Source organism: Arthrobacter alkaliphilus (genome assembly GCF_021483235.1).
In the GTDB taxonomy this organism is placed as follows: Bacteria; Actinomycetota; Actinomycetes; order Actinomycetales; family Micrococcaceae; genus Arthrobacter; species Arthrobacter alkaliphilus.
On record NZ_JAKEEC010000011.1, the window covers coordinates 1 to 113,307 of the forward strand.

Consider the following 113,307-nt stretch of genomic DNA (forward strand, 5'->3'; position numbering starts at 1 on the left):
TCCCGCCGCGCCAAAGCAACCTGCGCCGCCACCCCGCGGCCCCGCTCCTCCGCCGGAACACCGAGATCGGCGTCGGCCCTGCGCTGGACAGTGTCGAAAGCCACCGCGATCCGCGCTTGCGCGGCCGCGGCCGCGGACTTCAAATCCTCCAAAGCACGCAACTGGTCAATCAACTCGGCACCCGATTCCGCACCGCCGAGCGGATCCGCGCTGCCGGCTTCACCGCCGTTAGGTGCCGTGCATAGCGGCCGGATCGCTTTCAGGGCGTCGACGAGCTCCTGCACGCGGACAGTCCGGCCACCCGGCCTCCAGCTGTCTGGCTTCCGGCCACCCGCGACAGCAGCATCCAGGCCAGCGCCGGCCGAAGGCGCGCCCGTCCCGATCCGCTCGGTTCCCTGAATGCCGTCCATAAGGAAACTCTTCCAGGGACCCCCGACAAAATAAGCCCGAAGAACCCCACTCATGAAACAAACCGCAGGACTTTTCTGCAAACCCAAGGCTCGCCCTCCAGCCGGACGGCGACGTCAGGCACGGCAGCCTCAGGCACGGCACCGTTCCAGCCGGACGGCAGCGTCAGGCACGGCAGCCTCAGGCACGGCACCGTCCCAGCCGAGCGGCAGCATCAGCCCCGGCAGCATCCAACGACACTCACCGGCCCGCCGGCCCGCCGTGGAGCCCGCCCACCCGCCCACCGAGGAGCCCGACCTCAAACAGGCGGCCCGGCGTTCGATTTCAGGTTCTTCATCACCAAGGTCGAGTTAAGGCGCTCGACGGCAGGCAGCGCCGAGAGTTGGTCGTCATAGAAGCGCTGGTAGGCCGTGAGATCAGCGGCGATCACGCGCAGGAGGTAGTCCGGGGAGCCGAAGAGTCGCTGAGCCTCGACGATGTTGGGGATCGCGGCTACCCGATCCTCGAACTCCGACATGGTGACCCGGTCGGCCTGGCGCAGGGTCACAAACACGATCGCCTCGAACCCCAGCCCGATCGCGCCCGGATCGATGTCTGCCCTGTACCCCCGAATGACGCCGGAGGCCTCGAGATCCCGCAACCTCCGATGGCACGGAGCCACGGTCAAACCCACCTTGGCCGCGAGCGCCGTTGCGGTCATTCGGCCATCCTCTTTGAGATAGCGCAAAATAGTTCTGTCGATTCCGTCAATCACGCAAATATCTTACCGAGACGACGGCAAGCCGAGCTAAAGATGGGAACACTTATGGGGCCATTTTCCATAAAGTTCAAGGTGTAACCGCCAGCCAGGAGACACCAATGAATCCCCAGCTTTTCCTCGCCTTCGCGATAGTCGCCGTCACTTTGGCGTGCACCCCGGGCGTCGATTGGGCATATTCGATTGCCGCAGGCCTGCGGCAGCGCAGTTTCCTCCCCGCCGTGGCCGGCCTATGCAGCGGCTACGTGGTGCATACGGTCCTCCTGGTGGCCGGACTCGCGGCCCTTTTGACGGGGGTTCCGGGACTTCTTGGCTGGCTGACCATCGCGGGTGCAGCCTACTTGCTGTGGCTAGGCGTGAGCACCACGCGCTCGTGGCGCGGCGCAAGCTTCAGTGCGGATGACGCCGTCGGGCAGTCCCGAAACCAGTTGCGCACCTTCCTGCAGGGCATGGGCACGAGCGGCATCAACCCCAAGGGGTTGCTGTTCTTCCTGGCGCTGGTGCCGCAGTTCGTGAGTCCGGAGGCGTCGCTTCCCGTGCCGGTCCAATCCGGAGTACTCGGCCTGACGTTCGTGCTGTTCGCCGGCATCATTTACACGGCGGTAGCCCTGACCTCGCGAAAGCTCCTGCAGTCCCGGCCGTCCGCCGCACGCGTGGTGACCCTTGCGAGCGGCATCATCATGATGGGCCTCGGAACCGTCCTGCTTGGCGAACAGCTGCTCCCGATGCTCCAGTAACGCCGCGGCCAGGGGCTCAGTAAGATGCCTCTGGTGTTCCTTGGCGAGGCGACCTATCGTCGGCTTCATGTCCACTGACTTTTCCAACCTTATAGAGTCCTTCAAACAACTAGGCGTCTCGAGGGCCTACGGTCCGCCCGTGCAGATCGGCGGGGAGGAAGTGATCCCGGTGGCCCTAGTGTCCTTTGGGTTCGGAGGCGGCGGCGACGGAACCAATGCGGCAGGCGGCGGAGGAGGCGGTTTGGTGCTTCCGTTCGGGGTCTACTCCCGTCGTGCCAATGGACGAGTGGCTTTCCGGCCAAATACCATAGTTGTTTTGGCCATGCTGCTCCCGCTTGTCGGCGCCGTCGGGGTTTCTATTCGCGGAGTTTTACGCGCGCTTCGGGACTAGCCGCGCTGAAGCCGGCTAGCCGCCGGGTTCGCCGAAGTCCTTGTTCCACAGCCGGCGCACTTCGACGTCCTTGCGGATCCCGTCGACGGCGTCCAGATCGTCAGCCCCTTCCGGCTTGCGTTGCTTCCGGCGCAAAACCACTTGGGGAATGGGAGGACGTAGCTTGGGCACCCGCCGCGTGGCCTCAAGCTTCGACAAAGCCAAGTCCGTGAGGGCGTCGTTGCGCAACGCGAGGCTGGTCTTCTTCCTGCGAAGGACCTCCGCGAGAGCGGCCTGCGCTGCTTCCCTCTCCCCCAACATCCTGAGCGACTGCGCCCGAATCAGCAGGAGCGCCGCCGAGAGGTCGTCCGTATTGCGCAGCCCCTCCGTCCAAGCAACGACGTCGGCGTGCCGGTCGAGCGCTGCGGCTGCGGTGCAGCGGGCCAAGGCGGAGGGCAACGACGGCGGCAAACTGGCCAGGGCTTCCATGGCTTCGGCAGTCTGGCCCGTCTCCCGGAAGCAGTGCGAGAGGGCAAGGAAAACGGATTCCTCGCTGAACAGGACCGGAACGTCGATCCGCTCCGCCACCTCGACCCGCGTAACCACCCTGCGAAGGTAGCTTGCGGAGAACTGGCTGGCCGCGTCGTCGATCCGAACCGCCAGGCCCCGCTGTAGAAGTTCCGACGCCCGGAGGTATCCTCCGTGTTTGTACACAAGCAGCCCGGCAATCACGTAACAGAGGCCCGCCCAGCCAGGGTAGGCGCGCGCCAAGGTGATGAGCCGGTCCGGCTCAGTGCTAGTGAAGACCGCGTCGTACACCGATCTGGCGGTCTTGCCGGCCAGCCGTTTGAGCCTGGGAACATCCCCCGCGACGTCGATCCGGCCAGCGGCCTTTCCCTTGAGAACGCCCCGAATCGCACCGCCCAAGCCCTCGGCCATTCCACCCACAGATGTGCGGACATGTCCGTTCCGGAATGGCGTGATGTCCCTGGTATCCACGAAAATCGCGCCGCGAATTCCGGGAGCCGATGGCTCACTCACGGTTGCCCTGCCATCGCAGGATGAAGCGTCGCAGAATTGGGCATCACAGAACCATGCTAGCGGTGCTCGTCCCGGCCCTTCCCCTCTATTTCCCGGGTTTTCGGGAGTATGATATCTCCGTCGGCAGGGTTCCGACTCCCTTGCCGCGATACGGCCCTCCATTTGAAGGGCCGATGGAAATCGTGATCGGGAGGAGCTATGACTACTGCTTCACACCCCGCGCAGCACCACGCAATGGGGCCGACGCTTCACAACACAGCACTTGGTTTGGGCTGGGTTTTCCTGGCTGTTGGCGTCTTGGGATTTATCCCCGGCATCACCAGCAATTACGGCGCAATGACCTTCGCGGGACATGACTCGGGCGCCATGCTTCTTGGAATCTTCCAAGTTTCCATCTTGCACAATATTGTCCATTTGCTGTTCGGCGTAGCAGGCTTGTACTTCGCGAGGTCTGCAAGGATGGCGCGCGGCTACCTGATCGGTGGCGGTGCGATCTACCTCGTCCTGTGGATCTACGGCCTCATCACCATGTCGAACATGAGCGCTGACTTCGTACCCATGAATGCCGCGGACGACTGGCTGCACCTGGTTCTCGGTGTTGTCATGGTTGGCCTTGGCATTTGGCTTGGACGCGACGTAAGGGAGGAGTCGAAGGGCCGCGCCATGTAGCGCCCTGACTCTGCAGCATCCTGCAGTTGAACGACGGCGGCCGTCCCGAACGGGAACGGCCGCCGCCTTTGCGCCGGGGTGCGGCGGGTGTCCAACCCCCGGTCACCTATAACGCCCAAACCCCCAACGCCCGGTCACCTACGACACCCAAACCCCCAACGCCCGGTCACCTATGGCCTCTATTCAGCCGAGAAGCCTTCGTTCATAAGCGAAGGCGACGAGTTGAAGCCTCGTGCGCAGCCCAAGCTTGGTGAGGACATTGCGAAGATGGGATTTCACTTTGGCTTCGGATACAAACAGGCTCTGCGCCATATCGGCGTTGCCCAAGCCTTTGGCGGCTAACAGGAACACATCACGCTCGCGTGGCGACAGCTCGTCCAGCACTGCGAGGTCCGGTCCTGTGACCGGCACCGTCCGCGCTGCGTGCTGGAAGAGTTCATGAACCGAACCAGGCGCGATCACTGAGTATCCCGAATATACGGTCCGGATGGCGGCCAGCAGGAATTCCGGTTCCGCACTCTTGAGCAAATACCCGCTCGCGCCTGCCTGAACGGCATCAACTATGGCTTGGTCTCTGTTGAAAGTGGTCAGGGCGATGATCTTTGGCTTGTCCACCCCGGCCGCGCCGGCCTCCTCCGTGATGCGGCGCGTGGCCTCGACTCCATCCAGCACCGGCATCCGAAGGTCCATCAGCATGACGTCCGGCCGCTGGTTGGCCGCGAGCTCCACGGCCTGCTCCCCGTCGGCTGCCTCCCACGCCATATACATGTCTGCTTGGCTCTGGACCAGCATGCGGATGCCGGAGCGAAAAAGTGGTTGGTCGTCCACTAAAGCAACCATGATGGGTGTGTCAGCCACGTCCAGCACTTTCCTGCGCAATGCTCGACGACGGCGACGCACCCTCAAGAGCCAAGGCCGGCTCATGCTCCGGCGCCTTGGCAGACGGAACGGGTTCCTCGTCCATCCCATCTTCCGGAAGGGGCGCAGCCGGGCGCGAGCCATAGGGGATGAAGACCGTCACACGGAACTGCTCGCCGTCGGGCCCGGAACTGAGCCAGCCGCCGGCCAGGTGGGCACGCTCGCGCATTCCGGGGATGCCGCGTCCCAGGCGCTCGGTGGCATCGCCGTCGTCCGTCCCCCCAATCGAAACGGACGCCGGCAAGTCAGAGGCGACGTGCATGGTCAACCCCGGGCCGCTCCAGTCGAAGTGAATCCGCACGGCCGTGCCGCGTCCGCCGTGCTTGAGGGCATTCGTGAGGCATTCCTGCACAATCCGGAAAACTGCGAGTTGCTGTCCCGCGCCAAGCTCCACCGGGGTGCCGGTTTCACTCTGCTGGACCTTGAGGCTCCCCTGACGCATCCGCTCGACAAGGGGGCCGACGTCGGTGAGCCTGGGCTGCGGTGCCACCAGACCGTCGTCGCGCACTCCCTCAATAACACGCTGGGCGTCCACTAGGGCGTGGCGGGCGGATACGGCGATGTTCTCCAAGGCGTCGAGAACCGCCTTAGGTTGGTCCTGGCTCAGATAGCGCGTGCCGTCCGCCTGTGCGGCGATCACTGCGAGCGAGTGTGCCAGAACGTCGTGGAGGTCCCGGGCGATCCGCGTGCGCTCCTGCTCCACGACGAGTTCCACCTCGGCCTCCTTGAGGTTCGCCTGCGCGAGGACCTTTGACTGGAATAGCTTGCCCCGATCCTCATAAAGAGCCAAGGCAATACCGACGGCCGCGCAGCCTGTGGCAATGAGAAGAAGGAATAGGAAGAGCTGCCAGCCATAGTTGCTCAGGGCGCCCCGGTCTCCCATGAAGAGCGGTCTAAACCAGCCATCGCCACCACTCCCGTATCGCCAAGACAGCATGATGAACGTCATTACGCCGGCAAAAGCGACGTTGCTCCCCGCTATGGCAAGGCGCAGGCGGCCCCTCGCGGTCCACATGGAAAACGCCAAGCCGATGAACGGACCCAAATATACGGCCCAATCGTTGGAATACGGCGGAGGAAAAAAGTATGCCAACTGTCCTACAAGCAAGACAGCCGTGAATCCCAGAGAAAGTACGGATCGCCATGCCGAGACGGCAATGGCCAAGGCGCTGAGGATTGCTATCGCGAATCTTTGAAGGATGGGTGGCCACAATTCGGCCCAATGGTCAATCCAAGGGGCCAGGTTTCCAACCTCGATGACGCACCACAGCGCGAAGAAAATGACGGCCGCCGCTGGGGCGCCCCATTGCCGTGCAACTTTCAGTGTCTGTTCCATGTGAGCCACCCTATCCACGGCCCGGGACACGTCGACGCAGATTCTGCCCTTCAGCGTCCGATCTCCACCGGGAAGCCAGCTGATTCAGCCTTAGAGCCAACGCGAAAGGTGAGTGAGCGTTTGCGAAAACGCCGACATACGTGACCGGGCATCCGTCGAAAAGGCCCCCAAAGGTGACCGGGCGTCCGTCGAAACAGCACCAAACGTGAGTGGGCGTCAAGTCGAAACAGCACCAAACGTGAGTGGGCGTCAAGTCGAAACAGCACCAAACGTGAGTGGGCGTCCGTCGAAACAGCACCAAAGGTGACCGGGCGTCAGCCGAAAATGCCCCAAAGGTGACCGGGCGTTTGCGACGAAACCAAAAAACGACGGCGACCCTCCCCAGCACGGGAGCGTCGCCGTCGTCGGCTTGTTGGGTTAGGCGCGGGGGCTATTCAGCAGCTGCCGAAACCGCCGCCGTGACAGCAGGGGCAACCCGGGGATCCAGGGGGCTGGGCACGATGTACTCGGCGGATAGTTCTTCCTCGGCCAGCGCGGCGATGGCCCTGGCCGCGGCGATCTTCATGGCCGGTGTAATGCGGCGCGCGCCGGCGTCCAAGGCTCCGCGGAAAATTCCGGGGAAGGCCAGGACGTTGTTGATCTGGTTCGGGAAGTCGCTCCGGCCGGTTGCCACGACCGCCGCATACTGGACGGCGACCTCGGGCAGGACTTCCGGGTCCGGGTTGGACAGGGCGAACACGATCGAATTCTCATTCATGAGCTTCAAGTGCTCCTCGGCCAGCTTGGACGAGGAAACGCCGATGAAGACGTCGGCGCCGTCCAGTGCTTCCGCGGGTCCGCCGGAGAGGGCGCGCGGGTTGGTGCGCTGGGCGAAGCGTGCCTTGGCGCTGCCCGAATCCGCCACCAGGTCGGCGCGCTCGGAGTTGATGATGCCCTTGGAATCAAGCAGGACGACGTCCTTGACTCCAGCGGCCAGCAGGATCTCGGAGACGGCGATGCCTGCCGCACCCGCACCGGAGACCACAACTTTCAGGCCCTCAAGCTCGCGGCCGGTCACCTTGGCGGCGTTGGTCAGCGCTGCGAGAACCACGACGGCGGTGCCGTGCTGGTCGTCGTGCATGACGGGGCAGTCGAGGGCTTCGATGAGGCGCTCTTCGAGTTCGAAGCAGCGCGGAGCCGCGATGTCTTCGAGGTTGACGGCGCCGAAGCTCGGACGCAGCCGGACCAGGGTCTCGATGATTTCGTCCACGTTGGTGGTGTTGAGGACCAAGGGGATGGAATCGAGATCGCCAAAGGCCTTGAACAGTGCGGACTTTCCTTCCATGACAGGGAGGGAAGCGCTGGGCCCGATGTCGCCCAGGCCGAGGACCGCCGTGCCATCGCTGACCACCACAACGAGGCGTTCTGCCCAGGTGTGCGTGCGTGCAAGCTCCGGGTTGGCGTGGATCGCGCGGCTCACCTCTGCGACGCCGGGAGTGTAGGCAATGGAAAGGTCCCGCTTGTTCAATAGCGGCACTGTGCTGGACACGGAAAGCTTGCCGCCTTCGTGGGCGGCGAAAATTTCCTCTTCGCTCAGCGCAAGGGCAGTCACATTCTGTTCAGTGGTGATGGTCTCGACGGACACGTCGTTGTCTCCTCAGGCTAGCCGTGAACCCACGGCACAATTCGGGCAGGTATAGAGGCTTCGGTGCAGGACCAAGGGTGGCTGGTCCGGGCGGTGAAACTCCTGCGGATATGGGCTGCTAGCCGCTTGGGTCCTGCCTTGGTAGGCAGGGGCCTGATAGGAAGACTAGAGACATCCAGTCGTAAACTCATACTTTTGGTCGCTGTGGTCTAGACCAATTACGGCGATTTCCGCGAAAACTACGCTTCCGCGATCAACTTGCACGCGTTCTTGAGGTCCTTCTCGGCGTCGAATAGCGAGAGTCTGCGGCATTTGACGGACTGGACCAGACCGCTGATGACGTGAAGCAAGATCCGGGCCCTCCCGGCATCACCGATCGCGGCAGCCACCATGTCGGCAGAAAGCGCCTCAATATCGCGCAAGAGTGCGGGGATGTCACCATCGCGAGTGTCCCAGGTGCGGGAAAGGCAGTGCTCGACAGCGGGCTGCATGACCCGCATGTGGAAAATCTCCATCCCGAGACCGGTGAGCTCCTGCTGGCTGGACCTCGAAGATGCCGGCTTGGCGCCGTTCAGTTCCCGGAGCTGCTGCCGGTAGACGGCGAGCATCAGGTGGACGGTGGACGGAAAGTAACGGTAGAGCGTCCCGAGCGGAACGTGGGCCCGAGTGGATACATCCGAGAGGCTCACGGTATCGAACTGCCGCTGGGCGAATCCCGCGGCAGTCTTCAATATCCGGGCGTAGCGCAACTGCTGTCGCGGCGTCGTGGGAGCAGCCGCCATTTGGGGCAACCCGGCGGCCAGGTCCAGCGAATACGGTTCCAAGGAGTTCGGTTCGGACATTTCCGGCGTTCTGTTGGTTTGGGCTTCGTTCGGGGAGCTTGCGCGGCCCCCCCAAAGACCGAGCGCGTCCCGACCATAATACGGCAGTAAGTTGTCAGTTCCCTGAAAACGGATTCCGCAGCCTAGGCGACGCCTTTGATCTTCACCACGAATACTGCCCCCAGCAAGCCAATGACTGCGGCGGCCACATACAGCGAGACGTAGCCGCCCCAAAGCACAACGAAAAAGGAAGCAATCGGTGGCGCAATCACTTGCGGCAAAGAGTTGGCGATGTTGATCACCCCAAGATCCCGGCCGCGGTCCAAAGCCGCGGGCAGCACTTGGGAGATGAGGGCGAAGTCGACCGCGAGGTACGCCCCAAAGCCAACGCCGAGCACAACTGCGCCCGCAATCGCCCCCGTCCACGTGGGTTCGAACGCGAGGATCAGGGCAGCAGCCGAGATGACAGCCGAGGAAGCAATGACCAACGGCTTGCGTTTGCCCATGCGGTCGCTAATGGCACCACCCACCACGCTCGTGATGATCACCATGACGGCATACAGGCCTGTCAGGATGAGGACCCCCAACTCAGGCCTGATCCCCTGTGTGTCCTCGAGATGCACGGCATCCTTGAGGAAGAAGAGCAAGTACAACGTGACCATGTGGTTGCCCACGTTCACCAGGAACCTGGTCAACCAAGCCCACGCGAAGTCCGGGTATTTGACCGGCGAGATCCAGAAGCCTTTGATGAACGTCCACAGCCTGAATGGCGGCCTGGCTTCCGGAGCGAGAGGCACGTCGCCGCTCTTGAAAAGATAGAGCACGACGCCGGCCAGCAGCGCTGCGGCGCACACAACGTAGCCGAGGGCGAAGTTCCCCGAGACCACGGACGCGATCACCGCGCCGATAAGGATGCCCACGGTCTGGCCCATGGCCGCGAGACCGCCCACTGAGCCACGCTGCGGCACAGGCACGCGGTCCGGAATGGCCGCCGTGATTGCCGCATAGGCTCCGTTACAGCCGGCCTGGACGAGGCACCACAGAATAGTCATGACCGCCACGTTGGGAGCTCCCGCCAGGCCAAGCAACGCGGCAGTACCCAGGATGGCACCGGAAAGCACCCAAGGGACCCGCCGTCCGAAGCGGGAGGTAGTCCGATCGCTGAACGCCCCGAACAGGGGATTCGCCACCATGGACACAGCAGCCCCGCATCCCGTCACGAGCGCAAGGATGGCTTCCTTCTGGCCCTCGTCGAAGTGGATGGCCTGCTGCCCGAGCAACACCTGGAGAGGGCCGAAGAAGGCGGCGTTGATACCCACATTGACGAGCACCACTCCGGTGACCCACAGCGATCGTACGCGCGCCACGGGCTCGGCGAGCGCCGTCGTCGGGCCCGGTATTTGCGTGCGATCGAGGGAAGTATCCGCCAGCGGTCTTTCAGGCAATGAACCGGACAGATCGGACGTGCTCATGACGGTGCTCCCCTAGCGTCTTGACGTGTGAATTCAGCCTAGCGCCGAGGGAAGGGCGGAGGCGTTAGGCTAACTCCAACGGACCGAGGAGGATCAAAGATGAACAGCCCGAGGAACCCCATCAACACCGCCGATCTCTACGACGAGCATGCCGAAGACGTTGAGTCGATCTCACTGCAGTTCCAGGACCTCGGCGGCGTTTCCCACTTCAACGGCCCTGTTCGGACCATCAAATGCTTTGAGGACAATGCGCTGGTGAAGACCGTCCTGGCGACGCCCGGCGAAGGCGCCGTGCTGGTGGTGGACGGCTACGGCTCCCTGCGCACGGCCCTCATGGGGGACATGATCGCCGAGAGCGCCGTCGCGAACGGCTGGGCCGGCGTCGTGATCAATGGGGCCATCCGCGACCGCGTTGCGATCGCGAAGCTGCCTCTGGGCGTCAAGGCCCTCGGGAGCAACCCCAAGAAAAGCTCCAAGGTGGGACGCGGGGAAGTGGACATCCCCTTGGTGATCGACGGAGTGCATATTGAGCCCGGCGACCTTATCTACTGCGATCCCGACGGGATTCTCGTGGAACGGTGACATTTTTCTCGCTAATGGGGTACGACAGGGAATACGGGAGCGATTAGGATAGTTACTGAAAGCAACTATCCTGCTTAGTCCCTTAAATCCCCTTTGGAGAAGCAATGTCCAACGCCACGCCTGTACGGGCACCCGGTGAGGTCCTGACACATCGTCAGACGCTCACCGTCATGGTGGGCCTCATGCTCGGCATGTTCCTGTCCTCCTTGGACCAGACCATCGTGTCCACGTCCATCTACACCATCGCGAACGACCTGGACGGCCTGTCATTGCAGGCCTGGGCCACCACGGCTTACCTCATCACCTCCACGGTGAGCACCCCGCTGTACGGCAAGCTCAGCGACATCTTCGGCCGCCGCCCGCTGTACCTCGCCGCAATCCTGATCTTCCTCGCCGGCTCGCTGTACGCCGGTTCCGTGCATTCCATGACGGAGCTCGCCATCGCCCGCGGCATCCAGGGGATGGGCGCCGGCGGTTTGCTGGCCCTCGCATTGACGATCATCGGCGACATTGTCGCCCTGAAGGATCGCGCCAAGTACCAGGGCTACTTCATGTCCGTCTTTGGCGTCTCGTCCGTGCTCGGACCCGTGGTGGGCGGGGCCTTCGCAGGCTCAGCCAACATCCTTGGCTTCGATGGCTGGCGCTGGGTCTTCTTCATCAACCTGCCCATCGGGCTGGCCGCATTGGCTGTGGTGTTCTTCTTCCTGCACCTGCCCGTGAAGCACATCAAGCAGAAGATCGACTACTGGGGCGCTGCGGCCATCACCCTGGGAATCGTCCCCTTGCTGCTCGTCGCCGAACAAGGCCGCACCTGGGGCTGGACCTCCGTGAACTCGTGGATCTGCTACGGGCTCGGTGTCATTGGCATCATCGCGTTCCTGCTGGTCGAGCGGCGTGCCGGCGATTACGCCCTGATCCCCCTGCGGCTCTTCCGCAACATCACCTTCGGCCTGTCCTCCCTGCTGAACTTCATCATTGGTATCGGCATGTTCGGGGCCATCGCGATGCTCCCGATGTACCTGCAGCTCGTCAAGGGCCTCACCCCCACCGAAGCCGGCCTCATGATGATCACCTTCACGGTGGGCATCCTGTTCGGTTCCATCACAGCGGGACGAACCATCTCGGCGTCGGGCGTTTTCCGGATCTTCCCGATCCTCGGCACGGCGATCCTGACCGGGGCCGCCGTCGTCATGGGCCTGTCCCTGGGCGTGGACACCGAGCTGTGGGTTCCCGGCCTGATCGCCGTGTTCTTCGGCATCGGCCTGGGCTTCTGCATGCAGCCGCTCACTTTGGCCATGCAGGTCTCCGTGCCTCCGAAGGACATGGGCGTTGGCACGTCCACCGCCGCGTTCTTCCGTTCCATGGGCGGCGCCGTGGGAACCGCAGTGTTCATCTCGATGCTCTTCACCCTGGCCGCGGACAAGATCGCCTCGGGCATGAAGGACGCCATCGGCAGCGCCGACTACCTCAAGGTGCTCAAGGACCCTGCGGTGGCCACGAATCCGGCAAACGCCAAGCTGTACGACTTCTTCAAGAACGGCGCCTCGAACGATTCGCTGAACGACACCAGCTGGCTGCACCACGCCAACCCGACGCTCACGCGGCCCATCCTTGAAGGTTTCGCGCAGTCGATCGACACGGTGATGCTGACCGCCGCGGCCCTCACCGGGCTGGCATTCCTCATCACGTTCGCTTTGCCGAACAAGAAACTCATGGATCCGAAGGCGGCAGCGAAGGAAGCTGTTTCCGCCCACTAAGATTCCGAACCGCGTCACGGCAGGCAGTCTTTTGGACTGCCTGCCGTTGTCGTTTCCAGGATTTGTGCGGCGGAGTGCCCGACGGCGGCGCAAAAGTCCGCATTGCGTGACGCTTGCGGTGTGGCTGGCCCGCTGACTGGAAGTCACGCCGACAGCGTGCCACACTGTGTAGCGCGAGTGCACCGGCGTCCCCGTCGGAACCAGCCAATGACGACGACCGCGCCGCACAACCCACAACATTTCCTCAAGGGAGAGCCATGCCTACATCCAGCTCCGACAGCCGTTCCGGAGTCCCACGCAAGGTAATTGGCCTGGCGGTTTCCGGAGCGGTAGGCGGTTTCCTCTTCGGCTTCGACTCATCCGTGGTCAACGGCGCCGTCGATGCGATGAAGGATGAGTTCATGCTGAGCGAGGCCGTCACGGGCTTTGCCGTGGCGGTCGCGTTGCTCGGCTGCGCGGCAGGAGCGTATCTCGCGGGCAAGGTGGCGGACCGCTACGGCCGTATCCCCGCCATGAAGCTTGGCGCCGCACTCTTCCTGGTCAGTTCGATCGGGACGGGCTTGGCTTTCGGCATTTGGGACCTGGTTTTCTGGCGGCTTGTGGGCGGCCTGGGCATCGGCCTCGCATCGGTGATCGCGCCGGCCTACATCTCGGAAATCTCGCCTCGCCAGGTCCGCGGCAGGCTCGCGTCACTCCAGCAATTGGCGATCACCACCGGAATCTTCGCGGCCTTGCTCTCCGACGCCCTCCTCGCGACGTCCGCGGGCGGCGCCCACCACGCATTGTGGCTCGGAATCGAGGCCTGGCGCTGGATGTTCATCGCGTGTGCCGCGCCAGCCGCGGTTTACGGCCTGATCTCCTTCCGGCTCCCCGAATCTCCGCGCTTCCTTGTCCTTAACGGCAAGGAAGACACAGCGCGCACGATCTTCGACACCCTGATGCCCGGCGATGACACCGAACGCCACATCCGCGAAATCCGCGACTCAATCAAGGAAGACGAACTCTCCACCAAGAAGGGCTCGCTCCGAGGCAAGGCATTTGGTTTGCAGCCTGTGGTGTGGATCGGCATCATCCTGTCGGTGTTGCAGCAATTCGTGGGCATCAACGTGATCTTCTACTACTCCACTACCCTCTGGAAGGCAGTCGGCTTCCACGAGCAGGACTCCCTGGCCATCTCTGTGGGAACGTCCATCACCAACATCCTGGTGACGCTCGTGGCCATCGCCCTCGTGGACCGGATCGGCCGCCGGCCCATCCTGCTGGCCGGTTCCATCGGCATGGCGGTGTCCCTCGGTGCCATGGCCCTGGCGTTCTCCTCCGCGACCGGAACGGGTTCCGCCGTGTCCCTGGCCGGCGCTTGGGGTCCGGTGGCCCTCGTGGCCGCCAACGTTTTCGTGATCAGCTTCGGAGCTTCCTGGGGACCGTTGGTCTGGGTGCTCCTGGGCGAGATCTTCCCGTCCCGCATCCGCGCCCGCGCGCTCGGCCTGGCCGCGGCAGCCCAGTGGATCGCCAACTTCGCCATCACGTTGAGCTTCCCGATCATGGCGGCGGGTTCGCTGCCGCTGACTTACGGCATGTACGCACTGTTCGCCGCGGCGTCGTTCTTCTTCGTCATGTTCAAGGTGCCCGAGACCAACGGCATGTCCCTCGAACAGGCCGAGACCTTGTTCGTCCCGAAGGGGCACATTCCCGCGGAGCTCGTGGTCACGGAACCGAAGTAGCCCCCTACACGAGGTGCGGTTCGTGTGACTTGAGGAAGCGGCGGCCGCCGGCAGCGACGAGGATCGCAAATGCGAGGGCAAGGGCCGCGGCGAAGAAGGGAATCTGCGGGCCGAAGTGCTCGCCCAGCTGCGCCGCGGCAAACGGAGCCAGCGCACCGCCCATCCACCGCACAAAGTTGTAACCGGCCGACGCCACGGGACGCGGCGAATCGGAGACCTCCATGGCCAGTTCGGTGTAGAGGGTGTTGTTGACTCCCAGCAGGGCACCCGCCGCAATGACGAGCACGACGACGGCCGTCACCGAGTGCCCCGCGGCAAGTCCCAGCCCCACGAGGTCGAGCAGGAGGGCCGCAAGGGTGCCGACCAGGACGTTGGTGGTGCCGAAGCGGCGCTGCAGCACGGGTGCCACGAAGACCGAGAAAACGGCCACAGCCACACCCCAGCCGAAGAAAACGGCACCGATACCGTAGGCGTCCATTCCCAGGATGAAGGGCGTGAAGGCCAGGATGGTGAAGAAGCCGTAGTTGTAGAAGAGGGCACTGGCCGCGGTGGTGCGAAGGCCCTTGTGGCCCAAGGCAAGGAGCGGGTCACGCAAGCGGGCCTTCGTCGCCGGCGCCGGGGTCTTGGGCAGGAGCGCCAGCAAGGCGATGAACGACACGGCCATGAGGACCGCGGTTCCGAAGAACGGTGCGCGCCACTGCCACCCACCGAGCAGGGCGCCGAGCAACGGGCCGAGGGAGATGCCCAGGCCAAGGGCGGCCTCGTAAAGGATGATCGCAGTTCCGGTTCCGCCACTCGCGACGCCGACAATTACGGCGAGCGCGGTGGCCACGAAGAGCGCGTTGCCGAGACCCCATCCGGCGCGGAATCCGACCAGCTCACCCACGCTGCCGGACATACCTGACAGCGAGGCGAACACGACGATCAGGGCAAGCCCGATCATGAGCGTCTTCTTACCGCCGATCCGCGACGAGACGAAGCCGGTCACGAGCATCGCGACTGCGGTCACTAGGAAGTAGCTCGTGAACAACAGGGACACCTGGCTGGGGCTGGCCTGGAGGTTCTTGGCGATGGCCGGCAGGATCGGGTCCACCAGGCCGATGCCCATGAAGGCGAAGACGGCGGCAAGCGCCGTGGCCCACACAGCCTTGGGCTGCCTGAGTAATGAGGCCTTTTCCGCCTCGAGGGTTTCTTCCGCTGGCTGCAGTTGGTCTGCGAGCTGGCCTTTCATGGACTGCTCTCCTAGTTCCTGGCTTGGTTCTGCAATGAGTTGTTGATCTTGTCGAACACCGGAAGCGCGGCTTCCACGGCGTCGCGTTCCGCCTGGCCCAGGGTCCCGAGGATCCCTGCGATGTATTCGTTGCGGCGACGGTCTGCGTTCTCGACGGCGGCACGCCCTGCCGCCGTCGCGGCGACACGGACAGCGCGGGAGTCGTCCGGGTCGGCTTCGCGCCTGACCAGTCCGGCGCGCTCAAGTTTGATGATCTGTTCCGTGGCGCTGGGGACCTTGACCCCAAGGTTCCGGGCGATCCCTCCGACGCGGGCACCGCCGTCGAGCGCCATCTTGAGCACTCCGAGCTGCGCGGAGCTGAGCTGCTCTTCGGAATCGAGGCGGCGCATCACGTAGACGCTCTGCCGCAAAGCCTCCCTGAAGGATTGGGCGAGGGCAAGGAGCGCGTCGTCAACTGGGCTGGTATTCATATTTAGGTATCCTAACAGTTAGGCACCCTAAATATCAAGTAAAAAGCTCACCCTCCTGCACATCACGTGGAGGAGGGTGAGCGAGCGTTCTCCCCTAGGCCTCGGCCTTGCGGGCTTCGACGAGCTTCAGCACCTGCGGGAACAACGGGTGCGACGGCGGCAGTTCGGTGATGCGCTCAACCGCCTCCGCTGCGTCCATCTCTGCAAGCATCCGGGCGAGTTCCACGGCTTCGTCATCTGCCCCGTCGTCGAAACGAAGGGCAGCGGAGATCGCGTCGAGCAAGGCCACGGGGGTGACTCCGCGCTCGGCCAGTTCCGCAGCGGGGCCGATGAACCGTTCGTGCCGGCCCAACTTCCGGAGCGGAGCACGACCAACCCGGTTCACGGTGTCCGGCAAGTACGGGTTGGTGAAGCGTGACAGGATCTTCTGCACGTACGCTTCCTGCTCAGCTTCGGCGAAGTCGTGCTTGGCCACGAGAAGCTGCTTGGTTTCCTCCAGCACCGCGCGCACCCGGGCAGCCACGGAGGCGTCGGCCATCGCGTCGGAGATCTTCTCCAAGCCGGCACCGTAACCGAAATACGCGGCCGAAGCGTGCCCCGTGTTGACCGTGAACAGCTTCCGTTCGATATACGGACCCAGCTCGTCCACGAAGGTCGCGCCGGGGATCACCGGCGCGTTCCCCGCGAACGGCGTGCGGTCGATGACCCACTCGTAAAAGGTTTCCACAGTGACGTCCAGGCCTTGGCCCGGCGCCTGGTTGGGCACAATCCTGTCCACCGCGGTATTCGCAAACACAGCGGCAGAGGAAAGGTCGCCCGAGGCGCCGTCCCAAGCGGCTTCCACTTCGGATCGCAGGAGGTCCGTGGCGTTGATCGCGTTCTCGCAGGCCATCACTTGGAGCGGAGCCAACGACGGCGACCGGCCCGCGATGCCGCTCGCGATCACCGGTGCCACGAACTTGAGGATGTGCGGCCCCACCGCCGTGGTGACGAGGTCCGCCGTCGCAATTTCCTCGACGACGGCGGCCTCTTCGGTGCCCGAATTCAGGGCCCGGAACCCGGACACGGTCTTGACCGCCGCGTTTTCGCCGACCTCGTGGACCTCGTAGGAGGACGCTGCGGCGAGCTGGCTGATCAAAGCATCCGCGACATCGGCGAAGACCACCTCATATCCGGCCTCGTGCAGCAGCAAGCCGACGAATCCCCGTCCGATGTTCCCTGCCCCGAAATGGACTGCCTTCACTATGCGTTGACCTTTCCGAACATATCCAACACTTCCTCCACCGAGGTTGCCTGCTCAAGCTTGGCTACCTGCGCCTTGTCCGTGAAGATCTTGGCGATGGAGGACAGGATGTGGAGATGCTCGTTGTTGATGCCGGCGACGCCGACGACGAACTTGACCTGCTTGCCGCCCCAGTCAATGCCCTCGGGGTAGCGGACGAACGAGACAGCCGAATGCATGATGTGGTCCTTGGCCGCGTTCGTGCCGTGCGGAATGGCCAGGAAGCTGCCCATGTAGGTGGACACGGATTCTTCGCGCTCGTGCATGGCGTGGACGTAGGCCATGTCCACCGCGCCGCGCGCCAGCAGCAGCCGGCCGGCTTCGTCGATCGCGGAATCGCGGTCCGTCGCGGTGCCATTCAGGACGACGCTTTCGGGGAGAAGGACTTCCTTGCCCCCGACGGCGGCCGGCTCGGCCGCGTGGGCACCGGCGGCAGGCGCGGGGCTTTCAGCGCCGGGACCGGCGTTGCTGCTCTTGACCAAGTCGACGATTTCGTCGTACCGGGGACTGTTCATGAAGTTGTCCACGGAGACGTGCACGGCGCTGGAGGTGACCGGCCGGGCGCGTTCTGTCAGGTCCTGGTGCGTGACCACGACGTCGTACGAGTCGCTCAAGTTGGCAATGGACGCGTTGGTCACCTTCACCTCGGGGAAGCCAGCCGCCTTGATCTTGTTGCGCAACACCGTGGCGCCCATTGCACTGGAGCCCATTCCGGCGTCGCATGCGAAAACGATGTTCTGGATGGGCTTGGTCAGGACGGCAGTGCCGCCTGAGCCCACGAGGGCCGAAGCTACGGAGCTCTTCTTGCCCTTCATTTCCTCCATCTTGGAGGTGGCTTCGCTCAGGTCGACCTCGTCGCTGTGGTGCGTGGTCCGCAGAATCAATGAGGAGACGAGGAACGAGACCGTCGCCGCCAGGATGACCGACAGGATGACGCCCACATAGCTGTCGCGGGATGTCTGGGCAATGACGGCGAAGATGGATCCCGGGGCTGCGGGAGCCACAAGGCCGGAATTGGTGATTGCAAGGGTCGCAATGCCCGTCATGCCACCAGCCATGGTTCCGAGGATCAGCAGCGGACGCATGAGGACATACGGGAAGTAGATCTCGTGGATCCCGCCGAGGAACTGGATGATGAAAGCGCCCGGCGCCGAGGCCTTCGCCGCGCCGCGTCCGAAGAACATGTAAGCGAGGAGAAGTCCGGCACCCGGACCGGGGTTGGCTTCAAGCAGGAACAGGATCGACTTGCCCTGGTCCAGCGACTGCTGGATGCCGAGCGGGGTCAGAACGCCGTGGTTGATGGCGTTGTTGAGGAAGAGAACCTTGGCGGGCTCGATGAAGATGCTGGTGAGCGGAAGGAGCCCGTTGTGCACCAGGAACTGGACGAAGTTGCCCGCAGCCGTGCTGAAGGACTGCACGACGGGCGAGATGCCGAAGAATCCGAACAGGGCCAAAATGGCGCCCCAAATGCCGGCCGAGAAGTTGTTCACCAGCATTTCGAAGCCGGCGCGGATCTTGCCCTCCCAGATGGAGTCGATCTTCTTCATGGTCCAGCCACCGAGGGGGCCCATGATCATGGCGCCGATGAACATCGGAATGCCGGCGCCGACGATCACGCCCATGGTACCGATCGCCCCGACGACGCCACCCCGCGCACCATAGACGTTCCGGCCGCCGGTGTAAGCGATCAGGAGCGGCAGCAGGTAGGTGATCATGGGGCCGACAAGGCCCACGTTAGGCGCACCGGCAGCGTCGTTGCCGAAGCCGCCGAGTACGGGGACGGGCAGCCATCCAGTCTTGATGAACAGGGCGGTGATGATGCCCCATGCAATAAAAGCCCCGATGTTGGGCATGATCATGCCCGAGAGGAACGTTCCGAACTTTTGGACACCAACGCGCACGCTGGTGCGCTCTTTCGCAACTGACGCTGTTGCCATTGTGTGAATTCCTAACGTGGGTCCCGCATCAACGCGGAATCAGTCGATATCTACCTCAAGCGGTATTTACCCAAGAGGCCCAGCTCTAGGAGCTGCTGGAAATTCGGTGAAGCCATTCAAGGAACAGCTTCAGTTCCGAACTGGATAGTTGGTCTGAATGCGACGCTTGGAGTGCCGCATTCAGCGCGATTGCCGCAACAACAACTGATGACTTGCCGGAGTCATCTGCTGCGGCGCCACGGGCTGTTTCCGTGGACACGGCGGAAATCATGGAATCCCGGGTCATGGTGGAGAGTTCGAGGTTCCGGTCTTCCATAGGCTCTGCAATGAGCATGAGCGTGACTCCCACATTGGCCGCCAGGATGCTCCTGGCCGCCTCACGCGGGGATACATTGATCTGCCCGGCAATGGCCGCCTTGCTCAGCATCTCCTCCAAAAGCGACTCGGCATCAGCCACGATGGCCGGCCTGCTTTCGGGACGGATGTTGCCGAACATCACCAAGTAAAGGTGCGGCTGGGTCAGTCCGAACTGGACGTGGTTGTCCCACATCCGGCGGACGTCCTCAAGGGGCTCCCCAGAGGGTGCGAAGTCCCGTTCTCCCGCCACGTACTCCTCGAAACCGGCTGCAACGACGGCGTCGAACAAGCCCTCCTTGTCGCCGAAATGGTGATAGAGCGTGGGCGCCGTGACGCCTGCAAGTTTGGTGATTTGGCGCGTAGAGATCGGTGACCCGTCCGAATTCGCCAGCAACTCGGCAGCCGCACGGAGCAGCCGAGTTTTCGGCGGAAGCTGGTCATCGAACCTCATAGCCGCTACCCTAGCACCTATAGCAACGCTATATGAAGTGAGTCACAAGAGATTTTTTCGAGCCCCGAGGCGCCGCAGCCGGTGGGTCCGGATCCAAGAGCAGGAACAGAGGATTTCAGTGCAGAATTTCCAAGGAGTAGGCGTCAGCCCGGGCCGCGTCATTGGCACTATCCGTCAAATGCCCAAACCAGTCAGCGAACCGCCCTCGGGCGAGCTGCTGGCCGCTTCCACCACCGCGGAAGAGGCCGTCGCGGGCCTCAAAGCTGCGGCCCAGTCGGTCCACGACGAGCTCAAGGCACGCGCGGACAAGGCCAGCGGAGATGGCAAGGCCGTGCTCGAGGCCACCGCGCTCATGGCCAAGGACACCATGCTCCTGAAGTCGGCCATCAAACTCATCAACAACGGCAGCTCAGCCGAACGCGCCATCTGGGAAGCCGGCGCCTCCGTATCCGAAATGCTCCACAACCTGGGCGGATACATGGCCGAGCGCGCCACCGACGTCCTGGACGTCCGCGCGCGGATCGTCGCCGAACTCCGCGGAGTCCCCGCTCCCGGGATCCCGGCGTCGGACTCCCCGTTCATCCTGGTGGCCGAAGACCTCGCTCCCGCCGATACTGCCACCCTGGACCCCGCCGTCGTGACAGCACTGGTCACCTCGGGCGGCGGCCCGCAGTCCCACACGGCGATCATCGCGCGCTCGCTCGGCTTGCCCGCCGTCGTCGCGGCCCGCGGAGTCGACGAAATTCCTGACGGCACCGAAGTCTTCGTGGACGGCGCCGCCGGCACACTATCCCTCGAACCCACCGAAGAACACCGCACGGCCGCCCTCGCGTGGGTTGCGAACGCCGCAACCTTGGCGGTTTTTGACGGAAACGGCACGACGGCGGACGGCCACTTGGTGCCCCTGCTCGCCAACGTCGGCGGGGCCAAGGATGCTGCGGCAGCCGCCGCATTGGGCGCCCAGGGCGTGGGTCTCTTCCGCACCGAATTCTGCTTCCTGGAACGCGATACCGAACCGACGGTGCTGGAACAGGCCGCCGCGTACAGGGGCGTGTTCGACGCTTTCCCGGGCAAGAAGGTGGTGCTCCGGACCCTTGACGCCGGTGCCGACAAACCGCTCCCTTTCCTCACCGACGCCACCGAACCCAACCCGGCCCTCGGCGTGCGCGGCTACCGCACCGACTTCACCACACCCGGAGTTTTGGGGCGCCAGCTTGAGGCCATCGCCATAGCGGCCGACGAAACAGAGGCTGAGGTCTGGGTCATGGCACCCATGATTTCGACGGCGGCCGAGGCTGCCCGCTTCGCGTCGATGTGCGATGCCGCTGGCATCAAGACTCCCGGCGTGATGGTGGAAGTTCCCTCGGCGGCCCTGACCTCGGCGTCGGTGCTGCGACACGTGGGCTTCGCGTCCCTCGGCACCAACGACCTCACCCAGTACGCCATGGCCGCCGACCGGCAACTCGGCCCCCTCGCCGAACTCAACACGCCGTGGCAGCCAGCTGTTCTGCGCCTTGTCCAGCTGACTGTGGCGGGCTCGGCGGAAGAGGGCAGCGGCAAGCCAATCGGTGTCTGCGGTGAGGCTGCTGCGGACCCCGCCCTCGCCGTCGTGCTGGTTGGCCTGGGTGTGTCCACACTGTCCATGACCGCCCGCTCGCTGGCCGCCGTCGGAACCGTTCTCAAGACGGTGACGTTGGAACAGGCGCAGGAGCTGGCCCGCTTGGCTCTGAGCGCTCCCGATGCCCTCGACGCGAAGGCCTGGGTCCGGGCCAAACTGCCGATCCTCGAGGAACTCGGGCTCTGATCCCGCCGTACCGCCCCCCGCATACAAGGAGACACCATGCCCGAACGCACCGCCACTATCGCCAGCCGCTCCGGACTACACGCCCGCCCGGCGGCGATCTTCGCCGAAGCCGCGGGGGAATCCCCGGTTGAAGTGACCATCGCGATGGCCGGTTCGCCTGCCGACGACGCGCTCGACGCCGCCAGCATCCTTTCGCTCATGACGCTCGGCGCCGCGAAGGGTGACGTCGTGGTGCTCCGTGCAGAGGGCGATGGCGCCGACGCCGCGCTGGACTCCCTCGTGACGCTGCTTGAAACGGACCTCGACGCGGAGTAGCGAGGCCCGCCGCGTCCGGGGGTAGGCGGTTTAGGCGAAGGCGGAGATGCCCGTGATCGAGCGTCCGATAATCAACGCTTGAACGGTTTCCGTGCCTTCATAGGTGTGGATGCCCTCGATGTCGGCGAAGTGCCGGGCCACGCGGTTGGCCAACAGGATCCCGTTGCCGCCGAGCAGGTCGCGCGCGTTCGAGGCGATGCTGCGCGCTGTCCGGGTGCACGTGAACTTCGCGAGGGCCGCCTGCGCGGGAGTCAGTACGCCCGCCTCGTCCAGCTTGGTCATCTGCATGACCATGAGCTGAATGGTGGCGAGTTCGGACTGCATCCGGGCAAGGCGCTCCTGCACAATCTGGGAGGCTGCCAGCGGCCGGCCGAACTGCCGGCGCTGGGCCGCGTACTGCACCGCGGTTTCGTAACAGGCCGTGGCGTGCCCGACGGCGGACCAGGCCACTCCCAGCCGGGTCGCCAGGAGCACCCGGGCCGTGTCCTTGAAGCTCCGGGCACCCGGGAGCATGTTTTCCGCCGGGACGAAGACATTCTCGAGGCGGATATGGGCCTGCCAGATGGCCCGGAGTGACAGCTTGCCCTCAATGGTCGTGGGGGAGTATCCGGGGGAATCCTGCGGAACCAGGTATCCGTGAACTTGCCCGTCGTCGCCACGGGCCCAGACGACCGTCAGCCCGCCGATCGAACCGTTGCCGATCCATTTCTTTTCACCGTTGAGCACATAGCCGCCTTCGACTGCCGTCGCAGTCGTCTCGAGTCCTACTGAATCGGAACCGTGTGCCGGCTCGGTCAAGGCGAAGGCGCCGAATTCCTCTGCCCGGGAAAGCACTGGAAGCCAACGGGCGTGCTGCTCGGGGGAACCGCATTCGGCCACCGACCGCAGTGCCAAACCGCCCTGGACCGCGACAACCGTGCCGATGGAGCCGTCCCCGCGGCTCAGTTCCATGGTGACCAGTCCGGCGGCGGTCTTGCTCATGGCCGGAAATCCGTCGACGTTGATTCCGTCGCGCAGCAGATCAAGTTCACCCAGGCGCTTCACCAGGTGCAGCGGATATTCCGCGCGCTCCCAGTACCCCGCGATGACCGGGAGCACTTCGTCTTGGACAAAATGCCGCGCACGGTCCCAGTAGGCGCGGTCTTCTTGGTCTATGTCCTTGAAAACCGAGGCCGGGTCAGGGTCCAGCGACTGGTTCAGGACATACTCGGGTTCCATGGTGCCGGTGGGAAAAACAGCATCCAGTTCTTCGGAGGTGCTGTCGGACGTCATCGTCATGGGAATCCTCGCTTCGGGTTTGCGATCTGCGACTCCCAGCATGCGCTGACACTCAGTTTCATGTCAAGGAACTCAATGTCACCCCTAAGCCAGGGCGTCACTCACGGCTTGGAGGATCTGGTCCTTGCCTGCTGAACGGTCGAGGACGGTGATCACGACGGCCGGGCGCGTTGGTTCGATGTGCGGGGAACCACCGGCACTAACCGGAGACCCGGCAAAAGTGGCAGCCAATGCGCCCAGTTCGCGAGCAAGCCGGGACGACACCTCGGGGGCTCCGCGTTCCTCCCCGCCAGCGGAAACGGCCCGAAGCCATTGGCGCAGGACGCTGTTGTGCACTGCAACCACCGATGCCGCGAAGGCGACGGCAGTGAGTTCCCGGTTTTCACCCTCGGGCAGGGCTGAAAGGAGATGGTCCCTGAAAGCCCGCTGATAGCGGTGCGCCATCACGAGTTCACGGTCACGAAGGGCAGGAACTTGATGCAGAAGCTCGTACCGGGCGAGGGAAGTTTCCCGGTTGCCCACGTGGTGGCCGAAGACCAGGAGCGCGGCGTCCACCACGGCACGTAACGGATCCGCCGTCGTTCCCGCAAGGAAGTCGTGAACCCGCACCAAAATACGGTCGTGATCAGCGAAAACAATGTCCTCTTTGGAGCCGAACTTGCGGAAAAACGTGCTCCGGCTGATCCCGGCGGCATCGGCGAGGTCCTCCACCGATGTAGCGTCGTAGCCTTGCCGCACCAGCAGGTCGATTGCCGCGGCCACGGCTGGCGCGGGATCCGGATGGGCGGGGTAGTTGACCATAGGCGTGAATCTAACACGGCGGCGTAACCGCACAGCCCCGGGCACGGCTAGGCTTCTGCCATGGCATTGATAGCTCCCCGCGTTACGCCTGGCTTGCCCGCGGACGACGCCCGGACCCTGGCACGCTCACTCCAGGACAGCAACGACATCACCGTCTTCGTGGACGGCACGGTGCACCGGCTGCCGGATGAGGCGAGGGACGCCGTCGTCGACCTCCTTACCAGGCTGGGTCGCGGCGAGGCGGTGACGGTGAGCAGCGTCGAGGAAATGCTCACGACATCGAGGGCCGCCGAGCTCGCTGGAATCTCGCACACCTACCTGCGGAACATGACCGACCGTGGCGAGATCCCGGTGGAATACCGCGGGACGCACCGCCGCATCAGGCTCGCGGACATCATGGCCTGGCTAGAAACCCAGAAGCATAACAAGGAGGACGGGCCGGAGGTTGCGCCAAGCTGACAAAGTTGTTTTCGACTGAAGTAGAGGCCCTCGGGCTCAGGGGGCGGATCTGGACCGCGTGGCCTGGCGCGTCGCACGGTCGTGTCCAGCCCGGCCCCGGCCCGGCCAACCGCGGTCCGGCCTACGTACTGATCCACGGGATCGGTGTTTCGCATAGGTATCTGGCGCGGCTCCATGCCGTGCTCGCCGCGTCGGGGCCAACATACTCCCTGGACCTCCCGGGATTCGGAGGTACGCCCAAACCCGAAAGCCGGCTGAGCGTCGCGGACTACGGAGCGTTCGTCGCAGCGGTCCTCAAGTCCCTCGGGATCGACTCCTACTACCTCGTGGGACATTCCATGGGCGTTCAGTTCGCCATCGAAACAGCTTTGCACAGACCCGATGCGGTCCACGGGCTGGTGCTTATGGGACCCGTGGTGGATTCCCGGCACAAGAACGTCGGGCGGCAGTCGCTCGCGCTGACCATCGACGGACTGTTTCACGAAAGCCCGTCATCCAATTGGATCGTACTCACGGATTATCTGCGCTGCGGGGTCCGCTGGTACTTTACCGAGCTCCCGGTCATGATGGCCTACCCCACCCTGGAGCGCGTGGCAGACCTTCAAGTCCCGGTACTTGTGCTGCGCGGCGAACGTGACCCCGTGGCAGGGCCCGACTGGTCGCTCAGGCTTTCCCGAGCCGCGGCTGACGGCCGCCTTTCAGAAATACCTGGGTGTGGCCACGTCGTCCAGCACCTGCAACCGAAGGCCGTGGCCGATGCCATCAAGAGCTTCGTCTCCCCGGCCCCGGAGGCCTAATTCCCATCCACTTGCCGGGCTACCGTCCCGGAGACTACGCTGGCCGGACGGCCCAGAACTAAGTGTGCTTAGGAAAGGAGTGCCATGACCAGCTATGACCCCGAAGACGATCCTAAGACGTTCGGAGCGCCAGGTGCTGACGAACCCGGAGACGCGCGGGACGGAGACGAACGGGAGGATGCCGCCGCCTCCGCGAATCCCGATCCGCTTAACGGAAATATCACGGGACTCGAGCCGGGCGGCGGCGTGCCGCCCGGAGAAACCCCACCCGCCGAGGACCAGATGAGCATGGACCAGGGGCACGACGAGTAGGGAGCCTCACGGGATTGAGTGCCGCACGATTCTGTGCCGCTGCCCGGCGCATGGAAACCGGGGAGATTCCCCCGTTATTAAAATGTGACTTTGCATGCCGGCTGTTGTAACGTCGAGGGGCGGCCCAATCCCCACCGGGCCGCTTCCGGGTTGACGCCGAGCTCTGCCGCACCCCGGAATCCCGCCAGACCCGCGGCAGAGACGGGGGACCCAGAGTCTCCGGGCCCATTCCAGGCCCTTGGGGTGAAGCCGCCATGCGCGGCCGGACGGCCTCGTCCGAACCCGACAGCTAACCTCGAAGGCGTTGAGAGGCAACCACCATGTCCCCAACCATGGATCAGCCTCGCCGTGCCCAAATGGCGCGCGAGAGCACCAAACCGACCGGACGCCGTCGGGCAAAAGACAGCGCACCATTCGTCCCTGCGCCGGTTTCCGACCCGCTGAGGTCGACGGCGGCACCCACCCCCGCGGCCACGCCGACGACGACGGCGCCGTTCACCACGCGCGCGGCCGCCCGCGCGGCCGAACGGCAGCGGGCTGCCCAGGAGCTGGGTTCCAGCGCCGGCGAAACCGCGACCATTCCGACAGTGGCTCCTCCAGTGGCTCCTCCGGTGGCTCCTGAACCAGCCACCGCGGCCATACCCACGGTTCCTGCCGCCCCTACTCCCGCTGCAACTGAACCAGCCACCGAAGCCATACCGACGGTGGCTCCTCCCGCGGCAACCCGCGCCGTCGTCGCTCCGGCAACTGCCGGCCTCGCTCCGGCAACCCGCACCGGCGTCGCTCCGGCCAGCCTTGCCGGCTCCTCCTTTAGCCGGGAACCGCACGCCGTCCTGAAGAAGGCCGCCGCCGTCCGGACGATGAGCAACCGAATGGCAGTCGTGACAGGTGCCGTAGGCATCCTGCTGGCCGCCGGCTCCGTGGGACAAGCCCTCGAGATGCCCTTCTTCGGCCACGAGTCGGGCGCCCAGGGCTCCCCTAGCTCAGACAGCCAAGTCTCCACGCAATCGGGTGCCCCTTCCACGATGCCAAGCACATCTCTCGGCACCTCGGCATCACCTTCACCATCGACTGCAAGCTCCAAGGCCGGCCAGTCGGCCGCAGACCCGGCGCAGCATTCACCGCAAGGACCAGCAGCCGTTGAACCGTCGAGCGTCTCGGCGCCATCGATCTCCGTCCAGGTTCCCGCTGTCCCGTCGGCCCTTCCCCCAATCCCCACCACCCCGGCGCCAGTTCCTTCCATTCCGGTGACGATTCAACCTCCGGGGACTCAACCTGCGCCGGCACCAAGCCCGGGTCCGACCGGGCCGGCATCCCCATCCCCAACGCCGCCGCAGACGGGCACCCCCTCTCCCGGACCCACAGGTTCCTGGAAGCCGCGGACCCCGTCCAGCCCGACCCCGAGTCCAACGCCCACCCAACCGGGCGATCTGGGGTCGATTTTGGACGCAGCAACCCAGGCACTCCCGTGAGGATGGGAGGGCATCGGATATTCGCCGTCGAGTGGCACGGACGGTGCTGCCGGAACACCCGGGCGAACATGACCCAACCCCGGCAGGACCGCTGGCGGTGCAGCATTCAGCTGAGGCAGCTCAACAAGTAGGCCAGCGCGGCTTCCGGTACCAACGCTTCAAATCCGCGGTCTTCGTGCCCAGCGGCGCGCCTTGAGCGCTGCGTGGAGCTCGAGCCGGGTGGCACCATTCAGCGGATCAGCACCGATAAGCTGGCGGACCCGGGCCAGCCGGTTGTAGATGCTGCTGCGGTGCAGGTGAAGCCTTGCGGCGACGTCCTGCACGGAGCCGTCGCTGTCGTAAAGCAGTTCGAGCACTGGCAGCAGCTCGCCGTTTCGGTCGGCGTCCTCGATCTTCTGGAAGTGCGCGGATCCGGAATCGTCCCAGCCCCCGGGCGCCTGTAGCTGTTCGAACAATTGGTAGATCCCGGCCGAGCGGCTGTCCACGAGCTCGCCCAGTGGAGGATCGACGGCGGCAGCCTGGGCCGCGAGCTTCGACTGCCGGTACGCCCCGCCCAGCTGGCGGATCGCCGGAAACGGCTCGCTGATGCCGAGGATGACGCGGTCAACCTTCCGGCCGGCGCGCTTGGCGAGCTCCAGCTGATAGTGGACCAGAACCTGGGCATGCTCTGCCCGTCCGCCGGTTTCGCGGAACAGCAGGACCGCGTGCGTCTCCGTGCCGGCGCTGAAAAGCACGGAATCAACCCCGATAGTTGCCTGTAGAGCGGCGGAACGGTGTGTCAGGGTTGCGGCGATAGGATCGGAAACGCCGCCACTGTCCTCAGCATCGAGCGCGGTAACCAGCTGCCACGGCCCCCGGCCTTGGAGCTCCTTCCATCCCGCCACGGCCGCCACCGCGTTGGATTCGCCGTGGCATGCGGCCAGGAATTCCTGCTCACGGCGGCGCCGGAACTCCGACTCCGCCGTGTTGGAATCGAGCAGCAGCCCCGCAAGGAGGTCCAACTCGTCCCGGACGCCCGGCAATTCGGCGAGTATCGCCGTCGCGGTCTGCTCGTCAAGGTCCTGCTGGACCCAGAGGTATCCCACACGGAATCCGCGCACCAGCAGCGGGACGCAGACGCGCCCCACCATCCCGAGTTCGTCATTGGCAGGTACGACGACGGGACGCACCGCGGTTGCGATGCCGTGCGAGAGCTGCCATGCGCTGACGTCCACCGGCACACGCTTGCTCAGGAGGAAATTCACGCGCACGCGGTCGGCGTGGGATTGGTTGGAACTGTAGGCAAGCAGCACGCCGTCGAGGTCTTCGAGGGAGAGGCCGCGGCCCAGCTTGAGTGCCACATCCTCGACGATTTTCTCCACGTCTTGCTGCATGGAGAAAACACTACTTCGCCCCACCAACACTAGGCGACACCTGACGCTTCCAAGATCGACAAATGTCGAGCTGCTCGCCGCAAAAACTCCGGAATTCCGCGGAAGCCAGCAACGGCGACGGTCGCCTTTCCTGTCGGCTGGCTCACAGCGGATTTATTCTGGATGCACAGTCCCCCGCAGAGAAAAAGGCCGTTGAAGCCTTTCGAAGATGGAGCCCAAATGATCATCGGTGTCCCCAAAGAGATCAAGAACAACGAATTCCGCGTCGCTATCACGGCCGCCGGCGTTCACGAGTTCCGCACCCACGGCCACAGCGTTCTGGTCGAGCGGGGCGCAGGCCTGGGCTCCGGCATCACGGACGAGGAATACGCGGTTGCCGGCGCCGAAATCGTGGCCGAAGCCGACGACGTCTGGGCACGCGCCGACATGGTCATGAAGGTCAAGGAACCCATCAAGGCCGAGTACCACCGCTTCCGCAAGGGCCTGATCCTCTTCACCTACCTCCACTTGGCCGCTGAGCCCGAGCTGACCCAGGAACTCATCAACTCCGGCGTCACGGCCATCGCCTACGAAACCGTCCAGGATGGCCGCGCGCTGCCCCTCTTGGCTCCTATGTCCGAGGTTGCCGGTCGCCTGTCGGTCGTCGTCGGCGCTTCCTCCCTCATGGCTCCGGCCGGCGGCAAGGGTGTGCTGCTGGGCGGTGTCCCGGGTGTCCGCCCGGCCAAGGTTGTTGTCCTCGGCGCCGGTGTTGCCGGTACCAACGCCGCAGCCATGGCGCTGGGCCTGGGCGCCGACGTCACCATCATGGACATCAACATCAACCGCCTCCGTGAACTGGATGCCCTTTACCAGGGTCGCCTGAAGACGGTTGCTTCCAACGCATACGAAATCGAGAAGTCCGTGGTGGACGCCGACCTCGTCATCGGTTCCGTGCTGATCCCGGGCGCCAAGGCCCCGAAGCTGGTCACCAACGAGCTCGTGTCCCGCATGAAGCCCGGCTCCGTCCTGGTTGACATCGCAGTGGACCAGGGCGGCTGCTTCGAGGACACCCACCCCACCACGCACCAGGAACCCACGTACAAGGTCCACGACACGATCTTCTACTGCGTCGCCAACATGCCCGGCGCCGTTCCGAACACCTCCACCTACGCTCTGACCAACGTCACGCTGCGCTACGCGGTGTCGCTGGCCAACCTGGGAGTCCGGGCCGCTTTCGACCGCGACCCCGCCCTCGCGGCCGGCCTCAACATCGCCGGAGGCCACGTGGCGCACCACTCGGTGTCGGAGGCGCACAACCTGCCCCTCGTCGCCGACTGGCACAGCTTGGTCGCGGCTTAATTTCGCTCCGCGTGTAGCTGGCGCGGACTAAAGAGCGACGACGGCGGGGTGCGGCTTCCACGGGAAGCGGCACCCCGCCGTCGTCGTCCCCTCCAACGCCCGGTCAGATCTGTCGGTGTTTTTGGCGACGCCCGGTCACATCTGCCGGTGTTTCTGGCGACGCCCGGTCACATCTTCTGAGCGAGCGTTGCAGGAATCGGGGGTATTGGTGACCGAGCGTCGGGTGAAAGCTCGCGATATCAGCGAGGGCGTCAGCTAAGGCTTCACCGGGTAGCGGCACCCCGCCGCCGTCGTCGCCTCCGACGCCCGGTCACATCTGTCTGTGTTTTTGGCGACGCCCGGTCAGATCTGGAGGTTTTTTTGGCGACGCCCGGTCACATCTTCCGGTGTTTCTGGCGACGCCCGGTCACATCTTCTGAGCGAGCGTTGCAGGAATCGGGGGTATTGGTGACCGAGCGTCGGGTGAAAGCTCGCGATATCTGCGAGGGCGTCTGCTACGGCTTCACCGGGTAGCGGCACCCCGCCGCCGTCGTCGCCTCCGACGCCCGGTCACATCTGTCGGTGTTTTTGGCGACGCCCGGTCAGATCTCTTGGTTCTTTTCGCGACGCCCGGTCACATCTTCTGAGCGAGCGTTGCAGGAATCGGGGGTATTGGTGACCGAGCGTCGGGTGAAAGCTCGCGATATCTGCGAGGGCGTCTGCTAAGGCTTCACCGGGTAGCGGCACCCCGCCGCCGTCGTCGCCTCCGACGCCCGGTCACATCTGTCAGTGTTTTTGGCGACGCCCGGTCAGATCTCTTGGTTCTTTTCGCGACGCCCGGTCACATCTTCTGAGCGAGCGTTGCGGGAATCGGGCGTATTTGTGACCGAGCGTCGGGCGAACACGGGCGCGGATTAGAGAGCCCGACGGCGGTGTACGGCGTCCACGGGAAGCGGCACCCCGCCGTCGTCGGCCCCTCCAACGCCCGCTCACATCTTCTGAGCGAGCGTTGCGGGAATCGGGCGTATTTGTGACCGAGCGTCGGGCGAAAACGGGCGCGGATTAGAGAGCCCGACGGCGGTGTACGGCTTCCACGGGAAGCGGCACCCCGCCGTCGTCGTCCCCTCCAACGCCCGCTCAGATCTGTCGGTGTTTTTGGCGACGCCCGGTCACATCTGCCGGTGTTTCTGGCGACGCCCGGTCACATCTTCTGAGCGAGCGTTGCAGGAATCGGGGGTATTGGTGACCGAGCGTCGGGTGAAAGCTCGCGATATCTGCGAGGGCGTCTGCTAAGGCTTCACCGGGTAGCGGCACCCCGCCGCCGTCGTCGCCTCCGACGCCCGGTCACATCTGTCAGTGTTTTTGGCGACGCCCGGTCAGATCTCTTGGTTCTTTTCGCGACGCCCGGTCACATCTTCTGAGCGAGCGTTGCAGGAATCGGGCGTATTTGTGACCGAGCGTCGGGCGAAAACGGGCGCGGATTAGAGAGCCCGACGGCGGTGTACGGCTTCCACGGGAAGCGGCACCCCGCCGTCGTCGTCCCCTCCAACGCCCGCTCACATCTTCTGAGCGAGCGTTGCAGGAATCGGGCGTATTTGTGACCGAGCGTCGGGTGAAAGCTCGCGATATCTGCGAGGGCGTCTGATTAGGGCTTCACCGGATTGACCGGGAGAATCTCCGAAGGAACGGGCTGGGGCAACGGGAGCGTGGGCGCCGGGACGGCCGGCGTCGGGACCGTGATGGGGCCCGGGTGGCCCTCGGTTATGTCAGGCAGTCCATTACGCGGATCCGTCGCGGAACCGGACGCGGTAGTGCCTGGAGTGGCGTGCGGTGATGGACGCGCACTGCTTTGGGTCCCGGGCGCCGAAGACTCCGGAGAAGGCGATGAGGGAATGCTTGTCTCCCGGGAGGGAACCGGGACCGGCTCCTGGCGGGGTGCCGGCTGCTGCGGAGCCTTAGTGCCTGATCCGGGGGCGAGCTGGGAGACCACCGATCCCACCATGGCGCCCAAGTGCTCGATCGTTCCCGGAATACCGCCCTCCGACGCTGCAGCTGCAGTGGCACCTGCTGCGAGGGAAGCGGCGACGGCGACGGCGGCAAAGGTCAGGCGTCCCTTTTTGCGGCGACGTGCGGCCAGTTCGTCAACGGGTGCAGTCGTGGCGCGGGAAGCCGGCTCCACGGGGGTGCCGGCTTCGGCAGGCGCGGCGCCGTCTGCTGGAACGATTGCCAGCCGGCCGGGTGCCATCAACGCTCGTACAGCCTCTGAAGGCTGCGGGCGGACGCCCGCAAGGGCGCGAAGTTCAAGCAGCTCTGCCCGGATCTCGTACGCTTCGTCGAGCCCGGCTTCAGCAAGCAGGCGGTCAACGCCTTGCTCGCCGAAAGATGCGGATGTTTCGCTCATGATGTGCCATTCCTTAGTAGTGCACGTTCTCTCAGTGCACTCAATGCCCTGCGCTGCAACTGCTTTACGGCTCCTTGGGACTTGCCCATGATCTCCGCTGTATCTTCCAACGACAGGTCAGCCACGACCCGTAGGGCCAGGACCTCCCGGTAGTCGGGATTAAGGTCGGCCAGTAGCTCTGTTACCCCTAGGCCTGCGCCATGCCCGAATGCCTGCTCCTCGGCCGAAGGCGAGCGCCGAAAATCCAGGTCGGATTCGTACGGCGAGGAATCAGGGGTGCGTTCCCGCTTACGGTAGTGATCCACCATTCGCGCATGCGCTATCGAGAAGAGCAGGGTCTTGGCCCCTTGGAGGCCTCCGCGGAGGGACTCCAGTTTCGGATAGAGAGCAAGGAACACGTCTTGGGTTACTGCTTCCGGGTCGTCCACGCCGCGGGCGCGCAGGTATCCGAACACCGGTCCCGAAAACTCGTTGTAGGCAGCCGTGAACAGCAGCGCGGGATCTTCCTTGTCCGCCTGCAAATATTCATCAGCCAAAGGGTCAAGCACCCGCGACCCCTCCATCCCACGCAGCGCGGTCATCATCCCTGGCCTAGGAGACGACCGCTGCCGCAGTCTGTTGCGTCGCGGGGCCCCTTGTCATTCAGCCAAGGAGCCCCGCCATTCAAGGGTAGCCGCAGTGTTACGGGGTAACAGAATCGGACGGCACGTGCACAGGTGCGGTGGGCACCTGCGACGGGACAGCCGGTACAGCAGGAACGGCCGGTGCGGACGGTACCGCGGGAACAGCCGGTGCGGCGGGCAGGGCGGCGTTTGCGTTGGCGTCGGCCTTGGCGGAAGCAGAGCCGTCAGCCGTCAGGCCGGCAGCCTTGCCTTCGCTCACGACGGTAGCGCAGTGTGCGTTGACGTTGGCTTCGCCGCCAGCAGCGACTACCAGTGACGAGTAACCGGGCACCTTGGCGTCACCCTTCAGGCCGCCGTTGAGGAGAGCGGTGCAGAGGTCGAATGCCTCAGCCGAGGCGGACTTGGCCGAAGCAGCTTCAGCGGCGGCCTTCGACTTTGCGTCGTCGACGGCGCCTGCGGCCTTGGACTTTGCGTCGTTGACGGTGCCCGCGGCCTTGGACTTTGCATCGGCAGCAGCGTCAGTTGCCTTGGACGTCGCAGTCTGGACCGCTTCAGCAGCCTTGGACTCCGGGGACTCGGCTGCCTTGGATCCGGTCGGAGCCGGGGCACCGAGCATCTCGTGGGCGCTCTTCTGCAGATCGCTGGGAAGCGCTCCGTTGAAGGCTGCTACGCCGGTTCCGCCAACCGCGACAGCTCCGGCGGCAAGGACGCCGGCGGCGATTTTGCTGGTGGCAAGGACAGTGAACAAGGACATGAAACCCTCCGACAAACGTTTTGGGACTGTTCCGGCAGCGGTTTTGTCGCTACCGGACGATCAGTGCGGACGTGGCCCACACTCCCCTTACATCGTTGGGGATCCCGGCGAAGTTACGCCCGATCCAAAAAAACTTTCAGGCGAGTGCCCTGGCCTGCTCAATCAGCTCCAGTACCGCGACTGGTCCCGCCGGATCCACGGGGAGCGGCAAAGTGGACGCAGCACCGCCGTCGGCGATCTTCTCGGCAAGGATGCGGTAGAACTCCTGGTAGGCGCCACGTTCGGTGGGTACCGTGGTCCGCACGCCGTCGATTTCCAGCGTGCCGTTGTTGTGCGGATCATCGACGCCGTAATCACCATCGGTGGGCAGCCCGCCCGCCACGATGAATGGTTCCTGGGGATCAATTCCGAACTTCACGAACCCACCCTTGCGGCCCAGGATGCGGAAGCGCGGAGCGTGCAGCTGGCTGTTGGCGTTCATGGCGACGTGGCTGAGCACACCGGAAGCGTGTCGAAGGACCAGGAAGACGTCGTCGTCGGCTTTTTCCTGGGGCCGCCGGGACAGGATTTCGGCGTGGATAACTTCGGAGGGACCAAACATCTGCACGGCGAGGTCAAGCAGGTGGCTTCCCAAGTCGAAGAGCAGCCCGCCGCCGTCGTCCACCGTGGCACCGGCCTTCCACGCCTTGCTGATTTCGGGCGCCCAGCGCTCCATCGAAGCCTCGCAGCGCATGATCTCGCCGAGCGTCCCGGCGTCGAGCAGCTTCTTCACGGTGAGGGCGTCGCCGTCCCAGCGGCGGTTTTGGTAGACGGTGAGCACGCGCCCCAGCCGCGCCGCCAGCTCGATCAGTTCCTGCCCCTGAGCGCTGGTCACCGTGAAGGGCTTGTCCACGACGACGTCGAGCCCTGCTTCCAGCGCTGCTTTCGCGAGCGGGTAATGGGTCGCGGGCGGCGTGCCGAGCACCACGAAGTCCAGCTCGTCGGCAAGCTCCAAGACGTCATCCGGACCGTCCACGATCCGCGTGCCGGGATACCGCTCCTGGGCCTTGGCCTTCCGGCCTGCATCCGAAGTCGCAACGACGTCGAGGGAATACGCGGGACTTGCCGCGATGAACGGCGCGTGAAAGACGCTGCCTGAAAGGCCAAAGCCGACGACGGCGGTGCGGATCGGTGCGGGGGTCATGCCGCTACGCTACCGGGCGTGAATGGCACGGCGAAGGTTATGTCAGCAGTCTTTCAGCAATCGCGTGACGAGCTCGCGCCATGACGCCGCCAGGCGCTCAGGCGCGACCCGGTGGGCGTGGAGGGCATGGAGCATGCGCTCCGGATCCAGTGTGGCGCCGAGGGAGAGAGCCAGAAGCCAAGGATCGCGGTCAAGGCCCGCTTCCCGCAGCAGCATCTCGATGTGCCGGTGCCACACAACCACCGGCGGGGCGTCGTGCCGGTTTTGCGGGGAATGCTCTGCCGCTGCACGCGCCAACTCGCCGTACTCTTCGACATATCTGATGCGCGCTTCGCCGAAAGCAATAAGGCGTTCAAGTGGTGGAGCTCCGGGGCCGAGCGGCGGCGGACCGAAGATGAAATTGCGCTGGAATTCCGCTTCGGCATCGCTCAGCAGGGTCATCATGAGTCCTGCACGGCTGCCGAAACGCCGGAAGACCGTTCCCTTCCCGACGTCCGCCCGGCACGCGAGCATGTCCATCGTGACGGCGTCCACTCCGTGTTCGGCCACGAGATCCCTGGCAGCTTGGAGGAGCCGTTCGCGGTTACGCGCGGCGTCACTGCGCTCCGGCTGCGTTCCGGAAGGCGAACCGGGCCGGATGGGGATGAGGCTCACAGCAACATTCTAGCCATGGGAATATTAAGCGGACCGCAGTCCGTTTAGACTCTACGAAGGCAGCAAAAGCCTCCAAAACCGAGCGTCCGCGGCTCCGCCCGCGGCCACACCCAAGGAGTTCCCATGTCCAAGAACACCGTTCTCGCCCTTGTTGGCAGCCTCCGTGCCGATTCCCACAACCGCAAGCTCGCCGAAGCCATCCAACTCAACGCCCCGGAAAACGTTGAAGTACAGATCCACGGCTCCCTCGGCGTCATCCCGTTCTACAACGAAGACATCGACGTCGAAGGCCAGGTTCCCGCCGAAGCCGCAGCCCTCCGCGCCGCAGCCGAACAGGCCGACGCGATCCTGCTGGTCACCCCGGAGCACAACGGCACCATGCCGGCATCCCTCAAGAACGCCATCGACTGGCTGTCCCGCCCGTACGGCGCGGGCGCGCTGGCAGGCAAGCCGACCGCCGTCGTCGGCACCGCCTTTGGCCAGTTCGGCGGCGTCTGGGCACAGGACGAGGCCCGCAAGGCAGCCGGCATCGCCGGCGCCAAGGTTCTCGAGGACGTCAAGCTTGCCGTTCCCGGCTCCATGATCCGTTTCGCTGAACTGCACCCGAAGGACGACGCCGAAGTCGTTGAGCAGATCAAGGCCATCTTCGAGCCGCTGACTGCCGTTCAGGATGAAGAAGCTGCCGCATAATCCTGCGGAGATGCCCCCGTTCCGCCGCGAGGCTGGGCGGGGGCATTTTTATGCGCGCATGGCCAGGCACCGCTACCAATCCGTGACTGAGCTGAGGCCGAACCGTCATGGTCCAAGGGGTCTCCGCCCGCATGCCCGCCCGTAACCTTGAGTTACGGACCAGGGGTCATCAGGACAAGTTCGGGAGCTGTCATGCGGATCGGACGCGGCGTGAAATGCACGACGGCGATCGCCGCGCTGTGGCTATCCCTCGCTCCCAGCCTGGCTGGCTGCGCTTCCCCCGACGGCGGCGCTCCGGCCGGGTCACGCTCCGCGTGGCCAGCCTCGCCCGGCTTCATCCAGTCGACTCAGGAGCCCGTAGCCGGGCCGGTTCCCGCACCCCTCCCGGCGCCTCCGCCGTATGTCAACGCACCAACCACGGCCTCGCGGCCAACCACGGCGTCGCGCCCAACCACGGCCAGCCCGCAAGAACCGGCGAGCGGGTCGGTTCAGATGCCGCTTCCCAGCACCGGCGAATCTACCGGGACCTCCGTCTATTTCGTGGCGATCGGCGACGGCGGCAGCCACGGCATGCGGTTCGGCTGTGGCGACAGCCTCGTGGCAGTCCACGTCACCGCTCCTTCGGGTAGCGACGTGCTGGCCATGGCGATGGGGCAATTGTTGGCGCCGCCGGACGGCGCGGCGTCGCGGGCAGGTTTGTACAACGCACTCTCGGGCTCCGCGCTGCGCTATGTTTCGGGCTATCTCGACGGCACCACCGCCGTCGTGAACCTGAGCGGTTCACTTCATGCTGGCGGGGTGTGTGACACCCCGCGGATCGAGGCGCAGCTGGCGCAAACCGCGGTGGCGGCCACGGGCGCGTCGCAGGCCGAGATCTACATCGACGGGAATGCCCTGACGGATCTCCTGAGTTTGCGCTGAAGCCGGGTCACTCGAAGATCGCGTCCATGTCCGCGTAGCTCCGGCTCGCGGCGAGCCCCGACCAGTTTCCGTCGCCGAGAATTTCAACGGCCAGCCTGGAAACAGCCGCATACGCCGCCCTGGCTGTGCCGCCGCCGATGCTGATTCGCCGCACACCGGCGTCGTGCAGTTCACCGGGCGAGGGCGAGCCCACGCCCGCCAGCGCATTGAGAGGCAGGCTGATCCGCCGGGAAAGTTCGTGCAGGACATGGAGATCCGCCAACCCGGGCACGAATATTCCATCCGCTCCCGCATTCTGGTAGGCCTCTGCGCGGCGCAGCGTTTCTTCGTACGCAGTATCCGGAAACTCTCCGGACCAGTAGGTGTCGGTTCGGGCATTGATAAACAGCCGGACGCCCGCGTCGTCAGCCGTCCGCCTGATCAGCGCGATGCGCTTGGAGTGTTCCGAGATATCGCTCAGTGGTTGTTCGGCCGAGTCCTCAATGTTGATTCCGACGGCACCCGCGTCCAGCACTGCCCGAACGGTGGCTTGGAGTTCTTCGTCGGTGCGGCCGTACCCCGTCTCGATATCCGCGGTCACAGGCAAACGGGTGGCCTTAGCAATCCGGGCCAGCGCTTCCATCGCGAGGTGCCGCGGAAGGTGGTTCCCGTCCTGGTACCCCAGGCTCCAGGAGATAGCCGAGCTGGAGGTGGCCACCGCCGTCGCGCCCGCCGCCTCGACCATGCGCGCAGATGCCGCGTCCCACGCATTCACCAATACCAACGGTGCATGCGGCGCAGCATGGAGCTGGTGGAAGCGAAGAGCCATGGAGTCGAGTTCGGGATGCGTCGTCATGGCTCTATTCCAGCCTTCCCGTGTCCCGACGTAAAGCAATTCGCATCGCAAATCCCGAAATCGGGATGAAACATCCGTTGCTCATTTGGCAACTCCGGGGAGTATCCTTTCAGTGTGACCCACGAAACATTGGATGCCGGGCCCGAGCTGCCCGCGGAAGCAATCGACGCAATTGAGCGCGCAGCAACTGCCGCCCACCGCCACGAGGGACTTTTCTCGGAGCGCGCCGCCAACATCAAGCAGTCCGCCGTGCGGGACGTGTTCGACATTTCAATGCGCGCGGGGCTGGTCTCCCTCGCCGGCGGAAACCCCTACCTGCAGTCCCTGCCGCTCGACAAGCTGGGCCAAACCGCCGCGCGCATCATCGCGGAAGAGGGCATGACGGCGCTGCAGTACGGCGGCGGACAGGGCACCGAAGAACTGCGCGCCCAAATCTGCGAGATCATGGCCGCCGAGGGCATCCTGGACGCCCGGCCGGAGAACGTGGTTATCACCGCGGGCTCGCAATCTGCGCAGGACGTGGCCACCAAGGTCTTCTGCAATCCCGGCGACGTGGTCCTCGTGGAGAACCCCACCTACGTGGGCGCGCTGAACACCTTCGAGGCGTACCAGGTCCAGGTTGAGGCCGTGGACATGGACGACGACGGCTTGGTTCCGGAACTCCTGGAAGCCAAGATCGCGGCGCTCCAGGCCGAGGGCAAAGCCATCAAGTTCCTCTACACGATCCCCAACTTCAACAACCCGTCCGGCATCACGCTTGCTCCGGCGAGGCGGCAGCGCATCGTCGACATATGCAGCAAAGCGAATATTCTCGTGCTGGAGGACAACCCCTACGGCCTCCTGCGTTTCGACGGCAAGCCATTGGAACCAATGCGGGCTGCAAATGAGCACGACGTGATCTATATGGGTTCGTTCTCCAAAATCTTTGCCCCCGGGCTGCGCATCGGATGGGCCCTTGTACCCGAGCACTTGCAGCGGCGCTTCTACCTGGCTTCGGAAGCCGTGACCTTGTGCCCGCCCACCCTGAACCAGATGATCATCTCGGCATATCTTCGCGACTATGACTGGCGCGGGCAGATTGACACCTACCGGGCCCTGTACGAGGAGCGCTGCAATGCCCTGCTGGTGGCGCTCGAAGAGCACATGCCCTCCGGGCTCACTTGGACCAGGCCGGACGGCGGGTTCTTCGTATGGGTCACTCTGCCCGAGGGCGTTGACACGTATCCGCTACTTAAGAAGGCGATCGAGGCGGGGGTCGTGTTCATCCCCGGCGCGGCGTTCACACACTCGGACGAACCATCCAACAAACTGAGGTTGGCTTTCAGCGCAGTGCCACCGGAGGCCATCGCCGAAGGCGTCCGCCGATTGGCGCCGGTCTTGCAAGAAGCCATTGATGTCATCAGCAAAGGAGCAGAGATATGAGCGGAATAGTCCTCGTCGGAGTCGACGGCAGCGTGACGGCGAGAAGGGCCGCCGATTCGGCAAAGAATTTGGCGACCGCCCTGGGTGCGGAGCTGCGCGTAATCACCGCTTTTGAAGGCACCCACGTGGAGGTCGTCGAAAGCGGCGGCGACAAGTGGATCCTCTCGGACGCCGACGCCGCGGAGAAGGTGGCCAGCAAAGTCGCCGCCGAACTCGCCTCCGAGCAATTGACCACCAGCTACGGGGCCGTCTTCGGCAAAGCCGGAGAGGCCTTGGTCAAGGAAGCCGAACGGGTGGGCGCCCAAGTGATCGTGGTCGGTAATCGCCGCATGCAGGGCCTCGCCAGGGTTCTCGGCAGTGTTGCGAACTCGGTGGCGCACAATGCACCGTGCGACGTCTACATCGCCAAGACAGACGAACCGTAAGGGACTCCCGGACCCCCGTCGTTTGACGGGGATCACCCGGTGTGGTGGGCGGTCTCACCCTGATTCCGGGCCGTTTTGGGCCTTGGCACCAGGGCGCCGCCGATAAAATTGGAGTGGCCCCCAAGGGCGCGAGCCGCCCATCACATCGACCCGTAGGGGATCCCTTTTGCTTACTCTGCAGCCGCGCCAACGCGTCGGACACGACATCCTGCTCGCGCGCCATGGCAACCACATCAGCTCCATGCGCTTCGACCGGGCAAATGACCGGATCGTGGCAATTCTCGACGACGGCTCAGTGGACAGCGCTCCGAACATGATCTCCCCGTTCCTCCAGATGCCGGAGACGTTCCGCAGCATCCTTCGCTCGGACTGGAAGTTGCTGCTTGTGGTTGCTTCCGCGATGCTCGCGGTCGGAGCCCTGGCCATGGTGCTGTCATTGGGGATGATCGGCAGCATGAACGACCAGCAACTGCGCGACCTCGCGCTCAGCTACACGTCCTACTAGCTCAGCCAACCCCGCAGGACCCACCAAAGTCCCGCGATGACCACCCCGCCGAACAGCGAGCCGGCGACCACCTGGCCGCGGGTATGGTCCCCCAGGACGACGCGGGACCAGCCGACGGCAGGAACCAGAAGCATCAGCGGCAACCACGCCGGCCCGAACATGAGGGCCACGATGACTCCGGCCGCCGAAATTGCCGAGGCATGACCGCTGATTTTCCACGCGAGGCTTACTGCAGCCAACACCGTGATGCCGCCAATCAGCGCAAGGATCATCGCTGACACGCTTGCCGGCGCGTGAATGAGGTTGAGGACCACCAGCCCCGCGATCACGGACACGAGCGCAAGCATCAGAATGGGCACGCGGTCCTTGCGGTCGCTGACGTGGTGGTCGCTGAGCCTACCAAGCCGAACCAGGACCAAAATGAGGGCCAGCGGCAGCACGCAGACAAAGAGCGCGCCAGGACACCGAACCATATGGTCCCCGGAAACCCCGGATCCACCGCGGGGCTGATAAGCAGCAAGACCGCGACGACGGCCGGCGGCTGGAAGACTTCCGTCAGGACCCGGGCGACCTGCCGCTCAGTCAAGCAGCAGGGCCGGTTCTTCGAGAATGGATGCGACGTCGGCCATGAAACGGGCGGAGAGGTCCCCGTCCACCACACGGTGATCGAACGAACCGCCCAGCGTCGTGATCCAGCGGGGGATCACCTCGCCGTCGAGCACCCAAGGCTTTTGCTTGATGGTGCCGAACGCAACGATCGCCACCTCACCGGGGTTGATGATGGGCGTTCCAGTGTCGATGCCCAGGGCGCCGATGTTCGTGATGGTCAGCGAGCCGCCCTGCATCTGTGAAGGCTGGGTCTTGCCCGCCCGGGCCGTGCTGGCCAACTCGTTCAGGGCCAGCGCCAATTCCTTGAGGGAAAGGTCCTGGGCATCCTTGATGTTCGGCACCATGAGCCCGCGCGGCGTAGCCGCTGCAATACCCAGGTTCATGTAGTGCTTGACGTGGATCTCCGCGTTGCCGTTACCGTCGGCGTTCTCCACCCAGGTCGCGTTGACGCTGGGATTGCGCGCCGCAGCCCAGATCACGGCCTTCGAGAGGATCAGCAGCGGCGACACCTTGATGCCCTCGAAGTCCCTGGAGGCCTTGAGCCGCTTGACGAATTCCATGGTGCGGCTGGCGTCCACATCAACGAAGATGCTCACGTGCGGCGCCGTGAAGGCCGACTCCACCATGGCCTTGGCCGTGGCCCTGCGGACGCCCTTGACCGGGATCCGTTCCACTCGCTGGTCCTGCGGTTTCCTGGAGGCCGCCCAGAACTTGTCTGCCTTGTCCACCTCGGCATCGCGCTGCGACTGGTAGCTGACCACATCCTCGCGGGTCACTTCGCCGCGGGCTCCCGTGGCCACGACGTCGGCCAGGTCGATCCCGAGTTCACGGGCGATCTTGCGCACGGGAGGCTTGGCCAGGACCCGGTTGACGAGGCCGCTGACAGCTACGCCGAGCCTTGTGGGTCCCGGCGCTTGGCTTGCGGTTGCGGGGCTTGCGGTGGCGGTTGCCTGTGCCGTGCTCGGCGCCGCGGTTGCGGGCTGCTCGGCAACGGGTTCCTGTGCCGTGCTCGGCGCCGCGGGAGCTGCACCTTCGGGACGCTTGCGCGGGCGACGCTTGACGGCGTCGGCCTTGGGGCCGGAGCCAACCAACGGGCTGGCGGCCGGACCGCCCTCGGATGTTCCGGCGTCGTCAGGCAACTTGCCGTACATCAAGGTCTCGACGATCTGTTCGGCAGCAGGCTCCGCGGGCGGCGCCGCTACTGCCGCCGAGGCGGGGGCCGGTTCGACCGCCGGTGAGGCCGTGGCCGGCGCGGGCTCCGATTCTCCCGGCGCGTTGTCCGAAATTCCGATGATCGCCGTTCCTACTTCAACCGTGACGCCCTCGGCAACGAGCAATTCCGCCACGGTGCCCGCATACGGGGACGGCAATTCCACCAAGGACTTGGCGGTTTCGATCTCGCAGATGACGTCGTTGATGGCCACGGTGTCACCGGGCTTGACCTTCCAGGAGACAACTTCCGCCTCGGTCAGGCCTTCGCCGACATCCGGCAGGTTGAATTTCTTAACAGTCACTTGGGTCCTCGATCTCGGCTGGTCCGTCCGTTTGGCGGCGGATGCAATCAGGGGCGGCTAGTAGGACAGGGAGTGGTCCAGGGCTTCAAGGATCTTGTCGATGTCCGGCAAGTAGTCCTCTTCCACCTTCGCCACCGGATAAGGCATGTGGAAGCCGCCCACGCGGATCACCGGAGCCTCCAGGTGCAGGAAGGCCCGCTCACTGATCCGCGCAGAGATCTCGCCGCCGATCCCGCCGAAGGTAGGTGCTTCGTGCGCAACGATCAAGCGGCCTGTCTTCTTCACGGAAGCTGTGACGGTGTCGAAGTCGATGGGTGAAATCGAGCGGAGGTCGATCACCTCGATGCTGCGCCCGTCCTCTTCCGCCGCCGCCGCGGCTGCCAGGGCAACCGGGACCAGCGGCCCGTAAGCCACGATCGTGGCGTCGGAGCCTTCGCGCAGCACGTGCGCTTGGAACGGGTCCGACGCCGGTCCCGGGTTCTCGGTGTCCACCTCGCCCTTGAGCCAGTAGCGGCGCTTGGGTTCGAAGAAGATGACCGGGTCCGTGCAGTCAACGGCCTGCTGGATCATCCAGTAGGCGTCGTGGGCATTGGACGGAGTAATGATGCGCAGGCCGGCCGTGTGGGCGAACAGCGCTTCTGGCGATTCCGAGTGGTGTTCGATCGAGCCGATGCCGCCGCCGTAGGGAATGCGGATGACCACGGGAACTGTCAGCTTGCCACCGCTGCGCGAGTGCATCTTGGCCAATTGCGTGGTGATCTGGTTGAAGCCAGGGAACACAAAACCGTCGAACTGGATTTCACAGACGGGACGGTAGCCGCGCAAGGCCAGGCCAATGGCCGTGCCGACGATGCCGGACTCAGCCAGGGGGGTATCCACGACCCGGTCCGCACCGAACTCCCTGACGAGCCCGTCGGTTACCCGGTAGACACCGCCCAGCGGCCCGATGTCCTCGCCCATGAGCAAGGACTTCGGGTTGTTGGTGAGCGTGGCGCGCAAGCCTTCGTTGATGGCCTTGGCAATGGTCATGGTGGTCATCAGTTGCCCGTCCCTTCTGCCTCGGCGCCTTCGAATCCGGCGGAGTATTCCTCGAACCAAGCGAGTTCCTCGGCCACGAGCGGGTGTGGCTCGGCATAGACACCGGCGAACGACTCGCGGATGTCGGGACCCTGCAGGCTTTGCGTGGTGCTGCGGACGTGTGCTGCGAGCTTGTCGCCGTCAACCCGGACTTGCTCAAAGAACGCGTCGTCGGCGAGGCCCTCGCTGCGGAGGTACTTCTCCAGCCGATCCAAGGGATCCTTGCCCCGCCATGAAATCTCCTCGGCGGATTCGCGGTACTTGGTGGGATCGTCCGCGGTGGTGTGGGCACCGACGCGGTACGTGTACGCCTCGATGAGTACCGGGCCGCGGCCTTCGCGTGCGTGCTCAAGCGCCCACTCTGTGACCGCATGGACCGCGATGACGTCGTTGCCGTCCACCCGGATGCCCGGGAAGCCGTACCCCTTGGCGCGGTTGAACAGCGGAACCTTGGTCTGGACTTCGGTGGGGACTGAAATCGCCCAGTGGTTGTTTTGGCAGAAGAACACCACGGGGGCGTTGTAGGACGCCGCGAAGACCATGGATTCGTGGACGTCGCCTTCAGAGCTTGCACCGTCTCCGAAGTAGGCCACAACAGCGGCCTTGGGATCGTTGGAGCCATGGGCTTCCGCGAGCTTCTGGTCACGCTGGATTCCCATGGCGTAGCCAACCGAATGCAGCGTCTGGGCCGCAAGCACGAGGGTGTAGAGGTGGAAGTTGTTCTCGGTGGGGTCCCAGCCACCATTCGAAATCCCACGGAAGAGCTTCAGGAGTTCGGCGAGGTCCACATGACGGGTCAACGCGACGCCGTGCTCCCGGTATGTGGGGAAAATGTAGTCCTGCCGCTGGGTAGCACGCCCGGAACCGATCTGGGCGGCCTCCTGCCCCGTGAGGGGAACCCAAAGGGCCAGCTCGCCCTGGCGCTGGAGGGCCGTGGCTTCCTGGTCGAAGCGGCGGACCTTGGCCATGTCGGCGTAGAAACCCCGGAGCTGCTCGGGATCAAGGCGCTTGGCGTAGTCCGAGAAGATAGGATCCGTCCCGAGCTTGCCGTCCGGCCCCAGCAGCTGGATCATGTCGGCAGCGGGATCATTTGAAGCGCCTCCCGCCGGAGACTGCTGTTCCAGTCCCGTTCCGTTGATCCCGGGTGTGGGCAATTGAGGTGCGCCCATTCCGTCTCCTTGCCTGCCGCAGCTGACGCTGAGCAATATTCGCTGATATATGCCGATTCCGGAATGCATTCCGGAATCGGCATATCTTTGCTTTCGTCCCTTACTTTATCCGCAGTAAGGGACGCAGGGGCATTTGTTAACCGCTAGGAAGGCCGCGGTGCTTTTGTATAGGACGCACAGAGTTCCAAGAAGCGCGTATTGGCTTCGACTTCTCCGATGCTGACCCGGACGCCTTCGTTGCCGAAGGCCCGCACGGACAACGCACGCTCGGCGGCAAGTCCGGCAAACTCGGCGCTGTCCTCGCCAAGATTCAGCCACACGAAGTTGCCCTGGGCCTCGGGAACGAACCATCCCAGCTCCCGGAGTCCGGCGGTAACCCGGTCCCGTTCATCGACCAGGGTTTGTACCCTTTCAACAACTTGGTCGAAATTCGCCAAGGAAGTAATTGCGGCGCGCTCGGCAATTTGGGAAACCGCGAACGGGGTTGCGGTAACACGCAGGTGCTGGGTCAGATCCGGACCGGAAACGCTGTAGCCAACGCGAAGCCCGGCAAGGCCGTGGGCCTTGGAAAACGTTCGCAGGACCACGACATTGGGGTACTTGCGGTACAACTTGATACCGTCCACGGCGTTCTCGTCCCTGACGAACTCCTGATAAGCCTCATCGATGACAACCACGACGCCTGCCGGCACTGACTGGATGAACCGTTCGGTTTCCTCGGCGGTGAGGATCGGACCGGTGGGGTTGTTCGGCGTGCAAAGCAAAATCACCTTGGTGCGGACGGTGACAGCGGCCGCCATGGCCTCGAGATCGTGGCGGCCGTCGGAAAGCAACGGGACCTGGACACTCTCAGCCCCGGCCAACCCTACGCAGATCGGGTAAGCCTCGAACGAACGCCAGGCATAGATCACCTCGTCAGCCTTGCCGTCGTGGTTCTGTCCGGCAAACGTGGAAAGGATCTGATTCAGGGCTCCGAGGCTTCCGGCTCCGGTGACAACGTCGTCAGCCGGGATTCCCAGGAAGTCTGCGAGCGCCGTGCGGAGCTTCGTGGAGAGCGGATCCGGGTAGCGGTTGATGTCCGACTGGTCGGCGATCGCTTCGAGCACAGCGGGAATCGGGGGCAGCGGGTTTTCATTGGACGACAGCTTGTAACTGGTCAGGCCCTCGATCGCTACGGGCGGCTTGCCTGCAGCGTATTTGGGGAGCCTGTCCAAAACCGGACGGGGACGCACGCCCTCCGGTGCGTTGTCAGAAGAATTCATGGCACCAGCCTACTTGCAGGGCCTCGGGCGATGCTGGCCGTTCCCTGGCCACCGCGTGACGCATCCGGACCATGTGAAAGCATGGGCGTATGGGTTCATTCATTGTGCGTGTCCTGATCAACGGGCTGGCCCTCTGGGTTGCCAGCTGGATTCTGCCGGGGATGCATATTTCGTCGTCGGCAACCACCAATGCGGTAAGCAACGCGGGCGTCACTCAAGGCGGCGACACCTTGGGTCTGGTCCTTGCCTATCTCTTCATAGGACTCATTTTTGGCATCGTCAATGCCTTTGTGCGACCACTGGTCAAGCTGCTCTCCCTTCCGATCACGGTCCTCACTCTCGGCCTGTTCACGATAGTCATCAACGCGGCCATGTTGTCCTTGACAGCTTGGCTCAGCAGTTACACGCCAGTGCACCTCACCATCGACCGGTTCTTCTGGACCGCGGTTCTCGCCGCGATCATCATCAGCCTGATCTCCATGGTGGCCAGCTGGATTCCTGGCGGCAGGCGGTAACCGGGACTAACGGCCCGCAGCGCGTCCTGCGGCGCCCGCCTTCCCAGCGGAACCCGTGGGTGCTTCGCGGGTCAGCTTGAACCGGCTCACCTTGGCCATTCCACCGGCGCCCAGTATCCCCCCGAGGGCGGCCGTGGAAGCAGCCAGTGAAGGATCGGAGCTGAGCTGAACCAGCCTTGCCCCTTCCTCGTAGCGAGAGAGCTTGTGCGCCGGCCCGATTCCTTGGTCCTCACCTGGTTCCAGGATCACGGGATTGGTCATGGTGACCGTCACCCTGTCCTTCGTGTCCGGATTCGCTTTGCCTTCCGCTCCGGGAACCCAATCCTGTTCGTGTTCCAGGTGCAGGCTTCCGATGCCGGCTTGCGGGGTGATCCCGCCGACCGGCGACCCGGCCGTCACCACAAACCTGAGGTCATAGTCTGCGAGGAACGCTTTGTCCCTGCTCAGGTTCATGGCATGGATTCCGCCTTGGCTGTGGCCAACTGCCACCACCGATTCGCCGGCAGACGCGCCTGCCTCGAGCAGCGCTTGGCGGATGGCCTTGCCGGTCTCCATCGAGTTGAAACCCAGCGCTTCCGCAATCCCGGCTTCGTCCAACGGATTGCTGCCTCCCGGCGGACTACCCGGCTGGGTGCCCGGAATCAATACCACCCAGGCGCGTTCGCCGTCCTTATCGACCTGCACCACTTCTATATCGCCCTCTGAAGTTGTGCCGAGGTGATCCAGCTCCCGGAGCATTCCTGCTGCCGAGAGGTCCACGCTCTTGGTGGCGGTCTCTCCCCGGGTGACGAGAACGGGCCGTGGCCTGAGGACAGCCAAGGCGGGGACCGCGAGGATCGTTCTGAGGATTGCACCGACGTCAGCGGGCCCGACGGCGACCCCTGCAAGGTTGACCATCGCCGGCGGTGTTCCGACGAGCAGCCCGATCATCCGGTTTAGGTCCCGGACAGCTCCTTCCGTGGCGCCCCTCAAGCCAAGGTCCAGCGGAGCCGGACCAGCCGCGGTGGCAGGCATTCCCCAGCCCATCCGCAACCTGATCGCCGCATGCGCTTCCGCGAACTCGTATTCACGATGGCTTGCCCTGACATCGCTGCCGATCCGCTGAAGCTGTTCGCGGACGCGTCCAATCTCCCGGCCGCTCTCTCCCACGGCAATGATGGCGTCGCTTCCGCTCGTGTAGGACGAGGTTTGGTGCGGGAAGAGAGCCACCTTCACCGCTTCAGCCTCCACTTCAATGGCCTGCAGTTGGACCACCAGTCCGTCCAGCGCGGCGGCACCTGCAAGCAGCTCTTCGAATTGGAAGCGGATTCCGCCGACTCCGCCGCGTATCCGCAATGGGCCATCCGGCCCGGGTGTTCGCGGGTGCGGCGCTCCGCCCGCGCCTGGAGGAGCGACCTCGGCCATCAGAAGCCAGGCTGGGGCTTCGCTGCCACCTTCTGGGCATGGCGGAGGGTGGCTGCGGCGGACTCGCGCAAGGAATCACGCCCCCGTCGGAGGGAGGCGGCCTGCAGGGCAAGCGTAGTCCGGTAGGCATTGCCGGCCGGTGACTCCCACTGCTCGAGTTGCAGCTGCGCGAGCCTGGCAAGAACGGAATCGGCTTGGTCGGCGCAGACGCTCATCCGCCATCCGAGTTTCTGGATCTCCACGCCTCGTGAAATACATTGCAGCGCGTCCGGCTCCGTCACTCCGGCCGCCATAAGAATGCCGCTCATGACGTTCTCCTCCTCTATGTCCGATGACGTTGTGGGAGCGACGCTACGTTGTGCCCGGGAGGCTCGGAACCGCCGTGTTGGGCTATGTGGATAACCTGCAGGAGACGCGGCTGGCGAGGGCAGAAGCGACGTTATTCACATAGGGAAGTCCGGCTAAGGGTGCGAGCCGAGTTCATGAAAGAATTGCCTCATGCCTGAAACCGTCGCCACAGCTGTTACCCGTACGCCCTCTGGACGCCTGGCCCTCGCCGCGTCGCCGGAGCCGATCGCCCTGGGCCCGCTGGACGGCCGGTACCACTCCGCTGTCGCTCCCTTGGTCGACTATTTGTCCGAGGCCGCGCTCAACCGCGACCGCGTGGCCGTCGAGGTCGAGTGGCTCATCCACCTGACCAGCAACAACGTGCTTCCCGGCGCCGGGCCGCTCACTGCTGAACAGCAGGAGAAGCTCCGCGCCATCGTCACCGAGTTCGATGCCGCCTCGGTCACCGAACTTGCCGAAATCGAAGCCGTCACTGTCCACGACGTCAAGGCGGTTGAGTACTACATCGGGCGCCGACTGCCAGCAATCGGCATCGAGAACCTGACGGCCATGGTGCACTTTGGCTGCACCTCGGAAGACATCAACAACCTTTCCTACGCCCTGGGCGTCAAGGGCGCGGTCGAGGACGTCTGGCTGCCCGCCGCAACGGCACTCGTGAAGCAAATCGAAGCAATGGCCGAGGCAAACCGCGCAGTCCCCATGCTTTCACGCACGCACGGCCAGCCCGCGACCCCAACCACTCTTGGCAAGGAACTGGCAGTCATCGCGCACCGCCTGAACCGCCAGCTGGACCGCATTTCCAAGACCCAGTACCTGGGCAAGATCAACGGCGCCACCGGCACCTATGCCGCGCATGTGGCATCCGTTCCCGGTGCCGACTGGCAGGCCATCGCCCGCTCCTTCGTAGAGGGACTGGGACTGACATGGAACCCGCTGACCACCCAGATCGAGAGCCACGACTGGCAGGCCGAACTCTACGCCGACGTCGCGCGCTTCAACCGCATTCTGCATAACGTCTGCACGGACATCTGGAGCTACATCTCGATCGGCTACTTCCGCCAGATCCCGGTTGCAGGCGCCACGGGCTCCTCCACCATGCCGCACAAGGTCAACCCGATCCGCTTCGAAAACGCCGAGGCAAACCTGGAGATTTCCAACGGATTGCTGGACACCCTGGCCGCGACGCTCGTTACCTCCCGCTGGCAGCGGGACCTGACCGACTCTTCCTCGCAACGCAACATCGGCGTTGCATTCGGACATTCGCTTCTTGCGATCTCGAATGTTGCCAAGGGACTGAAAGCCCTTGACGTTGCCGAGGAAGTACTGGCAGCCGATCTCGACACCAACTGGGAAGTCCTGGGCGAGGCGATCCAGATGGTCATGCGCGCCGAGGCCATCGCCGGGGTCGAGGGCATGGAGAACCCGTACGAGCGCCTCAAAAATCTCACCCGCGGTCAGCGGGTGGACGCCGCCCGCATGCAGGAGTTCGTCTCCGGGTTGGGACTGTCTCCCGACGCCGAGGCACGCCTTCTGGCACTCACTCCGGGCAAGTACACCGGCATCGCGGACCAGTTGGTGGACCACCTGAAGTGAAAAACCCGGTGCTGCGGGACGGGCGGCATGTCGGCCCGGCACTCGTGTGCCGGGCCTGATTGGCTGAAATCATGAGGCTCTTGCTTATCCGGCACGGACAAACCCCCGGAAACGTCCTGGGGCAATTGGACACGGCGTTTCCCGGTCCAGGGCTGACAGAGCTCGGCGAACGCCAAGCCGCTGCGCTGCCGGGCTCCCTGGCCAACGAGGACATCACGGCCATCTACGCATCGACCTTGATCCGCACGCAGTTGACGGCCGCCCCGCTCGCAAAAGCCCTCGGACTCGAGGCCACCGTATTGGACGGCCTGCAGGAGATTGAGGCCGGGGATTTGGAGAAACTCACCGACCACCAGTCGCACCACCGGTACATGAGCACCGTTTTCGACTGGACCGACGGCAAACTCGACGTCCGCATGCCGGGCGCCGGCGATGGACACGAGTTCTTCGCCCGCTACGACGCTGCCATTGCCAAAGTTGCCGCGTCCGGCGACGAAACCGCCGTCGTGGTCAGCCATGGTGCGGCGATCCGCTGCTGGGCAGGGCGCCGTGCCGCGGATGTTGGCCGCGAGTTCGCCGCCACCCACCAGCTGCAGAACACCGGAATCGTGGCAGTCGACGGCGATCCGGAAACCGGCTGGCGCCTGCTGCACTGGGACCAAAGCCCCGTTGGCGGACTCGCCTTGGCCGACCGGACGGTCGAAGATCCCGCCGGCGACGCCGTCGAATGACGGCTGCCTGGAACGGGCATCCACGCCCCGGTAATTCTCCGGACGCTTACGCGGAGGAAACACCGCGGTAACCGCCGCTTCCTAGGCTTGGTATGCATAACCCCCTCCGGCGAAAGAGGTTTCGATGCAGACCAATCCGCGGCTCAACATCAGGCAGGTAACCTGGGCAAACCCGGTGGGAGCAGACCTCCGCGCGGCGCAGCAAGCGGAACTGGACGCCCGCTTCGGGAACTCAGACCACGAGCCCGGACCCGCGCCGTCGGAAGCCGATACAGCCGTTTTCGTCGTCGCCTATGAAAAGTGCTCAGGCCAGCCCTTGGGCTGCGGAGGGCTAAGGATCCTGGACGCCAAAACCGCGGAGATCAAGCGGCTTTACGTCGTCCCGTACGCCAGGGGCTCAGGAGTAGCCAGTTCAATCCTTGCCGCGCTCGAGGCGCAGGCACACGCCCGCGGTTTCAGCATGATCACAGCGGAAGCGGGATCGGCCCAATCGGACGGCCGCAGCTTCTACGAAAGCGCCGGCTTCGCCGCGGTGCCCAATTTCGGCCCCTACACCGATGCGAGCCACTCGCAGTGCTACGCCAAGCCGATAGATTCGCACAGCGCATCGCACACTGCGATGGCGTGAGCCCCGGCACGCGGATCAATCCAGGCCGCGGCCGCCCTGCCCCAGATGTGCCCGATTCAGGGCTTCGATTTCTTCATCGCTCAAGTCGTCGAAGCTCTTGGCCTCGTGCTTGTCGGTCCGGGAGAAGCGGACGAACATCAGGATGATGAGGGGAAGGTCCACGATCTCCGCGAGGAACCACATCAGGTCCCCCGCAATTTGCTGGTCGCGCAACGGCGAGGGGAACCAGGCCGGCCGATTGGCCGCGACCGAGGCGGCGCCGTCGAGAATGTCCGGGCTGAGTCGCATCAGGATCCCGGGCACCGCGTCGGCAAGCAGCTCGATGAAGACAAAGATGAACTCGACCACGATGAGCGACGAGGTGCGTCCCGCGCCGTCTTCCATGATCGGAACGGTCATGAGGAGTCCCATGACCGGCACGAGCAAAGTCAGTATGACATCGGCGGCGGGGTCGGTCCGGAGTACGTAGAAGAACGGGGTCAGGAACAGTGTGAACATCGCCAGCCCCAGGAGGGCCGCGACGAGTGTGTTGCTGAGCATGCGGACGAGCCGATGCCCGAGGACCGTTTCCAGCCTGGCCGAACCCACCGGACCAAGGGTCTGCCGGGCAAGGGTCAACGGCTTGCCCAGGCCTACCAACAGCGGCACCACAAACAGATAGGACGCCACTTTGAGGGTGAATGCCCACCTCAGCTCATGGCTGTAGGTTCCCGGGAAGCCAAAGCTCAGGGCCGCGAAACTACCCAGGCCAAGAGCGAAGAAGGCAAAAGAGTTCCAGAAGGGCCAGCGGATATCCCGGCGCTTGGCAGCAATCAGGCCCTTTGAATACAGTGCGATCGAAGCAACGAGGACGACCAGGGCAGGCCAGTTCATCGACCAGGCACCCAGCACGGCATCCACCGGTGGCATGGTCAGCGGTCCAAGCCGGACAGCCGGGCGCCAAACCCGGCGCTGCGGTGGATTTTGTCGATCGTCATCACCGTATCCATGTTACGGAGTCGAGCCGGGCATGGCACGCCACAGGAGACGCAGGCGCCCGGCCTCAGCTAATCTCGCATTATGGAAAAGGCTGACATCACGTTCCGTACCCGAAAGTGGATACGCCCGGAGGACCTCAACGCCAACGGCACGCTGTTCGGTGGAAGCCTGCTGAAATGGATCGACGAGGAAGCTGCAATCTATGCAATCCTCCAACTTGGAAATGGCCGAGCCGTCACCAAGTACATCTCTGAAATCAACTTTGTCAGCTCGGCCGTCCAGGGCGATCTGGTGGAGATGGGCCTGACGGCGGTCCGTTTCGGCCGGACATCACTGACCATGCGGGCGGAGGTGCGCAACATGATCACCCGCGAGAGTATCCTGACCATCGAGGAAATCGTGTTCGTCAACCTCGGCCAAGACGGCCGGCCGGAGCCGCACGGCTACACGGAAATCACGTATGACCGCGACCGGATTCCCACGCACCACCTGACGCAAGCACTGCACGAGGACTGAACGCCCGGCGTCGGGCCCTCCCGACGCAACGTTTTTCGGCGCCACTGAGGCGCGGACCGACTTCGCCTAGGCGTGGCGGATGGCCGGAATTCCCCTGGCGGAACTGGTCAATGCCACCATTGACGCCGTGCCCGCGACTGCAAGCACGACGATGACAGGAACGATGCTGCCGAACAAAGCTGCGTCGCCGGCAAGGATCACTGCCGCAATGTCGCACGCGCTCATTGTTGCGAGGATCAGTGCGAGCGGCACGGCGAGCAACGCCGGTATCTGCAGCGTCGACGCTTTGATCTCCAGGCGTTGGAGGCTCACCGCAGCCCCTATGCCCAGGCAGCCCAAGAAGGCTGCCAGGCCGACGAGCCACGCGGTCAAGACAATGGACGCGATCGTTGGATTCCGCGTGAGGGCGTTCGATTGGCTCATCAGGAGCAGTGCGAGCATGAGGGCTGCCTCGATGACCCCCAGAACCACGGCTGGAAGCAGGGGTTTCAGGGCAAACCAGGCCCGTGACCGGCTTACCGGCAGGACCGCCCGGACGAGCAAGAGGATCGCGGCGGCCAACGCAAGCAGCCAACCGACCGCGAACAGCCCTAGGCCGCAGTACAGCAGAATGCGAACGGTCATGCCCGTACCGGCACCGGGCGGGTCAAGCAGCGCCTTGTTCGCTGCGGGTGCGACCAAAAAACCGGCGCACCACGCGATCCAGGTGGTCGAAACACTGGCTAGCAACCTTCGACGGGTTCCGTCCGCTCCGGGAAAGGCCGGCCGGAGCCATGCCCGGACAGCACCCCACAACAAATCAGCCGTGGTCCGCGCTGATCCAGAGAGGCTGTCCACCAACGCGTCGAGCTCATCGCCGTAACGGGCACGGAACGACGGCGGGTACCACCGCAGCACCCGCCGGGCAAAGCGCCTCACGGCTGGGCCGTCCGAAGCCGTGCAAGCCCTTGGCTGGCCAAGTTCCGCATCGCCTTCAGGCGCTGCGCCAAAACGGCGGAACCGCTGGCCGTCAGTTCATAAGGACGTCGGCGGTCCTCACCGGGCAGGGCGCGGATATGGCCCCGTTCTTCCAAGCGGGCCAACGCTCCGTAAAGCGTCCCGGGCCCGAGCGTTATGCCAGCTTGTTCTTCCGTATCCTGGATGATCGCGTAGCCATGTTTGGGACCGCCCGCGAGGCTTGTGAGGATCAGCAGCGCCGGATCGGCCCACGCCACTTCCGTGTTGTTTCGTGCCATTGCCTACTCCGTTTCAGGTACTACGCGAAACGATACAGCGAACGGCGTTTGGAAGCTACCCTCAAAGCGAACCCGTTCGTCGCCCTTGCCATGCACTTTCCTTATGGGTTCACACGGTATTGGTATTTCCGCGGCCCTGCGAACGCGGCCTAGATTTCATAGATCAGAAAAGTCAGCGAAGAGTCCGAAAGGGACAAAATGCCAGCCCAATCCGGCTCCCTTCGGGGCCCATCAGCCACCGGCAGATACACCTACCGGGCAAATGCTCCAGCCCGGCCCCAAACTGCGGCCAAAGGGGAGCGTGCCAGGCTCGCCCACGCCCTCGCGGCGCATAGGCAACTCCTGTCCCACGCTTCGAGCGCCATCCGAACATTGACCGCTGCCCGCAACGAGATGATCGCCCAGGCCCTTGAAGATGGGCTCACTCCGGCCACAATTTCCTCGGTGACCGGGGAAAACATTCGCGCTGTCCGAACCATTGGTTTGGCTTACGACGACCTGCACCCGAGTGGGCTTCCGCGAGGCGCACATGTGGATGCCCTCAAGGCGAAAAGCGAGCAACTCAAAGCCGCCGAAAGGCACCGCGACGAGATCACTCAACAGCGGGAAACGTTGATTGTCGCGGCGCTCCGCACCCAAGCCTGCGATGACCTTGAACTTGCCTCGCTGACCGGCCTGACGCCGGATCATATCCGCAGGACCACCCGCAGAGTCCGGCAGGCAGGCTAGGCAGTGCTCAGGCGTGCAGTGTCCTGGTTTGCCGCCCGCGGTGTCACCGGACGTCCGCTGGAATTCCCCGCTTTTCACGCCCGACGACGGCGCCGCCCGCTACGTGGCGCGGGTTGCCGTCGTCGTTTGGATCCAAAGGTGGGGAGCTTCAGCGGGCGGTGTCCCTAACCCTAGACCGTTGCGTCAGGCTTTGCCTGGGGCGTCCTGCAACTGAACAGCTCCTGGGTTCCTGTTTTCCTGGCGATGAGCACCGTCAATGCGCGGGCCGAGGATGAGATCGGTTCGAAATGTTGGATCGAGCGCGCGCCGACGTTCCAGATGCGCTTCACGCCAAGCACCCGATCGTTCTCATCCGTGGCGACGAGGGGCGGACTTCCCTGTCCTGCCACGGGCCTGCGTTTCCAGCAGAGACTGACTACGGTCGCATGCTCCCAGAATTCCACGGCGGTGACGAAGAATTCGCGCCCCTCGTCGTCCAGGAACAACCCGGACTGCGGGACGTAAACCGCCCGGAGATCGTACTCGGCAGGCCCTGAATGCCGTGCAGCCGGCGGTTGGGCGATGGCTGCGGCTTGACTGGGATTGAGATCTGGTTGCGGGACCACGGCATGCTCCATTGAAGTTGCGGCCGACCCCCTCATCGACCGACCCCGAGTGGCCTCGGGATATCCAATCTAGTCCCGCCCGGGGACGCCCGGAAGAGTGGCGACTACCTACCTAGCTCAGTAGCTCGGCCGGACGTCACCTGTCCCGCCAAAGGGAGCGCCGCCGTCGTCGGGGGCTGTGGGAATGAACTTGCCGGCGAGGGCCTCAGTGCCGCGGGCAAGCACCGCGACATCCGCGCCGACCAGCACGAACGAGGCACCGGCATCCATATAGTCCCGCGCCGTCGCTTCGTTGAAGGCGTTGACCCCGCCCGGTTTGCCCGCGGTCCTTGCCGCGGAAAGGCAGTGCTCGACGGCGGCGCGCACCTTGGGGTGTTCCTGCTCGCCGAGCAGGCCCAGGGACGCCGCAAGGTCGGAGGGCCCGAGGAAGATGGCATCGACGCCGTCGACCGCCAGGATCTCCTCCACCGCGGCGACGGCGGCCTCGGTTTCGATCTGGACCGTGACGCTGATGGTTTCCGCGGCCCGGGCGAGGTAGTCCGGGATGCGGTTCCAGCGTGAGGCGCGGGCCAGGGCCGAGCCGACGCCCCGGACGCCGTGCGGCGGGTAGCGCACGGCGTCGACGGCGGCCTTGGCTTCCGCGGCGGAGTTGACCATGGGGATGAGCAGGTCCTGCACGCCGAGGTCCAGGTATTGCTTGAGGAGCACGGCGTCGTTGACCGGCGGCCGGACCACGACCTGGACCGGGTAGCCGCGCACGGCCTGGAGTTGGGCAAGGATGGATTCGAGGCCGTTGGGGCTGTGTTCGGCGTCGATGAGGAGCCAGTCCAGGCCGGCTCCGGCGCACAGTTCGGCGATCAACGGGCTGCCGGAACATACCCACATCCCTGCAAGGGGCCGGTCCGTGGCAGCCAAGGCCTCGCGGAATGTGCGGTCAGGCTCTACTCGAACCGGCATGTGACAGCTCCCAACGGTCCATAGTCGGCGTGGACGGTATCGCCTTTGTACACCCAGAGCGGGCGGGTGAAGGAGCCTGCGAGGACGATCTCTCCCGCCTTCAGCCCGTCGCCATGCGCAGCGATCTTGTTAACGAGCCAGTGCACGCCGTTCGCCGGATGGTCCAGGACGCCGGCGGCGACGCCGGTTTCCTCCACGGTCTGGTTCTTGTACAGGATGGCCGACACCCAGCGGAGGTCGACGGCGTCCGGACGGACCGGGCGTCCGCCCACCACCATGGCACCCATCGCTGCGTTATCCGAGATGGTGTCCACGATGGTCCGGCCTTCCATCTCGATCCTGGAATCCAGGATTTCAAGGGCCGGAACCACGTAGTCGGTGGCGTTCAGGACGTCGAAGATGCTGCAGCCCGGCCCGGACAGGTCCTTTTTGAGCACGAACGCGAGTTCCACCTCCACCCGGGGGTGCGTGTACCGGTCCCAGGGTATGGAGCAGCCTGTTTCCAGGACCATGTCGTCAAAGATCGCGCCATAGTCCGGTTCCGTGATGCCCGTCGCCGCCTGCATGGCTTTGGAGGTCAGCCCGATCTTGCGGCCCACCAGCTTCCGGCCCGCTTCCTCGTTGCGGCTGCGCCACAACCGCTGCACGGCGTAGGAATCCTCAACCGTCATCTCCGGGTACCGGGCAGTCAGGAGGGGAACAGGGGTCCGGCTCCGCCCGGCTTCCAGCAGCTCATCCGCAATGGTTTCTATCGTCTTCGGGTCAAGCATCGGCTTAGACCTGCGCTCCGAGCTTGAAGCCTTCGGCGGCGGCGGGTCCGGACGCGTCGCCGTCGTCGCTCTTGCGCGTGTAAGAGAAGCCGTCGGCACCGACCGTTACGGCCATTTCGCTCTTTTCCTCACGGACAACGACCGGCTGCGGGTTGCCGTCCAGGTCCAGGACGAGGGAGGCCTCGGTGTACCAGGACGGGACCACGGGGTTGCCCCACCAGTCGCGGCGCTGATTGTCGTGCACGTCCCAGGTGACGGTGGGGTTGTCCGGGTCGCCGGTGTAGTAGTCCTGGGTGTAGATCTCCACGCGGTGGCCGTCCGGGTCAAGGATGTAGAGGTAGAACGCGTTGGACACACCGTGCCGTCCGGGGCCGCGTTCGATCCGGTCGCTGATGCGCAGGGCGCCCATCTTGTCGCAGATCTGGATGATGTTGTGCTTCTCGTGGGTGGAAAACGCGATGTGGTGCAGGCGCGGGCCGTTGCCGCCGGTCAGTGCGGTGTCGTGCACAGTCTGCTTGCGGTGCATCCACGCGGCGTACGTCACGCCGTCGGCATCTTTGATGTCCTCCGAGACGCGGAAGCCGAGGTCCTCGAGGTATTTGCGGCCGCGCGGAACATCGGGGGTGACCTGGTTGAAGTGGTCCAGGCGCACCAGTTCCCCGGCGGAGTACAGGTCGTAGCGCTGGGTGAGGCGTTCGACGTGCTCCACCTCGTAGAAGAACTCATAGGGGAAGCCCAGCGGATCCTCGACGCGGACGGAGTCGCCCACGCCCTTGGTGAAGCCGTCCCTGCGGCGCTCCACCCGGCAGCCGAGCTCCTTGTAGTAGGCCTCGGCGGCGTCGACTTCGGCGGGCGACTTCACCCGGTACGCGAACGCGGCGGCCGCGGCGACCGGCCCCTTGCGCAGGACCAGGTTGTGGTGGATGAACTCCTCGAAGGAGCGCAGGTAAATGGCGTTCTCGTCTTCCTCGGTGACGTGAAGGCCGAGGAGGTCAACGTAGAACTCGCGGGATTTGGCCAGGTCGGTGACCACGAGTTCGAGGTACGCGCAACGGACGATGTCCGGCGCCGGGACTGTGGGGGTGGGAACGAAGTTGGTCATGGTGGTCTCTCTTCAACTCTGTCTTAGGCGCCGAACTTGGGGGTATGTACAGCTCCGAGGGTGATGTGGACCGCCTGCTGGTCCGTGTAGAAATCAATGGAGCGGTAGCCGCCCTCGTGGCCCAGTCCCGAAGCCTTGACGCCACCGAACGGGGTGCGCAGGTCCCGCACGTTGTGGCTGTTGAGCCACACCATGCCGGCTTCGACGTTCTGGGCGAAGTTGTGGGCGCGGGTCAGGTCGCGGGTCCAGATGTAGGCCGCCAGGCCGTATTTGGTGTTGTTCGCGAGGGCGAGGGCTTCTTCGTCGTTCTCGAACGGGGTGATCGCGACGACGGGACCGAAAATCTCCTCCTGGAAGATCCGCGCGTCGGGCGCAACGTCGGCAAACACCGTGGGAGCGATGTAGTTGCTGTTGTTGAGCCCGTCGGGGAGGTTTTCCGGCCGTCCCCCGCCGGCGAGGAGGCGGCCTTCGGACTTGCCGATCTCCACGTACGACGCGACCTTGGCGTAGTGCTCGGGGTGGACGAGGGCACCCACCTGGGTCTTGGGATCGTGCGGGTCACCTACCACGATGTTCTTTGCACGGGCGGCGTACTTCTCGCAGAACTCCTCGTAAATGGCCCGTTCAACAAGGATGCGGGAGCCGGCCGTGCAGCGTTCCCCGTTGAGGGAGAAGACCCCGAACAGGGCGGAATCGATCGCGGCGTCGAGGTCGGCGTCGGCGAACACGACACACGGGGACTTGCCGCCGAGCTCCATGGACAGGCCCTTGAGGTTGGCCGCGGCGTTGCGGAAGATCGTCTGGCCCGTGGTGGTCTCGCCCGTGAAGGAAATGAGCGGCACGTCCGGGTGCTTCACCAGGGCATCGCCGGCTTCCTCACCCAGGCCGTTGACCAGGTTGAACACACCGTCGGGCAGGCCGGCGTCCTTGAAGATTTGCGCCCAAAGAGACGCGGACAAGGGGGTGAACTCGGCCGGCTTGAGGACCACGGTGTTGCCCGTCGCCAGGGCGGGGGCAAGCTTCCAGGACTCCAGCATGAACGGCGTGTTCCACGGGGTGATCAGGCCTGCGACGCCGATCGGCTTGCGGTTTACGTAGTTGATCTGCGATCCCGGGACCTTCATGGCGTCGTCGAACTGGGCCACGATCAGGTCCGCGAAGAAGCGGAAGTTCTCGGCGGCTCGCAGTGCCTGGCCCTTGGCCTGGGTAATCGGCAGGCCGGTATCGAAGGTCTCCAGTTCGGCGAGGCGCTCTTCCTGGGCTTCGACGGCGTCGGCGATCCGGTTCAACACCGTCGCACGCTCGCGGGGCTTCAGCTTCGGCCATGGACCGTTCACGAAGGCTTCGCGGGCCGCAGCGACCGCAAGATCGATGTCTTCCTTCTGGCCTGCGGCGGCGGTGGCGTAGTTGGTGTTGGACACCGGGTCCAGGACATCGAAGGTCTTCCCGCTGACCGAGTCTACGAATTGGCCGTTGATGTAGTGCTGGATGTGGGTAGGCAGGTTTTCCGGGATGTAGTGGGTGGCGGTGGCCGGTGCGGTGAACGTCATTGTTTCTTCCTTCTTTGGTGCAACGCGGGGTCACTTACGGCCCATGTTGGGCGGTTTAATGGGCGCTAAGTGACCCCGCGTTGCTCTGGGCGAGGTACGCGTCGAGGGTGGCGGCGCGGTGGCGGCGGGCGGCTTGTTCGATGGTGTCGGCGTCCGCTCCTGACTCGATGAGTTGGAGCAGTGCTTCATGCTCTTGCACGGATTCCTGGGCCCGGCCCGGAATGAAGCGGAAGGTCGTGGCCCTGATCGAGGCGAGCCGGTTCCAGCCCCGGTGTACGAGGTCCAGGATGTGCGGATTGGGACAGTGTTCAAAGAGCACGCTGTGAAAATCCTGGTTCAGCGCGGTGAAGCGGACAGGGTCGAAATGCTCGAGGCAGTCCCGCATCTCGGAGTTGACCGCGCGGGCCCGGGCAATGGCCACGGCATCGATCAGGGGTGCGGACAACGCCGTCGCCGCGCCCTCGATGATGCTCAAGGTCTGCATCGTGTACAGGTACTCGGTGGGGTCGATCCCGGAGACCGTGGCGCCGACGTTGCGTTCGAACTTCACCAGCCCTTCGGCCTCCAGGCGGCGGATGGCTTCCCGGACCGGGACCACGCTGACGCCGAGGTCCTCTGCGATCTTGGCGAGCACCAGCCGGTACCCCGGCGTGTATGTGCCCTCCACGATGCGCGCCTTCACGGCCGCGTAGGCCTGCTCGGATTTGCTCCCGACGGCGGTTTCAGTCACCGTGCGTTCCTACCCACTCTGCGTAGCGGGCACGCCATTGGGCGTTCATCGGGTAGAGCCCGTCCACGCTGTTGCCCTGCTTGACCATCTCCAAGATGAAGGCTTCTTCCTTCTCCTGCTCGATGCACTCGTCCACCAGTTCTTCGGCGATGGCCGGGGGTATCACCAGGATCCCGTCCGAGTCGGCCACGATGATGTCCCCGGGCTGGACCGTCGCCCCGCCGCAGGCGATGGTGATGTCCGTGTCCCACGGGATGTGCCGCCGCCCCAGGACGGCCGGGTGCGGATTGGCGAAGTAAGTGGGCATGTCCAGTCCCGCGACCGCCGAATAGTCGCGGACGCCCCCGTCGGTGATGATGGCCGCGGCACCGCGCACTTGGGCACGCATGGCGAGGATGTCGCCCACGGTCCCGGTGCCCTTCTCACCGCGGGCTTCCATGACCAGGATCTCGCCCTCATTCACGGAATCGATTGCCCGTTTCTGGGCGTTGAACCCGCCTCCGTGGATCTTGAACAGATCCTCCCGGTTGGGCACATAGCGAAGCGTCCGGGCGAGCCCGACGACGCGGCGGTCCGGGCGGGTGGCCTGCAGTCCGTCGATGCTGACGTTGTTGAGCCCGCGCTTGCGCAACTGGCTGGACAGGGTGGCCGTGGCGACGGACTCCAGCTTCTTCTTCAGTTCCGGCGCAAGGACCGGAACGACGGCGGCAGGGAGCCCGGCCGCTTCACGGGAACCGTACGCTTCCTCCCGCTGGGTGTCATCAGCCTTGGGCCTGGCGCCGAAGTCCGCGAACGGCGTCGTACCTTCCGTCACCGTGGTGGTGAGACGACCCGAGCTGAACTCACCGCCGGTGACTTCGACTTCGACGACGTCGCCCGGCTGGGCGACGGAGGCGCCGGCGGGGGTGCCGGTCAGGATGATGTCGCCGGGTTCGAGCGTGAGGAGCTGGGAAAGATCGGCGACGAGGCGCGCGAAAGGGAACAGCAGGTCTTCGGTGGTGTCGTCCTGGACGAGTTCGCCGTTGTGCCAAGTGCGGACCCGCAGCGCGGAGGGGTCGACGGCGTCTGCCGGGATAAGTGCCGGGCCCACCGGAGTGAAGCCATCGCCGCCCTTGGACCTGAGATTGGAGCCCTTGTCCGCGTAGCGGAGATCGTACACACCAAGGTCATTGCTTGCCGTCACCCACCCGACGTGGCTCCACGCATCCTCGAGGCCGACCCGCCGAGCCGGCCTGCCCATGACCAACGCGATCTCACCCTCGTAGCCCAGGAGTTCACAGCCGGCCGGACGCTCCACCGCTGAGCCACCAAGCGCCAAGGACGACGGTGGCTTCAAGAAGTACGACGGCTGTTCCGGCGTGCGGCCCCGCTGGATTGCCCGGCTGGGGTAGTTGATATGTACCGCGATGACCTTGCGGGCTCCTGCCAGGATGTGGTCGGTGACTGGTTCCAAGATCACTCCTCATCGAGTACGAAATCGTATACGAAAACTATGGCGCGGGAGTTTGGAGACGTCAACCCCCTCTTTCGGGCGCCGTCCTTGTAGCCCGCGTCACACCTGCCGTACAGTATGAATTCAGATCAAGGTTCAGATAAAGAATTTACAGTTCCATAATTGAACAACCCCACAATGAGGTGAGGAAAGTCCATGCAGTTCCACCACCACGGTTATGTCTCCGGCGACCCACGGATCCAGCCGGCAGCCGGCGTTGGAATAGACCGTCCGGCCGAGCTTCCCGACGAAGTCGACGTGCTCATCGTTGGCAGCGGACCCGCCGGCATGCTCGCCGCCGCGCAGTTGTCCCAGTTCCCGGGCGTCACAACCCGGATCGTTGAGCGGCGCCCCGGCAGGCTCGCGATCGGCCAGGCGGACGGCATCCAAGCCCGGAGCGTGGAGACGTTCCAGGCCTTCGGGTTCGCGGAGCGGATCATCGCCGAGGCCTACCGGATCACCGAGATGGCGTTCTGGAAGCCGGACCCCTCGGACCCTTCGCGCATCATCCGCACCGCGCGCGCCCTCGATGACCCGACGGGAGAGATCAGCGAATTCCCGCACCTCATCGTCAACCAGGCGCGCGTGCTGGACTACTTCGCAGAGTTCATGGCGAACTCACCTACCCGCATGTCCCCCGACTACGGTTACGAGTTCCGCCGCCTCGAGGTCACCGACCAGGGGGACTACCCCGTCGCGGTCACCCTTCTCCACACCTCCGGACCCCACGAAGGCCAGGAACGCGTTGTCCGGGCCAAGTACGTCGTGGGGGCTGATGGCGCCAGGAGCAAGGTGCGGGAGTCCATCGGATGCACCCTCGCCGGCGACCAAGCCAACCACGCCTGGGGCGTCATGGACGTCCTTGCGGTCACGGACTTCCCGGACATCCGCACGAAGTGCGCCATCCAGTCCGGCGCCGGTGGCAGCATCCTGTTGATTCCCCGGGAGGGCGGCCATCTCTTCCGCATGTACGTAGACCTCGGGGAGGTGGATCGGAACGACAACCGCTCCGTGCGGAACACCACCATCGAAGAAATCATCGCCAAGGCCAACGAAATCCTGCATCCTTACACGCTCGATGTGCGTAACGTCGCCTGGCACAGTGTCTACGAAGTGGGCCACCGCCTCACAGACAGGTTCGACGACGTCCTGCCGCACGAGCGCGGCACCCGCACCCCACGTGTGTTCATTGCCGGCGATGCTTGCCACACGCACAGCGCCAAGGCCGGCCAGGGCATGAACGTCTCGATGCAGGATGGCTTCAACCTGGCATGGAAGCTCGGACACGTACTCGAAGGCCGCAGCCCGGAGAGCCTGCTGTCCACGTACTCCGCCGACCGCCAAGTGGTGGCGAAGAACCTCATCGACTTCGACAAAGAGTGGTCCACACTCATGGCGAAGAAGCCCGAGGAGTTCGAGGATCCCACCGAGTTGGAGCGCTTCTACGTGAGCACCGCGGAGTTCCCCGCCGGTTTCATGACCCATTACGCCCCCTCGGCCATCACCGCCGAGCCGACACACCAAGGCTTGGCCACGGGCTTCACCATCGGCAAGCGCTTCAAATCGGCACCCGTGGTGCGGGTGTGCGACACGAATCCAGTGCAACTGGGCCACCAGGCCACCGCGGATGGCCGCTGGCGGATCTACGTCTTCGCGGACGCAAGCGGGGCCGGGACGGACCCATCGGGAACACGCTCACCGGTCGCGGACTTCGCCGAGTGGATCGCGAACTCGCCGGACTCGCCGCTGGCCGCAACGCCGTCGGGCGCCGACCGCGACGCGTGGTTCGACGTGAAGGTGATCTACCAGCAAGAGCATGCGGGCGTTGACATCGGGGCGGTGCCGGAGGCGTTCAAACCGCAGGTCGGACCGTTCCGGCTCACGTACCTCGAAAACGTCTACGGCAGCGATCCTTCGGCGGACATCTTCGAGTTGCGCGGCCTCGACCGCAAGGGCGTCGTGGTGGTGGTGCGGCCCGACCAGTATGTCGCGAACGTCTTGCCCTTGACCGCGACGGCGGAACTTGCCGCGTTCTTCGCACCGCTCCTTCGATCGGGCAGGACCGCGGCAGTGTGACCTTTTGACGCGCCCTGGCATGCCGGACAACGCGCGAGGGTTCATTCTGTCGGTGGCCCATCGTAGGGTACCGGCATGGACATCATCATGGTTCCCGGATTCTGGTTGGACGCTTCTTCATGGTCGGAGGTCACGCCTCCGCTCACTGCTGCGGGGCACACGGTCCACCCACTCACGCTGCCCGGGCTGGAGGCCGTAGACGCCCCGAGGTCCGGCATCGGGCTCAGGGATCACATCGACGCCGTCGTGGCGGCCGTCGACGCTGTTGGCAAGCCCGTGGTGTTGGTGGGACACTCCGGGGGAGGCGCCATCATCCATGGCGCCGTCGACGCCCGCCCGGACCGTGTGGTCCGGGCGGTCTACGTTGACAGTGGACCGCTTGGTGAGGGCGGTGTCATCAACGACGAGCTGCCTGTTGAGGGCGATTCCGTGCCCTTGCCACCTTGGGAGCTGTTCGAAAATGAGGACCTCGTGGACCTCGACGACGAGATGCGGGCCGCCTTCCGCGCCCGCGCCATCCCGGAGCCAAAAAACGTCACCACTGATAAGCAGCGCTTGCACGACGTGCGCCGCTACGACGTCCCCGCCACCATCATCGCCTGCGAGTTTCCTTCCAGCCTGCTCGGCGAATGGATCGAATCCGGCCACCCCTTCGTGGCTGAACTCGCCCGCATCAAGGACATCGAATTCATGGACCTGCCCACCGGCCACTGGCCGCAGTTCACCAAGCCGGCGGAACTAGGCGAGGCCATTCTTGCGGCGGTTGAGCGGCGGGGCTAGTGCGCCCTGTATAGCGCAACCGTCGGATCGGCGACTTCCACCGCGAAGACCTGTTGATCCGACCGGGATTGGCCGCAGACCCAGACCCGGGCCTCGGAGCCTATGCCCGGGACCTGGGACTGCAGAAGGTCTGCTGAACTCCCCGAGGGCCGGTTCCATTCAGCCTCGAACGGCGCAACGCCCGGCTGGTCCGTAGTTATGGTCAAGGAGAAGGATGAGACTCCTCCGTCTTCCGAGAGCCCTACGTGCCTGGAGGCGACATTTCCACGAACCGGCCGGGCGGTCGTTCGCGCCCGTTTCCACTGGTCCTGGGTCGCCCGCTCCCGTGCGCCGTTCCTCACGGAGGACGCAAAGCCGGCCCAGACGCCGATCAGGAGCCCGACGAACATTACCGTGAACAGGGCGTTGAACCACCAGCCGGGCGTATGGGAGGTCCACAACTCGATGGCGAGCCACCCGCAGGTCATCGTGGCGAGGACGAAGATGCCAGCCACGATGGCCCGGCCAGCGGGACCGAGCCGGCGCTGGAAGAGCAGTTCCGACGGCGGTTCGGCACCGGGGATGAGCCGGGGAACAAGATGGACGAGGGGGACCACGCTCGGGCTGTCAGGAACGCTCGACTCCATGCGGCGATCCTAACAAGCCGGCGAGCCGCCCCACGGAAACCGTCACCCTTGACAAGATCCGAGGGCGGAATGAATGATACGAGCCTCACCTGCTTTGTCCGTTCCCGCGGTCAATAGCTAACTGGTGTCCGGCGTTATCGAAAGAGCACAGTGACAATAATCGTGTGGGCGTGTTTTTCGGTCGGGTTGCTTGGCTTGCTCCTGAACTGGATGAGCGTGATCGGAACGCTGATCGTGCCGCGGCCGTTGCACAGCAACCTCTCACGGGCGACCCATCTGGTCACTGCGAAAATATTCACAGTTATTACCAAGCCCGTGGCCTCGTACGAAGTACGCGACCGGATCCTTGCCTGGCATTCTCCCATGGCGCTGTTCGTCCGACTGTTGGTTTGGGTGATCGTCTTCGACCTGTCATTCAGTCTCCTGCTCCTTCCATTCGTCGACGGTGATCCCTGGCAAGCCGCAAGCGAGGCCGGATCGGCGATGTTCACGCTGGGCTACGCCGCGCCATCGAATGTCGGCAACACGATATTGGTTTACGCAGCCGCGTACACCGGTTTGATCGTGATCGCTTTGCAGATCGGGTACCTCCCTACGCTTTATGCGGCCTTCAACAGGCGGGAGGCCGAGGTAACGCTCCTGGTATCGAGGGCCGGTTCACCGTCATGGGGGCCGGAGCTTCTGGTACGCACGCGGTTCGGAATGGCCGCCCAAACGAGCACCAGCGAACTCAGCGATCTTTATCGAACCTGGGAGCGATGGGCTGCGGATGTGGCCGAATCACACAGCACCTACCTCACGTTGGTATGGTTCCGTTCGCCTTCATCGCAATCCAACTGGCTCAACTCCCTCCTCAGCGTCATGGACGCGGCCGCGTTGCAGCTTTCCCTGAGCCCGGGGGCTGTCGCGCACACACGGGCGCGGCTAGTCCTTCGAATGGGTTTCACCTGCATGAACCAGGTGGCCCGGGCCATTCGTATCCCGGTCGACGAAGACCCAGATCCCGATTCCGAACTTGATGTGACGTTTGAGGACTTTCAAGCTGCCGTGGAACTTATGCGGACTGTCGATTACCCGGTTGAGGTGACGGCCGAGCAAGCCTGGCCCCATTTCAGGGGCTGGCGGGTCAACTACGAAAAGGTCGCATACGCCCTTGCCTATGCGATCGATGCCCCGCCCTCCATGTGGAGCGGCCCGCGACGTTTCGCGTCCGAGCCGATCATGCCGTACCGGCCGAAGAACCGCACTTCCAAGGACGTCAAGCCGGACGACCCGCAAATGCTTGCCCCGAGGAAGACTCAATGAGGGATTAAAGCGGCGGATATCTCTTGAGGCCTACCAGTCCGCCCGCGGCAATCAGCGTGCCTCCGAAGGCCAACAGGATCCCGGGAAGTGAAACTGCCGGAGCGACGGGACGGTCGCCCTGGTTGGGGGCTCCCGGGTCGCCTGCCGCTGCAGACGTTGAATGTGGCGTCGACGGGCTCGGGCTCGAAGGGATCGGTGAAGGCGCTGCGGCCGCGGTGGTGGCGGGCGGCGCCGCCTGAGTAGGATCCGGCTCCACGATCGCCGCCGTCGAAGGCGTTGACGCGCCGCGCGGCGGAAGCACGACGCCGGGATCCGGCTGAGGTTGCGGCTGCACCGGTGGGGCGGCAGTGGCCGACGGGGCGGGCTTTCCCGTTGGGCGGGGAGACGGGGAGTTGTCGGGAGAGCACACGCCAACCACCCCTAGAAGGCCTTGGGGGTCGCAGGGTGCGGCCATTGCGGTCTCCGCGGGCGCAAGTGCGATCAGGCACAACACGAAAGGGAGCGCGACGGCTGCGGCTGGAACCTTTCGGCGAGTCATAGCTTCGACTCTACCGAAACTGTCCAGTTCACCCGCCGCCAAGATCACCGGCGCGCCTGCCTACCCAGAGTCTGTCGCAGGCTGTATTGTCACGATCAGCGAGCTTGGCGGCGTCCGTCCTGCCCGCAGGGTTGTTGGTTGGCCGCTGGCGGTTTCTGCTGGCCTTCCCGGCCCGTCCAGTGCCTCGGGGGATGGTTCTCTTTGCGGTCGCACCACTGCGGCCACTGTCCTGAAGGGCGGTGGCTACGGTTGAGTGCGCTGGTAGAGGAGAAGCCAATTTCTGAGATAGACGCAAACCCCGGGACCTTCAGCAGGCGCAGCCCTTCCCGTTCCGCCTTGCAGCCAATCCGATCCAGCCGTGTCCAGCTCCGCCGCTTCGGGGCCGCCTTGACGGCTGGGCTCTGCTTGGCGTTGCTGCCCGCCCCGGCGCTGGCAACTCCTTCCCCGGCGACCCCCGCTCCGTCACCTTCCGCGTCCCCGGCAACCTCCCAGGGCCCCGTGGACGGCGGCGCGCCGCAAAGCAACACCGCGCCCCCGACGTCGGTCCCGGAGCCTTCCGCGTCGCCGGCACCTTCCGCGTCTCCTGCACCGACCAATGCCCCGACTCCGAGGCCGACCGGGACCGGCGGGCCCTCGCCCAGTAACCCAGGCGTACCGACGCCCGCTGAGACCACGGCTCCCGCTCCGGCTTCACCTCCGGCCGTGCACGCGTCCGGCTTCGCTGTTCCCGGCTCCATCGGCGCAAAGCACGACGGTTTAGGCGGGGACGCAGGTGCACTCGGTCCTGCGATCGGCGAGCAGCAATGCGGGCTCCCCGGCGGCGCGTGCCGGCAGCAATTCCAGAAGGGCTGGATCTACTACGTCCCCGGAACCGGCACGTTCTATGTTTGGGCCGCGATCAATGCGCGCTACCAAACGCTCGGCGCGGACGCAGGCGGACTGGGCTATCCGATCGGGGACGAGCAATGCGGGCTCCGGGGAAACGCGTGTAGCCAGCAATTCCAGCGTGGTTCCATCTACTACGTCCCCGGGTACGGCACTTTCGGCGTGTGGGGCGCAATCAATGGGCGTTACCAGGCCTTCGGCGGCTCCAACGGGTACCTCGGATATCCGGTTGGCGACGAGCAATGCGGGCTTTCCGGAAACGTGTGCGCGCAATCTTTCCAGCATGGCGCGATCTACTTCGTCCCCGGGTACGGGACGTTCTCCGTCATTGGCGCGATCAATGCCCGTTTCGCATCCCTCGGCGGCATGTACGGGTACCTTGGCGCCCCGCGCGGCGAGGAACAGTGCGGCCTGCGCTTCGGCGGTTGCATGCAGCAGTTCGCGCGCGGAAAGATCTATTTTGCCATCGGAGCCGGCACTGAGCCGGTCTGGGGCGGTCTGGGCGGCTTCTACGATTCCCGCCATTCCCAGGACAGTGTGATTGGGTACCCGATGACTGCAGAGGCCTGCGATGGCGCCGGGAACTGCAGCCAGAGCTTCCAATTCGGGCAGCTTCAGTGGATTAGCGGCGGAGGTGTCCGGTACACGATCTCCACCGCGGGTTACTGCCACGCCCTGAACTCCGGTGCCGTGAAGTACCCCACTGCGGGCGCGCAACGGGTGTCCTTGGCTATCGCGGACTCCTACGGTTCGACCCAGGTGTCCATGATCACCTGTGTCCGCAGGCCAGGCGACGGGCAGTACGTGAAGGAGTGGGGCGCCATTGGCTCAGACGGAGAGTCCGGTTTCGCGGGTCCGGGTGTGGCGACCGGGCCCACGTGGCAGGCGTTCTCGCCCACCGGCTCCTTCACCGTCACCGAAGCATTCGGCCTGGGCAATCCGGGAACTGCCTTGTCTTACCGCACGCTGAACCAGTTCTCGCGCTGGGGCGGACGGTTGAACGGAAACTACAACCAGTACTTCGAATCCAGCTCGGACATTTTCCCGGACGAAAACATGTGGTACTTCGCCACCCGTCCCACCCACGATTACCGCCAAGGCGTGGTCATCAACTACAACCGCCCGCCGGACTCGTCCATCGTCATGAACGCAGGCTTCGCGATCTTCATGCACGGCAACAACAAACCCACGTGGGGCTGCCTGGCATTCAACGACCCGGACCTGTTGCAGTTCATGCAAACCGCGCAGGCCGGGGACCGGATCGTGATGGGGGTAGGCTATGACATCTTCTGGTAAGCGGATCCGCGCCTCCGCACTTCCGCTGTCCATCGTCCTCGCCGGCGTGTTGCTGACTGCGTGCCAGGGCACCCCGGCGGGCCCTGGCAGCACCGCGCCCAGCACTGCGCCGGCCTCGCCAAGGACCAATGTCACGGCTTCCCCCGGCACCACCGCCATGGACGGCAGAACCATAGGGACGCCAGACGCCAAAGCCTGCCAGGTTCCCGGCGTCCAGGAGGCCCGGCAGAAGCTCGGCGCCGTCGCCTCCCAGCTCCAGCCGGCCGTGCAATCCGTCACGGAAAACCAGGGCGTGAAGGAAACGAGTTGCATTTTCAGCCTGGTGACCGTGCCGAGCGGCCAAGACCCGGACCCCAACAACGCGCTGACCATCACGACGACGGTCTACCCGGACGCTGCCGCCCTCGCCAAAGTGGAGCTGCCCCGGATGATGATCTCGCCGACGCCCGTGCAAGCGGGGCAACGCGCTTGGTACGCCCGGAACCAGCTCTCCTCCAGTACCGAGTACGTCCTCGAATCGGCTTCGAAAAATGTCATCACGCGCATCACATTGGCGGTTCCCGTCCAAACGGCCGCCGTGGAACAGGCCCAAGAAAAGCTCACGGGGCTGCTGCCGCCGTCGTAACCTGGCTGTGCGCCCGTACCCGTCAGGGCATGAACCGGTACCCGATCCCTAATTCGGTGATCAGGTGGCGCGGGTTCCCGGGCTCCAATTCGAGTTTCCGCCGGAGCTGCGCCATGTACACCCGCAAGTAATTGGCTTCCTTCGCGTAGGCCGGGCCCCAGACCTCCCTGAGGAGTTGCTGCTGGGTGATCAGCTTCTCCGGATTGCGGACGAGAAGATCCAGGATCCTCCACTCCGTCGGCGTCAGCCGGACGTCCTCGCCCCCGCGCGTGACACGCCGCATGGCAAGGTCCGCGGTGAACGATTCAGTGACCAGCACGGGAGGCTCTTCGCCTGGTTCCGCGGTGCGCCGGAGGATCGCACGGAGGCGGGCGAGGAGCTCGTCGAGTCCGAATGGCTTGGTGACGAAGTCGTCCGCGCCGGCGTCCAAGGCTTCCACCTTGTCGTCGGAGCCGTGCCTCGCGGAGAGGACCAGGATGGGTACGCTGCTCCATTCGCGCAAGCGGGAGATGACAGTGGTTCCGTCGATGTCCGGCAGCCCCAGGTCGAGGATCAGGACCCCCACCGGCTGCTGGGCTGCGGAGCGCAAGGCCGATTCGCCGTCGGACGCGGTGGCCACCGTGTAGCCGTGGGCCTGGAGGGTAATCCGCAAGGCCTTGACGATGTGCGGGTCGTCGTCCACCACGAGGACGTTGCTCATCTCGCCTCCCTGGCGTTATCCGGACTGGGCGCCACGTGGCGGCGCTCCAAAAGAACCGATTGAGCTTCCATGGGAGCTTGGGCCTCCTCGTGCGGGAACGCCACCCCGGTGGACAGTGGCAGCCGGATCACCATGGTCAGGCCGCCGCCCGGCGTCTCTTCCGCAGTGAGGGTGCCGCCCATCGCTTCCGTGAACCCCTTGGCCACGGCGAGCCCCAAACCCACCCCGGTGGTGGAGGGGACGTCGTTGAGCCGCTGGAATGGCTGGAACATCCTGACCACGCTTTCGGCCGGGACTCCTTGGCCGTGGTCGATGATGCGCAGCTCTCCGGACGGCCTCCCGTCCAAGGTGGAGGAGCTGAACCCGCCCGCGGCTCCCACCAGCACAACATCGGAGTCCGGAGCGTACTTGATGGCGTTCTCAACGATATTGGCGATGACGCGTTCCAGCATCCCGGAGTCGGCGTCGACCTCCGGCATGTTGCCCGGCAGCTCGACGCGGACCCGTCCCGGAGGTATGCCGTGGAGCGCGGCGGGGATCACCTCGTACCAGCGCACCGGGCGGATCAATGCATCCACGGAGTCCGAGGTAATGCGGGACATGTCGAGGAGGTTCCCCACCAGCACGTCCAGCCTGTCCGAGCATTCCTCGATGGTCGCCAGCAGTTCCTGTTCCTCCGCGGGCGTGTAGTGGACGTTGCTTTGCCGCAGGCCGCCCACGGCCAATTTGATGCCGGCGAGTGGGGTCCGCAAGTCGTGGGAAACGGCGCGCAGGATGGAGGTGCGCATGGTGTTGCTCTCAGCCAGGCGCATGACCTCGCGACGGCTCGCGGCCAATTGCCGCCGCTCGAGCTGGGCCGCGAGGTGCGCGCCGAAGGCGCTGAGTAGGCGACGATCGCTGGCTGGCAGGATGCGGCCTGACAGGACCAGCCGGGTTCCGGGGTCGATCTGTTCGATGTTGTCCGCGCTGTCGGGAGAGCCCGGCGGCGCCTCCCCGGCTTTGGCGACGAGGCGCCAGCCGTCGGCAGCCCCGCCGCCCCCCGGGCCCGCGGCCCCGGCCCGGTACAGTGCGGCGCCGCGCATCTGGAACACGTCGAGCGCCTGCTTCAAGAGTCCTTCGACGGTGTCCTCGGCGCTCGACGCCCCGCGGGTGAGATCACCGAGGGTGGTGGCCTCCGCACGGGCGCGGGCGGCTTCCTTTGAGCGCCTGGCCGAGACGTCCACCACGGCCGCAACAGCGGCTGAAACGCCCACGAAAACCAGCAGCGCCAGGATGTTGTCCGGGTCGCTGATGGTCAAGGTTCCCACGGGCGGTATAGAGAAGAAGTTCACCAACAGGCTGCTCCATAGGGCACCGAGCAGGGCGGGCCACAACCCGCCGACCAAGGCAACGGCAACCGAGCCGGTCAGCTGGAGGAGCACGGCCGTCGCGATGCTGTGCGAGGGACTCGCGGCCAGGAGGAGCTGCAAAAGAACCGGCACGACAACTGCCATCGCGAAGCCGACGATCACCCGGGCACGGCCAAGGTCCCGTTGCCGTGGACGGTCGACGCCCCGACCGCCCAGGGGATGCGAAACCATATGCACATCGATATCGCCGGAGTCGCGCACCACCCTGTTGCCGATCCCCCGGCCGGTCAGACGGGCGACGAGGCTGCGGCGTCGGGAAATGCCGACGACAATCTGCGTTGCGTTCACGCTGCGGGCGAAGTCGAGCAAGGCCTTCGCCGGGTCCTCCCCCGCCACCGTGTGGTAGCTGCCCCCCAGCTCCCGGACCAAAAGGCGCTGGGCTTCCAACGCCTGGGGAGATTCCGACGCGACGCCATCCGCGGCTCGGACGTGCACCGCGAGCAAGTCGCCGCCGTTGACGCGCTTGAGGATCCGCGCGGCGCGGCGGACCAGGACCTCCCCTTCGGGGCCGCCTGTCAGGCCGATGACGATACGTTCGCGGGCGGGCCAGCTCGCCTCGATCCCCTGTTCGGAACGATACTTTGCGAGCCCTTCGTCCACCCGGTCGGCCAGCCACAACAGCGCCAGTTCCCGCAACGCCGTCAGGTTGCCCATCCGGAAATAGTTGGACAGGGCGGCGTCGATCTTGTCCGCCGAATAGATCTTGCCGTCGCCCAGCCGCTGCCGCAAGAGCTCCGGTGAGATGTCCACAAGGTGGATTTGGTCGGCGCGCCGCACCACGTCGTCGGGCACTGTCTCGGCCTGCCGGACGTCGGTAATGGCAGCCACGACGTCGCCGAGGGAAGCCAAGTGCTGGATGTTGACGGTGGAGAGAACGTTGATGCCGGCGTCGAGCAGTTCCTCGACGTCCTGCCAGCGCTTGGGGTTGCGGCTCCCGGGAATGTTCGAGTGTGCGTATTCGTCGACGACGGCGGTGCCCGGCTTGCGTGCCAGGACCGCGTCGACGTCCATCTCTTCAAAGCTGGTGTCCCGGTACGCGATGGTGCGCGGCGGGATGATTTCCAGTCCGTCCATCAAGGCACGGGTGTCGCTGCGTCCATGGTCCATGGCGAAGGCCACCACCACGTCTTCACCGCGCCCGCTCAATCGGTGGGCCTCTTCAAGCATGGCGTAGGTCTTCCCTACCCCCGGGGCTGCCCCGAGGAAAATGCGCAACGTTGCCCGTGCCATGTGGTCATTCTTTCACTTGTTGAACGCGCCGGTTGCCCGCAAGGCCGGCCATGCCGATGTGGCGGATTTCCTTCACTTGGCCGGCGCGGCCGCGGCAACGTCCAGGTTCAGCTCGGTGACGTTGACGGACGGCTGCCCCCAGAAGGCCTCAAGACCCGTAACAGTTCGCCGATCCACCATTGCCTGCACCGCCTCGGGGCTGAGCCCGTGCGCCTTGGCAACCCTGGGCACTTGGATACGGGCATAGGCGACCGAGATCTGCGGATCCAGCCCTGATCCACTGGCCGTCACGGCATCGGCGGGTACGTCCGACTCCTTGACCCCCTCGGCAGCGGCAATTGCAGTGCGAGCCGCTTTGACGGCGTCGAGCAGTTTGGAATCGTTGGGCCCCAGGTTGCTCGCCGAGGAATTGGACGTATCCCACTTGCCGGCGGACGGGCGCGCGTGGAACCATGCAGGGTTCTGGGTGCCCGAGTTGTCCGCCGAGACCTGCGCGATCAGGGCCGAAGCAGCGGGATTGCCGGCCGGGTCCTTCACGATCGAGCCATTGGCCTGGAACGGCACAACTGCCTGGCCGATGCCGAAAATCACCAGCGGGTAGAGCAATCCAAGGACCACGGTGGCCAGGAGCAGGAATCGGAGGGCAGTGCCTGCTTGCCGAAGATAGCCGGAAAGTGTGTTCATGGTTGTCTCCTTTAGCCGATACCGGGGATGAGGGAAATCAGCAGGTCGATGAGCTTGATCCCAATGAAAGGTGCCACGAGGCCGCCGAGCCCGTAGATTGCCAGGTTCCGGGCCAGTGCCTGGTTGGCCGAAACAGCGCGGTACTTCACGCCCCGCAGTGCGAGCGGAACCAGCGCGATGATGATCAAAGCGTTGAAGATCACCGCCGACAAGATAGCCGACGACGGCGACGCCAGGCCCATGATGTTCAAGAGGCCGAGGCCCGGGAACGTTCCCGTGAACAGCGCCGGGACGATGGCGAAGTACTTCGCGACGTCGTTCGCCACCGAGAACGTGGTCAGGGCACCGCGGGTGATGAGTAGCTGCTTGCCGATGCCCACGATGTTGATGAGCTTGGTGGGATCGGAGTCCAGGTCCACCATGTTGGCAGCTTCCTTGGCCGCCGGCGTTCCCAAGTTCATCGCGACGCCGACATCCGCGGCGGCGAGCGCCGGCGCATCGTTGGTACCGTCACCGGTCATGGCCACCAGGCGGCCGTGGGCTTGTTCATCCTTGATGACCGCCAGCTTGTCTTCCGGCGTGGCTTCGGCAACGAAGTCGTCGACGCCGGACTCCGCGGCGATCGCCTTGGCCGTGATGGGGTTGTCGCCCGTGATCATCACGGTCCGGATGCCCATCCGGCGAAGTTCGGCGAAGCGGGCGTGCATGCCCGGCTTGACCACGTCGGCGAGGTGGATCGTGCCGAAGACCCGGGCACCGCCGTCGTGCGCCACACCGGCCACCAACAACGGGGTGCCGCCCTGGGCGGAGATTTCCTGCACTTTGTGATCGACCTCGGCGGGCGTTTGGCCGCCGGCCTCGGCGACAAACTTGGCGACGGCGGTCGCGGCGCCCTTGCGGATCTTCCGGCCGTCAAAGTCCAAGCCGCTCATGCGTGTGCTGGCGCTGAACTCAACCACAGCGAAGTCCTCCGAGCTTTTCAGGAGCTCAGCCAAGTCCGGCCCGCCGATGCCCTTTTCTTCCGCGAGTTCCACGATGGAACGGCCCTCGGGTGTCTCGTCGGCCAAGCTGGAAAGCCGGGCCGCTTCAATGAGTTCCTTCCGGTCGACGTCGTGCGCCGGGAAGAAGTTGACCGCGCGGCGGTTGCCGTAGGTGATGGTCCCGGTCTTGTCGAGCAGCAGCGTCGTGATGTCTCCGGCAGTCTCCACGGCCCGGCCGGACGTGGCCAGCACGTTGTGTTGTACCAGGCGGTCCATGCCCGCGATGCCGATAGCCGGAACGAGCGCGCCGATGGTGGTGGGGATCAGGCAGACAAGCAGCGCCACCAGGACAATCGGCGACGGCGTTGCGCCCGCCAGGGAAGCGAAGGGTGCCAGGCTCACGGTGACTGCAAGGAACACGATGGTCAGGGAGACCAGGAGGACGTGGAGGGCAATTTCGTTCGGTGTCTTCTGCCGGACGGCCCCTTCTACGAGCTTGATCATCCGGTCGATGAACGTTTCGCCCGCCTCGGCCGTGATCCGGATGACGATGCGGTCGGAGAGGACTTTGGTACCGCCGGTCACTGAGGAGCGGTCCCCGCCGGATTCGCGAATGACGGGTGCCGACTCACCGGTGATCGTGGATTCGTCAACGCTCGCCAGGCCTTCGATGATTTCGCCGTCCGAGGGGATGACGTCCCCGGCTTCGCAAATCACGACGTCGTTCTTCCGCAGTTCCGTCCCCGGCACTTCCTTGAGGGTGCCGTCCGCCAGCTGAAGCCTGGCAACCACGCCCTTCCGGCTGGCGCGCAGGCTGTCTGCCTGGGCCTTGCCGCGGCCTTCTGCGATGGCTTCGGACAGGGTCCCGAAAAGCACGGTCAGCCAGAGCCAGACCGTCACCGCGATGCCGAACACAGCCGGCTTGAGAATGCAGATGGCCGTGCACAGGGCCGCGCCCACCAGCACAGTGAACATGACCGGGGAATGGATCATCTGCCGGGGTGCCAGCTTCCTGACCGCAAGCGGCAGGGCAGTCCTGATGCTGGCAAAGTCCAGCTTGGCCGGTGCCTTGGTGTGGTGTTTATGCTCCCCCGGCGTGCCCAGGGGGTTGCCGTCCGCGTAGGTCTGGGCGGTGTCCTTGGCGAATGCCGTACCGGACTTGGTCATTTGAGGAGTCCTTCTGCGAGGGGGCCCAGGGAGAGGGCCGGGAAGTAGCTCAAAGCGGTCATGATGACGGTCACGCTGAGCAAGAGGGAACCGAAGAGCCAACCGTGCGTGGGGACGGTGCCGGACGATGCCGGGATCTTGGGTTGTTTGGCGAGGGATCCCGCCAAGGCCAGCACCAACACCATGGGCAGGAACCGGCCCAGCAGCATCGCAACCCCAATCACCGAGGACAGGTAAGGGCCGGAGCTTGTAATCCCTGCAAAGGCCGAACCGTTGTTGTTCGCGGCCGACGTAAAGGCGTACAGCACTTCGCTGAACTGGTGTGGCCCCGAGGCTGGTGCGTTGGCCATGGCATCCGGCAGCAGGACCGTCACCCCGGCCGTGGCCAGCACAATGGTGGGTGTCACGAGGATGTACATCGCCGTCAGCTTCATTTCCCGGGGTCCGATCTTCTTGCCCAGGAACTCCGGGGTGCGGCCCACCATCAGTCCGGCAATGAAGACCGAAACAATGGCGAGGATGAGCAGGCCGTAGAGACCTGATCCCGTGCCACCCGGGGCCACTTCGCCGAGCATCATGTTCAGCATGGTGATCCCGCCGGCCATGGGCGGGATGGAATCGTGGGCGACGTTGATGGCACCCGTGGACGTCAGCGTGGTGGCCGTGGCGAAGATCGAGCTTTGGGCGGCGCCGAAACGTTGCTCAAAACCCTCACCCAAACCGCCCGCGGCCGCAGTAGCAGTTCCTTCAGCGCCGGCAAAAGCCCAGCCCATCAAGACCGTCGATGCAAGCCAGAGGGTGCCCATGACAGCGGCAACCGTGTAACCTTGCCTTTGGTCACCCACCATGCGGCCGTAGGCGTAGGGCAAAGCCGAGGGGATGAGCAGGATCAGGAAGACCTGGAAGAGGCTGATAAAGACGTTCGGGTTCTCGAACGGGTGGGCTGAGTTGGCATTGAAATAGCCGCCTCCGTTGGTGCCCAGGATCTTGATGGCTTCCTGGGATGCGACCGGTCCGCCCGGGATCGTCTGGGTGATACCTGCTGCCTGGTTGGTGACGTCGGTGGACCAGAAAGTCTGCTCGACGCCGCCAATCAACATCACGATGGCAGCGATGGCAGCCATCGGAAGCAGAACCCGGAACGAGGTACGGGCGAGGTCCACCCAGAAATTCCCCAGCCTGTCCGTCCGGGTTCGCGCGATCCCACGGATCAGTGCGACCACCACCACGATTCCGACGGCGGCAGACAGGAAGTTCTGGACGGCCAGCAGGCACATCTGGACGAAGATACCCATGGTGGCCTCAGGGGTGTACACCTGCCAGTTGGTGTTGGTAGCAAAGGAGATGGCCGTATTCATGGCGGTCCACGGATCTACGCCAGGCAGGGAATTGTTTCCAGGCAGGACGCCTTGGAGGCGCTGGAGCAGGAACACCACAAGGATCGATATCGAAGAAAAGACCAAAACACTGCGCAGGTAGATTGCCCAACTCTGCTCAGTGTTCCGGTCTACTCCGGCCAACCTGTAGAAAACCCGCTCCACGCGCGTCGATTTTGTACCTTCAAACACGCGGGCGAGATAGATGCCTAACGGCTTGTGCACCAACACCAGGAGCAACAACAGGACGGCCACTTGGGTAATGAACGAGGCAACACTGAAAACCATCCGCCATCACCACCTTTCCGGGTGGATCAACACGGCCAACAGGTAACCGAAGAGGCACAGGCCCGCGACAAACAGGACCAGCCACATAATGGCGTCAGCGCTCATTGCCCGTTCACCGGCCCGTCGCCGTCGATCATTTTGCCCAGAAGGCGGGCAATCCACATCACGATCCCCATGGACACCACGAAGATCCCCACAACAGCCACGTCGGCCACTGGAACGTCCTTTCATTCGTGCCCCGTTCGCGGGGCTGATGTCAGTCAACTCCTTGGGAGGCGGCGAAAATCGGTTCCTGATGGTTCCTTAACACGGCGGGTCCGAATCTTGACGGCGTCTTAACGGGCGCATGATGGTCCGGCGGACATTGCTGTTAAGGATTCATCAAGATCGGCTTCAACCAGCGAAAACAGCTGCGCACGGTGCTATGTTCAGCAATGATCGCGGTGCCTGCGCGTCGCGCGGAAAGGACACCATGACTACCTTGAGCAGGCCCCCGGCTGATCCCTCGGCCCCACGGCCCGGGGGTATGGCCTCTTTGCGGACATGGCTGCTGTTCGGGCTCCAGGACTCCAAAGGCACGCACCAAGGCCCTGGCGCGGTGGGCGATGCCCATCTGAAGAAGCATTCCTGGTGGCAGGTCATGTGCCTCACCGGCGTCGACTATTTCTCCAGCCTGGGTTATGCGCCGGCCATTGCCGTACTCGCCGCAGGCGTGATCTCCCCGATCGCCACCCTGGTCCTGGTTGGCCTCACGTTGCTTGGCGCCCTTCCGGTGTACCACCGGGTTGCGGGCGAAAGCCCCCGCGGTGAGGGATCGATCGCGATGTTGGAGCGCTTGATGCCCCGCTGGACGGGCAAGTTGTTCGTCCTCGTGTTGCTGGGCTTCGCCGCGACCGACTTCATGATCACCATGACCCTGTCCGCAGCGGATGCCACCGCCCACCTGATCCAGAACCCGATTGCTCCCAACTGGTTGCAGGGACAGAATGTCGCGGTCACGTTGTTCCTGCTCGCACTGCTCGCGGCCGTGTTCCTGCGGGGATTCAAGGAAGCGATCGGGGTCGCCGTTACCCTCGTCGTCGTCTATCTGAGCCTGAATGTCGTGCTCGTATTGGTCACGATGGCTGAAGTCCTTTCCCACCCCGTCGCGGTCACCAACTGGTGGGCCGCATTGTCCGCCTCCCATGGAAACCCGCTGCTGGTTGTCGGCATTGCTTTGTTGGTCTTCCCCAAACTGGCACTGGGCATGTCGGGCTTCGAGACCGGCGTCGCAGTCATGCCGCAGATCAAAGGGGCGCCGGGAGACACCGAGGAGAAACCCTTGGCCCGCATCAAGGGCGCCCGGAGGCTGCTCACGTCAGCCGCGGTGATCATGAGCTCGTTCCTGCTTGCCACCAGCTTCATCACGGTGGTGCTGATCCCGGAGAAGGAGTTCCAGCCTGACGGCCAGGCAAACGGCCGTGCGCTTGCCTTCCTCGCGCACGAATACCTCGGAGTGGGCTTCGGCACCGTCTACGACTTGAGCACCATCACCATCCTCTGGTTCGCCGGGGCCTCGGCCATGGCCGGGCTGCTCAACCTCGTTCCCCGCTACCTCCCCCGCTACGGCATGGCCCCCGAATGGGCCAAAGCAGTGCGCCCGTTGGTCTTGGTGTTCACCCTCATCGGTTTCCTCATCACGTTCCTGTTCAACGCCGACGTCGACGCCCAGGGTGGCGCGTACGCCACCGGCGTGCTGGTCCTGATGACCTCGGCAGCCGTGGCGGTGACGCTCTCGGCACGCCGCTTCAGGGAGCGCAAGCGCACGATCGGATTCGGCGTCATCGCAGTGGTCTTCCTCTACACCACGGTCGCCAACATGTTCGAGCGTCCCGAGGGCATCCGGATCGCGGCGATCTTTATCGTCGGGATCATCGTGATCTCCCTGCTTTCCAGGATCCGGCGTTCCTTTGAACTGCACGCCACCCACGTGCACCTGGACCGCCAGGCATTGGAGTTCATGTCCAATGCGTTGGATGGACCCTTGGCGATCATCTCCCATGAACCGCGCAGGATCACGGCCGAGGCCTACCGTGAGAAGCTGACATCGGCGATTGAGGTCAGCCACCTGCCCTTGGACCAGCAGGCCCTCTTCCTGGAAGTGATCGTGGACGATTCCTCCGACTTCGAAACGGCGCTCGAAGTCCACGGCGTGGTTCGGCACGGATACCAGATCCTGGAAGTCCACGGCCCCGTGATCCCCAACACCATCGCCTCGGTGCTCCTCCACATCCGCGACGTGACTGGTCTCATGCCGCACATCTACTTCCGCTGGACCGAAGGCAACCCGGTCATCAATCTCCTGAAGTTCCTGTTCCTCGGCGAAGGGGAGATCGCTCCGGTCACCCGCGAAGTCCTGCGTGAAGCCGAACCCGACGTCACGCGGCGGCCCTGGGTGCACGTCGGCTGAGCACCGGATGTGACCGGGCGTCGTGGGAAATACCGCCGGATGTGAGCGGGCGTCGCCGAATACGGACGCCTACTCACAGATGAGGTGCAAGACCCCAACCCTCGGTCAGATCTCGGGCCTTGAGCTCAATCGTCCGCTCACCTGACGTGACCGCGCGTCGTGGGAAACACCGCCGGATGTGACCTCGCGTCGTGGGAAACACCGCCAGATGTGACCGCGCGTTGTCGGGCACGGACGCTCACTCACATATGGCGTGCAAAACCTCGACCCTCGGTCAGATCTCGGCCCTTGAGCTCAATCGTCCGCTCACCAGACGTGACCGCGCGTCGTCGGAAATACCACCGGATGTGACCGGGCGTCGTCGGGAACACCGCCGGATGTGACCTCGCGTCGTGGGAAACACCGCCAGATGTGACCGCGCGTTGTCGGGCACGGACGCTCACTCACATATGGCGTGCAAAACCTCGACCCTCGGTCAGATCTCGGCCCTTGAGCTCAATCGTCCGCTCACCTGACGTGACCGCGCGTCGTGGGAAACACCGCCGGATGTGACCTCGCGTCGTGGGAAACACCGCCAGACGTGACCGGGCGTCGCCGGAAACACGGCCAGACGTGACCGCGCGTCGTGGGAAATACCGCCGGATGTGACCGGGCGTCGGAAGGCACTGAGCCGTTAAGAGAGCGCTAAAACTCCGGCCGGCCGTATATGGAAAGCATTAAGACCGCTTCTGGCGGATCCATTCGGTGGTCTGATCGAGGGAGGAATCCACGGCCACCCGGGCCGTGGACGAGTCCCTCGCAGGAGTTGGCGTCATGATGAACGACTATGTGGTGGTGGATGACGTCGGTGACTTCTCGTACTACCCGTCCGAGACAGCCATGCTCGACGACTTGGAATACGTTGACGAGGCAGCATGCATTGTTGACCGGGCCGGCCACGACTACCGCCTGACAATGGATAGTGACAGGCACCTGCGCCTGGGCCCCTCCTTGGGCACCGTTGAATTCAACTGGCTCCGCCAAGCGTGGGCGAACAACCAGCGGAGGAACATGCAGAGCCATCCCTTGCAGCGGTTCTACCCGACAACGCTCGAGGCCCTCCTTTCGGGGCTATTTGAAATGCTCTACCTCGAACACGCGGGCAGGACCTCGGGCGCACCGTGGATCCTGGAGGCAGACGGCGAAGTAACCCACCCGGCGACGCTCCAGGAGGTCAACAGCCTCCTCGCACATTCGGACCACCTCGAACGGGTCACAGTGCATGACCCCTTCGGCCATGACTACCAGCCCATCCGGCACGCGGGGCACCGGTTCTTCCTTCCCACCGCGGGATCCGTCTACTACGTGGAGGTCCCTGGACGGTTCAAGAGGACCAGCGTCCACCACTGACTCGCCTGCACCGTCGACGCCGGTTCACTGCACCGACGCCGGCGGGGCCGTTGATTCGCGGACCACGAGATGCGTGGCGAGTTCCACGCGCCGCGAGTCCAAGGCGTCACCGCGGATTTGGCGAAGCACGAAGCGCAGGGCGGCCCGGCCCATTTCCTGCAGTGGCTGGGACACGGAAGTCAGCGGCGGCACCGACTCCTCCGCTTGGTAGGTTCCGTCGAATCCCACCACGCTGATGTCGTCCGGGATGCGGATCTTTTGCCGCCGCGCCTCGGCGAGCACGCCCAAGGCGATGCTGTCGCTGGCGGCAAAGATGGCCGTTGGGCGCTCTTCGAGTTGAAGCAGGGTTTTCATTCCCGTTACACCGTGTTCGGAGCGGAAGGGTCCGGAGAGGATGTAGCGCTCCTCGACGGGCACCCCTTTCGCCATCAGTGCCGCCATGTAGCCGTGCAGGCGGGCCTGGTTGCACTCCGCTGCTTCCGGTCCACCCAAGTACGCTATCCGGCGGTGCCCCAGGTCCAGCAGATGGGCTGTTGCAGCTTTGCCGCCCGCCCAGTTGCTGGCGCCCACGCTGACCACGTCGCCGGGCGGCGGGTTGAGCGGGTCAATGACAACGATAGGTATCTGCCGCCGTCGAAATGGATCCAGCTGGGCAGAACTGAACGCAGAGGTCACCACGATCATGCCGCTGCGGCCTTCTTCGACGATCCGCTGCGCCCGTTGCTCAAGGCTCAACTTCGACGCCGACTGCTGGCCCGTGATGTGGAGCAGGACCTCGACGTCGGAGGCGGCCGCATGTGCCATCACGCCATTGAGCACTTCCACTCCATACGCCGAATTCAAGGTGTCGAACACTACCTCCACCACCGGCCGGCGGGTCTCGATGTTCTTGCGCTGAAGCGGTGACTTGTATCCAGTCCGCTCCAAGGCGGTCAGGACTTTGGCGCGGGTACCAGCGGCGACGTCTTCGCGTCCATTGACCACCTTGGACACGGTCGGCATCGAGACGCCCGCTTCCCGGGCGATGGCGGCCAATGTCACCTTCGCGGGACTCTCATTGCTGGCCATGGATCCTCAACTCTTTCGAAATATTTCGTTGACCCAAGTCTGAGGTGTGCAGCAGGAAGAGTCAAACGTCATTTCGTAAATGAGTTGAACTTTATGCCGGAAGCACCTTGACGGTGATCCACACCACAGCTAAGTTTGCCTAACGGACCGAAAAGATCTTCGAAATATTTCGAGATTTGGGGTCAAGCATATTCAGCGGCAGTGCGGCCTCGCTCCCCGAGGGCCGGACTCCGAAACCAATAGCCGGGCAATCAGCGTCGAGCCCGGAGGACGAATGGAATTGCAATGGTAAAACTCGCGTTGCGCTCAGCAGCGATCGCCGTCACTGCTGCGGCCGTATCGATCTCACTCGCGGCCTGCGGATCAAGCGGACCGGCAAGTTCAGCAGGAAACGCAGATTCGGCCACCATGTGGGGCCTCACGGGCGGCAACCAGCCCGTGCTCCAGAAGTCCATCGATGCATGGAACAAAGCCCACCCAGACGAGACAATCAAGCTCGACTTCTTCGCGAACGACGCGTACAAGACCAAGGTGCGCACCGCCGTCGGCGCCGGCCAGGGACCCACCTTTATTTACGGTTGGGGCGGCGGCGTGCTGAAGTCCTATGTGGACGCCGGCCAAGTTGCCGACCTGTCTGATTTCGTAGCGTCAAACCCCGATGTCAAGAACCGCTACCTGCCGTCCGTGCTCAAGAACGGCGTGATCGACGGTAAGACATATGCCCTGCCCAACAACAACGTGCAGCCCGTTGTCCTGTACTTCAATAAGGACGTCTTCGACAAGATCGGTGCACAGGCACCGAAGACGTGGGACGAACTGATGGCCCTGGTGCCGAAGTTCAAGGCAGCCGGCATCGCACCCTTCTCTTTGGGTGGCCAGTCCAAGTGGCCGGACCTCATGTGGCTCGAATACCTCGTTGAGCGCATCGGCGGACCCGAGGTCTTCGCGAACATCGCCGCGAACAAGCCAGGCGCCTGGTCCGACCCGGCCGTCAAGGAAGCCCTGACCAAGATCCAGGAACTCGTGGACGCAGGCGGCTTCGTCAACGGCTTCTCTTCCATTGCCGCCGACAGCAACGCGGACCAGGCCCTCCTCTACACCGGCAAGGCCGCCATGATCCTGCAGGGCGGGTGGATCTATCAGAGCATGAAGAAGGATGCCGCTGGCTTCGTCAAGGGTGGCAAGCTGGGCTTCACCACCTTCCCGACGGTTTCCGGCGGCAAGGGCGATCCTGCCGACGTCGTGGGCAATCCGTCCAACTTCTGGTCGATCTCTTCAAAGGCCACTGATAGCCAAAAGAAGGCAGCACTCGACTACGTCAAGAGCGGGATGTTCACCGACGCCGACACCCAGGCATTGATCGACTCAGGGGCAGTTCCCGTGATCACGGGAATCGAAAGCAAATTGGCCGCATCGCCGGACAAGGACTTCCTCAGCTACGTCTATGGCATGGCCAAGAACGCCCCGACCTTCACCCTCTCCTGGGACCAGGCCCTCAGCCCCGCCCAGGGAGACGCCATGTTGGCGAACCTGGACCAGATCTTCCTGAAGAAGATCAGCCCCGATCAGTTCGTCTCAAGCATGAACGCAACGATCGGAAAGTAGCCAGTGTCTACCTCAACCGGTTCTTCCCGGCGGGTCCTTGAAAAGGGCCCGTCGGGGTGGCTGGCCGCACCAGCCCTCGTCTTCTTTCTCATCTTCGCCATCATCCCGCTCTTCGGAGTGCTTTTCCTCAGCTTCACCAAATGGGACGGGCTGGGCGAAATCAAGCTGGACGGCTTGTCCAGTTGGACTACGGTCCTGACCGACCCCGTCACCGGCAACGCCCTGTGGGTCACCGCGAAGATCATGTTCTTCTCGTTCATCGTCCAAGCCCCCATCAGCCTGCTCCTCGGAGTGTTCACGTCCGCGTCCCAGAAATACCGCGCGGCCCTCGCCGTCCTTTACTTCGTGCCGCTGCTGCTGTCTTCCGCTGCCGTCGCCATCGCTTTTAAGGCCCTCTTGGACCCGAACTTCGGGCTCGGTCCGGGCTTGGGCCTTCCATTCCTCGCCCAGGACTGGCTCGGCAACTCGGATTTGGTGTTGTTCGTCGTCGTCTTCGTCATCGCCTGGCAGTTTGTCCCGTTTCACACGCTCATCTACCAAGGCGGTGTACGCCAGATCCCGGCGTCGCTGTACGAAGCCGCGCAAATCGATGGCGCTGGGCGCGTCCAGCAGTTCTTCGCCATCACCCTGCCCCAGTTGAAGTACACCATCATCACGTCCTCCACCCTTATGGTGGTCGGCTCCTTGGCCTACTTCGACCTCGTCTTCGTCCTCACCGGCGGAGGGCCCGGCTACTCCACGCGGCTGCTGCCGCTGCACATGTACCTGACCGGTTTCAAGGCCAACGATATGGGAGCGGCAAGTGCCCTGGGCGTCATCCTCGTGGTGATCGGCCTTGCCCTGGCGCTCCTTCTGCAAAGGCTCGGTGGCAAGAACCGCAACGCTAGTCAATTGGAAGGTGCCTGATGGCTTCCACAACCCAGGTTCCCGCGCCGCCGGCAAGGCGGACCGCTCTGAGCAACAAGCAAGGCCATAAGCACGGCCACAAGCACGGTCAGCGATCAAAGGGCGCCAAAGGTCCCGGACGGCTCCGGCCCAACTACCTGGGCGGACTGGGCGGTTGGCTCTGGCTGGCGATCATCATCGTCCCTATCTACTACGTCGTAGTGACCAGCCTGAAGGACCAGGCCGGGTTCTTCACCTCGAACCCGATGATGCCGCCCACCGAACCGACCCTGGACAACTTCAAACTGGTCCTGGACAACGACTTCACCAGGTATTTCTCCAACAGCCTGATCGTCACAATCGGTAGCGTGGTGCCGGCACTCCTGGTCTCCTTCATGGCCGCGTATGCGATCGTGCGAGGGAAGGGCCGGTTCCTGACCTGGACGAACAACACGTTCCTCCTGGGTTTGGCCATCCCGCTGCACGCCACGATCATTCCTATCTACTGGATGATCACCAAGGCGCATCTCTATGACACCTTGTTGGCGCTGATCCTGCCCTCCATCGCGTTCGCCATTCCCATTTCCGTCCTCATCCTGAGCAACTTCCTGCGGGACGTCCCCAATGAATTGTTCGAGTCCATGCGGCTCGACGGTTGCTCGGACTGGGCCATGATGTGGCGGCTCGCGCTTCCCATGACGCGTCCCGCCGTCGTGACCGTGGGAATCTACAACGCCCTCGGCGTTTGGAACGGATTCCTCTTCCCGCTGATCCTGACGCAAAGCCCGTCCACCCGCGTCCTGCCGCTGTCCCTCTGGACGTTCCAGGGCGAGTTCAGCGTCAACATCCCGGCCGTGCTGGCGTCCGTGGTCCTCGCCACCTTGCCGCTGCTGGTGATCTACGTGGTGGCCCGCCGCCAACTGCTCAGCGGGTTGACCGCAGGATTCAGCAAGTAGCCAACGCTTCGAGCAAGCATGAAAGGAAACACAATGACTACGGCAAAGCCCTTGCGGGTCGGCATGGTCGGCTACGCATTCATGGGTGCCGCCCACTCCCACGCCTGGCGGACAGCGCCGCGGTTCTTCGACCTTCCGCTGGATCCGCAGCTCACAGCGCTTTGCGGCCGGAACGAAGAAGGCGTGCGGGCGGCTGCGGGCAAGCTCGGCTGGGGTTCGGTGGAGACGGATTGGCGCCGGCTCGTCGAGCGGGACGACATCGACCTGATCGACATATGCACCCCCGGGAATACCCACGAGGAGATCGCGATCGCGGCCCTGGCGGCCGGCAAGCATGTGCTCTGCGAGAAGCCCCTGGCCAACTCGGTGGAGCAGGCGGAGCGCATGACCGAGGCCGCCCAAGCCGCGGCGGAACGCGGCGTGCTCTCGATGTGCGGCTTCAGCTACCGCCGCACTCCGGCGTTGTCCCTGGCCCGGCGGATGGTCGAAGAAGGCCGGCTGGGAACCATCCGGCACGTGCGGGCACAGTACCTGCAGGACTGGCTCAGTGACGAAAACGCTCCCATGACCTGGCGGCTGGACAAGTCCAAGTCCGGGTCGGGTTCCTTGGGCGACATCGGAGCACACAGCATCGACGCCGCGCAGTGGGTCACCGGGCAGCAGATCTCAGGCGTTTCCGCGCTCCTGGAAACGTTCGTCCACGAGCGACCGTTGGCCGGAGACCTCGTGGGACTGGGCGGCCATGGCGACGTCGGCGCGGATGCGCCGCGCGGCACGGTCACGGTCGATGACGCCGCCATTTTCAGCGCAAGGTTCGACGGCGGCGGCAATTCAGCGGGCGCCGTCGGGGTTTTCGAGGCCACGCGTTTCGCGCTGGGACGGAAGAACGCCATGCGCCTGGAGGTCAACGGCACCAAGGCATCGTTGGCGTTCGATTTCGAGGACATGAATGTCCTGTCCTTCTACGACGCGGCCGAATCGCCCGACGCAGGGTTCCGCCGGATCTTCGTCACGGAACCTGAGCACCCCTATGTCGGCAATTGGTGGCCCACCGGGCACGGCCTCGGATACGAACACGGCTTCACGCACCAAGTGGTGGACCTCGTGACCGCGATCGGCGCAGGTGAGCAGCCCTCGCCGTCGTTCGCTGATGCCTTGCAAGTGCAAAAAGTGCTGGCCGCCGTTGAAGCCAGCGCCGCAGAGTCCAGCCGCTGGCAGAAAGTCTAGGAGCGAATCCCCATGACAAGACCCATCACACTATTCACCGGCCAGTGGGCCGACCTGCCCTTCGAAGAGGTCGCCCGGCTCGCGGGCGAATGGGGCTTCGACGGGCTCGAGATCGCCTGCTGGGGCGATCACCTGGACCCCCACCGCGCCTCCGTCGACGACGGCTATGTCCAAGAACGCCTCGACATCCTGGAAAAGAACGGCCTTCAGGTTTTCGCGATCGCCAACCATCTCACAGGCCAAGCCGTGTGCGACGACCCCATCGATGAGCGCCACCGGGACATCCTCTCCGACGAAGTGTGGGGCAACGGCGACGCCGAAGGGGTGCGGCAGCGGGCTGCCGAGGCAATGAAGGACACGGCCAGGGCCGCGGCACGCCTCGGCGTCAACACCGTCACCGGGTTCACGGGCTCCTCAATCTGGAAGGCCGTTGCCATGTTCCCGCCCGCGTCGGAGGTGATGATCGAGCGCGGTTACCAGGATTTCGCGGATCGGTGGAATCCGATCCTTGATGTTTTCGACGAGGTGGGGGTCCGCTTCGCACTGGAAGTCCACCCCTCCGAGATTGCTTACGACTACTGGACCGCAAAGCGTGCCCTCGAAGCGGTGGGGCACCGGGAGAGCTTCGGGTTGAACTTCGATCCGTCCCACTTCATCTGGCAGGACCTGGATCCGGTGATGTTCCTCCAGGATTTCGCGCCGAAGATCTTCCATGTGCACGTCAAGGAATCCATTCGCCAGCTCAACGGCCGCAATGGCCGGCTCGGATCCCACTTGCCGTGGGCGGATCCCCGCCGGGGCTGGGACTTCGTCACAGCGGGCCACGGTGACGTGAATTGGGAGCCGATCTTCCGCACCCTCAATGCCATCGGCTATGAAGGGCCAACCAGCGTCGAGTGGGAAGACGCGGGCATGGACCGCCTTGTGGGCGCGCCGCAATCCTTGGCCATGGTCCGGGAACTCGCGGCCATCGCCCCTCCAGTCGCAGCTTTCGACGCCGCTTTCTCAAGCCGCTGACCATTTCGTTTTTCGGCCGACCGGCCGCAGTTCTATGCAAAGGAAACCATGACTGACAAGATGACCGCCCTGGTGGTCCGTGGCGGATGGGATGGCCACCAACCGTTCGAAGCCACAGAACTCTTCATCCCGTTCCTCAAGGAGAACGGCTACGACGTCCGGGTGGAAGAATCCCCAAAGGTATATGCCGATTCGGCATATATGTCCGGCGTGGACTTGGTTGTGCAATGCATGACGATGTCCACGATCGAGAAGGAGGAATTCGAGGGGCTCCGCACCGCCGTCGAAAACGGCACCGGACTTGCGGGCTGGCACGGCGGCATCGCTGATTCCTACCGAAACAACTCGGACTACCTGCACCTCATCGGCGGCCAGTTCGCGTGCCATCCGGGCAAACATCCGGATGAACGCATCGGCGAGCAGTCGGACAATTACGTGCCCTACACGGTGAACATGCTCCCGGCTGCCGCGAACCACCCGATCACCAAGGGCATCGGCGACTTCGATTTGGTCACCGAGCAGTACTGGGTGTTGTCCGACGACTACATCGACGTCCTCGCCACCACCACGCAGAAGGTGAGGGAGTGGGACCCCTGGAACCGGGAAGTCACCTCACCAGCCATCTGGACCCGGCAGTGGGGCGAGGGACGGATCTTCGTCTGCACCCCGGGTCACCGCGTAGAAATCCTCCAGGACAGCAACGTCCGCACGATCATCGAAAGGGGCATGCTGTGGGCAAGCCGTTAAGGGTAGGAATCATCGGCTGCGGCGCCATCATCGCGCAGTACCTCGCAAACTTCCGCCGATTGGAGGCCATCGAATTGGTGGCTGTGGCGGACCTCGATCCCGCGCGCGCCCAGGCGGTGGCAGACTCCTACGACGGCGTCCGCGCGGTGACCGTCGACGAACTCCTCGCGGCGGACGACGTCGAGCTCGTCCTCAACCTCACCATTCCGGCCGCGCATGCGCCGATCGCCTTGAAGGCGATCGCCGCCGGCAAGAGTGTTTACGGGGAGAAGCCCCTCGCCGCGACTACCGCCGAGGCACGGCAAGTGCTCGACGCGGCACGGCAAGCCGGCGTCGTGGTCGGCTGCGCACCGGATACGGTGCTCGGCACCGGAATCCAGACGGCCCGCAAAGCGATCGACGACGGCTTGATCGGTGCGCCGATCTCGGCCACGGCGACCATGGTGACACCGGGACACGAGCGCTGGCACCCCAACCCGGACTTCTACTACCAGCCCGGCGGCGGACCGCTCCTGGACATGGGTCCTTACTACGTGAGCGCCCTCGTCACGCTGCTGGGCCCGGTGGTTTCGGTCATTGGAGCCGCAAGCCACACCCGGAATACACGCACCATTGGTTCGGGTCCGCGCGAGGGCGAGGTGATTCCGGTAGCCATCGATTCGCACGTGACCGGTGTCCTGGTCCATGCCTCCGGGGCACTGTCAACACTGGTGATGAGCTTCGACGCTGTGAAAACCAAGTCGCCCAACATCGAGGTCCACGGTGCGGCGGGGTCCCTCGTTGTGCCGGATCCGAACCACTTCGACGGCGATGTCGAGCTCTTCACACTTGGCTCCGACTCTTGGCAGACCCTACCGGTCTCGGCTGGCTACATCGATTCGGGCCGGGGCTTCGGGATCGCCGACCTCGCCGCGACGCCGGCCGGGGCTGAACCCCGCGCGGGCGGCCAATTGGCGTTCCACGCCCTGGAGGTCATGGAATCCGTGCTGGCATCTGCCCACAGTGGCTCAGCGGTGACGATCGAAAGCACGGTTGCCCGGCCGGACCTCGTGGAGCTGACCGCCCTGGCTACCCCGCTCGCGGAGGTTCAGGGAATCAGTTCGTAGGCCTGGCTCAAAATTCTCCGGACTGAGGTTGCCGCGGCGCCCCTGAGGGCCCCAGTCCGCCCCAGTCCGGAGAACGCCAGGTTTTCTGGCGGGATCAATCCCGGCGCGTGCCGGTCAAGGCTCCCGCGCAGAGCGGGAGCGATCCATTCCTCGAGCGCGGCGAAATGACCGCCCAGCACGACGGCGGAGATGTTCGCCACCCGGGCAGTCGAGGCCACCCCGATTCCGAGATAGTGCCCCGCCTGTTGCACTGCTGAAACCGCCCGCTCAGCGCCCTGTGCAAGGTGGCTCAGCAGTTCATCCATTGGCTTTGCAGTCGAGCCCCTGTCTATTCCGGCGGAGGCATAGATGGCCTCCTGCCCCGCGAAGGTTTCGAGGCAGCCCTGGCCGCCGCAGGCGCACAGCGGCCCGTCGGGGTGCACCACGACGTGCCCGATCTCACCGGCGTGGCCCTGCGGACCCGCGAAAAGCCGGGAAGCTATGACCAGCCCGCCGCCGACGCCCACTTCGCCGGAAATGTAGAGGAAGTCCCGGAACCTCCCGTTGGTGCCATGACCTGCGCCGTGATCTGCGCCGTGCCCAAACCAGAGCTCCGCAAGCGCGGCGCTATTGGCCTCGTTGGAGAGGGTTACACCGAAGGGTGCTTCGGGCAGCAGCCTGGGCAGCTCTTCGGAGAGCCGGACGTCGGCCCAGCCCAGGTTCGGCGCGGCGAGCACCACATTGCGTTCCGTATCCACCAATCCGGGCACGGTCAGTTCCCCGCCGAGAAGTTCGACGCCAGCGTCGGCCGCCATAGTCGCTGCCCGCTCTGCCATGGCGAGGAGGAGCGGCATGAGGTCCGAGGGCCGGCTTCCACGGTTGTGCCGTTCCAAGGTTTCGTGGAAGACCAATTCCCCCGCGAAGTCCAGGACTCCCACCGCGAGATAGTCCACGTTGATTTCGGCGGCCAAAACGCCGCGGGCCGGATTGAGGACCAGACCGGTTCCCGGCCGTCCGCGTTCGCCATCGCGGGTAGCCGTTATTTCCTGCACCAGGCCTGATTCGAGCAAGTCGGTGACAAGGCTCGAAACGGAGGCTTTCGTCAGGCCGCTTTCGGCGGCAAGCTGCGCCCGCGTGGCTCCGCCGTTCCTTTGGATCCCGGCGAGTACGAGTGCCAGGTTCTGCCTTCGGACATCGCCCACTCTCCCGGGCGCCGGCGTGGCGGCCATTTTTCCTCCAGGATCCTGTTTTTGAGTGCGTGAATTACATCATCATTCAAGGATCCGAGCTTGTCTGCCATTTGGACCGCGCCGTGGCTACCGGCTTAGGGAATCACGGGGCGGTCCAGTTGCCGCTGGTTCAGTTGCCGCTATCAGCGCGGGCACTGGCCTTCCTGTAGTTCCGGCCGATCGAAGCCCGGAAATCAGGTTCGGGTGTGGCATCCAGGGCCACAGGCCAATCCGGCCGGTGGCCCGCGAGCGCCCACGCTGCCTGCACGGCAGCTCCCCGCGAAACGTACTCGCCGGGGGTCGGCACAACCACGGGAACGTCGAAAACCTGTGCCGCGACCCGTTGCACGGCAGGGTTCTGTACAGCTCCCCCGATCAACAGCAACCTCTCCGCACGGACCCCCTGGCCGCGCAGCGCGTCCAAGCCTCCGGCGAGTCCACACAGCATGCCTTCGATAGCAGCCCGGGCGATATTCGGCCTTGTGGTCGAGGCAATGCTGAGGCCGTGGAAACTGGCCTTCGCGTGCGGCAGGTTTGGAGTCCGTTCCCCTTCGAAATACGGAACCAGCACCACCCCTCCTGAGCCAGGCTCGGCCTCCAGGGCGAGCCTGGAGAGCTCGTCGAAGTCGACGTCTAGAAGCGACGCAACCGAGCTGAGCACGCGGGCGGCGTTCAGCGTGACTGCGATGGGCAGATACTCCCCGCTCGCGTCCGCGAAGCCGGCAACTGTCCCGCTCGTATCGCTCCCTGGGGAAGAATCGACGGCGAACACCGTACCGCTGGTACCCACGGACACCACGACGTCGCCCGGTTTGGCCCCGAGTCCAAGCGCCGCTGCGGCGTTGTCGCCGGCTCCGACGCCGAGCACGATCCCGCCTTCAATAGCGCTGCCTCCACCAGGACCTGAGAAACACTCCGGGTGCACGCGGCCTGCGGTGCCCCCCGGGCCAAGCACGCGGGGCAAGACGACCACTCCAGGCGCCGCCGTGGCTGACCCGCCCGATGCCTCCCTGGCGTCCTGGCCGAACGCCAGCTTGAACAAGTCCAGATCGTAGCGTCCGGTCAGTGGGCTCCAGTAGCCGGTCCCGCTGGCGTCAGATCGGTCAGTGGTGAGTTCGTCCAGGTCTGGTCCCAGCGGGCTGCAGCCGGCCGGGCCGTAACCGCGCAGTCGCCAGGTGAGCCAGTCGTGGGGAAGCGCCACGGCGGCCACCCTGGCCATGCTTTCGGGTTCGTGGTCCCTGATCCAGCGGATCTTCGTGATGGTGAACGAAGCCACGGGCACCAGACCGGTCCGCCGGGCGAAGTCCTCTGCCCCTACTTCCGCGGTGAGATCTTCCGCCGACCCGGCCGAGCGCGTGTCATTCCACAGCAACGCCGGCCGCACCACGTTGCCGTCGCGGTCCAGCAGCACCATGCCGTGCTGCTGGCCGCCTACGGACAGCGCCCTGACGTCGGCCAGGCCGCCGGCGTCGTTGAACGCTTCTGAAAGCGCGCGCCACCACCCGTCCGGATGGACTTCCGTTCCATCCGGGTGGGCCGCCCGGCCCGAGCGGACGAGCGCACCGCTTTCCGCGTCCAGCACCACCACTTTGCAGCTTTGAGTGGAGGAATCGACTCCGGCAACAAGGTTCAAGGAAGCGGCGGCCACGGGGTCAGCGCGCTCCGAGGAGGTGCTCGATGAAGAGCTGCTGAAGCTTCACGAAACCGAAGCCCTTGCCGCCGAAGTAGGCATCAGCGTCAAAGTCCTCGTAGGCGGACTTGTCCGCACGCAGTTGTTCGTAGCCTTCGCCCGGATTCAGGGTGGGTTCGTTGATTTCGGCCACGCGTGAAGCCTGCAGTGCTTCCTGGACCTCGGGGTCGGCGCGGAATGCCTTGGCGCGCTCCTTGAGCAGCAAGTAAGTCTGCATGTTCGCGGCCGCGGAGTCCCACACGCCGGCGATGTCCTCGGTACGGCTCGGCTTGTAGTCGAAGTGGCGCGGGCCCTGGTAGGACGGGCCGCCGTCGGGACCGCCGTTTTCGAGCAGGTCCACCAGGGAGAAAGCGTTCTGCAGGTCGCCGTGGCCGAACACCAGGTCCTGGTCGAATTTGATGCTGCGCTGGCCATTGAGGTCGATGTGGAAGAGCTTGCCTTGGTACAGCGCCTGGGCAATGCCGTGGGTGAAGTTCAGGCCGGCCATTTGCTCGTGCCCGGTTTCGGGGTTGATTCCCACAAGCTCGGGACGTTCCAGGGTGTCGATGAAGGCAAGGGCGTGGCCCAGGGTAGGGAGCAGGACGTCGCCGCGGGGTTCGTTCGGCTTCGGTTCGATCGCGAAGCGGATGTTGTAGCCCTTGTCCGTGACGTAGTCGCACAGCAGGTTCACGGCCTCGCGGTACCGTTCCAACGCGCCGCGGATGTCCTTGGCGGCGTCGTACTCGCTGCCTTCGCGGCCACCCCACATGACGAAGGTCTCGGCGCCGAGTTCAGCGGCGAGGTCGATGTTGTCCAGCACCTTGCGCAGGGCGAAGCGGCGGACGCCCCGGTCGTTGCTCGTGAAGCCGCCGTCCTTGAAGACGGGGTGGCTGAAGAGGTTTGTGGTGACCATCGGAACGATCATCCCGGTGGCCTTGAGAGCACCTTGCAGGCGGTCGATTTCGCGCTGGCGATCGGCAGCCGAGCAGCCAAACGGGAACAGGTCATTGTCGTGGAAAGTGATGCCGTAGGCGCCAAGGTCGCTGAGCCGGTTGACGGCTTCCACGGTGTCCAGGGGCGGGCGGGTGGCTGAACCGAACTGGTCCTGCGCCTCCCAACCCACGGTCCAGAGACCGAACGAGAACTTGTCTTCACGGGTGGGCTGAATCGTCATTGATGCTCCAGGTAGTCGATCGTGCAGTCGAAAGTGTTTGTTTCGCTATCCAACATATTATGGATTTCCGTGATGTCAACCACATGGAGCGCTCTAAGTTTTTCCATTTCGCTGATGTAAAGTTCTGAGAAGACCTAGCGCATGGGCGATCCGACAGTTATGTTGTTGTGAACATCAAATAGGGCCATCGGGTCCTCGAACAAGGGGTTCAAGCGTGACTGATCAGCTGGTGGCGGAACGCAACTGGGCAGGTAACTACAGCTACCGGGCACCACAACTCGCGCATCCGTCCAGCGTGGAGGAACTCCAGGGCCTCGTGGCAGGCGCCAGGAAGATCCGCGCGCTGGGCTCAAGGCATTCCTTCAACTCCATCGCGGACACAGCCGGCACCCTCGTGGTGCTGGACCGGCTCGATCCGGACATCAGGGTGGACGCCGCGAACCTGACCGTCACGGTCAACGGCGGCACACGGTACGGGACCTTGGCGGCAGAACTCCAGCGCCAAGGCTTCGCCCTGCACAACCTCGCATCGCTCCCCCACATTTCGGTGGCGGGAGCGGTCGCAACCGCCACGCACGGATCCGGTGACGCCAACGGGAACCTGGCCACGGCCGTCGCGGGCCTTGAAGTGGTGACCGCGGACGGCAGCACTCTCAGGGTGCGCCGCGGCGACGAGGACTTTGACGGGATGGTGGTGGGACTTGGCGCACTTGGCGTCGTGACCAAACTGACCCTGGACATCCGCCCAAGCTTCGACGTCGCCCAGAGCGTGTTCGAAAACCTCAGCTGGGACGCCGTCCTGGAAAACTTCGACCGGATAACCTCCTCCGGGTATAGCGTCAGCCTGTTCACCGATTGGAGCGGAGAGACGGTGGGCCAGGCGTGGATCAAGAGGCGCACCGGCGGCCCGGCGCTGGAAATGTCGGACTTCTTCGGCGGCACCCCTGCAATTGACGCCCGGCACCCCCTTCCCGGCGTGTCAGGCAGCAACTGCACGCAGCAGCTCGGCATTGCCGGGCCTTGGTCCGACCGGCTGGCCCATTTCCGGATGGAATTCACTCCCAGCAAAGGCGACGAGCTTCAGAGCGAGTACCTCATCCCCCGTGAATACGCCGTGGATGCCCTCCGCACCATGCGCGGGCTCTCCGCCGTCGTGACTCCGCTGCTGTTGGTTGGCGAAATCCGCACTGTGGCCGCCGACCAACTTTGGCTGAGCCCCAACTATGGCCGTGACGGCATCGGTTTGCACTTCACGTGGCGGCAGGACCAGCCGGCCGTCGAAGCTATCCTGCCGCTGCTTGAGGCGGAACTTGCTCCGTTCGCGGCGAGGCCGCACTGGGGCAAGCTGTTCGACGCCGGGGCTGCCGCCGTCGCGCCTTTATACCCTCGCTTTGGCGACTTCATCGCCCTTGCCGAGCGTCTCGATCCGTCCGGAAAGTTCCGCAACGACTTCCTGGACCGAACAGTGTTTGGGAGCTGATATTGTCGCGATGATGCCCTCCCCCACCCGAAATACCGTCGCCATCAGCGAGCCCGATCCGTCCCGGCGAAACAACCTGGCGCTGCTGACCTCCCTTGTCCATCACAACGGTGTGCTCAGCCGCGCCCAGCTGACCAAGCGGACCGGCCTGAACCGCTCCACGGTAGGTGCGTTGATTGGGCAGCTCGTGAACTTGGAAGTGGTGTATGAGGCTGCGCCGTCCGGTGAGGCGCAAGTGGGCAGGCCCAGCCCGATCGTCCACCCCCGGCCGTCCATAGCGGCGCTTGCGGTCAACCCGGAGATTGATGCCGTCACCATCGGTCTTGTGGGCCTCGGCGGGAAGGTCCAGAAGAAGATCCGTTTCGACACGGAGCGGATCCCCACCGCCAAGGAAGCCGTGAACATCGCGGCTGCCGTGATCGAGGGAATGCGGTCCGAGCTGGACGCTTCATACCAGGTCATGGGCGTGGGCATCGCTGTGCCGGGGCTCGTCAACCGCGACGACGGCGTGGTCCGGCATGCGCCGCATCTGGGCTGGCGTGATGAACCCGTCGCCCGGATGCTCGGCGAAGCCACCGGATACCCGTGCCACGCGGCCAACGACGCATCGCTTGGCGCTGAGGGCGAGCTCCTCTTCGGCGCGGGTGCGGGCCAAAAGAACCTGATCTTCCTCAACGGTGGTGCCAGCGGAATCGGCGGCGGAATCGTAGCCGACGGGGAATTGCTTCGCGGAACATCCGGCTACGCCGGAGAACTGGGGCACACCTTTGTCCGCTCGTCGGGCAAACCGTGCCATTGCGGAGCCACCGGCTGCCTTGAGACCGAAGTCTCGCAGTCGTCGCTTTTCGAACTGGCCGGGATCGGCGGCGGCGACGCGGGTGACCTTGAGCAAGCGCTCCGCCGGAACAGCAGCGAAACGGTGGACGCGGAAGTGGCACGCCAGCTTGAGTTCCTTGGCATTGCTTTGCGGAATGCCGTGAACATCTTCAATCCTGAAGCGATTGTCCTGGATGGCTTCCTCGGCGTCTTGCACGCGCTGTCTCCCGGGAAGCTGGACAGCTTGCTCCGGTCCCAAGCGATGGACGGACCCGCCGACCAGGTGAAGACCTACCGCGCCGCCCTCGGCTCGGATCTCATGATGATCGGAGCCGCCGAACTGGCCTTCGCGCAGTTCCTCTCGGATCCCGCAGGCGCCTTGGCTGCGCTTCCTATGGGAAAGGTCGACTATGTCCGATGACAATTCGCCCATGGGCGCGCACTTTGAACTCATGGCCAGCATCGGCGGCCGCATCCAGCGCGCCGTCGTGACCGAAATCGCCGCGAGCCTGCGGGAACTCGAGGTCGACGGGGTGGCCCTGGTCCAGGACTATCCCGCCGACGCCCAACCTCCGTGGTGCGCAGGTTGGGTCCTGGTTCCCTGGCCAAACCGGGTGGCTGGCGGCACCTGGAGCTACGATGGCGAAGCCCAGCAACTCGACATCACGGAACCGGCCAACGGCAACGCCTTGCACGGATTGCTGACGCGCACTCCCTACCAGGTCAGCGCCCGCACCCCGGACAGCATCACGCTCGGCGCGGGGATCTCGCCGCAACCGGGATACCCGTTCGAGCTGTCGACGTCAGTCCGCTATCAGGTCGTGGAGAACGGGCTGCTCGTCGCCCACAGCCTGGAAAATACCGGAACCCGTCCCGCCCCCGTCGCTCTCGGCGCACACCCTTTCCTCCGCCTGGGCAACGTACCCACCGAGGAACTCACGCTCTACATCAACGCCGATACCCACATCGAGGTGGACGAACGCCTGAACCCCAGCGGAATCACCACGGACGTCACCGGAACCAGATATGATCTCCGCGCCGGCCGGCTGGTTGGCTCAGTTGACCTCGACGACGCCTGGAGCGGTGTCCGCCGCGAGGAGGACGGAAGTTCCCTGCACTACCTGGAAGCGCCCGACGTCAGCCAGGTCCAGCTGTTCATGGATGCCTCCTTCAGCTACGTCCAGGCCTTCACCACCACGGACTTCGCCGCCACCGGAGGTATGGTGACCGCCGTCGCGGTTGAACCGATGACGGCGCCGGCCAATGCCTTCAACAGCGGCGAAGGCCTGCGCTGGCTGGAACCCGGCGAGTCATGGGAGGCCACCTGGGGTATCCGGTACCTGACGACGGGCGAAGTTCCCCACGGCACGGAGAAGGCCTGACGACGCCGGCAGCAGCTACTTCCCTGCCGGCCACCCTGTGTACTGCTCCGCAAGGTATGCCCGGGCGTGGCGGGAGGAGACCACCGAGCGGAGCTCGCCAAGCTGGCGGGCAACGCCGAAGTCGTCCGAACCGGGAACGGTGTGCAGCATGGACGTCATCCAGTAGGAGAAGTGCTGGGCCTTCCAGACCCGCTCGAGCGCACGGTCGCTGTAGGACTCGAGCAGCTCCCTCGAGCCGCTCGAGTAGAAGGAATCGAGTCCTTCGAAAAGAACCTTGACGTCGTGGAGTGCCAGGTTCAGCCCCTTCGCTCCGGTGGGCGGGACGGTGTGGGCGGCGTCGCCGGCCAGGAACAGGTTCCCGTGCCGCATCGGCGTGTGGACGAAGCTGCGGAACGGCAGGACCATCTTCTCGAGGACCGGCCCTTCCTTGAGTTCGAAGCCGTTTCCGTTGACGCGGCGGCGGAATTCGGACCAGATGCGCTCGTCGTCCCAATCCGCCACGTTTTCCTTGGGGTCGCACTGGAAATACATGCGCTGCACATTCTCGGTGCGCTGGCTGACCAGGGCGAAGCCGTTCCCGGAGTTGGCGTAAATCAGTTCGTCCGAGCTGCGTGGGGCCTGGGCAAGGATGCCGAACCAAGCGAAGGGATATTCGTGGAAACCCCACTTCCGGTTTGCCTCGGGAATCTGGAAGCGGCAGTGGCTGCGGGAACCATCAGCGCCCACCAGGAAGTCCGCCTGGATCTCGAATTCCTGGCCCCCGGCGTCGGTGAACCACACTTTAGGCCTGCCTTCGAGATCGTGGATGGCAGTGTCAGTGACGCTGTACCTGACGTCACCGCCGTCGGCCTTGCGTCGCGCGGCCAGGTCAACAAAAACATCCGTCTGCGGGTAGAGCCACACCGATTCGCCCACAAGCTCCTTGAAGTCGATCCGGTGGCTTTCGCCGTTGAAGCGCAGTTCGATCCCGTCGTGCCTGTCGCCGTCGCGAAGCACGCGGTCGGAGACGCCGCTGTCCACGAGCAGGTTCACGGAGCCGTGCTCCAGGATGCCCGCCCGGACCGTTTCGGCGATCTGCTGGTGGCTGCGGACTTCGATGACGGTGGATTCGATCCCCGACTTGGACAACAGGTGGGACAGCATGAGACCGGCAGGGCCGGCGCCCATAATGGCCACCTGGGTAGTGATGATCTTGCGTGGCATGGTATTCCTCGCTTCATTGCGGCGCGGCACCTGGAGGGCTGCGGTGGTCTGCTGATCAGTGTGACCCGCGCCGCATCCCCGGCGTTAGCTCAATTCCGTTGAACGGAAGGCTTTGATGCGTTCCGTTGCCCGCCGAGCTGGCGCCCGATTCCGCGGGCGGCGGTCTGAAGCGCAGGAACCAAGGCCTGCAGGCGCATTTCGGCGAGGGGAACCACGACGCCGAGCGCGGCTACCGTGCGCCGGCTGCCGTCCACGACAGGCACCGCGATTCCCCACGTGTCCGGATCCACCACGCCCGCGAGCTGCGCGTACCCCTGCCGCGCGGTTTCAGCCAAGAGGTTACGGACGACGTCGGCCGTTACCTTAGCCTCGGGGTCGCTGAATTGCTTGAGGTACGCGGCCTGCTGTTCCCGCGACTGGCCGGCCAGCAGCGCCAGCCCGGCCGAGGAAATATGAACGGGCATCCGGCCGGCTACCCGGGCACGGTTCGCCACGGAGCCCCGGCGGGACAGGCGCTCCACGAACAACGCCTCCCAACCGTCGAGCACGGCGAGGTTCACGTTCTGGTTGAGGACCTGCTGGATGTCCTCCATGAAGGGCAGTGCCGCTTGCCGGAGGGCCAAGGTGGGTGAATTCCTGTTGACGAGTTCCCACAGCCGCAGGCCCAGGCGGACATCTCCGCCGGGAGCCAGTTGCAATAACCCGTGGCCGGCGAGCTGCCGGACCAGGCGATGGGCGCTTGTGAGCGGCAAGCCGGCTGTTTCAGCGAGCTCGGAAAGCCGCAGCGACGTGGAGCCTTCAGGGAACGCCTCGATGATCCGGACGATGCGATCAACGACGGAATCACCGGATGCCGAGTTGGCCACTGCGCTTTCCCCACTTCCCGCGCGATCTTATCCGCCCAGTACGCGCGGATTCCATTCAACGGTGGGTTAAAGCTTAGCGCGGTTCAGCCTTAGCGCGGTTCAGCTGGTTCCGCCGGCGCATCCTTGGTTTCCCGCGACGAGATCTCCATGCCGATTGCCTCATAATGGGCCAGTACTACGGGGGAGGCAGATGTGCTCGGCTGGTCCAGCAGGCCGAAAGCGAAATCGCTGGCAGCAAGAAGTTCTTCATCGGAGTACTTCTCCAAGGGGTGAAGTCCCGCCGAATCGATTGACGCCGCGAATTCGCCGCTGATCTCCATAGCTTTCGTTCCCGTCTCGGTCGCCACCGTAAGGCTGTCAGGTTTGTCCATAAATTCCAGGGAAACTCCGGATCCGGCAGGCAGGCCGACCTCCGTGGCTCCGCCGCCAATTGCATTGAGGTCGTTGCGGAGTCCCGCCAGCGCCTGCGATTCGACCATCGCGGCGTGCGAGAAGCCTACTCTGATGTGGGAGGTGATGCCCATGCGCCGAATCCGGCGGACAATGTGCACGAGCGCGGAACGGGAGTCCTGGTTCAGGCTCCCCCGGACGTCTATCTCAACTGCGTCCGCGGAGACATCGAATTTTACGAGGGCGTTCAATCTACGGTCCATAGGTACTCCAAAAGAGGTGTCTATGGCCGACGGCTCAACCTCAAGAAGCGTATCCCGTGCAAACCTCGTTGTACACCCGCCCCTAGACGGATGGGCGGCCCGGACTCACCCAGCCCGGCTGCGGCCAGGCTCTTGAACCTGCTCTTTGAGTGGCTCTTCGAAGTGGGTCAGGGTGCCCGCCGCGTCAACGGAATCCACCAGGGACTTGGCGATATCGCGCAATTTGACGTTGCGGTTACTGGAGGCCTCGGTGAGGATCCGGACGGCGTCCTCCTGGCTGCAGCGGCTCTGCGCCATGACGATTCCGATCGCCACGTCAATGACTGTGCGGGACTCCATGGCCGCCCGGAGATTCTTTGCACTGTCTGCGTGGAGGGCGAACCGGATGGCAAGGCGCAAGGCCTGCGATACCTCCCGGGTATATCCGCGGGCCCGGTCCGCGGCCCTTTCGTCGAACTTGTAAGGGGCTTCGGAGTACAGGTTGAGCGCTGCCTTGGCTTCTCCCTCGAGGTTGAAAGGCAACGACAACACCGACCTCAGTCCGTGCGATGCAACCGCGTTTGCGTAGTCAGGGCCCCACCGGTTCTCCTCAAGAAGATCCGGGACGTAGACTTCCCTTTCCTCCTCGGCAGCCGTCAAGCACGGTCCCTGGGCCAAGGAATACTGGATTTCGTCCACTTCGCGGGCCTCGTCGCTGCTCCAACCAATCGTCATTGATTTCCGCTCGCGCAGCAGCGTGATCCCACAGAGTGCGTCATCGCCGTCGCCCGCCACCTGGTGGGCCGAAAACCGCGCCAGCTCGTTGAGGAAGTCCTCGAAGTCGGCGCTCTCCAGGATCAGGTTCTGGATACGGTCGATAGTGGTCAAAGTGTTGTCTGCTGGAAGCATCGCGCGTTCTCCCGGTGAATATGCTGATTGCTGCATGTGGAAACGTAAGTTCCTTTACATAAGTTCCCACAAGGCCGGGGATTCGAAAACGCCTATTTTGACGTGAGTTCCCTGACCCGCGGCCATGCAGCGGGCGCCAGGACCACAGCGACGCCGACGACGGCCCCGATCACCGTCTCCACAATGCGGTCCCGCAGCAAGCTCCCGGGCGGAACATCGGCCACCAGCAAGGTGGAAATGAGGGCGAGCGGTGTGACGAAGATCTGCGCCACGAGATATTGGCGCGCAATGAAGAGCTCTGCTCCGAACTGGCATACGGCAATCACCAATACCATCTGCCATGGCGCCGGCCCGAGCCAGAGGATTCCTGCCAGCGCCAGCAAGCCGAGCAACGTCCCCACAATCCTTTGGATTCCGCGTTCCACGCGATGCCGGGTGCTGCGACCCGCCAACGGAACCACTGCCGCCACCATCGCCCAATAGCCGTGTCCGAACCCGAGCCATTGCCCGGCCAACGTCGCAAGCGTTCCGGCCAGACCGGCAGCCACGAAGTAGCCCAGGCCTTCCAGCCAAGCTGCCCGGATTTCCTGCGGCAACAACCGATGCGCCGGCGGCGGCTTCCACGGCGTCCGGTGGCTGGGGACTAACCGCGCCGACATGCCGATCAGCAACGCCAACACCGTAGTCAAAACCGCAGCCAACATCGCTTCCCAGAGGGGCGGCTGCCGGGGTACCGAGGCGATCGCCGCGAAAGCGAAGATATGGAAGAGGGAACCTGCCGGGCGAAGCCGCCACAGCGCGGTCACCACCGAGCACAATGCGGCAACCAATGTGGTGCCGAGCGTGAGGATCCACACATACGCGTCCGAGCCCTGCCCGGCCCTGGCCGTCAAGGTGGCGAGCAGGATGATGCCAAGGAGCAGGGACCCGGCCCGGAGCTGGCTTCGAAAACGGTGGCTGTGCGGCTCGTTCCGGCCGTAGATATTCGTGAACGCCGCAAAGCTGGCGAACACCACAAGGTCCAGCCGTCCGGAGAACACAAGGATGATCAATGGCAGGAAGACACCCACCGCACAGCGCAAAGCCGGGTGATGGTCCTTGTTTCCGGGACCGATCCTGAACATCTCTGCCAGGGCGTTCAAATTGGATTGCCTGCCTCTGCTTGCTTCTCTTGAGCGCCGTGTGTTGCTCAACTATGACTTCCCGACGGCGGCACTGGCATCCGCTACGAGCTTACGCCGGGCGGCTCCAGGCAGCCGGATCAGCTTCCGTTGAATGGAGCAGAGCCGAGGCGTATGACGGTTATGCAACAGGGACCATGACCCGCTCCATGGAACTCGATTGATAGTGTCGAGTAGGTCGTTACCAGCCGGGCCGGGGCTCATTCCGGCCATATCGCCTGTCCCATTCACCGGAGGTCACCCATGCTCAAAGGTTTCAAGGACTTCGTCCTTCGCGGCAACATCATCGAGCTGTCCATCGCGGTCGTCATCGGCACCGCATTCACAGCCCTTGTCACTGCATTCACCACGAACATCGTCAACCCGGTCATCGCCGCCGCCGGCGGAGTCAACGCCCAGGGACTCGGCTTTTCCATTTGGCCCGACAACCCGAAGACCTTCGTCAACTTCGGCGCCGTCATCACCGCCTTCCTGACCTTCCTGATCACCGCCGCCGTGGTCTACTTCATCTTCGTCGCGCCCATGAACAAGATCAACGAACTGACCAAGCGCCGCGCCGCCATCGCAGAGCCCGAAGACAAGCCACTGCCGGCCGACACCGCCTTGCTGGTTGAAATCCGCGACCTCCTGACCGAGCTTGCCGCGGCCAACAAGAGCAACGAGAACGCCCGCTAGGCTTCGGGCTTTGCCGCCGGTTCGGCGCGTCCGGTCGGCGCCGAACCGGCTCCACGAATACCGCCACAGATCTTGACGCAGGCGCAATCCGGCTGAAACAGGGGCCGGGCACGATAGGTGCCATGACGCCGGACAAGAAGACTTCCGTTACCGCTGAGCTCTCCTGCGAAGTGTGCGGCCAGATGCCCGAGGCCCCGAAGGCCAGGGTAACCGTCGCCCAAATCGCCGTGATGCTGCCCGTCGAACTTCTTGTCCACGCCGTTGTTGTTGAGACGGAACTGCCTTACGTGGCCAAGGTGCTCCTCCTGACCGTGACAGCAACGGTCCTCGTCATCTGGGCTGCCGAGCCCTCCGCGGCCAGGATCCTGCGGCGCTGGATCCATGCGCGCGCCCTCCGCCACCGCAGGATGCTCCATTCGGCCCCGGCGCTTTGGCGGGCGAGGACGGTGCTCCGCGACCAGCCAGGTTCCCTCCAACGCATCACCCAATCGCTCGCCAGGGCGGACATCAACATCCTCGGCATCCATGTCCACCCCATGGACGGAGCCGGCATGGACGAATTCGTGCTGTCCGCCCCTGGCCACCTCGGCGAGCATGAGCTGCTGGCAGCGCTCGACGACGGCGGCGGCCGCGATTCGCACGCATGGCCGACCACGGCACTCGCCATGGCGGACGGCCAGACCAAGGCACTGAGCCTCGCCGCGCGGATCGCCGAGAATCCGCACGAACTGCCAATGGCGGTCGCGGAACTCCTCTCGGCGAAAGTCGTCACTCCGGGACGGGAAGGTCCTGCGGTCGAGGCTGGCGCCGCCGTCGGGCCCTCCACGACGCTCCTCAAGATTCCGACCGCATGGCACGGCCCGCTCCTGTTCTCCAGGCCGGACGAGCCGTTCACGCCGGCGGAATCGGCACGCGCACATCGGCTTGCCGAGCTGGCGGAAATCCTGGCGCACACCCGGAGCACCGGATCGAAGGACCGGGACTAAGCACGGTCCCCGCGACGGCTCAAGATCCGCTTCGTATCCCATACCCTGCGCGGCAGGGATTATCGAGCCGACATTCCGCCAGGCTTGGAACCCGGTCACATTCCGTTTCTACGATTCGTATACCAAAAGCCTTGACGGTGGGGCGCGTCACATTTACTTTTGATTTTGGGATCCCAATACGGGATCCCAAATCGGGTCCAACAAGCCGGCAACCCGTCGCCCCACGTTCAAGACCCTCCCCGCTCCCCGAACTCCCCCGAAGGAGAAGCTATGTCTCTCCAAAACACCGACACAACAAGCGCAACCCAAGGAAAAACAGGAGGCACCGGCAAGGACGGCGTGCAGCGACGCACCAACGTCCGCTGGAAGCTGTTCGTCCTGCTCCTGATCCTCGTTTCCGTCAACTACATCGACCGCGGCTCCATCTCCGTGGCACTGCCCATCATCCAAAAGGAATTCAACCTGGCCCCGGAGCTCGTCGGACTCCTTCTCTCGGCATTCTTCTGGACCTATGCCCTCATGCAGATCCCGGTCGGCTTGCTCATCGACAAGTTCGGTCCCCGCAAGGTGGTCACCGCGTCGTGCATCGGCTGGGGCGCCGCAACCGCTGCGTCCGGCCTGGCCGGCGGCTTCCTGAGCATGTTCATCGCACGGCTGGGCATCGGCGTCACCGAGGCAGGCGTGATGCCGGCCGGAGGCAAGCTCAACGCCATCTGGATGCACAAGAAAGAACGCGGCCGCGGAGCCACGATCCTTGACGCCGGTGCACCCCTCGGCGCCGGACTGGGCGGCATCCTCATCACCTGGCTCATCGCTTCCACCGGCAGCTGGCGCTCTTCGTTCATCATCGCCGGTATCGCCACTATCCTCATGGGCCTGGCGGTCTGGTGGTACGTCCGGGACAACCCCCGCCACCACAAAGCCGTCAACGACGCCGAGGCCGACTACATCGAGGCCTCCCACGCCGAAGAGGACGCCGAGGCCACGAAGGACGGCGTCAAGGGCAAGCGCGCACTCCTCCCCTACCTGAAGTTCCGCTCATTCTGGGCCATGTGCTTTGGCTGGCTGGGATTCAACGGGGTGTTCTACGGCCTGCTGACATGGGGACCGCTCTACCTCGCCCAGGCAAAGCACTTCAACCTGAACACCATCGGCTGGTCCACGTTCGTGATCTTCGGCGCCGGCTTCGTCGGTGAGATCCTCGGCGGCACGATCGCTGACAAGTGGCGGGCAGCCGGCGGCTCGGCCAACCTAGTCATGCGTACCCTGCTCGGCATCTCCAGCGTCGTGGTGGTCGGCGGCCTGGTTGGCGTGACGGTCGTCGCAGACCCCATCACCGCCGTCGTGCTCCTCTCGGTGGTCTTGTTCTTCCTCCGCTGGGTGGGACTGTTCTGGTCCATCCCGGCCATCCTCGGCGGCCGCACCAACGCCGGCGTCCTGGGCGGCGCCATGAACTTCAGCGGCAATATCGCCGGGTTCGTCACCCCGATTGTGGTAGGCCTGATTGTCGGGGCCACCGGCTCCTACACCTGGGCACTGCTGTACTTCGTTGGGTCCGCGGCCATCATGGGCATCTCCGTGCTGGCATTGGATTACAACAAGCGACTCCCGGTCTGACTCGCCTGACCGGACCGGCCGTGCGGTCCTGAACCGCCGCACCGCCGGGCGCCTCCGGGTTGCCGGGCGATAGGACCCACCGAAACACGAATGGAGCAAAGATGCTGATTGCAGAAGACACGTCCGCCGCGGACCGTCCCCTCCGGGAAGCCGTACGGGACGCCATCCGTTCGCGAATCTTCGAGGGCCACTACGCGCCCGGCACCCGACTGGTGGAGAGGGACCTCGCCGCCGAATTCAACGTGTCCCGGCTCCCCGTCCGCGAAGCCCTTCGCATGCTGCGGCAGGAGGGCCTCATCCGGGACAGGGCCTCACGCGGTTCCGAAGTGGCGGGCTTGAGCCCCAAAGACGTTGAGGACCTTTTCGATGTCCGCCAATCACTCGAAGTCCTCGCCTGCCGCCTGGCCGCTGCCCGCGCCACGGACAAGGACCTCAAGCACCTGGCGGGGCTCCTCGATGACGCCAGCCGCTTCCTTGCGAAAGGCTCGATCCTCGAGGCGCACCGCGCCAATAGCGAATTCCACGATGCCATCACGGCCATCGCCAACAACGGCTTCCTCCGCACCGCGTTGGAACCGCTCCAAGGCCGCATGCACTGGCTCTTCCGCCACGTTGATGATTTGCCGGAACTGATCCAGGAGCACCGCGATCTCTACGCCGCCATCGCCAGCGGCGATCCCGAGCGCGCCGCAGCCCAATCGGCGTCGCACATTGGAAAGTACCGCGAGCAGTTCCCCCGGAACGAGCCCGCCACAGAACTCAAGTTGCAAGGCAAAAGACCATGAAATTGCTAGTCATCAATCCCAACATCAGCACCGATGTCACTGCGCTGATCGACACCGAAGCCCGCCGGTCGGCGGGGACTGTCACCGAGCTGATCGTCCGCACCGCCGGACATGGCGTCGAATACATCGAGACCCGTTTCGAATCCCTCATCGCCGCCGGGGCCGTCGCCGAAATCATCGCCGAATACTGTGCCGCTCCCGTCGAAGGCGACGATCCAGCGGCGGACCGCATCGACGGCGTCGTGGTGGCCGCATTCGGCGATCCCGGGATGCCTGCCCTCAAGGAACTCGCCGACGTGCCGGTCATCGGCATCACCGAGGCGGCCTTGTGCGCCGCCGCCCTGCAAGGCCAGCGCTTCTCGATCATCGCCATCTCCGACCGGATCACGGCCTGGTACCGGGATTGCGTGGAACATTTCGGACTGGGAAGCCGTCTCGCCTCCATCCGCTCCATCAACCAAAGCCTCAAGGGCATCGGAACTGTGCAGCAGGATTTCAAGGAAACCCTCCTGGCACTGAGCCGGCAAGCCGTCGCCGAGGATGGCGCCGACGTCGTCATCCTGGCGGGTGCCCCGCTCGCCGGACTCGCCCGCGAACTCGAGGGACAGATCCCCGTTCCCGTCGTGGACGGGATCTCGGCCGGCATCCGCATGGCGGAAGCCGTGGTGGCGTTGCAGTCCGGTTTCCACCGCCAAGGCGCCTTTGCGCCGCCACCCGTCAAACGGCGCCAGGGACTTTCTGAAAACCTCGACGCCGCCCTGGCCGCCATCCAGTCCGCAGCTTCCGCAACAGGCACCCCAGCCGTTGTTTCGGCCGGAAAGTAGGGACACCGTGACCATCCATGATCTCGTCATCGCCCACGGCACCGTCGTCAACAGTTTTGGCAGGCAAGCGGCCCATGTAGTGGTGGACGGCGGCCGCATCACCCGGCTCCTCGACGCCTCCGAACCCGTCCCTGCGGCCTCGCGCACCATTGACGCATCCGGCAAGCTGGTCATCCCGGGCGGGGTGGACGGCCACTGCCACGTAGCCCAAGTCACCGGCCGCTACCGCACCCTCGACGACTACCGCACCACCTCCACCGCCGCACTGTGGGGCGGAACCACCACCATCATCGATTTCGGCATTCCGCGCGACGCCCAGGAGTCCCCGCTGGACGCCGTCCTGAACAAGAAGCGTCTCGCGGAAGAGTCCCGCTGCGACGTCGCACTCCACGGTTCCGTGGTCACCTGGGACGAGACCGTGCCCTGGCAGCTGGAACAACTCGCCGCAGAGGGCGTCCGCTCGGTGAAGATGTACACCACGAACCGCGGCTCCACCATGGCCGACGGCGACACCATCCTGAAAGTCATGCGCGAAATGGTGCGCCTGGACGGACTGACGTACATCCATGCCGAGCACGATCCCATCATTGCCGACTGCACGGAACAGCACGCCGCGGACGGCCGGATCGGCATCGAGCACCTGCATTCGACACGTCCGGAACTCGCCGAGGAAATCTCCGTCAAGGAGACTCTCGCCATGGCCGGGTATACCGGCGCGCCGGTCTACTTCGTGCACCAGTCGACGCCGGGGGCGGTGGACCTTGTCACCGAGGCCCGGGCAAACGGCCAGGAAGCGTACTCCGAAACCTGCCCGCACTACCTCACGCTGGATGACACCGTCTACGGCTCAAAATTCCCCGAATGGTATGCCTGCTGCCCGCCCATGCGCAGCGCCGAAACCGTGGCCGCGCTGAAGGAACGCCTTGCAGCCGGCGCCATCCACACGGTCTCCTCTGACCACTCCTGCTACGACCTCTCGCAAAAGCGCGAGCGCACCGATGACGTCCGTTTCATGCCCCACGGGCTCCCCGGCGTCGAGACCCGCATGGCCGTCACGTTCACCGCGATGGCTCCGGACAGCACGGTGGAGGACTTTGTCGAGGTCTTCTCGGCCGGCCCCGCACGGATCAACTGCGTGCCCGGCAAGGGCACCATCGCGGCAGAGTTCGACGCCGATCTGGTCATCTTTGATCCCGCCGAGGAACGCGAGGTCGACGGCGGCGCGCTCCACATGGGTACTGACTTCTCGCCGTTCGAAGGGAAGACGCTGAGCGGCTGGCCCGCCGTCGTCGTCTCCGGCGGGCGAGTAGTGGTCGACGACGGCGGTTTCCACGATCCCGGCCCCGTGGGCCGTTTCGTTGCCCGCAACGGCTTCGCCGCCCACCGCGATGCGCTTTCCAGCGGTGCCGCCGCTGTATCCGCTCCCGCCACTACTTCCCTCTAGGAGCCCCCATGCCTTCAAGCAACCGCCCCACCCGGATCGGCATGATCGTGCCGTCCTCCAACACCTGCCTGGAGCCGCAAAGCTACCGGATCCTCGGCGACCGCCAGGACGTCACCGTCCATTTCACGCGGATCCCTGTCACCCGGATCGCCCTCGACGAATCCTCGGACAAACAGTTCGATTCGGCCGTCATGCGGGAGGCAGCCGAACTGCTCGCCACCGCCGACGTGGACGTCATCGCATGGAACGGAACCTCGGGTTCCTGGCTCGGTGCAGGGCACGACGAAGCTCTTGTCCGCGAAATCACCGAGGCCACGGGAATCCCCGCAACGACCTCCACACTGGCATACCTGGAGGCCTTCAAGACGTTCCGCACTGAAAGGATCGGCCTGTTCACGCCCTACACCGGGGACGTCAACCAGGCGATCATCGAATCCTACGAGCGCGAGGGCATCAAGACCGTGGACCATCGCCACCTGGACCTGAGCAACAACGAATCCTTCGCCCGGGTCACGGACGCAGAAATGATGCCCGGGTCCTTGGAACTTGCATCCTCGAACCCGGACGCGCTCATTTACTTGTGCACGAACCTGTACGGCGCCAACATCACGGCGGACGTGGAGGAAACCACCGGAGTACCGGTGCTTGATTCCGTGGCGGTCACGCTGTGGTATTGCCTCAAGCTTGCCGGGGCGCCATTGCTGGCGCCGAAGTGGGGCCGGCTGCTTGCGGAACGTGCCTGATTCGTCTCCTGTTAGAGAGGTTGGATGTTCTCCGCCTGGGGGCCTTTAGGGCCTTGCACGACGTCGAATTGGACCCTCTGGTTCTCGTCCAGTGATCGGTACCCGCTCGTGGCGATCGCTGAGTAATGGGCAAAAACGTCCGCCGAACCGTCGTCGGGGGCAATGAAGCCGAAACCCTTCTCGGCGTTGAACCACTTGACAATACCTGTTGCCACGGCCATGTTCCTTCTCTGAATCTGACTGACCACCGGCTTCAAACCCGATGCCCCCGGACGCATACGTCCGCTTCCTCAAAGCTACGTGGCGGGGTTCGGGGGCGCAAGGATCTTCGGGGGTCCCGGTGTTCCCCGGTGCACGAATCTTGAGGATTTCTTGTTCTTCTGCAGGGCGGGATCTTGCGACTGGCACGGCAGAGTGGTTGGCGATCAGCATCCGTCGACCATAAGGAGAACACCAAGTGGGGATGTTCGGGCGCCGGTTCCAAGTGGCAGCGCCAAAGATCCACGTGGACATCCTCGAAGATCACGCACTGCTGCGCGAGAGCCTTGCTTCCTGGTTGGAGGCCAACGCGGCCGCGGTGAAGGTGGTGGGCAGGTTCAGTTCCTGGGCCGAGCTCGCCGCCTCGCTGGGACAGTTGTCCGACGTCGTCATCGTGGACATCATCCTTGGTGACCGGATCCCGCTGCGCTCCAAGATCCAGGCCATTCTCTCCACGGGGTCGCAAGTGGTGGTCTGCAGTTCCCTTGCGACCCCGCTGGTGATCCGCCAGGCGTTCGACGCCGGGGCGCTGGCCTACGTTCCCAAGACAGCGGGAGCCGAAGTGCTCACCACAGCCGTGCTCGCCGCGGCGCGCGGCGAGAAGTTCGTGCTGCCTGAGCTTGCGGGCGTCTTTGACGTCCCCGGGCCGCGGATCCGGCTCACCCCGCGCGAACACGAAGCCGTGACGCTGTACCTGGGCGGATCGGGCGGAACGATGGCCGAGGTCGGCGCAACCTTGGGCATCAGCGCCGATGGCGTCAAGAAGCTCCTCGTCTCCGTCCGCCGCAAAGCCCAGAGCGGGCCGGAACCACTTAGCCGGCCCGCGCTCCGGGAACTATTGATCGCCGACGGCTGGTTGCTCCCGGATCAGTGAGGGGCGGCGTTGGCCGGTGAGCTTAACCCGGCGTCGTGCCGCTTTCCCAATACTTTTCGCCCAGGGATTCTTGATATAGCAGCAGGAAGGCAGCCATCGACGGCGCAGCTCGATACCAGTCCTCTCGAGGATCCAAAGGTAGGGCAACAAGCACTCCGGTCCCATCCGCTGCCATGACTAGGAGGTCCAGATCGCCTAAGAACTCGCCGATCACGATGTCGGCCAGCGTGGCATCATTTGGTCGTGCCGCACCAAACTCGACCGTTCGAGTTGCCGCGTCCTCAGGGGACAACAGAACCAAACCCCATTGCCCGTACTCGACATCCTCGAAGAGCCGTGCGTTTCGACTCGCTGACCAAAGCTGACGCAGTTCATCTGGCACTCCACCAGGCCAGTACGCATCAATCTCCGTCGCCGAAGCCGGTGTGGATAGGGAACAGCCCAACTTGAATGGGTTGCCACCGAGCCCCACTTTCGGCTCCTCGAACGCGCGGAACGACCCCAGAACCGTTGCAACGTCAACGACCATGACGAAACCACCAATTCGTCATTCGATCCGCACCCGGAAGACGATTCGACTGAAATCTGGCTCGGTGCCGATATCAGCACATGAGTACTTAGACGACCCATCGGCGAGCGGCTCGACCAGCATTCCTGACGTGAAGCTTTGAGATTCGAACTTGCGACCTCGTCCGGAGTCCCAAACGTTATAGAACACCAATCGCCCGTCGGTCTCGACGACGGTGATCGTCGAAGATGCAGGTGCTGAGTCACTCCAAAGCACCAGAGAGGGACTCGAGGTGCCCGCAATTTCCAACCGACCAGCCGTCGCTATGAATACTCCCTGCCGCCAGCGCGGCCCAACAGCCTCGAATGTCACGGTGACGTGCTGTCCCGCCGAAACGGGCAGGGACTCAATCATGACCGCAGGTTCACCAATTGGCCCCACGATGGTGGTGCTCACGGTCCTAGGGGGTAGGTGAGTAGGGCTATAGCGAGTCACGGCGTGGGTCCTGAGTCGAATCGGAAGGGGCCAACAGCGGCATGCTGCCAAGACCAGAGAGGCTCAAAGTTGAACAATGTGTGCCCGCCGCCTTGCTGCCGCGGGGTAACCTGTTTAGTTCCGCGAGCGTTTCTCGACCTCGTCTTTCGCTGGTCGGATGATGTCATGGAACTGAGTCTTGTCGAGATAATCGTCACCGGGCTTTCGGATGACGCGCCCGAGATAGGGATCACGTTGTTCCAAATTTTTGGCACCCTGCTGCAACGTCGTATACCCGGCTTCTTTCTCCGCGCGCTCGCGAGCCGGCACGCGCCCTACCAGCACCGTTACAGGTATAACGCTCCCTAATGCAACAAGGACCATAAGGTTGGTGAACCACGACTGGGGCATTCCGGAACGACTCAGGATTAGAAGAATAGCAAGGAGTATCAGAGCGACAGTGGTCAGTCTGAACCTTAGGCGCAGAAGGCTGTAGGCGGTCGGTCCATTGATCAATTTTCCGTCGCAGATCTTAGTCACCATGTAACGATCCCATAGCCGTTGGTAAAGAGGTCGGATGGCAGTGCGGAGACTTCCAAGCTTTGGCACGCCGACAGAGTTCCCCGGAGCGCAGGTCTTCTATGCCCGTCCCGAGCCATCACATTTAGACCGGTTCCTGAAGGGACCGCTGGGGATATGGCCAGGTGCCGGCGATGCTCCTGGGTCCTAAGCTTACCAACTGGCCGAAAGACCCCGGGTCTGAATCACCGTTAACCTCGTCAGCCCAACCGATTTCCGGGATCAGCCAACAACCGGCGTGCCATGGAGTCGCACGCTTCGTCTTCGGTTTCGAAGCTTGTATAACCGATACGTCCACCGCGCTCGGAATAGAAAACGGACCATCCACCAAGCTCTGGCAATAGGCAGAGGCACTCGTTGGGAACGTCTCCGCTCAAACTATACGAGTCAGGATTTACGGCTTCCGATGTTAGGAGCGCTCTAAGCGTTCTGCGATTTATTTAGGGTTCACCGGTTTCAGTACACCTGAATCGATCAGGTCTTGGATGGGGACCTTCAATTTGTTCTGTATTCCGTCGCCTCCACAAATGCAGGTGCGATGGCACCTACTTTGACAGAAACCCGCTTCAAAACCCCGTACGCACTATATTGCTGGGTATTTCCTCGGCGTTCTCGGAGGTGAGAACACCCTAGGACGGGAGGAGCGCCGGCTTGTTCACAAGCCCCAGCGCCGACTGGACGCAAAAGACGTAGACGGCGGCCTCATTGATGCATTCCCCATCCTTGCCCGCCCGAGGCTGCGCGGCCGACGATGCCCAGACAATCGGCAGTCGCCGGTCGCGCGCCACGGTGGTCGTCCGGGCCTAGAGA

109 protein-coding genes, 1 pseudogene and 1 riboswitch (1 of these 111 only partly in view) are annotated in these 113,307 nt (G+C 64.3%); of the genes and pseudogenes, 48 read left to right on the forward strand and 62 right to left on the reverse strand.

Annotation, left to right across the window (positions count from 1 at the left end):
• Both L0B83_RS09525 and L0B83_RS09530 read right to left on the reverse strand, forming a co-directional pair.
• A pseudogene (locus tag L0B83_RS09525) lies at positions 1-410 on the reverse strand (hypothetical protein); the annotation flags it as partial.
• A gap of 296 nt (positions 411-706) precedes the next feature.
• Positions 707-1,162 carry an Lrp/AsnC family transcriptional regulator gene (locus L0B83_RS09530; protein WP_234758170.1) on the reverse strand — a complete coding sequence of 152 codons (456 nt, stop codon included), beginning with the start codon at positions 1,160-1,162 and terminating at the stop codon, positions 707-709.
• A gap of 104 nt (positions 1,163-1,266) precedes the next feature.
• Between L0B83_RS09530 and L0B83_RS09535 the strand changes: the two genes are divergently transcribed.
• Together L0B83_RS09535 and L0B83_RS09540 are read left to right on the forward strand one after the other, a co-directional pair.
• Complete coding sequence (locus L0B83_RS09535) at positions 1,267-1,902, forward strand: LysE family translocator (protein ID WP_234758171.1); 636 nt, start codon at positions 1,267-1,269, stop codon at positions 1,900-1,902.
• Between the two features lie 67 nt (positions 1,903-1,969).
• A complete protein-coding gene (locus tag L0B83_RS09540; RefSeq protein WP_234758172.1) occupies positions 1,970-2,293 on the forward strand; it encodes a hypothetical protein in 324 nt (107 codons plus the stop codon).
• 15 nt (positions 2,294-2,308) lie between these two features.
• Here the strand turns inward: L0B83_RS09540 and L0B83_RS09545 are convergent, their stop codons facing one another.
• Complete coding sequence (locus L0B83_RS09545; protein ID WP_234758173.1) at positions 2,309-3,313, reverse strand: hypothetical protein; 1,005 nt, start codon at positions 3,311-3,313, stop codon at positions 2,309-2,311.
• Between the two features lie 198 nt (positions 3,314-3,511).
• On the opposite strand from L0B83_RS09545, the gene L0B83_RS09550 reads away from it, so the two are divergent.
• Positions 3,512-3,982: a DUF4383 domain-containing protein gene (locus L0B83_RS09550; protein ID WP_234758174.1), complete on the forward strand. Its 471-nt coding sequence runs from the start codon at positions 3,512-3,514 to the stop codon at positions 3,980-3,982.
• A 183-nt stretch (positions 3,983-4,165) separates the two neighbouring features.
• On the opposite strand, the gene L0B83_RS09555 is transcribed toward L0B83_RS09550, so the two are convergent.
• The 5 genes from L0B83_RS09555 to L0B83_RS09575 form a co-directional block, all read right to left on the reverse strand.
• Entirely contained in the window at positions 4,166-4,840 is a 675-nt protein-coding gene (locus L0B83_RS09555) for a response regulator (protein ID WP_234758175.1), read from the reverse strand.
• On the reverse strand, positions 4,833-6,236 hold the full coding sequence (locus L0B83_RS09560; protein WP_234758176.1) for a sensor histidine kinase: 1,404 nt from the start codon (positions 6,234-6,236) through the stop codon (positions 4,833-4,835). Before L0B83_RS09560 ends, L0B83_RS09555 begins: the two co-directional genes overlap by 8 nt.
• A 430-nt stretch (positions 6,237-6,666) precedes the next feature.
• Complete coding sequence (locus L0B83_RS09565) at positions 6,667-7,860, reverse strand: NAD(P)-dependent malic enzyme (protein ID WP_234758177.1); 1,194 nt, start codon at positions 7,858-7,860, stop codon at positions 6,667-6,669.
• A gap of 239 nt (positions 7,861-8,099) precedes the next feature.
• Positions 8,100-8,702 carry a TetR/AcrR family transcriptional regulator gene (locus L0B83_RS09570; RefSeq protein ID WP_234758178.1) on the reverse strand — a complete coding sequence of 201 codons (603 nt, stop codon included), beginning with the start codon at positions 8,700-8,702 and terminating at the stop codon, positions 8,100-8,102.
• Between the two features lie 122 nt (positions 8,703-8,824).
• The gene (locus tag L0B83_RS09575) at positions 8,825-10,153 is read right to left on the reverse strand and encodes an MFS transporter (protein ID WP_234758179.1); all 1,329 of its coding nucleotides are present in this window, start codon (positions 10,151-10,153) and stop codon (positions 8,825-8,827) included.
• Between the two features lie 99 nt (positions 10,154-10,252).
• Between L0B83_RS09575 and rraA the strand changes: the two genes are divergently transcribed.
• From rraA to L0B83_RS09590, 3 genes are all read left to right on the forward strand, one after another.
• Entirely contained in the window at positions 10,253-10,735 is a 483-nt protein-coding gene (gene rraA, locus L0B83_RS09580; RefSeq protein WP_234758180.1) for a ribonuclease E activity regulator RraA, read from the forward strand.
• A gap of 104 nt (positions 10,736-10,839) precedes the next feature.
• Positions 10,840-12,492 carry an MDR family MFS transporter gene (locus L0B83_RS09585; RefSeq protein ID WP_234758181.1) on the forward strand — a complete coding sequence of 551 codons (1,653 nt, stop codon included), beginning with the start codon at positions 10,840-10,842 and terminating at the stop codon, positions 12,490-12,492.
• Positions 12,493-12,749: 257 nt separating this feature from the next.
• Positions 12,750-14,213, forward strand: a complete 1,464-nt coding sequence (locus tag L0B83_RS09590) for a sugar porter family MFS transporter (RefSeq protein ID WP_234758182.1) — start codon at positions 12,750-12,752, stop codon at positions 14,211-14,213.
• A 4-nt stretch (positions 14,214-14,217) separates the two neighbouring features.
• Here L0B83_RS09590 and L0B83_RS09595 read toward each other — a convergent pair whose 3' ends face one another.
• From L0B83_RS09595 to L0B83_RS09615, 5 genes are all read right to left on the reverse strand, one after another.
• Complete coding sequence (locus L0B83_RS09595) at positions 14,218-15,444, reverse strand: MFS transporter (protein WP_234758183.1); 1,227 nt, start codon at positions 15,442-15,444, stop codon at positions 14,218-14,220.
• A gap of 11 nt (positions 15,445-15,455) precedes the next feature.
• Positions 15,456-15,914 carry a MarR family winged helix-turn-helix transcriptional regulator gene (locus L0B83_RS09600; protein ID WP_234758184.1) on the reverse strand — a complete coding sequence of 153 codons (459 nt, stop codon included), beginning with the start codon at positions 15,912-15,914 and terminating at the stop codon, positions 15,456-15,458.
• A gap of 94 nt (positions 15,915-16,008) precedes the next feature.
• Positions 16,009-17,157 (reverse strand): mannitol-1-phosphate 5-dehydrogenase, encoded by a 1,149-nt coding sequence (locus L0B83_RS09605; RefSeq protein WP_234758185.1) that lies wholly within the window; start codon positions 17,155-17,157, stop codon positions 16,009-16,011.
• Entirely contained in the window at positions 17,157-19,133 is a 1,977-nt protein-coding gene (locus tag L0B83_RS09610) for a PTS mannitol transporter subunit IICBA (RefSeq protein ID WP_234758186.1), read from the reverse strand. Before L0B83_RS09610 ends, L0B83_RS09605 begins: the two co-directional genes overlap by 1 nt.
• Positions 19,134-19,218: 85 nt before the next feature.
• Positions 19,219-19,941: a TetR/AcrR family transcriptional regulator gene (locus tag L0B83_RS09615; RefSeq protein ID WP_234758187.1), complete on the reverse strand. Its 723-nt coding sequence runs from the start codon at positions 19,939-19,941 to the stop codon at positions 19,219-19,221.
• A gap of 118 nt (positions 19,942-20,059) precedes the next feature.
• Between L0B83_RS09615 and ptsP the strand changes: the two genes are divergently transcribed.
• The gene (ptsP, locus tag L0B83_RS09620; protein WP_234758188.1) at positions 20,060-21,745 is read left to right on the forward strand and encodes a phosphoenolpyruvate--protein phosphotransferase; all 1,686 of its coding nucleotides are present in this window, start codon (positions 20,060-20,062) and stop codon (positions 21,743-21,745) included.
• 36 nt (positions 21,746-21,781) lie between these two features.
• Positions 21,782-22,060, forward strand: coding sequence for an HPr family phosphocarrier protein (locus tag L0B83_RS09625; RefSeq protein ID WP_234751838.1), 279 nt, complete (start codon positions 21,782-21,784; stop codon positions 22,058-22,060).
• A gap of 30 nt (positions 22,061-22,090) precedes the next feature.
• Here the strand turns inward: L0B83_RS09625 and L0B83_RS09630 are convergent, their stop codons facing one another.
• Positions 22,091-23,338 carry an acyl-CoA dehydrogenase family protein gene (locus L0B83_RS09630; protein WP_372461182.1) on the reverse strand — a complete coding sequence of 416 codons (1,248 nt, stop codon included), beginning with the start codon at positions 23,336-23,338 and terminating at the stop codon, positions 22,091-22,093.
• An 84-nt stretch (positions 23,339-23,422) separates the two neighbouring features.
• Positions 23,423-24,139 (reverse strand): TetR/AcrR family transcriptional regulator, encoded by a 717-nt coding sequence (locus L0B83_RS09635; protein ID WP_234758189.1) that lies wholly within the window; start codon positions 24,137-24,139, stop codon positions 23,423-23,425.
• 60 nt (positions 24,140-24,199) lie between these two features.
• Here L0B83_RS09635 and L0B83_RS09640 point away from each other — a divergent pair, with 60 nt between their 5' ends.
• The 3 genes from L0B83_RS09640 to L0B83_RS09650 all read left to right on the forward strand — a co-directional run bounded on the left by L0B83_RS09640 (position 24,200) and on the right by L0B83_RS09650 (position 25,707).
• Positions 24,200-24,598, forward strand: coding sequence for a helix-turn-helix domain-containing protein (locus L0B83_RS09640; protein WP_234758190.1), 399 nt, complete (start codon positions 24,200-24,202; stop codon positions 24,596-24,598).
• On the forward strand, positions 24,595-25,395 hold the full coding sequence (locus tag L0B83_RS09645) for an alpha/beta fold hydrolase (protein WP_234758275.1): 801 nt from the start codon (positions 24,595-24,597) through the stop codon (positions 25,393-25,395). The genes L0B83_RS09640 and L0B83_RS09645 overlap by 4 nt, the downstream gene beginning before the upstream one ends.
• A gap of 84 nt (positions 25,396-25,479) precedes the next feature.
• Positions 25,480-25,707 (forward strand): DUF6480 family protein, encoded by a 228-nt coding sequence (locus tag L0B83_RS09650; RefSeq protein ID WP_234758191.1) that lies wholly within the window; start codon positions 25,480-25,482, stop codon positions 25,705-25,707.
• Between the two features lie 172 nt (positions 25,708-25,879).
• Positions 25,880-26,025: riboswitch (cyclic di-AMP (ydaO/yuaA leader) on the forward strand.
• 19 nt (positions 26,026-26,044) lie between these two features.
• Here the strand turns inward: L0B83_RS09650 and L0B83_RS09655 are convergent.
• Positions 26,045-26,950 (reverse strand): hypothetical protein, encoded by a 906-nt coding sequence (locus tag L0B83_RS09655; protein WP_234758192.1) that lies wholly within the window; start codon positions 26,948-26,950, stop codon positions 26,045-26,047.
• Positions 26,951-27,337: 387 nt separating this feature from the next.
• On the reverse strand, positions 27,338-28,552 hold the full coding sequence (locus tag L0B83_RS09660; protein WP_234758193.1) for a PucR family transcriptional regulator: 1,215 nt from the start codon (positions 28,550-28,552) through the stop codon (positions 27,338-27,340).
• A gap of 219 nt (positions 28,553-28,771) precedes the next feature.
• Here L0B83_RS09660 and ald point away from each other — a divergent pair, with 219 nt between their 5' ends.
• Positions 28,772-29,890 (forward strand): alanine dehydrogenase, encoded by a 1,119-nt coding sequence (ald, locus tag L0B83_RS09665; protein WP_234758194.1) that lies wholly within the window; start codon positions 28,772-28,774, stop codon positions 29,888-29,890.
• A 1,624-nt stretch (positions 29,891-31,514) separates the two neighbouring features.
• Here ald and L0B83_RS09670 read toward each other — a convergent pair.
• The 5 genes from L0B83_RS09670 to L0B83_RS09690 all read right to left on the reverse strand — a co-directional run bounded on the left by L0B83_RS09670 (position 31,515) and on the right by L0B83_RS09690 (position 35,484).
• Complete coding sequence (locus L0B83_RS09670) at positions 31,515-32,270, reverse strand: hypothetical protein (RefSeq protein WP_234758195.1); 756 nt, start codon at positions 32,268-32,270, stop codon at positions 31,515-31,517.
• Positions 32,267-32,818, reverse strand: coding sequence for an RNA polymerase sigma factor (locus L0B83_RS09675; protein ID WP_234758196.1), 552 nt, complete (start codon positions 32,816-32,818; stop codon positions 32,267-32,269). Before L0B83_RS09675 ends, L0B83_RS09670 begins: the two co-directional genes overlap by 4 nt.
• Positions 32,819-32,951: 133 nt before the next feature.
• Positions 32,952-33,647 carry a hypothetical protein gene (locus L0B83_RS09680; RefSeq protein ID WP_234758197.1) on the reverse strand — a complete coding sequence of 232 codons (696 nt, stop codon included), beginning with the start codon at positions 33,645-33,647 and terminating at the stop codon, positions 32,952-32,954.
• A gap of 136 nt (positions 33,648-33,783) precedes the next feature.
• Entirely contained in the window at positions 33,784-34,830 is a 1,047-nt protein-coding gene (locus L0B83_RS09685; RefSeq protein ID WP_234758198.1) for a Gfo/Idh/MocA family protein, read from the reverse strand.
• Between the two features lie 42 nt (positions 34,831-34,872).
• Positions 34,873-35,484: a TetR/AcrR family transcriptional regulator gene (locus L0B83_RS09690; RefSeq protein ID WP_234758199.1), complete on the reverse strand. Its 612-nt coding sequence runs from the start codon at positions 35,482-35,484 to the stop codon at positions 34,873-34,875.
• Positions 35,485-35,607: 123 nt separating this feature from the next.
• Between L0B83_RS09690 and L0B83_RS09695 the strand changes: the two genes are divergently transcribed.
• Positions 35,608-36,174 carry an NAD(P)H-dependent oxidoreductase gene (locus L0B83_RS09695; protein WP_234758200.1) on the forward strand — a complete coding sequence of 189 codons (567 nt, stop codon included), beginning with the start codon at positions 35,608-35,610 and terminating at the stop codon, positions 36,172-36,174.
• Between the two features lie 192 nt (positions 36,175-36,366).
• On the forward strand, positions 36,367-37,095 hold the full coding sequence (locus L0B83_RS09700) for a GerMN domain-containing protein (RefSeq protein ID WP_234758201.1): 729 nt from the start codon (positions 36,367-36,369) through the stop codon (positions 37,093-37,095).
• Positions 37,096-37,102: 7 nt separating this feature from the next.
• Here L0B83_RS09700 and L0B83_RS09705 read toward each other — a convergent pair whose 3' ends face one another.
• Positions 37,103-37,930 carry an isocitrate lyase/PEP mutase family protein gene (locus L0B83_RS09705; protein ID WP_234758202.1) on the reverse strand — a complete coding sequence of 276 codons (828 nt, stop codon included), beginning with the start codon at positions 37,928-37,930 and terminating at the stop codon, positions 37,103-37,105.
• 114 nt (positions 37,931-38,044) lie between these two features.
• Between L0B83_RS09705 and L0B83_RS09710 the strand changes: the two genes are divergently transcribed.
• From L0B83_RS09710 to L0B83_RS09720, 3 genes are all read left to right on the forward strand, one after another.
• Positions 38,045-39,352 (forward strand): aminotransferase-like domain-containing protein, encoded by a 1,308-nt coding sequence (locus L0B83_RS09710; RefSeq protein WP_234758203.1) that lies wholly within the window; start codon positions 38,045-38,047, stop codon positions 39,350-39,352.
• On the forward strand, positions 39,349-39,777 hold the full coding sequence (locus L0B83_RS09715) for a universal stress protein (RefSeq protein ID WP_234758204.1): 429 nt from the start codon (positions 39,349-39,351) through the stop codon (positions 39,775-39,777). Before L0B83_RS09710 ends, L0B83_RS09715 begins: the two co-directional genes overlap by 4 nt.
• Positions 39,778-39,943: 166 nt before the next feature.
• The gene (locus tag L0B83_RS09720; protein ID WP_234758205.1) at positions 39,944-40,282 is read left to right on the forward strand and encodes a hypothetical protein; all 339 of its coding nucleotides are present in this window, start codon (positions 39,944-39,946) and stop codon (positions 40,280-40,282) included.
• Here L0B83_RS09720 and L0B83_RS09725 read toward each other — a convergent pair.
• From L0B83_RS09725 to L0B83_RS09745, 5 genes are all read right to left on the reverse strand, one after another.
• Entirely contained in the window at positions 40,279-40,755 is a 477-nt protein-coding gene (locus L0B83_RS09725; protein WP_308193975.1) for a phosphatase PAP2 family protein, read from the reverse strand. The genes L0B83_RS09720 and L0B83_RS09725 overlap by 4 nt on opposite strands.
• A gap of 105 nt (positions 40,756-40,860) precedes the next feature.
• Entirely contained in the window at positions 40,861-42,405 is a 1,545-nt protein-coding gene (locus L0B83_RS09730) for a dihydrolipoamide acetyltransferase family protein (protein WP_234758206.1), read from the reverse strand.
• A 57-nt stretch (positions 42,406-42,462) separates the two neighbouring features.
• Complete coding sequence (locus L0B83_RS09735) at positions 42,463-43,443, reverse strand: alpha-ketoacid dehydrogenase subunit beta (protein ID WP_234758207.1); 981 nt, start codon at positions 43,441-43,443, stop codon at positions 42,463-42,465.
• A complete protein-coding gene (gene pdhA / locus L0B83_RS09740) occupies positions 43,443-44,651 on the reverse strand; it encodes a pyruvate dehydrogenase (acetyl-transferring) E1 component subunit alpha (protein WP_234758208.1) in 1,209 nt (402 codons plus the stop codon). Before pdhA ends, L0B83_RS09735 begins: the two co-directional genes overlap by 1 nt.
• Before the next feature lie 143 nt (positions 44,652-44,794).
• Positions 44,795-45,913 (reverse strand): histidinol-phosphate transaminase, encoded by a 1,119-nt coding sequence (locus tag L0B83_RS09745; protein WP_234758209.1) that lies wholly within the window; start codon positions 45,911-45,913, stop codon positions 44,795-44,797.
• Between the two features lie 89 nt (positions 45,914-46,002).
• Here L0B83_RS09745 and L0B83_RS09750 point away from each other — a divergent pair, with 89 nt between their 5' ends.
• The gene (locus L0B83_RS09750) at positions 46,003-46,428 is read left to right on the forward strand and encodes a phage holin family protein (RefSeq protein WP_234758210.1); all 426 of its coding nucleotides are present in this window, start codon (positions 46,003-46,005) and stop codon (positions 46,426-46,428) included.
• Between the two features lie 6 nt (positions 46,429-46,434).
• On the opposite strand, the gene L0B83_RS09755 is transcribed toward L0B83_RS09750, so the two are convergent.
• A complete protein-coding gene (locus tag L0B83_RS09755; RefSeq protein ID WP_234758211.1) occupies positions 46,435-47,832 on the reverse strand; it encodes an alpha/beta hydrolase family protein in 1,398 nt (465 codons plus the stop codon).
• Positions 47,832-48,140: a hypothetical protein gene (locus tag L0B83_RS09760; protein WP_234758212.1), complete on the reverse strand. Its 309-nt coding sequence runs from the start codon at positions 48,138-48,140 to the stop codon at positions 47,832-47,834. Before L0B83_RS09760 ends, L0B83_RS09755 begins: the two co-directional genes overlap by 1 nt.
• A gap of 190 nt (positions 48,141-48,330) precedes the next feature.
• Between L0B83_RS09760 and purB the strand changes: the two genes are divergently transcribed.
• The 3 genes from purB (at position 48,331) to L0B83_RS09775 (ending at position 51,132) form a co-directional block, all read left to right on the forward strand.
• Positions 48,331-49,773, forward strand: coding sequence for an adenylosuccinate lyase (gene purB, locus L0B83_RS09765; protein WP_234758213.1), 1,443 nt, complete (start codon positions 48,331-48,333; stop codon positions 49,771-49,773).
• Positions 49,774-49,844: 71 nt separating this feature from the next.
• The gene (locus L0B83_RS09770) at positions 49,845-50,504 is read left to right on the forward strand and encodes a histidine phosphatase family protein (protein ID WP_234758214.1); all 660 of its coding nucleotides are present in this window, start codon (positions 49,845-49,847) and stop codon (positions 50,502-50,504) included.
• A 124-nt stretch (positions 50,505-50,628) separates the two neighbouring features.
• Positions 50,629-51,132 (forward strand): GNAT family N-acetyltransferase, encoded by a 504-nt coding sequence (locus L0B83_RS09775; protein ID WP_234758215.1) that lies wholly within the window; start codon positions 50,629-50,631, stop codon positions 51,130-51,132.
• Between the two features lie 15 nt (positions 51,133-51,147).
• Here L0B83_RS09775 and L0B83_RS09780 read toward each other — a convergent pair whose 3' ends face one another.
• Positions 51,148-52,041, reverse strand: coding sequence for a cytochrome c oxidase assembly protein (locus L0B83_RS09780; protein WP_234758216.1), 894 nt, complete (start codon positions 52,039-52,041; stop codon positions 51,148-51,150).
• 150 nt (positions 52,042-52,191) lie between these two features.
• Between L0B83_RS09780 and L0B83_RS09785 the strand changes: the two genes are divergently transcribed.
• Complete coding sequence (locus tag L0B83_RS09785; protein ID WP_234758217.1) at positions 52,192-52,626, forward strand: acyl-CoA thioesterase; 435 nt, start codon at positions 52,192-52,194, stop codon at positions 52,624-52,626.
• A 66-nt stretch (positions 52,627-52,692) separates the two neighbouring features.
• Here L0B83_RS09785 and L0B83_RS09790 read toward each other — a convergent pair whose 3' ends face one another.
• Both L0B83_RS09790 and L0B83_RS09795 read right to left on the reverse strand, forming a co-directional pair.
• Positions 52,693-53,544, reverse strand: a complete 852-nt coding sequence (locus L0B83_RS09790) for a hypothetical protein (RefSeq protein ID WP_234758218.1) — start codon at positions 53,542-53,544, stop codon at positions 52,693-52,695.
• Positions 53,541-53,861, reverse strand: coding sequence for a PadR family transcriptional regulator (locus L0B83_RS09795; protein ID WP_234758219.1), 321 nt, complete (start codon positions 53,859-53,861; stop codon positions 53,541-53,543). Before L0B83_RS09795 ends, L0B83_RS09790 begins: the two co-directional genes overlap by 4 nt.
• Positions 53,862-54,059: 198 nt before the next feature.
• Between L0B83_RS09795 and L0B83_RS09800 the strand changes: the two genes are divergently transcribed.
• Positions 54,060-54,590 (forward strand): hypothetical protein, encoded by a 531-nt coding sequence (locus L0B83_RS09800; protein WP_234758220.1) that lies wholly within the window; start codon positions 54,060-54,062, stop codon positions 54,588-54,590.
• Positions 54,591-54,760: 170 nt separating this feature from the next.
• Here the strand turns inward: L0B83_RS09800 and L0B83_RS09805 are convergent, their stop codons facing one another.
• The 7 genes from L0B83_RS09805 to L0B83_RS09835 form a co-directional block, all read right to left on the reverse strand.
• On the reverse strand, positions 54,761-55,195 hold the full coding sequence (locus tag L0B83_RS09805; RefSeq protein ID WP_234758221.1) for a hypothetical protein: 435 nt from the start codon (positions 55,193-55,195) through the stop codon (positions 54,761-54,763).
• Between the two features lie 117 nt (positions 55,196-55,312).
• Positions 55,313-56,152 carry an HpcH/HpaI aldolase family protein gene (locus tag L0B83_RS09810; RefSeq protein WP_234758222.1) on the reverse strand — a complete coding sequence of 280 codons (840 nt, stop codon included), beginning with the start codon at positions 56,150-56,152 and terminating at the stop codon, positions 55,313-55,315.
• Complete coding sequence (hpaH, locus tag L0B83_RS09815; RefSeq protein ID WP_234758223.1) at positions 56,137-56,922, reverse strand: 2-oxo-hept-4-ene-1,7-dioate hydratase; 786 nt, start codon at positions 56,920-56,922, stop codon at positions 56,137-56,139. Before hpaH ends, L0B83_RS09810 begins: the two co-directional genes overlap by 16 nt.
• 4 nt (positions 56,923-56,926) lie before the next feature.
• Positions 56,927-58,024: a 3,4-dihydroxyphenylacetate 2,3-dioxygenase gene (gene hpaD, locus L0B83_RS09820; RefSeq protein WP_234758224.1), complete on the reverse strand. Its 1,098-nt coding sequence runs from the start codon at positions 58,022-58,024 to the stop codon at positions 56,927-56,929.
• A gap of 23 nt (positions 58,025-58,047) precedes the next feature.
• Positions 58,048-59,574, reverse strand: coding sequence for a 5-carboxymethyl-2-hydroxymuconate semialdehyde dehydrogenase (hpaE, locus tag L0B83_RS09825; RefSeq protein ID WP_234758225.1), 1,527 nt, complete (start codon positions 59,572-59,574; stop codon positions 58,048-58,050).
• A gap of 55 nt (positions 59,575-59,629) precedes the next feature.
• Positions 59,630-60,304 carry a GntR family transcriptional regulator gene (locus L0B83_RS09830; RefSeq protein WP_234758226.1) on the reverse strand — a complete coding sequence of 225 codons (675 nt, stop codon included), beginning with the start codon at positions 60,302-60,304 and terminating at the stop codon, positions 59,630-59,632.
• A complete protein-coding gene (locus L0B83_RS09835; protein ID WP_234758227.1) occupies positions 60,297-61,757 on the reverse strand; it encodes a fumarylacetoacetate hydrolase family protein in 1,461 nt (486 codons plus the stop codon). The genes L0B83_RS09830 and L0B83_RS09835 overlap by 8 nt, the downstream gene beginning before the upstream one ends.
• Before the next feature lie 195 nt (positions 61,758-61,952).
• Here L0B83_RS09835 and L0B83_RS09840 point away from each other — a divergent pair, with 195 nt between their 5' ends.
• Both L0B83_RS09840 and L0B83_RS09845 read left to right on the forward strand, forming a co-directional pair.
• Positions 61,953-63,872 carry an FAD-binding monooxygenase gene (locus L0B83_RS09840; protein WP_234758228.1) on the forward strand — a complete coding sequence of 640 codons (1,920 nt, stop codon included), beginning with the start codon at positions 61,953-61,955 and terminating at the stop codon, positions 63,870-63,872.
• Between the two features lie 75 nt (positions 63,873-63,947).
• Positions 63,948-64,652 (forward strand): alpha/beta fold hydrolase, encoded by a 705-nt coding sequence (locus L0B83_RS09845; RefSeq protein WP_234758229.1) that lies wholly within the window; start codon positions 63,948-63,950, stop codon positions 64,650-64,652.
• Here the strand turns inward: L0B83_RS09845 and L0B83_RS09850 are convergent.
• Entirely contained in the window at positions 64,649-65,278 is a 630-nt protein-coding gene (locus L0B83_RS09850) for a hypothetical protein (protein WP_234758230.1), read from the reverse strand. The genes L0B83_RS09845 and L0B83_RS09850 overlap by 4 nt on opposite strands.
• A 150-nt stretch (positions 65,279-65,428) precedes the next feature.
• Between L0B83_RS09850 and L0B83_RS09855 the strand changes: the two genes are divergently transcribed.
• Positions 65,429-66,583 carry a hypothetical protein gene (locus L0B83_RS09855; RefSeq protein ID WP_234758231.1) on the forward strand — a complete coding sequence of 385 codons (1,155 nt, stop codon included), beginning with the start codon at positions 65,429-65,431 and terminating at the stop codon, positions 66,581-66,583.
• A 4-nt stretch (positions 66,584-66,587) separates the two neighbouring features.
• On the opposite strand, the gene L0B83_RS09860 is transcribed toward L0B83_RS09855, so the two are convergent.
• On the reverse strand, positions 66,588-67,121 hold the full coding sequence (locus L0B83_RS09860; RefSeq protein ID WP_234758232.1) for a hypothetical protein: 534 nt from the start codon (positions 67,119-67,121) through the stop codon (positions 66,588-66,590).
• Positions 67,122-67,823: 702 nt separating this feature from the next.
• Between L0B83_RS09860 and L0B83_RS09865 the strand changes: the two genes are divergently transcribed.
• Together L0B83_RS09865 and L0B83_RS09870 are read left to right on the forward strand one after the other, a co-directional pair.
• A complete protein-coding gene (locus L0B83_RS09865) occupies positions 67,824-69,302 on the forward strand; it encodes a hypothetical protein (protein ID WP_234758233.1) in 1,479 nt (492 codons plus the stop codon).
• Positions 69,286-69,927, forward strand: a complete 642-nt coding sequence (locus L0B83_RS09870) for a hypothetical protein (RefSeq protein WP_234758234.1) — start codon at positions 69,286-69,288, stop codon at positions 69,925-69,927. The genes L0B83_RS09865 and L0B83_RS09870 overlap by 17 nt, the downstream gene beginning before the upstream one ends.
• A gap of 22 nt (positions 69,928-69,949) precedes the next feature.
• Here the strand turns inward: L0B83_RS09870 and L0B83_RS09875 are convergent, their stop codons facing one another.
• The 6 genes from L0B83_RS09875 to L0B83_RS09900 all read right to left on the reverse strand — a co-directional run bounded on the left by L0B83_RS09875 (position 69,950) and on the right by L0B83_RS09900 (position 77,866).
• A complete protein-coding gene (locus tag L0B83_RS09875; protein WP_234758235.1) occupies positions 69,950-70,627 on the reverse strand; it encodes a response regulator in 678 nt (225 codons plus the stop codon).
• Complete coding sequence (locus L0B83_RS09880; protein ID WP_234758236.1) at positions 70,624-73,266, reverse strand: DUF4118 domain-containing protein; 2,643 nt, start codon at positions 73,264-73,266, stop codon at positions 70,624-70,626. Before L0B83_RS09880 ends, L0B83_RS09875 begins: the two co-directional genes overlap by 4 nt.
• A gap of 72 nt (positions 73,267-73,338) precedes the next feature.
• Entirely contained in the window at positions 73,339-73,950 is a 612-nt protein-coding gene (gene kdpC / locus L0B83_RS09885) for a K(+)-transporting ATPase subunit C (protein WP_234758237.1), read from the reverse strand.
• Between the two features lie 11 nt (positions 73,951-73,961).
• On the reverse strand, positions 73,962-76,097 hold the full coding sequence (kdpB, locus tag L0B83_RS09890; RefSeq protein ID WP_234758238.1) for a potassium-transporting ATPase subunit KdpB: 2,136 nt from the start codon (positions 76,095-76,097) through the stop codon (positions 73,962-73,964).
• The gene (gene kdpA, locus L0B83_RS09895; protein WP_234758239.1) at positions 76,094-77,761 is read right to left on the reverse strand and encodes a potassium-transporting ATPase subunit KdpA; all 1,668 of its coding nucleotides are present in this window, start codon (positions 77,759-77,761) and stop codon (positions 76,094-76,096) included. Before kdpA ends, kdpB begins: the two co-directional genes overlap by 4 nt.
• Before the next feature lie 6 nt (positions 77,762-77,767).
• Positions 77,768-77,866 (reverse strand): potassium-transporting ATPase subunit F, encoded by a 99-nt coding sequence (locus tag L0B83_RS09900; RefSeq protein ID WP_308193976.1) that lies wholly within the window; start codon positions 77,864-77,866, stop codon positions 77,768-77,770.
• A gap of 367 nt (positions 77,867-78,233) precedes the next feature.
• On the opposite strand from L0B83_RS09900, the gene L0B83_RS09905 reads away from it, so the two are divergent.
• A complete protein-coding gene (locus tag L0B83_RS09905; protein WP_234758240.1) occupies positions 78,234-80,210 on the forward strand; it encodes an APC family permease in 1,977 nt (658 codons plus the stop codon).
• 813 nt (positions 80,211-81,023) lie between these two features.
• Positions 81,024-81,599 carry a hypothetical protein gene (locus tag L0B83_RS09910; protein ID WP_234758241.1) on the forward strand — a complete coding sequence of 192 codons (576 nt, stop codon included), beginning with the start codon at positions 81,024-81,026 and terminating at the stop codon, positions 81,597-81,599.
• A 24-nt stretch (positions 81,600-81,623) separates the two neighbouring features.
• Here the strand turns inward: L0B83_RS09910 and L0B83_RS09915 are convergent, their stop codons facing one another.
• The gene (locus L0B83_RS09915) at positions 81,624-82,667 is read right to left on the reverse strand and encodes a LacI family DNA-binding transcriptional regulator (protein WP_234758242.1); all 1,044 of its coding nucleotides are present in this window, start codon (positions 82,665-82,667) and stop codon (positions 81,624-81,626) included.
• A gap of 285 nt (positions 82,668-82,952) precedes the next feature.
• Here L0B83_RS09915 and L0B83_RS09920 point away from each other — a divergent pair, with 285 nt between their 5' ends.
• From L0B83_RS09920 to L0B83_RS09950, 7 genes are read left to right on the forward strand one after another with little or no spacing between them, the layout of a single operon-like run.
• Complete coding sequence (locus L0B83_RS09920) at positions 82,953-84,272, forward strand: extracellular solute-binding protein (RefSeq protein ID WP_234758243.1); 1,320 nt, start codon at positions 82,953-82,955, stop codon at positions 84,270-84,272.
• A 3-nt stretch (positions 84,273-84,275) separates the two neighbouring features.
• A complete protein-coding gene (locus tag L0B83_RS09925; RefSeq protein WP_234758244.1) occupies positions 84,276-85,178 on the forward strand; it encodes a carbohydrate ABC transporter permease in 903 nt (300 codons plus the stop codon).
• On the forward strand, positions 85,178-86,113 hold the full coding sequence (locus tag L0B83_RS09930) for a carbohydrate ABC transporter permease (RefSeq protein WP_234758245.1): 936 nt from the start codon (positions 85,178-85,180) through the stop codon (positions 86,111-86,113). Before L0B83_RS09925 ends, L0B83_RS09930 begins: the two co-directional genes overlap by 1 nt.
• A gap of 33 nt (positions 86,114-86,146) precedes the next feature.
• A complete protein-coding gene (locus tag L0B83_RS09935) occupies positions 86,147-87,340 on the forward strand; it encodes a Gfo/Idh/MocA family protein (protein WP_234758246.1) in 1,194 nt (397 codons plus the stop codon).
• A gap of 12 nt (positions 87,341-87,352) precedes the next feature.
• Complete coding sequence (locus tag L0B83_RS09940; protein WP_234758247.1) at positions 87,353-88,357, forward strand: sugar phosphate isomerase/epimerase family protein; 1,005 nt, start codon at positions 87,353-87,355, stop codon at positions 88,355-88,357.
• 48 nt (positions 88,358-88,405) lie between these two features.
• Positions 88,406-89,104: a ThuA domain-containing protein gene (locus L0B83_RS09945; RefSeq protein WP_234758248.1), complete on the forward strand. Its 699-nt coding sequence runs from the start codon at positions 88,406-88,408 to the stop codon at positions 89,102-89,104.
• Positions 89,089-90,210 (forward strand): Gfo/Idh/MocA family protein, encoded by a 1,122-nt coding sequence (locus L0B83_RS09950; protein WP_234758249.1) that lies wholly within the window; start codon positions 89,089-89,091, stop codon positions 90,208-90,210. Before L0B83_RS09945 ends, L0B83_RS09950 begins: the two co-directional genes overlap by 16 nt.
• On the opposite strand, the gene L0B83_RS09955 is transcribed toward L0B83_RS09950, so the two are convergent.
• From L0B83_RS09955 to xylA, 3 genes are all read right to left on the reverse strand, one after another.
• Positions 90,192-91,418, reverse strand: coding sequence for an ROK family transcriptional regulator (locus tag L0B83_RS09955; protein WP_234758250.1), 1,227 nt, complete (start codon positions 91,416-91,418; stop codon positions 90,192-90,194). The two genes, L0B83_RS09950 and L0B83_RS09955, sit on opposite strands and share 19 nt — an antisense overlap.
• Before the next feature lie 130 nt (positions 91,419-91,548).
• On the reverse strand, positions 91,549-93,051 hold the full coding sequence (gene xylB, locus L0B83_RS09960; protein WP_234758277.1) for a xylulokinase: 1,503 nt from the start codon (positions 93,049-93,051) through the stop codon (positions 91,549-91,551).
• A 19-nt stretch (positions 93,052-93,070) separates the two neighbouring features.
• Complete coding sequence (xylA, locus tag L0B83_RS09965; RefSeq protein ID WP_234758251.1) at positions 93,071-94,261, reverse strand: xylose isomerase; 1,191 nt, start codon at positions 94,259-94,261, stop codon at positions 93,071-93,073.
• Between the two features lie 214 nt (positions 94,262-94,475).
• Here xylA and L0B83_RS09970 point away from each other — a divergent pair, with 214 nt between their 5' ends.
• From L0B83_RS09970 to L0B83_RS09980, 3 genes are read left to right on the forward strand one after another with little or no spacing between them, the layout of a single operon-like run.
• Positions 94,476-95,741: an FAD-binding protein gene (locus L0B83_RS09970; protein ID WP_234758252.1), complete on the forward strand. Its 1,266-nt coding sequence runs from the start codon at positions 94,476-94,478 to the stop codon at positions 95,739-95,741.
• A gap of 13 nt (positions 95,742-95,754) precedes the next feature.
• Positions 95,755-96,978 carry an ROK family protein gene (locus tag L0B83_RS09975; protein ID WP_234758253.1) on the forward strand — a complete coding sequence of 408 codons (1,224 nt, stop codon included), beginning with the start codon at positions 95,755-95,757 and terminating at the stop codon, positions 96,976-96,978.
• Positions 96,968-97,939 (forward strand): aldose 1-epimerase family protein, encoded by a 972-nt coding sequence (locus tag L0B83_RS09980; RefSeq protein ID WP_234758254.1) that lies wholly within the window; start codon positions 96,968-96,970, stop codon positions 97,937-97,939. The genes L0B83_RS09975 and L0B83_RS09980 overlap by 11 nt, the downstream gene beginning before the upstream one ends.
• 15 nt (positions 97,940-97,954) lie before the next feature.
• Here L0B83_RS09980 and L0B83_RS09985 read toward each other — a convergent pair whose 3' ends face one another.
• The 5 genes from L0B83_RS09985 to L0B83_RS10005 form a co-directional block, all read right to left on the reverse strand.
• Positions 97,955-99,142 (reverse strand): 4-hydroxybenzoate 3-monooxygenase, encoded by a 1,188-nt coding sequence (locus L0B83_RS09985; protein ID WP_234758255.1) that lies wholly within the window; start codon positions 99,140-99,142, stop codon positions 97,955-97,957.
• A gap of 89 nt (positions 99,143-99,231) precedes the next feature.
• Entirely contained in the window at positions 99,232-100,008 is a 777-nt protein-coding gene (locus L0B83_RS09990; RefSeq protein WP_234758256.1) for an IclR family transcriptional regulator, read from the reverse strand.
• A gap of 89 nt (positions 100,009-100,097) precedes the next feature.
• Entirely contained in the window at positions 100,098-100,661 is a 564-nt protein-coding gene (locus L0B83_RS09995; protein WP_234758257.1) for a hypothetical protein, read from the reverse strand.
• Positions 100,662-100,766: 105 nt separating this feature from the next.
• Positions 100,767-101,549, reverse strand: a complete 783-nt coding sequence (locus L0B83_RS10000; protein WP_234758278.1) for a GAF and ANTAR domain-containing protein — start codon at positions 101,547-101,549, stop codon at positions 100,767-100,769.
• Positions 101,550-101,641: 92 nt separating this feature from the next.
• The gene (locus L0B83_RS10005) at positions 101,642-102,691 is read right to left on the reverse strand and encodes an FUSC family protein (protein WP_234758258.1); all 1,050 of its coding nucleotides are present in this window, start codon (positions 102,689-102,691) and stop codon (positions 101,642-101,644) included.
• A 282-nt stretch (positions 102,692-102,973) separates the two neighbouring features.
• On the opposite strand from L0B83_RS10005, the gene mscL reads away from it, so the two are divergent.
• The 7 genes from mscL (at position 102,974) to L0B83_RS10040 (ending at position 109,804) form a co-directional block, all read left to right on the forward strand.
• Entirely contained in the window at positions 102,974-103,405 is a 432-nt protein-coding gene (gene mscL, locus L0B83_RS10010) for a large conductance mechanosensitive channel protein MscL (RefSeq protein WP_234758259.1), read from the forward strand.
• A gap of 122 nt (positions 103,406-103,527) precedes the next feature.
• On the forward strand, positions 103,528-104,391 hold the full coding sequence (locus L0B83_RS10015) for an ACT domain-containing protein (protein ID WP_234758260.1): 864 nt from the start codon (positions 103,528-103,530) through the stop codon (positions 104,389-104,391).
• 270 nt (positions 104,392-104,661) lie between these two features.
• A complete protein-coding gene (locus L0B83_RS10020) occupies positions 104,662-106,008 on the forward strand; it encodes an MFS transporter (protein ID WP_234758261.1) in 1,347 nt (448 codons plus the stop codon).
• Between the two features lie 101 nt (positions 106,009-106,109).
• Complete coding sequence (locus tag L0B83_RS10025) at positions 106,110-106,793, forward strand: GntR family transcriptional regulator (protein ID WP_234758262.1); 684 nt, start codon at positions 106,110-106,112, stop codon at positions 106,791-106,793.
• Positions 106,790-107,617 carry an aspartate/glutamate racemase family protein gene (locus tag L0B83_RS10030; RefSeq protein ID WP_234758263.1) on the forward strand — a complete coding sequence of 276 codons (828 nt, stop codon included), beginning with the start codon at positions 106,790-106,792 and terminating at the stop codon, positions 107,615-107,617. The genes L0B83_RS10025 and L0B83_RS10030 overlap by 4 nt, the downstream gene beginning before the upstream one ends.
• Positions 107,618-107,624: 7 nt before the next feature.
• Positions 107,625-109,061 carry an amidohydrolase family protein gene (locus tag L0B83_RS10035; RefSeq protein ID WP_234758264.1) on the forward strand — a complete coding sequence of 479 codons (1,437 nt, stop codon included), beginning with the start codon at positions 107,625-107,627 and terminating at the stop codon, positions 109,059-109,061.
• An 8-nt stretch (positions 109,062-109,069) separates the two neighbouring features.
• Positions 109,070-109,804 (forward strand): maleate cis-trans isomerase family protein, encoded by a 735-nt coding sequence (locus L0B83_RS10040; protein WP_234758265.1) that lies wholly within the window; start codon positions 109,070-109,072, stop codon positions 109,802-109,804.
• 11 nt (positions 109,805-109,815) lie between these two features.
• Here the strand turns inward: L0B83_RS10040 and L0B83_RS10045 are convergent, their stop codons facing one another.
• A complete protein-coding gene (locus tag L0B83_RS10045; protein WP_306860887.1) occupies positions 109,816-110,019 on the reverse strand; it encodes a cold-shock protein in 204 nt (67 codons plus the stop codon).
• A 242-nt stretch (positions 110,020-110,261) separates the two neighbouring features.
• Between L0B83_RS10045 and L0B83_RS10050 the strand changes: the two genes are divergently transcribed.
• Complete coding sequence (locus L0B83_RS10050; RefSeq protein WP_372461183.1) at positions 110,262-110,936, forward strand: hypothetical protein; 675 nt, start codon at positions 110,262-110,264, stop codon at positions 110,934-110,936.
• 22 nt (positions 110,937-110,958) lie between these two features.
• Here the strand turns inward: L0B83_RS10050 and L0B83_RS10055 are convergent, their stop codons facing one another.
• The 4 genes from L0B83_RS10055 to L0B83_RS10070 form a co-directional block, all read right to left on the reverse strand.
• On the reverse strand, positions 110,959-111,465 hold the full coding sequence (locus L0B83_RS10055; RefSeq protein WP_234758267.1) for a hypothetical protein: 507 nt from the start codon (positions 111,463-111,465) through the stop codon (positions 110,959-110,961).
• 18 nt (positions 111,466-111,483) lie between these two features.
• Entirely contained in the window at positions 111,484-111,900 is a 417-nt protein-coding gene (locus L0B83_RS10060) for a hypothetical protein (RefSeq protein ID WP_234758268.1), read from the reverse strand.
• Positions 111,901-112,053: 153 nt separating this feature from the next.
• Positions 112,054-112,461: a hypothetical protein gene (locus L0B83_RS10065; RefSeq protein ID WP_234758269.1), complete on the reverse strand. Its 408-nt coding sequence runs from the start codon at positions 112,459-112,461 to the stop codon at positions 112,054-112,056.
• 839 nt (positions 112,462-113,300) lie between these two features.
• Positions 113,301-113,307, reverse strand: partial view of an iron ABC transporter substrate-binding protein gene (locus L0B83_RS10070; protein ID WP_234758270.1) — the 3' end only. 1,034 nt of this gene lie beyond the right edge of the window; only the last 7 of its 1,041 coding nucleotides appear in the window; its start codon lies beyond the right edge, outside the window; it ends in the stop codon at positions 113,301-113,303.

Excerpts from the sequence above, each read along its gene's own strand:
- L0B83_RS09590 (WP_234758182.1), top strand. The coding sequence starts at position 12,750 with ATGCCTACATCCAGCTCCGACAGCCGTTCCGGAGTCCCACGCAAGGTA.
- L0B83_RS10040 (WP_234758265.1), top strand. The coding sequence starts at position 109,070 with ATGCCTTCAAGCAACCGCCCCACCCGGATCGGCATGATCGTGCCGTCC.
- L0B83_RS09700 (WP_234758201.1), top strand. The coding sequence starts at position 36,367 with ATGCGGATCGGACGCGGCGTGAAATGCACGACGGCGATCGCCGCGCTG.
- L0B83_RS09680 (WP_234758197.1), bottom strand. The coding sequence starts at position 33,647 with ATGTCCTTGTTCACTGTCCTTGCCACCAGCAAAATCGCCGCCGGCGTC.
- L0B83_RS09995 (WP_234758257.1), bottom strand. The coding sequence starts at position 100,661 with ATGGACCGTAGATTGAACGCCCTCGTAAAATTCGATGTCTCCGCGGAC.
- L0B83_RS09570 (WP_234758178.1), bottom strand. The coding sequence starts at position 8,702 with ATGTCCGAACCGAACTCCTTGGAACCGTATTCGCTGGACCTGGCCGCC.
- L0B83_RS09945 (WP_234758248.1), top strand. The coding sequence starts at position 88,406 with ATGACTGACAAGATGACCGCCCTGGTGGTCCGTGGCGGATGGGATGGC.
- L0B83_RS10030 (WP_234758263.1), top strand. The coding sequence starts at position 106,790 with ATGAAATTGCTAGTCATCAATCCCAACATCAGCACCGATGTCACTGCG.
- L0B83_RS10020 (WP_234758261.1), top strand. The coding sequence starts at position 104,662 with ATGTCTCTCCAAAACACCGACACAACAAGCGCAACCCAAGGAAAAACA.
- L0B83_RS09955 (WP_234758250.1), bottom strand. The coding sequence starts at position 91,418 with ATGGCCGCCACGCCGGCGCCCGGGAGAGTGGGCGATGTCCGAAGGCAG.
- L0B83_RS10065 (WP_234758269.1), bottom strand. The coding sequence starts at position 112,461 with ATGGTGACTAAGATCTGCGACGGAAAATTGATCAATGGACCGACCGCC.
- L0B83_RS09750 (WP_234758210.1), top strand. The coding sequence starts at position 46,003 with ATGGGTTCATTCATTGTGCGTGTCCTGATCAACGGGCTGGCCCTCTGG.
- L0B83_RS09800 (WP_234758220.1), top strand. The coding sequence starts at position 54,060 with ATGCCAGCCCAATCCGGCTCCCTTCGGGGCCCATCAGCCACCGGCAGA.
- L0B83_RS09920 (WP_234758243.1), top strand. The coding sequence starts at position 82,953 with ATGGTAAAACTCGCGTTGCGCTCAGCAGCGATCGCCGTCACTGCTGCG.
- L0B83_RS09755 (WP_234758211.1), bottom strand. The coding sequence starts at position 47,832 with ATGGCCGAGGTCGCTCCTCCAGGCGCGGGCGGAGCGCCGCACCCGCGA.
- L0B83_RS09695 (WP_234758200.1), top strand. The coding sequence starts at position 35,608 with ATGTCCAAGAACACCGTTCTCGCCCTTGTTGGCAGCCTCCGTGCCGAT.
- L0B83_RS09685 (WP_234758198.1), bottom strand. The coding sequence starts at position 34,830 with ATGACCCCCGCACCGATCCGCACCGCCGTCGTCGGCTTTGGCCTTTCA.
- rraA (WP_234758180.1), top strand. The coding sequence starts at position 10,253 with ATGAACAGCCCGAGGAACCCCATCAACACCGCCGATCTCTACGACGAG.
- L0B83_RS09560 (WP_234758176.1), bottom strand. The coding sequence starts at position 6,236 with ATGGAACAGACACTGAAAGTTGCACGGCAATGGGGCGCCCCAGCGGCG.
- L0B83_RS09780 (WP_234758216.1), bottom strand. The coding sequence starts at position 52,041 with ATGCCACCGGTGGATGCCGTGCTGGGTGCCTGGTCGATGAACTGGCCT.
- L0B83_RS09635 (WP_234758189.1), bottom strand. The coding sequence starts at position 24,139 with ATGGTCAACTACCCCGCCCATCCGGATCCCGCGCCAGCCGTGGCCGCG.
- L0B83_RS09795 (WP_234758219.1), bottom strand. The coding sequence starts at position 53,861 with ATGGCACGAAACAACACGGAAGTGGCGTGGGCCGATCCGGCGCTGCTG.
- hpaH (WP_234758223.1), bottom strand. The coding sequence starts at position 56,922 with ATGCTTGACCCGAAGACGATAGAAACCATTGCGGATGAGCTGCTGGAA.
- L0B83_RS09870 (WP_234758234.1), top strand. The coding sequence starts at position 69,286 with ATGACATCTTCTGGTAAGCGGATCCGCGCCTCCGCACTTCCGCTGTCC.
- L0B83_RS09625 (WP_234751838.1), top strand. The coding sequence starts at position 21,782 with ATGCCCGAACGCACCGCCACTATCGCCAGCCGCTCCGGACTACACGCC.
- L0B83_RS09860 (WP_234758232.1), bottom strand. The coding sequence starts at position 67,121 with ATGACTCGCCGAAAGGTTCCAGCCGCAGCCGTCGCGCTCCCTTTCGTG.
- L0B83_RS09880 (WP_234758236.1), bottom strand. The coding sequence starts at position 73,266 with ATGGCACGGGCAACGTTGCGCATTTTCCTCGGGGCAGCCCCGGGGGTA.
- L0B83_RS09615 (WP_234758187.1), bottom strand. The coding sequence starts at position 19,941 with ATGAGGTTCGATGACCAGCTTCCGCCGAAAACTCGGCTGCTCCGTGCG.
- L0B83_RS09660 (WP_234758193.1), bottom strand. The coding sequence starts at position 28,552 with ATGCAGCAAGACGTGGAGAAAATCGTCGAGGATGTGGCACTCAAGCTG.
- L0B83_RS09900 (WP_308193976.1), bottom strand. The coding sequence starts at position 77,866 with ATGAGCGCTGACGCCATTATGTGGCTGGTCCTGTTTGTCGCGGGCCTG.
- L0B83_RS09935 (WP_234758246.1), top strand. The coding sequence starts at position 86,147 with ATGACTACGGCAAAGCCCTTGCGGGTCGGCATGGTCGGCTACGCATTC.
- xylA (WP_234758251.1), bottom strand. The coding sequence starts at position 94,261 with ATGACGATTCAGCCCACCCGTGAAGACAAGTTCTCGTTCGGTCTCTGG.
- L0B83_RS09540 (WP_234758172.1), top strand. The coding sequence starts at position 1,970 with ATGTCCACTGACTTTTCCAACCTTATAGAGTCCTTCAAACAACTAGGC.
- L0B83_RS10025 (WP_234758262.1), top strand. The coding sequence starts at position 106,110 with ATGCTGATTGCAGAAGACACGTCCGCCGCGGACCGTCCCCTCCGGGAA.
- L0B83_RS09785 (WP_234758217.1), top strand. The coding sequence starts at position 52,192 with ATGGAAAAGGCTGACATCACGTTCCGTACCCGAAAGTGGATACGCCCG.
- L0B83_RS09850 (WP_234758230.1), bottom strand. The coding sequence starts at position 65,278 with ATGGAGTCGAGCGTTCCTGACAGCCCGAGCGTGGTCCCCCTCGTCCAT.
- L0B83_RS09610 (WP_234758186.1), bottom strand. The coding sequence starts at position 19,133 with ATGGCAACAGCGTCAGTTGCGAAAGAGCGCACCAGCGTGCGCGTTGGT.
- L0B83_RS09875 (WP_234758235.1), bottom strand. The coding sequence starts at position 70,627 with ATGAGCAACGTCCTCGTGGTGGACGACGACCCGCACATCGTCAAGGCC.
- L0B83_RS09975 (WP_234758253.1), top strand. The coding sequence starts at position 95,755 with ATGCCCTCCCCCACCCGAAATACCGTCGCCATCAGCGAGCCCGATCCG.
- mscL (WP_234758259.1), top strand. The coding sequence starts at position 102,974 with ATGCTCAAAGGTTTCAAGGACTTCGTCCTTCGCGGCAACATCATCGAG.
- kdpB (WP_234758238.1), bottom strand. The coding sequence starts at position 76,097 with ATGACCAAGTCCGGTACGGCATTCGCCAAGGACACCGCCCAGACCTAC.
- L0B83_RS09585 (WP_234758181.1), top strand. The coding sequence starts at position 10,840 with ATGTCCAACGCCACGCCTGTACGGGCACCCGGTGAGGTCCTGACACAT.
- L0B83_RS09655 (WP_234758192.1), bottom strand. The coding sequence starts at position 26,950 with ATGGAAGGAACTGGCGCCGGGGTGGTGGGGATTGGGGGAAGGGCCGAC.
- L0B83_RS09630 (WP_372461182.1), bottom strand. The coding sequence starts at position 23,338 with ATGACGATGACGTCCGACAGCACCTCCGAAGAACTGGATGCTGTTTTT.
- L0B83_RS09640 (WP_234758190.1), top strand. The coding sequence starts at position 24,200 with ATGGCATTGATAGCTCCCCGCGTTACGCCTGGCTTGCCCGCGGACGAC.
- L0B83_RS09930 (WP_234758245.1), top strand. The coding sequence starts at position 85,178 with ATGGCTTCCACAACCCAGGTTCCCGCGCCGCCGGCAAGGCGGACCGCT.
- L0B83_RS09760 (WP_234758212.1), bottom strand. The coding sequence starts at position 48,140 with ATGAGCGGCATTCTTATGGCGGCCGGAGTGACGGAGCCGGACGCGCTG.
- L0B83_RS09905 (WP_234758240.1), top strand. The coding sequence starts at position 78,234 with ATGACTACCTTGAGCAGGCCCCCGGCTGATCCCTCGGCCCCACGGCCC.
- L0B83_RS09650 (WP_234758191.1), top strand. The coding sequence starts at position 25,480 with ATGACCAGCTATGACCCCGAAGACGATCCTAAGACGTTCGGAGCGCCA.
- L0B83_RS09575 (WP_234758179.1), bottom strand. The coding sequence starts at position 10,153 with ATGAGCACGTCCGATCTGTCCGGTTCATTGCCTGAAAGACCGCTGGCG.
- L0B83_RS09840 (WP_234758228.1), top strand. The coding sequence starts at position 61,953 with ATGCAGTTCCACCACCACGGTTATGTCTCCGGCGACCCACGGATCCAG.
- L0B83_RS09670 (WP_234758195.1), bottom strand. The coding sequence starts at position 32,270 with ATGAGCGAAACATCCGCATCTTTCGGCGAGCAAGGCGTTGACCGCCTG.
- L0B83_RS09600 (WP_234758184.1), bottom strand. The coding sequence starts at position 15,914 with ATGAATACCAGCCCAGTTGACGACGCGCTCCTTGCCCTCGCCCAATCC.
- L0B83_RS09810 (WP_234758222.1), bottom strand. The coding sequence starts at position 56,152 with ATGCCGGTTCGAGTAGAGCCTGACCGCACATTCCGCGAGGCCTTGGCT.
- L0B83_RS09725 (WP_308193975.1), bottom strand. The coding sequence starts at position 40,755 with ATGGTTCGGTGTCCTGGCGCGCTCTTTGTCTGCGTGCTGCCGCTGGCC.
- L0B83_RS09735 (WP_234758207.1), bottom strand. The coding sequence starts at position 43,443 with ATGACCACCATGACCATTGCCAAGGCCATCAACGAAGGCTTGCGCGCC.
- L0B83_RS09550 (WP_234758174.1), top strand. The coding sequence starts at position 3,512 with ATGACTACTGCTTCACACCCCGCGCAGCACCACGCAATGGGGCCGACG.
- L0B83_RS10055 (WP_234758267.1), bottom strand. The coding sequence starts at position 111,465 with ATGGTCGTTGACGTTGCAACGGTTCTGGGGTCGTTCCGCGCGTTCGAG.
- L0B83_RS09845 (WP_234758229.1), top strand. The coding sequence starts at position 63,948 with ATGGACATCATCATGGTTCCCGGATTCTGGTTGGACGCTTCTTCATGG.
- L0B83_RS09980 (WP_234758254.1), top strand. The coding sequence starts at position 96,968 with ATGTCCGATGACAATTCGCCCATGGGCGCGCACTTTGAACTCATGGCC.
- L0B83_RS09705 (WP_234758202.1), bottom strand. The coding sequence starts at position 37,930 with ATGACGACGCATCCCGAACTCGACTCCATGGCTCTTCGCTTCCACCAG.
- L0B83_RS09910 (WP_234758241.1), top strand. The coding sequence starts at position 81,024 with ATGATGAACGACTATGTGGTGGTGGATGACGTCGGTGACTTCTCGTAC.
- L0B83_RS10000 (WP_234758278.1), bottom strand. The coding sequence starts at position 101,549 with ATGCTTCCAGCAGACAACACTTTGACCACTATCGACCGTATCCAGAAC.
- kdpA (WP_234758239.1), bottom strand. The coding sequence starts at position 77,761 with ATGGTTTTCAGTGTTGCCTCGTTCATTACCCAAGTGGCCGTCCTGTTG.
- L0B83_RS09775 (WP_234758215.1), top strand. The coding sequence starts at position 50,629 with ATGCAGACCAATCCGCGGCTCAACATCAGGCAGGTAACCTGGGCAAAC.
- L0B83_RS09715 (WP_234758204.1), top strand. The coding sequence starts at position 39,349 with ATGAGCGGAATAGTCCTCGTCGGAGTCGACGGCAGCGTGACGGCGAGA.
- L0B83_RS09595 (WP_234758183.1), bottom strand. The coding sequence starts at position 15,444 with ATGAAAGGCCAGCTCGCAGACCAACTGCAGCCAGCGGAAGAAACCCTC.
- hpaE (WP_234758225.1), bottom strand. The coding sequence starts at position 59,574 with ATGACGTTCACCGCACCGGCCACCGCCACCCACTACATCCCGGAAAAC.
- kdpC (WP_234758237.1), bottom strand. The coding sequence starts at position 73,950 with ATGAACACACTTTCCGGCTATCTTCGGCAAGCAGGCACTGCCCTCCGA.
- purB (WP_234758213.1), top strand. The coding sequence starts at position 48,331 with ATGCCTGAAACCGTCGCCACAGCTGTTACCCGTACGCCCTCTGGACGC.
- L0B83_RS09745 (WP_234758209.1), bottom strand. The coding sequence starts at position 45,913 with ATGAATTCTTCTGACAACGCACCGGAGGGCGTGCGTCCCCGTCCGGTT.
- L0B83_RS10015 (WP_234758260.1), top strand. The coding sequence starts at position 103,528 with ATGACGCCGGACAAGAAGACTTCCGTTACCGCTGAGCTCTCCTGCGAA.
- L0B83_RS09985 (WP_234758255.1), bottom strand. The coding sequence starts at position 99,142 with ATGCCACGCAAGATCATCACTACCCAGGTGGCCATTATGGGCGCCGGC.
- L0B83_RS09940 (WP_234758247.1), top strand. The coding sequence starts at position 87,353 with ATGACAAGACCCATCACACTATTCACCGGCCAGTGGGCCGACCTGCCC.
- ald (WP_234758194.1), top strand. The coding sequence starts at position 28,772 with ATGATCATCGGTGTCCCCAAAGAGATCAAGAACAACGAATTCCGCGTC.
- hpaD (WP_234758224.1), bottom strand. The coding sequence starts at position 58,024 with ATGACCAACTTCGTTCCCACCCCCACAGTCCCGGCGCCGGACATCGTC.
- L0B83_RS09770 (WP_234758214.1), top strand. The coding sequence starts at position 49,845 with ATGAGGCTCTTGCTTATCCGGCACGGACAAACCCCCGGAAACGTCCTG.
- pdhA (WP_234758208.1), bottom strand. The coding sequence starts at position 44,651 with ATGGGCGCACCTCAATTGCCCACACCCGGGATCAACGGAACGGGACTG.
- L0B83_RS09915 (WP_234758242.1), bottom strand. The coding sequence starts at position 82,667 with ATGGCCAGCAATGAGAGTCCCGCGAAGGTGACATTGGCCGCCATCGCC.
- L0B83_RS09535 (WP_234758171.1), top strand. The coding sequence starts at position 1,267 with ATGAATCCCCAGCTTTTCCTCGCCTTCGCGATAGTCGCCGTCACTTTG.